The organism is Micromonospora sp. CNZ322, assembly GCF_007827755.1.
In genome coordinates, this window is record NZ_VITD01000004.1 from 453,585 (window position 1) to 535,384 (window position 81,800).

82 protein-coding genes, 3 tRNA genes and 1 riboswitch are annotated in these 81,800 nt (G+C 69.9%); of the genes, 72 read left to right on the plus strand and 13 right to left on the minus strand.

Going from position 1 to position 81,800, the window contains the following annotated elements:
• The first annotated feature begins 18 nt into the window (after positions 1-18).
• From FB453_RS13465 to truA, 55 genes are all read left to right on the plus strand, one after another.
• Positions 19-91 (plus strand) — tRNA-Thr (locus tag FB453_RS13465).
• 24 nt (positions 92-115) lie between these two features.
• A tRNA-Met gene (locus FB453_RS13470) sits at positions 116-188 on the plus strand.
• A gap of 134 nt (positions 189-322) precedes the next feature.
• Complete coding sequence (gene rpmG, locus FB453_RS13475) at positions 323-490, plus strand: 50S ribosomal protein L33 (protein WP_007073056.1); 168 nt, start codon at positions 323-325, stop codon at positions 488-490.
• 126 nt (positions 491-616) lie between these two features.
• The gene (locus tag FB453_RS13480) at positions 617-1,063 is read left to right on the plus strand and encodes a MaoC family dehydratase N-terminal domain-containing protein (RefSeq protein WP_091402433.1); all 447 of its coding nucleotides are present in this window, start codon (positions 617-619) and stop codon (positions 1,061-1,063) included.
• Between the two features lies 1 nt (position 1,064).
• Entirely contained in the window at positions 1,065-1,457 is a 393-nt protein-coding gene (locus tag FB453_RS13485; protein WP_145790303.1) for a MaoC family dehydratase, read from the plus strand.
• 129 nt (positions 1,458-1,586) lie between these two features.
• A tRNA-Trp gene (locus FB453_RS13490) sits at positions 1,587-1,659 on the plus strand.
• A gap of 214 nt (positions 1,660-1,873) precedes the next feature.
• Positions 1,874-2,263, plus strand: a complete 390-nt coding sequence (gene secE, locus FB453_RS13495) for a preprotein translocase subunit SecE (RefSeq protein ID WP_091403530.1) — start codon at positions 1,874-1,876, stop codon at positions 2,261-2,263.
• A 38-nt stretch (positions 2,264-2,301) separates the two neighbouring features.
• A complete protein-coding gene (gene nusG / locus FB453_RS13500; RefSeq protein WP_112584800.1) occupies positions 2,302-3,024 on the plus strand; it encodes a transcription termination/antitermination protein NusG in 723 nt (240 codons plus the stop codon).
• A 186-nt stretch (positions 3,025-3,210) separates the two neighbouring features.
• A complete protein-coding gene (gene rplK / locus FB453_RS13505) occupies positions 3,211-3,642 on the plus strand; it encodes a 50S ribosomal protein L11 (protein ID WP_091402426.1) in 432 nt (143 codons plus the stop codon).
• Between the two features lie 79 nt (positions 3,643-3,721).
• Positions 3,722-4,438: a 50S ribosomal protein L1 gene (gene rplA / locus FB453_RS13510; RefSeq protein WP_112584802.1), complete on the plus strand. Its 717-nt coding sequence runs from the start codon at positions 3,722-3,724 to the stop codon at positions 4,436-4,438.
• An 80-nt stretch (positions 4,439-4,518) separates the two neighbouring features.
• Positions 4,519-5,268, plus strand: a complete 750-nt coding sequence (locus FB453_RS13515) for an ATP-binding cassette domain-containing protein (protein ID WP_145790305.1) — start codon at positions 4,519-4,521, stop codon at positions 5,266-5,268.
• 137 nt (positions 5,269-5,405) lie between these two features.
• Complete coding sequence (locus FB453_RS13520) at positions 5,406-6,095, plus strand: hypothetical protein (protein WP_145790307.1); 690 nt, start codon at positions 5,406-5,408, stop codon at positions 6,093-6,095.
• Positions 6,096-6,435: 340 nt separating this feature from the next.
• Positions 6,436-6,981, plus strand: coding sequence for a 50S ribosomal protein L10 (rplJ, locus tag FB453_RS13525; RefSeq protein WP_112584808.1), 546 nt, complete (start codon positions 6,436-6,438; stop codon positions 6,979-6,981).
• A 54-nt stretch (positions 6,982-7,035) separates the two neighbouring features.
• Positions 7,036-7,422, plus strand: a complete 387-nt coding sequence (gene rplL / locus FB453_RS13530; protein ID WP_091402415.1) for a 50S ribosomal protein L7/L12 — start codon at positions 7,036-7,038, stop codon at positions 7,420-7,422.
• A 570-nt stretch (positions 7,423-7,992) separates the two neighbouring features.
• On the plus strand, positions 7,993-11,424 hold the full coding sequence (gene rpoB / locus FB453_RS13535; RefSeq protein ID WP_091402413.1) for a DNA-directed RNA polymerase subunit beta: 3,432 nt from the start codon (positions 7,993-7,995) through the stop codon (positions 11,422-11,424).
• An 80-nt stretch (positions 11,425-11,504) separates the two neighbouring features.
• Complete coding sequence (locus tag FB453_RS13540) at positions 11,505-15,392, plus strand: DNA-directed RNA polymerase subunit beta' (protein ID WP_091402411.1); 3,888 nt, start codon at positions 11,505-11,507, stop codon at positions 15,390-15,392.
• Positions 15,393-15,486: 94 nt separating this feature from the next.
• Entirely contained in the window at positions 15,487-15,855 is a 369-nt protein-coding gene (locus FB453_RS13545; protein ID WP_145790309.1) for a hypothetical protein, read from the plus strand.
• Between the two features lie 688 nt (positions 15,856-16,543).
• Complete coding sequence (locus tag FB453_RS13550) at positions 16,544-16,924, plus strand: hypothetical protein (protein ID WP_091402407.1); 381 nt, start codon at positions 16,544-16,546, stop codon at positions 16,922-16,924.
• 508 nt (positions 16,925-17,432) lie between these two features.
• Positions 17,433-17,807 (plus strand): 30S ribosomal protein S12, encoded by a 375-nt coding sequence (gene rpsL, locus FB453_RS13555; RefSeq protein ID WP_007465318.1) that lies wholly within the window; start codon positions 17,433-17,435, stop codon positions 17,805-17,807.
• Between the two features lies 1 nt (position 17,808).
• Positions 17,809-18,279, plus strand: coding sequence for a 30S ribosomal protein S7 (gene rpsG / locus FB453_RS13560; RefSeq protein ID WP_007465317.1), 471 nt, complete (start codon positions 17,809-17,811; stop codon positions 18,277-18,279).
• Between the two features lie 74 nt (positions 18,280-18,353).
• The gene (fusA, locus tag FB453_RS13565; protein ID WP_030489584.1) at positions 18,354-20,450 is read left to right on the plus strand and encodes an elongation factor G; all 2,097 of its coding nucleotides are present in this window, start codon (positions 18,354-18,356) and stop codon (positions 20,448-20,450) included.
• Positions 20,451-20,662: 212 nt separating this feature from the next.
• Complete coding sequence (gene tuf / locus FB453_RS13570; RefSeq protein WP_030489585.1) at positions 20,663-21,856, plus strand: elongation factor Tu; 1,194 nt, start codon at positions 20,663-20,665, stop codon at positions 21,854-21,856.
• 350 nt (positions 21,857-22,206) lie between these two features.
• Positions 22,207-22,515, plus strand: coding sequence for a 30S ribosomal protein S10 (gene rpsJ, locus FB453_RS13575; protein WP_007073037.1), 309 nt, complete (start codon positions 22,207-22,209; stop codon positions 22,513-22,515).
• Positions 22,516-22,526: 11 nt separating this feature from the next.
• Positions 22,527-23,192: a 50S ribosomal protein L3 gene (gene rplC / locus FB453_RS13580; protein WP_091402403.1), complete on the plus strand. Its 666-nt coding sequence runs from the start codon at positions 22,527-22,529 to the stop codon at positions 23,190-23,192.
• The gene (gene rplD, locus FB453_RS13585) at positions 23,189-23,839 is read left to right on the plus strand and encodes a 50S ribosomal protein L4 (protein ID WP_030489587.1); all 651 of its coding nucleotides are present in this window, start codon (positions 23,189-23,191) and stop codon (positions 23,837-23,839) included. The genes rplC and rplD overlap by 4 nt, the downstream gene beginning before the upstream one ends.
• Positions 23,836-24,138 (plus strand): 50S ribosomal protein L23, encoded by a 303-nt coding sequence (rplW, locus tag FB453_RS13590; RefSeq protein ID WP_007465304.1) that lies wholly within the window; start codon positions 23,836-23,838, stop codon positions 24,136-24,138. Before rplD ends, rplW begins: the two co-directional genes overlap by 4 nt.
• Positions 24,139-24,150: 12 nt before the next feature.
• The gene (rplB, locus tag FB453_RS13595) at positions 24,151-24,990 is read left to right on the plus strand and encodes a 50S ribosomal protein L2 (protein WP_088950237.1); all 840 of its coding nucleotides are present in this window, start codon (positions 24,151-24,153) and stop codon (positions 24,988-24,990) included.
• A 12-nt stretch (positions 24,991-25,002) separates the two neighbouring features.
• Positions 25,003-25,284 carry a 30S ribosomal protein S19 gene (gene rpsS / locus FB453_RS13600; protein WP_007465299.1) on the plus strand — a complete coding sequence of 94 codons (282 nt, stop codon included), beginning with the start codon at positions 25,003-25,005 and terminating at the stop codon, positions 25,282-25,284.
• Between the two features lie 41 nt (positions 25,285-25,325).
• On the plus strand, positions 25,326-25,784 hold the full coding sequence (rplV, locus tag FB453_RS13605; RefSeq protein ID WP_007465297.1) for a 50S ribosomal protein L22: 459 nt from the start codon (positions 25,326-25,328) through the stop codon (positions 25,782-25,784).
• Entirely contained in the window at positions 25,784-26,653 is an 870-nt protein-coding gene (gene rpsC, locus FB453_RS13610; protein WP_091402401.1) for a 30S ribosomal protein S3, read from the plus strand. The genes rplV and rpsC overlap by 1 nt, the downstream gene beginning before the upstream one ends.
• Before the next feature lie 3 nt (positions 26,654-26,656).
• Positions 26,657-27,082: a 50S ribosomal protein L16 gene (gene rplP, locus FB453_RS13615; RefSeq protein ID WP_053653940.1), complete on the plus strand. Its 426-nt coding sequence runs from the start codon at positions 26,657-26,659 to the stop codon at positions 27,080-27,082.
• A complete protein-coding gene (gene rpmC / locus FB453_RS13620; RefSeq protein ID WP_007465283.1) occupies positions 27,082-27,318 on the plus strand; it encodes a 50S ribosomal protein L29 in 237 nt (78 codons plus the stop codon). The genes rplP and rpmC overlap by 1 nt, the downstream gene beginning before the upstream one ends.
• Positions 27,315-27,593: a 30S ribosomal protein S17 gene (gene rpsQ, locus FB453_RS13625; RefSeq protein WP_030489590.1), complete on the plus strand. Its 279-nt coding sequence runs from the start codon at positions 27,315-27,317 to the stop codon at positions 27,591-27,593. The genes rpmC and rpsQ overlap by 4 nt, the downstream gene beginning before the upstream one ends.
• 97 nt (positions 27,594-27,690) lie before the next feature.
• A complete protein-coding gene (rplN, locus tag FB453_RS13630) occupies positions 27,691-28,059 on the plus strand; it encodes a 50S ribosomal protein L14 (RefSeq protein ID WP_007465279.1) in 369 nt (122 codons plus the stop codon).
• Positions 28,056-28,376, plus strand: coding sequence for a 50S ribosomal protein L24 (gene rplX / locus FB453_RS13635; protein ID WP_172899047.1), 321 nt, complete (start codon positions 28,056-28,058; stop codon positions 28,374-28,376). Before rplN ends, rplX begins: the two co-directional genes overlap by 4 nt.
• Positions 28,376-28,942 (plus strand): 50S ribosomal protein L5, encoded by a 567-nt coding sequence (gene rplE, locus FB453_RS13640; RefSeq protein ID WP_091402385.1) that lies wholly within the window; start codon positions 28,376-28,378, stop codon positions 28,940-28,942. The genes rplX and rplE overlap by 1 nt, the downstream gene beginning before the upstream one ends.
• Before the next feature lies 1 nt (position 28,943).
• A complete protein-coding gene (locus FB453_RS13645; protein WP_007465272.1) occupies positions 28,944-29,129 on the plus strand; it encodes a type Z 30S ribosomal protein S14 in 186 nt (61 codons plus the stop codon).
• Between the two features lie 116 nt (positions 29,130-29,245).
• Positions 29,246-29,653 (plus strand): 30S ribosomal protein S8, encoded by a 408-nt coding sequence (gene rpsH / locus FB453_RS13650; RefSeq protein WP_007465270.1) that lies wholly within the window; start codon positions 29,246-29,248, stop codon positions 29,651-29,653.
• Positions 29,654-29,669: 16 nt separating this feature from the next.
• Positions 29,670-30,212, plus strand: a complete 543-nt coding sequence (gene rplF, locus FB453_RS13655; RefSeq protein ID WP_091402383.1) for a 50S ribosomal protein L6 — start codon at positions 29,670-29,672, stop codon at positions 30,210-30,212.
• Positions 30,209-30,598, plus strand: coding sequence for a 50S ribosomal protein L18 (gene rplR, locus FB453_RS13660; RefSeq protein ID WP_091402381.1), 390 nt, complete (start codon positions 30,209-30,211; stop codon positions 30,596-30,598). Before rplF ends, rplR begins: the two co-directional genes overlap by 4 nt.
• 33 nt (positions 30,599-30,631) lie before the next feature.
• Entirely contained in the window at positions 30,632-31,246 is a 615-nt protein-coding gene (gene rpsE, locus FB453_RS13665; protein ID WP_074314587.1) for a 30S ribosomal protein S5, read from the plus strand.
• Positions 31,246-31,428 carry a 50S ribosomal protein L30 gene (rpmD, locus tag FB453_RS13670; RefSeq protein ID WP_007465262.1) on the plus strand — a complete coding sequence of 61 codons (183 nt, stop codon included), beginning with the start codon at positions 31,246-31,248 and terminating at the stop codon, positions 31,426-31,428. Before rpsE ends, rpmD begins: the two co-directional genes overlap by 1 nt.
• Entirely contained in the window at positions 31,428-31,871 is a 444-nt protein-coding gene (rplO, locus tag FB453_RS13675; RefSeq protein ID WP_088950230.1) for a 50S ribosomal protein L15, read from the plus strand. Before rpmD ends, rplO begins: the two co-directional genes overlap by 1 nt.
• A 232-nt stretch (positions 31,872-32,103) precedes the next feature.
• Entirely contained in the window at positions 32,104-33,432 is a 1,329-nt protein-coding gene (gene secY / locus FB453_RS13680; RefSeq protein WP_124860510.1) for a preprotein translocase subunit SecY, read from the plus strand.
• Entirely contained in the window at positions 33,433-34,086 is a 654-nt protein-coding gene (locus tag FB453_RS13685; RefSeq protein WP_088950228.1) for an adenylate kinase, read from the plus strand.
• Between the two features lie 87 nt (positions 34,087-34,173).
• Positions 34,174-35,025 (plus strand): type I methionyl aminopeptidase, encoded by an 852-nt coding sequence (gene map, locus FB453_RS13690; RefSeq protein WP_091402377.1) that lies wholly within the window; start codon positions 34,174-34,176, stop codon positions 35,023-35,025.
• A 154-nt stretch (positions 35,026-35,179) separates the two neighbouring features.
• Complete coding sequence (locus tag FB453_RS13695) at positions 35,180-35,716, plus strand: DUF1707 SHOCT-like domain-containing protein (RefSeq protein ID WP_486480263.1); 537 nt, start codon at positions 35,180-35,182, stop codon at positions 35,714-35,716.
• 329 nt (positions 35,717-36,045) lie between these two features.
• Positions 36,046-36,267: a translation initiation factor IF-1 gene (gene infA / locus FB453_RS13700; protein WP_007073013.1), complete on the plus strand. Its 222-nt coding sequence runs from the start codon at positions 36,046-36,048 to the stop codon at positions 36,265-36,267.
• A 90-nt stretch (positions 36,268-36,357) separates the two neighbouring features.
• Positions 36,358-36,471, plus strand: coding sequence for a 50S ribosomal protein L36 (gene rpmJ, locus FB453_RS13705; RefSeq protein WP_088952025.1), 114 nt, complete (start codon positions 36,358-36,360; stop codon positions 36,469-36,471).
• Between the two features lie 266 nt (positions 36,472-36,737).
• Positions 36,738-37,118, plus strand: coding sequence for a 30S ribosomal protein S13 (gene rpsM / locus FB453_RS13710; protein ID WP_030329917.1), 381 nt, complete (start codon positions 36,738-36,740; stop codon positions 37,116-37,118).
• A gap of 87 nt (positions 37,119-37,205) precedes the next feature.
• On the plus strand, positions 37,206-37,613 hold the full coding sequence (gene rpsK, locus FB453_RS13715; protein ID WP_030329919.1) for a 30S ribosomal protein S11: 408 nt from the start codon (positions 37,206-37,208) through the stop codon (positions 37,611-37,613).
• A 13-nt stretch (positions 37,614-37,626) separates the two neighbouring features.
• Positions 37,627-38,253, plus strand: a complete 627-nt coding sequence (gene rpsD, locus FB453_RS13720; RefSeq protein WP_112584822.1) for a 30S ribosomal protein S4 — start codon at positions 37,627-37,629, stop codon at positions 38,251-38,253.
• Positions 38,254-38,351: 98 nt separating this feature from the next.
• A complete protein-coding gene (locus FB453_RS13725; RefSeq protein ID WP_007465227.1) occupies positions 38,352-39,374 on the plus strand; it encodes a DNA-directed RNA polymerase subunit alpha in 1,023 nt (340 codons plus the stop codon).
• Between the two features lie 34 nt (positions 39,375-39,408).
• Positions 39,409-39,969 (plus strand): 50S ribosomal protein L17, encoded by a 561-nt coding sequence (gene rplQ / locus FB453_RS13730; protein WP_112584824.1) that lies wholly within the window; start codon positions 39,409-39,411, stop codon positions 39,967-39,969.
• 67 nt (positions 39,970-40,036) lie between these two features.
• Positions 40,037-40,867, plus strand: coding sequence for a tRNA pseudouridine(38-40) synthase TruA (gene truA, locus FB453_RS13735; protein ID WP_145790311.1), 831 nt, complete (start codon positions 40,037-40,039; stop codon positions 40,865-40,867).
• Between the two features lie 12 nt (positions 40,868-40,879).
• On the opposite strand, the gene FB453_RS13740 is transcribed toward truA, so the two are convergent.
• Positions 40,880-41,989 (minus strand): hypothetical protein, encoded by a 1,110-nt coding sequence (locus FB453_RS13740; RefSeq protein WP_486480259.1) that lies wholly within the window; start codon positions 41,987-41,989, stop codon positions 40,880-40,882.
• Positions 41,990-42,091: 102 nt separating this feature from the next.
• Between FB453_RS13740 and FB453_RS13745 the strand changes: the two genes are divergently transcribed.
• From FB453_RS13745 to FB453_RS13760, 4 genes are read left to right on the plus strand one after another with little or no spacing between them, the layout of a single operon-like run.
• Positions 42,092-42,697, plus strand: a complete 606-nt coding sequence (locus tag FB453_RS13745) for a methyltransferase (RefSeq protein ID WP_145790315.1) — start codon at positions 42,092-42,094, stop codon at positions 42,695-42,697.
• Between the two features lie 41 nt (positions 42,698-42,738).
• Complete coding sequence (locus FB453_RS13750; protein ID WP_145790317.1) at positions 42,739-44,418, plus strand: ATP-binding cassette domain-containing protein; 1,680 nt, start codon at positions 42,739-42,741, stop codon at positions 44,416-44,418.
• Positions 44,415-45,215 (plus strand): nucleotidyltransferase domain-containing protein, encoded by an 801-nt coding sequence (locus FB453_RS13755; RefSeq protein WP_145790320.1) that lies wholly within the window; start codon positions 44,415-44,417, stop codon positions 45,213-45,215. The genes FB453_RS13750 and FB453_RS13755 overlap by 4 nt, the downstream gene beginning before the upstream one ends.
• Positions 45,216-45,252: 37 nt before the next feature.
• Complete coding sequence (locus FB453_RS13760) at positions 45,253-46,215, plus strand: aldo/keto reductase (RefSeq protein ID WP_186718253.1); 963 nt, start codon at positions 45,253-45,255, stop codon at positions 46,213-46,215.
• 153 nt (positions 46,216-46,368) lie between these two features.
• Here the strand turns inward: FB453_RS13760 and FB453_RS13765 are convergent, their stop codons facing one another.
• Complete coding sequence (locus tag FB453_RS13765) at positions 46,369-46,914, minus strand: hypothetical protein (protein WP_145790322.1); 546 nt, start codon at positions 46,912-46,914, stop codon at positions 46,369-46,371.
• Between the two features lie 71 nt (positions 46,915-46,985).
• Positions 46,986-52,817, minus strand: a complete 5,832-nt coding sequence (locus FB453_RS13770) for a ThuA domain-containing protein (RefSeq protein WP_145790324.1) — start codon at positions 52,815-52,817, stop codon at positions 46,986-46,988.
• 313 nt (positions 52,818-53,130) lie between these two features.
• Positions 53,131-53,240: riboswitch (TPP riboswitch) on the plus strand.
• On the opposite strand from FB453_RS13770, the gene thiE reads away from it, so the two are divergent.
• The 7 genes from thiE (at position 53,235) to thiC (ending at position 59,126) form a co-directional block, all read left to right on the plus strand.
• Complete coding sequence (thiE, locus tag FB453_RS13775; RefSeq protein ID WP_145790326.1) at positions 53,235-53,861, plus strand: thiamine phosphate synthase; 627 nt, start codon at positions 53,235-53,237, stop codon at positions 53,859-53,861. (Overlaps the previous riboswitch by 6 nt.)
• A complete protein-coding gene (thiO, locus tag FB453_RS13780) occupies positions 53,855-55,024 on the plus strand; it encodes a glycine oxidase ThiO (RefSeq protein ID WP_486480260.1) in 1,170 nt (389 codons plus the stop codon). Before thiE ends, thiO begins: the two co-directional genes overlap by 7 nt.
• A complete protein-coding gene (gene thiS / locus FB453_RS13785) occupies positions 55,015-55,215 on the plus strand; it encodes a sulfur carrier protein ThiS (RefSeq protein WP_112584840.1) in 201 nt (66 codons plus the stop codon). Before thiO ends, thiS begins: the two co-directional genes overlap by 10 nt.
• Entirely contained in the window at positions 55,212-55,991 is a 780-nt protein-coding gene (locus FB453_RS13790) for a thiazole synthase (RefSeq protein ID WP_145790328.1), read from the plus strand. The genes thiS and FB453_RS13790 overlap by 4 nt, the downstream gene beginning before the upstream one ends.
• Positions 55,988-56,734, plus strand: coding sequence for a thiamine phosphate synthase (locus FB453_RS13795; RefSeq protein WP_145790330.1), 747 nt, complete (start codon positions 55,988-55,990; stop codon positions 56,732-56,734). The genes FB453_RS13790 and FB453_RS13795 overlap by 4 nt, the downstream gene beginning before the upstream one ends.
• On the plus strand, positions 56,731-57,516 hold the full coding sequence (gene thiD / locus FB453_RS13800; RefSeq protein WP_112584846.1) for a bifunctional hydroxymethylpyrimidine kinase/phosphomethylpyrimidine kinase: 786 nt from the start codon (positions 56,731-56,733) through the stop codon (positions 57,514-57,516). Before FB453_RS13795 ends, thiD begins: the two co-directional genes overlap by 4 nt.
• 17 nt (positions 57,517-57,533) lie before the next feature.
• The gene (gene thiC, locus FB453_RS13805) at positions 57,534-59,126 is read left to right on the plus strand and encodes a phosphomethylpyrimidine synthase ThiC (protein WP_145790332.1); all 1,593 of its coding nucleotides are present in this window, start codon (positions 57,534-57,536) and stop codon (positions 59,124-59,126) included.
• 130 nt (positions 59,127-59,256) lie between these two features.
• Here the strand turns inward: thiC and FB453_RS13810 are convergent, their stop codons facing one another.
• From FB453_RS13810 to FB453_RS13825, 4 genes are all read right to left on the minus strand, one after another.
• A complete protein-coding gene (locus tag FB453_RS13810) occupies positions 59,257-62,448 on the minus strand; it encodes a hypothetical protein (RefSeq protein ID WP_145790335.1) in 3,192 nt (1,063 codons plus the stop codon).
• A 76-nt stretch (positions 62,449-62,524) separates the two neighbouring features.
• A complete protein-coding gene (locus tag FB453_RS13815) occupies positions 62,525-62,833 on the minus strand; it encodes a cupin domain-containing protein (RefSeq protein ID WP_007465195.1) in 309 nt (102 codons plus the stop codon).
• Positions 62,830-63,780 (minus strand): LLM class F420-dependent oxidoreductase, encoded by a 951-nt coding sequence (locus tag FB453_RS13820; RefSeq protein ID WP_112584852.1) that lies wholly within the window; start codon positions 63,778-63,780, stop codon positions 62,830-62,832. Before FB453_RS13820 ends, FB453_RS13815 begins: the two co-directional genes overlap by 4 nt.
• A 2-nt stretch (positions 63,781-63,782) precedes the next feature.
• The gene (locus tag FB453_RS13825) at positions 63,783-64,568 is read right to left on the minus strand and encodes an ABC transporter ATP-binding protein (protein ID WP_112601251.1); all 786 of its coding nucleotides are present in this window, start codon (positions 64,566-64,568) and stop codon (positions 63,783-63,785) included.
• A gap of 269 nt (positions 64,569-64,837) precedes the next feature.
• Here FB453_RS13825 and FB453_RS13830 point away from each other — a divergent pair, with 269 nt between their 5' ends.
• Together FB453_RS13830 and FB453_RS13835 are read left to right on the plus strand one after the other, a co-directional pair.
• Complete coding sequence (locus FB453_RS13830; RefSeq protein WP_112584856.1) at positions 64,838-65,869, plus strand: ABC transporter substrate-binding protein; 1,032 nt, start codon at positions 64,838-64,840, stop codon at positions 65,867-65,869.
• A 103-nt stretch (positions 65,870-65,972) separates the two neighbouring features.
• Positions 65,973-66,830 carry an ABC transporter permease gene (locus tag FB453_RS13835; RefSeq protein ID WP_112584858.1) on the plus strand — a complete coding sequence of 286 codons (858 nt, stop codon included), beginning with the start codon at positions 65,973-65,975 and terminating at the stop codon, positions 66,828-66,830.
• Between the two features lie 246 nt (positions 66,831-67,076).
• Here the strand turns inward: FB453_RS13835 and FB453_RS13840 are convergent, their stop codons facing one another.
• Positions 67,077-68,255, minus strand: a complete 1,179-nt coding sequence (locus tag FB453_RS13840) for an ABC transporter substrate-binding protein (protein WP_112732852.1) — start codon at positions 68,253-68,255, stop codon at positions 67,077-67,079.
• Positions 68,256-68,699: 444 nt separating this feature from the next.
• Between FB453_RS13840 and FB453_RS13845 the strand changes: the two genes are divergently transcribed.
• The 4 genes from FB453_RS13845 to FB453_RS13860 all read left to right on the plus strand — a co-directional run bounded on the left by FB453_RS13845 (position 68,700) and on the right by FB453_RS13860 (position 73,297).
• A complete protein-coding gene (locus FB453_RS13845; protein ID WP_145790337.1) occupies positions 68,700-71,834 on the plus strand; it encodes a sensor histidine kinase in 3,135 nt (1,044 codons plus the stop codon).
• Positions 71,831-72,238, plus strand: a complete 408-nt coding sequence (locus FB453_RS13850) for a roadblock/LC7 domain-containing protein (protein ID WP_007465177.1) — start codon at positions 71,831-71,833, stop codon at positions 72,236-72,238. The genes FB453_RS13845 and FB453_RS13850 overlap by 4 nt, the downstream gene beginning before the upstream one ends.
• An 89-nt stretch (positions 72,239-72,327) precedes the next feature.
• Positions 72,328-72,693, plus strand: a complete 366-nt coding sequence (locus FB453_RS13855; RefSeq protein ID WP_007465174.1) for a DUF742 domain-containing protein — start codon at positions 72,328-72,330, stop codon at positions 72,691-72,693.
• On the plus strand, positions 72,674-73,297 hold the full coding sequence (locus FB453_RS13860) for a GTP-binding protein (RefSeq protein ID WP_030329978.1): 624 nt from the start codon (positions 72,674-72,676) through the stop codon (positions 73,295-73,297). The genes FB453_RS13855 and FB453_RS13860 overlap by 20 nt, the downstream gene beginning before the upstream one ends.
• Positions 73,298-73,341: 44 nt before the next feature.
• Here the strand turns inward: FB453_RS13860 and FB453_RS13865 are convergent, their stop codons facing one another.
• Genes FB453_RS13865 through FB453_RS13885 form a run of 5 tightly spaced genes read right to left on the minus strand, consistent with a single transcriptional unit; the run spans position 73,342 to position 80,918 of the window.
• A complete protein-coding gene (locus FB453_RS13865; protein ID WP_145790339.1) occupies positions 73,342-74,430 on the minus strand; it encodes a uroporphyrinogen-III synthase in 1,089 nt (362 codons plus the stop codon).
• Positions 74,430-74,777, minus strand: a complete 348-nt coding sequence (gene nirD / locus FB453_RS13870; protein WP_145790341.1) for a nitrite reductase small subunit NirD — start codon at positions 74,775-74,777, stop codon at positions 74,430-74,432. Before nirD ends, FB453_RS13865 begins: the two co-directional genes overlap by 1 nt.
• Positions 74,774-77,311 carry a nitrite reductase large subunit NirB gene (gene nirB, locus FB453_RS13875; RefSeq protein ID WP_145790343.1) on the minus strand — a complete coding sequence of 846 codons (2,538 nt, stop codon included), beginning with the start codon at positions 77,309-77,311 and terminating at the stop codon, positions 74,774-74,776. The genes nirD and nirB overlap by 4 nt, the downstream gene beginning before the upstream one ends.
• Positions 77,308-78,747: an FAD-dependent oxidoreductase gene (locus tag FB453_RS13880; protein WP_145790345.1), complete on the minus strand. Its 1,440-nt coding sequence runs from the start codon at positions 78,745-78,747 to the stop codon at positions 77,308-77,310. The genes nirB and FB453_RS13880 overlap by 4 nt, the downstream gene beginning before the upstream one ends.
• Positions 78,744-80,918: a molybdopterin oxidoreductase family protein gene (locus FB453_RS13885; RefSeq protein ID WP_145790348.1), complete on the minus strand. Its 2,175-nt coding sequence runs from the start codon at positions 80,916-80,918 to the stop codon at positions 78,744-78,746. Before FB453_RS13885 ends, FB453_RS13880 begins: the two co-directional genes overlap by 4 nt.
• Between the last annotated feature and the right edge of the window lie 882 nt (positions 80,919-81,800).

Consider the following 81,800-nt stretch of genomic DNA (forward strand, 5'->3'; position numbering starts at 1 on the left):
CACGGGGAGATCGCGCAGGCCCCCTTAGCTCAGTCGGCAGAGCGTCTCCATGGTAAGGAGAAGGTCTACGGTTCGATTCCGTAAGGGGGCTCGAGGGTTCAGCTGGACCCATCGCAGCGGTGTAGCTCAGATGGTAGAGCAAGCGGCTCATAATCGCTGTGTCGCCGGTTCAAGTCCGGCCACCGCTACTCTCGTCTTCCGGGCTCGTTGCCGGTGGTCGTAAGAAAATGGGCGCTTCTGGCGCCCACTTTGCATGTCCGCGCTGTCAGCGTCTAGGCTGGCGCGTCGTAGTTGTTTCCGTTAGCGAGGAAGGCACTCCGCCGTGGCGAAGGCTACCGATGTCCGGCCGAAGATCACTTTGGCGTGTGTGGAGTGCAAGGAGCGCAACTACATCACGCGCAAGAACCGGCGCAACGACCCCGACCGCATCGAGCTGAAGAAGTTCTGCCCGCGTGACGGTCGGCACACGGTCCACCGCGAGACCCGCTGACTGCTGGCCGGCCTCAGGGCCGGCCGCTGTCGAAGCTTTCCGATCGCCGATCTGACCGGTTTGGTGCGGCTCTGCCGCCGCCTACCGATCAGGTCGGCGATTGGGCTTTCCGTGTAGGTTCGCGGCATGCCTCTGGACCCTTCCTTCGTCGGCCGGACGTATCCGCCGACCGCCCCCTACCAGGTGGGCCGAGAAAAGATCCGCGAGTTCGCCAGTGCCATCGGCGCCACCGACCCGGCTCACCACGACCCGGAGGCCGCGCGGGCGCTGGGCCACCCTGACGTGGTGGCCCCGCCGACGTTTCCGGTGATCGTGACGATGGCCGCGAGCAGCCAGATCATCGAGGACCCGGCTCTGGGTGTCGACTACAGCCGCCTGGTGCACGGCGACCAGCGGTTCGCGTACACCCGGCCGGTGGTCGCCGGCGACGAACTGGTCTGCACCAACACCATCGAGGACGTCAGCACCAGGGGTGGGCACGGCTTCCTGACCACGCGTACCGACGTGAGCACCGTCGGCGGGGAACCCGTGGTCGCGGTCTGGGCCAGGTATGTCATTCGCGGGGAGGCGTGAGATGGAGTTGCCAGCACAGACGTTTCAGGTGACCCGCGCGGACCTGGTCCGCTACGCCGGCGCCTCGGGCGACTTCAACCCGATCCACTGGAGCGACCGGGTGGCCACGAAGGTGGGCCTGCCCGGGGTGATCGCCCACGGCATGTTCACCATGGCGCTGGTCGGGCGGGCGGTCACCGAGTGGGCCGGGTCGCCGGACGCGGTGGTCGAGTACGGCGTGCGTTTCACCCGTCCGGTGGTGGTCCCCGACGACGACCAGGGGACCGAGATTGAGGTGACCGCGCGGATCCGCGAGGTGACCGAGGACGGTCTCACCCGACTCGAGGTGACCGCCACCTGCCTGGGTGAGAAGGTGCTGTCACAGGCGCGGGCAACCATCCGGACGGCACGCTGAATCGAGCCCGCCACGCGTGGCGGAGAGACCGGTTGGGAAAGTCGGGCGGCTACCCGTACACTGGTCCGCCGTGGGGCAAGTGACCCCTGCTCGGTCGTCTGTGGCCGCGTGGGGCGAGTGTTGCCACATAGGGGTGTAGCTCAATTGGCAGAGCAGCGGTCTCCAAAACCGCAGGCTGCAGGTTCAAGTCCTGTCACCCCTGCGCCTCAGGCCTGACCGTTCCCGTGGGTCGCGCCGCCAGCTTGGCGGCGTCCGGCCCGTGGTGGTGGCATCGGCGGGGTGGCTCCGAGGCAATCGGGGCCCTCCGGGTGATCCACCGGCCGCGGCCCGTCGCGGGACGGTTGGGTCCGGCCGGCGTGACCAGCGCCGCGTACGCCACTCGGCGTGCGACCCCAGATTCCGCGACGGAGGGCGAAGTGGCCGACAACAAGCGGCGCGACGACGACGGCGACGATCGTCTGGACGACGAGGTCGTCGACGACGTGGCCGACGACGACGCCTCCGGCGCGGACGAGCCGGTTTCCCGGGGGGGCACCGCCACGCGGTCCCGTGCCCGGGCGGAGTCGGCGGACAGCCGGCCGACCACGCGGTCGGAAACGGGTCGGGTGGGCGTCTTCGGCCGCATCGCCCGGTTCTTCCGCGAGGTCGTAGCTGAACTGCGTAAGGTCATCTGGCCGACCCGCAAGGAGTTGCTGACCTACACCGCCGTGGTGGTGGCGTTCGTCGCGGTGATGCTGACGATCGTGGGTGTGCTGGACTTCGGCTTCGCCAAGGTCGTGTTGTTTGTCTTTGGCAACTCGGACTGACCGGCTGCCTCCAGCCATAGTGACGGAAGTGAGCGAGCGTGCCTGAGTACGACGAGACCGCCGGACCGGTGGACGAGCAGTCCACGGTCGCGACGGCGGCTGGTGACGAGTCGGTCGAGGCCGCCAGCGAGCCGGAGTTCCCTACGACCGAGCCCGCACCGGACGAGGACTACGACCCCGTCGCGGAGCTGAGGCAGAAGCTGCGTTACGCGCCGGGCGACTGGTACGTGGTGCACTCGTACGCCGGCTACGAGAACAAGGTCAAGACCAACCTCGAGACCCGGATCACGAGCCTCGACATGGAGGACTTCATCTACCAGGTCGAGGTGCCGACCCGGGAAGAGGTCGAGGTCAAGAACGGTAAGCGTTCGCAGATCCAGGCCAAGGTCTTCCCGGGCTACATCCTGGTCCGGATGGAGTTGACCGCCGAGTCCTACTCCTGTGTCCGGAACACCCCGGGTGTGACCGGCTTCGTCGGCGCGACCGACCGGGCCGACCGGCCCGCTCCGCTCTCGCTCGACGAGGTGCTGAAGTGGCTGGCGCCGGCGGTCGAGACCGAGCAGAAGAAGGCGAAGCCGGAGATCAAGGTCCTCGACTTCGAGGTGGGCGACTCCGTCACCGTCACCGACGGCGCGTTCGCGTCGCTGCCGGCCACGATCAGCGAGATCAACGCCGACCAGCAGAAGCTCAAGGTGCTGGTGTCGATCTTCGGTCGTGAGACTCCGGTGGAGCTCAACTTCAACCAGGTCGCCAAGATCTGATTGGTCGTCGGCGGCGGGCCCGGCCCGCCGCCGACGTCGGCGTACGCGCTCTCGCTCGACCTCGGCGGACGAGTGGGCTGCGGCCTGCGCTACTCTTGAATGTCGCCGCTGTCGCACCGCGCTGACCGTGCGCGCCCGAGGGCGGCGACAGCCGCATTTTCCCAGCTCCAAGCCCCAGGAAGTGACATGCCTCCGAAGAAGAAGCTCGTCAAGACGTTCACGCTTCAGTTGCCGGCGGGCCAGGCCACGCCGGCGCCGCCGGTCGGCCCCGCGCTCGGCCAGCACGGCGTGAACATCATGGAGTTCTGCAAGTCCTACAACGCGCAGACCGAGTCTCAGCGGGGCGACATCGTCCCCGCCGAGATCAGCGTGTTCGAGGACCGGTCCTTCACGTTCGTGCTGAAGACCCCGCCCGCTGCCCGGCTGCTGATCAAGGCTGCCGGTGTGCAGAAGGGTTCGGGTGTTCCGCAGTCCGAGAAGGTCGGCTCGGTCAGCCGCGCTCAGCTGCGTGAGATCGCCGAGAAGAAGATGGCCGACCTCAACGCCAACGACATCGCCCAGGCCGAGAAGATCATCGCCGGCACCGCCCGGTCGATGGGCATCACCGTCAACGACTGACGTCGGCCCCGGCCTTCGACCCAAACCGTGGGAGGGCTCGCGCCGAGCGGCCCGCCAGAGACCACAGGAGTAATCAGCAATGCAGCGCAGCAAGAGCTACCGCAAGGCCGCCGATGTCATCGACCGGTCGAAGCTCTACACCCCCACCGAGGCCGTGAAGCTGGCCAAGGAGACCACCAACGTCAAGTTCGACGCCACGGTCGAGGTCGCCATGCGCCTCGGCGTCGACCCCCGCAAGGCGGACCAGATGGTCCGCGGCGTGGTCAACCTGCCGCACGGCACCGGTAAGACCGCCCGCGTGATCGTGTTCGCCAGCGGCGCGAAGGCCGAAGAGGCCGCCGCCGCGGGTGCGGACGAGGTGGGCACCGATGAGCTGGTCGCCCGCATCCAGGGTGGTTGGCTTGACTTCGACGCGGCGATCGCCACGCCGGACCAGATGGCCAAGATCGGCCGGATCGCGCGGATCCTGGGCCCGCGCGGTCTCATGCCGAACCCGAAGACCGGCACGGTGACGATGGACGTCACCAAGGCGGTGCAGGACATCAAGGGCGGCAAGATCACCTTCCGGGTGGACAAGCACTCCAACCTGCACCTGATCATCGGCAAGGCCTCCTTCACGGAGACCCAGCTGGTGGACAACTACGCTGCGGTGCTCGACGAGGTGCTGCGTGCCAAGCCGTCCGCGGCCAAGGGCAAGTACCTGCGCAAGGTCATCCTGACCACCACGATGGGCCCGGGCGTCCCGGTCGACCCGAACCTGGTGAAGAACCTTCGGGAGGACCAGGCCGACGCCTGAGTCGACAGATCGCTCCGCCGGGGCGCCGCCACGACAGTGGCGGCGCCCCGGCGCGTTCCAGGTGTGGCAGGCTCGACGCCATGCGGCTGGAGAACGTCTGGTTGCGGTACCACCGGCGGGGGCCGTGGGTGCTGCAGGGCATCGACGTGCGGATCGGTCCCGGCGAGGTGGCGATCGTGCTGGGCCGCAACGGGGTGGGCAAGTCGACACTGCTCCAGGTGGCCGCGGGGGTCCTCCGCCCGGGCCGGGGCCGGGTCACTGACCGGCCGGCACGGGTGGGTTGGGTGCCGGAGCGTTTCCCCGCGGACCAACCGTTCACTGTGACCCGCTATCTGACCGGGATGGCCCGGGTGGCGGGGCTGAGCAGGGCTGCGGCCGACGAGGCGGTGACCTCCTGGACGGACCGGCTCGGGCTGGCCGCCTTCCACTCGGTCCGGTTGCCGGAGCTGTCCAAGGGCACCGCGCAGAAGGTCGGCCTCGCCCAGGCGCTGCTGCGCCCACCGGGCCTGCTGGTGCTCGACGAGCCGTGGGAGGGCCTGGACGCCGCCACCCGTGAGTTGGTGCCCGAGCTGATCGCCGAGGTGCTCGCCGCCGACGGGTCCGTCCTGGTCAGCGACCACCGCGGCGAGACGGTCCGGCTTCCGGCCGCGCGCCGCTGGTTGGTGGCCGACGGCTCGCTCTCCGAGGAGACGTCGTCGACGGACGAGACGATCGCTGTGGTCGAGGTCGCGGTGCCGGCCGCGCGGGTCGCCGGCACCGTCGCCCGGTTGCGCGCCGAGGGCCACCAGGTGCTGCGGGTGCGCTCCGACGCCTCCACCGCCGGATCCTAGGCGCTACCCGTCGAGCCGCCCCGGTCGGCCGGTGCCGCCCGACCCGCCGAGCCGCCGCTCGGGATGGCCGGGGAGCTGACAGCGGGGCAGCCGGAGGCCGCTGACGTCGCGGTCGAGTCGGCAGCGGGGGAGACCCGGTGACCGCCCTGGTCCGGATGCGGCTGGCTGGTTTCCTGCGAACCGGCCGGGCGTTGGCGCCGTTGCTCGCCGGCCTGATCACGCTCGGCACCCTGTACGGCGGTGGCCGGGCCCAGCCCGCGGAGGCGTACGGGGTCTCCGCGGTCGTGCTCTTCCCGGTGCTCGCCTGGCAGACCAAGATCCTGTTGGACGTCGAGCCGGACGTGCAACGTCGGCTGGCGCAGGTGACGGTCGGGGTGGCGCGGGAGCGTTCGGCCGGGCTGCTCGCCGCCGCGGTGGCGGCGCTGGTGACGGTGGCCGTCGCGCTGCTCTTTCCGTGGCTGGTCGGCGGGGTGTCCGGCCCGGTCGACCCGGGGGACCGGTCGATTCCGGTCGGGCTCGCCCTGGGATTGTGGGCGCACCTGCTGGTCGTACCCGCTGCGGTTGCTCTTGGGGCGCTGGCCAGTCGGGCGTCGGTGGGTGGCGCCGGGTACGGCGTCGCGGTGTTGGCCCTCGGCGGGGTCGGCGCGGTGGTGTTCGGCCTGACCGGCTCGGTGGCTCCCTGGCTGGCACCGCCGATCATGGCGGCCGCTCGCACCACCGCCGGCGACGCGGCCGCGCTGACCCTGCTGGGGCTGAGCGGGTGGGCGCTGGCCTGGAGCGCCGCTGTCGTCGGCGGCTACCTGTCGCGCCGGCGGGCCCAGGGCTGACCGGCATCGGTACGGGTGACGTGGCTCACCGGGCGCGATTTGGTGCTGCTGGTCGGGGCGCGTACTGTTCAACCGTCATCCGTGTTCTCATGGATGAGGAACCACCCAGAGACCGCTGGTCACCGTGCTTCGGCACGGTCGAAGGTCCCGCGACAACGGGCGACCCGCGTAGGGCGGCAAGCGTAACTCGGCAGTGAGCATGGTCCGCCGACCATGACGATCCGCCGGCCCTCGCCCCGTGCGCCCTGCGCCGGGGCTTTTTCGTTGTCGCGCTGCCTCCGCCCCCGTTCCGGCTTCGGCCGAGACGGGGACCAGCCTCGAGTAACGAGAGAGGAGGGACATGGCGGACAAGCCGATCCGGGCCGACAAGGCCACGGCCGTCGCTGAGCTGACCGAGAGCTTCCGCAGCTCGGGCGCCACCGTGCTGACCGAGTACCGCGGTCTGACGGTTTCCCAGCTCACCCAGCTTCGGCGCTCGCTCGGCGCCGATACCAGCTACACGGTCGCGAAGAACACGCTGGCCAAGCGTGCTGCGACGGACGCGGGCATCACCGGCCTCGACGAGCTGTTCACCGGTCCTACCGCGCTGACTTTCGTTTCGGGCGACGTCGTCGAGGCGGCGAAGGGGCTTCGCGACTTCGCGAAGGCCAACCCGAAGCTCGTCATCAAGGGCGGTGTCTTCGAGGGCAAGGCCATCACCGCGGCCGAGGTCACGAAGCTCGCCGACCTGGAGTCCCGCGAGGTGCTGCTGGCCAAGCTGGCCGGCGCGATGAAGGGCAACCTGAGCAAGGCCGCGGCCCTGTTCCAGGCCCCGCTGTCGAAGACCGCCCGTCTGGCGGCTGCACTGCAGGACAAGCGCGAGAAGGAGGGCGCCGAGGCGGCCTGAGGCCCCCACGGCGCACCAGTTCTTACTTAACAGAATCAGGAAAGGACGCCAGATATGGCGAAGCTCAGCACCGACGAGCTGCTCGACGCGTTCAAGGAGATGACGCTGATCGAGCTCTCTGAGTTCGTGAAGCAGTTCGAGACGACCTTCGAGGTCACCGCTGCCGCTCCGGTCGCGATCGCCCAGGGTGGCGGCGGCGGCGGCGCTGCGGCCGAGGCCGAGCCGGAGCAGGACGAGTTCGACGTCATCCTCGAGGCTGACGGTGGCAAGAAGATCCAGGTCATCAAGGTCGTGCGTGAGCTGACCGGCCTGGGCCTCAAGGAGGCCAAGGACGCGGTCGAGTCCGCGCCGAAGGCCATCCTGGAGAAGGTCAACAAGGAGACCGCCGACAAGGCGAAGGCCAAGCTCGAGGGTGAGGGCGCCAAGGTCACCCTCAAGTGACCTGACGTTCCACCAACGCGTACCCGGCTCGTGAGCTGGGACACCATCGCGTCACGGCGGGCGGTGATCCGACACGGATCACCGCCCGCCGTGTTGGTGGATCTGGCTGCGCCAGGTCCTGAGCTGGGCTCCAAACCATGGGTACCCTTGACCCGAACGAGCGTGGCGGGTCGCCCTCCAGTGGGAAACAAGGGACAACCCGGATACCGGCCCTTGACGCGGCCCGGGGCTGCCAGGCACGCTGACACCAGCAAGACACCGCGCTTGCGACGGCCACGACGTGGGTATGACAGCGACGGCACCATCGGCCGCTGTAACCCGAGCGGCCCAGTGGGGAGTTGCGTTCTGAGCGGCCCGGCAGACCCCGGTTGACGGGGGCCGAGGCGCGCTCCGCAAACAACCTGCGGGGTGGGCTGGACAGCGGTTAGCCTCTCGGCTACACTGCTAGTTTGCGCTGCCTTCCGACTTGACCCCTGCTTGGAAATGTCCGTTTACGGATATTTCTGGTGGGGTCATTGGAGTGCACGCGTACCAGCCGTTCTGCAGCACCGGTCCTCGGAAGGACGCATCTTGGCAGCTTCCCGCCCTGCGAAGACCAGTCGTACGTCGAGCGCATTCGCTCCCCGCCGAGTTTCATTCGGCAGGATCACCGAACACCTCGAGGTCCCCAACCTCCTTGCCATTCAGAACGAGTCCTTCGACTGGCTCGTCGGCAACGAGGCTTGGCAGGGCCGGTCGGCGGACGACCCGCACGCACGATCGGGTCTCGCGGAGATCCTTGAAGAGATCAGTCCCATTGAGGACTTCTCCGGCACCATGTCGCTCTCCTTCTCAGCGCCGCGCTTCGACGAGGTCAAGGCCTCGATCGAGGAGTGCAAGGAGAAGGACCTGACCTACTGCGCTCCGCTCTTCGTGACCGCGGAGTTCACCAACAACACCACTGGCGAGATCAAGAGCCAGACGGTGTTCATGGGTGACTTCCCGATGATGACGCCCAAGGGCACCTTCGTCATCAACGGCACCGAGCGCGTCGTGGTCAGCCAGCTCGTCCGGTCTCCGGGCGTGTACTTCGACAAGCAGCCGGACAAGACCTCCGACCGCGACCTCTCCAGCGTCAAGGTCATCCCGAGTCGGGGTGCCTGGCTGGAGTTCGACATCGATAAGCGCGACACGGTCGGTGTACGTATCGACCGCAAGCGTCGGCAGGCCGTCACCGTCCTGCTCAAGGCCATCGGATGGTCGGCCGAGCGGATCCGTGAGAAGTTCGGCTGGTCCGAGCTGATGATGACCACGCTCGAGAAGGACCACATCGCCGGCGCCGACGAGGCTCTGCTCGACATCTACCGCAAGCTGCGCCCTGGCGAGCCGCCGACGCGCGAGAACGCCCAGACCCTGCTCGACAACCTCTTCTTCAACCCGAAGAGGTACGACGTCGCCAAGGTCGGGCGCTACAAGTTCAACAAGAAGCTCGAAGTTGGCGTGCCGATCACCACCGGCACGCTGACCGAGGACGACATCGTCGCCACCGTGGAGTACCTGTGCCGGCTGCACGCCGGTGAGGACGGCTACGAGGCCGACGACATCGACCACTTCGGCAACCGGCGCCTTCGTACCGTGGGCGAGCTGATCCAGAACCAGGTTCGGGTCGGCCTGTCCCGGATGGAGCGGGTCGTCCGCGAGCGGATGACCACGCAGGACGTCGAGGCGATCACCCCGCAGACCCTGATCAACATCCGCCCGGTGGTGGCGGCGATCAAGGAGTTCTTCGGGACGTCCCAGCTGTCCCAGTTCATGGACCAGACCAACCCGCTGGCGGGCCTGACCCACCGGCGTCGGCTGAGCGCGCTCGGCCCGGGTGGTCTGTCCCGGGAGCGGGCCGGCTTCGAGGTCCGCGACGTGCACCCGTCCCACTACGGCCGGATGTGCCCGATCGAGACGCCGGAAGGCCCGAACATCGGCCTGATCGGCGCGCTGTCCACCTTCGCCCGGGTCAACCCGTTCGGCTTCATCGAGACGCCGTACCGGAAGGTCGTCGAGGGTCGGGTCACCGACCAGATCGACTACCTGACCGCGGACGAGGAGGACCGGTTCGTCAAGGCCCAGGCCAACGCGCGCCTGAAGGCTGACGGCACGTTCGCCGAGGACCGGGTGCTCTGCCGTCGTAAGGGCGGCGAGACCGAGGACGTCGTCCCCGGTGCCGTCGACTACATGGACGTCTCGCCCCGGCAGATGACCTCGGTCGCGACCGCCATGATCCCGTTCCTTGAGCACGACGACGCCAACCGGGCACTGATGGGCGCGAACATGCAGCGCCAGGCGGTGCCGCTGGTTAAGGCCGAGGCGCCGCTCGTGGGTACGGGCATGGAGTACCGGGCCGCGGTCGACGCTGGCGACGTGGTGGTCGCCGAGGTCGGCGGTGTGATCGAGGATCTCTGCGCCGACTACGTCACCATCCACCAGGATGACGGCCACCGCCGGACGTACCTGCTGCACAAGTTCCGCCGCTCCAACGCCGGCTCCTGCGTCAACCAGAAGCCGGTCGTCTTCGAGGGCGACCGCGTCGAGGCCGGTCAGGTCATCGCCGACGGTCCGTGCACCGACGAGGGCGAGATGGCACTCGGACGCAACCTGCTGGTGGCGTTCATGTGCTGGGAGGGCCACAACTACGAGGACGCGATCATCCTGTCGCAGCGCCTCGTGCAGCAGGACGTGCTCACCTCGATCCACATCGAGGAGCACGAGGTCGACGCCCGGGACACCAAGCTCGGCCCGGAGGAGATCACCCGCGACATCCCGAACGTCAGCGAGGAAATGCTCGCTGACCTCGACGAGCGCGGCATCATCCGGATCGGCGCCGAGGTCGTCCCCGGCGACATCCTGGTCGGCAAGGTCACGCCCAAGGGCGAGACCGAGCTGACCCCGGAGGAGCGCCTGCTCCGCGCGATCTTCGGTGAGAAGGCGCGTGAGGTTCGGGACACCTCGCTGAAGGTGCCGCACGGCGAGACCGGCACGGTCATCGGTGTGCGCACGTTCTCACGCGAGGACGGCGACGAGTTGCCGCCGGGTGTCAACGAGCTGGTCCGGGTCTACGTCGCCCAGAAGCGCAAGATCCAGGACGGCGACAAGCTCGCCGGCCGGCACGGCAACAAGGGTGTCATCTCGAAGATCCTGCCGATCGAGGACATGCCGTTCCTCGAGGACGGCACCCCGGTCGACATCGTGCTCAACCCGCTCGGTGTGCCGAGCCGGATGAACATCGGCCAGGTGCTGGAGACCCACCTCGGTTGGGTCGCCAAGACCGGTTGGAAGGTCGAGGGTGACGACGCCGACTGGAAGCGCCAGCTCCGCTCGATCGACGCGCACGAGTCCGAGGGTGACACCAACGTGGCCACCCCGGTCTTCGACGGTGCCCGCGAGGAGGAGATCTCCGGTCTCCTCGAGTCGACCCTGCCCAACCGGGACGGCAAGCAGCTGATCGGTCGTACCGGCAAGGCGCAGTTGTTCGACGGTCGTTCCGGCGAGCCGCTGCCGGACCCGATCGCGGTCGGCTACGTCTACATCCTGAAGCTCAACCACCTGGTCGACGACAAGATCCACGCTCGTTCGACCGGACCGTACTCGATGATCACGCAGCAGCCGCTGGGTGGTAAGGCGCAGTTCGGTGGTCAGCGTTTCGGTGAGATGGAGTGCTGGGCGATGCAGGCGTACGGCGCTGCCTACGCCCTGCAGGAGCTGCTCACGATCAAGTCCGACGACGTGCTCGGCCGAGTGAAGGTCTACGAGGCCATCGTCAAGGGCGAGAACATCCCGGAGCCGGGCATCCCGGAGTCGTTCAAGGTGCTGCTCAAGGAGCTGCAGTCGCTGTGCCTCAACGTTGAGGTGCTCTCCAGCGACGGTGTGGCCCTGGAAATGCGCGAGACCGACGACGAGGTGTTCCGGGCCGCTGAGGAGCTGGGCATCGACCTGTCCCGGCGCGAGCCGAGCTCGGTCGAAGAGGTCTGAGGTGAGTGGTCGGGGGCCGGCTCGCCGGCTCCCGACCCCACCCGAGAATTAGCAGTACAGACGACGACATAGGGGACATAGTGCTCGACGTCAACTTCTTCGACGAGCTGCGCATTGGTCTCGCCACCGCCGACGACATCCGTCAGTGGTCGCACGGCGAGGTCAAGAAGCCTGAGACGATCAACTACCGCACCCTGAAGCCGGAAAAGGACGGGCTCTTCTGCGAGAAGATCTTCGGTCCGCAGCGGGACTGGGAGTGCTACTGCGGTAAGTACAAGCGCGTTCGGTTCAAGGGCATCATCTGTGAGCGCTGCGGCGTTGAGGTGACTCGCTCCAAGGTCCGTCGTGAGCGGATGGGGCACATCGAGCTCGCCGCTCCGGTGACCCACATCTGGTACTTCAAGGGCGTTCCGAGCCGGCTGGGCTACCTGCTGGACCTCGCCCCCAAGGACCTCGAAAAGATCATCTACTTCGCCTCGTACGTCGTGACGAGCGTTGACGCGGAGTCGCGTCACCGTGACCTCTCGACGATCGAGAACGAGATCCTGGCCGAGAAGCGGCAGTCCGAGAACAGCCGCGACTCGGAGATCGAGAAGCGGGCCGCCAAGCTCGAGGCCGACCTGGCCGAGCTGGAGGCCGAGGGTGCCAAGGCGGACGTCCGGCGCAAGGTCAAGGAGGGCGGAGAGCGCGAGATGCGCCAGATCCGCGACCGGGCCCAGCGCGAGATCGACCGCCTGGACGAGGTGCTGGACACCTTCCGCAAGCTGGAGCCGAAGCAGCTGGTCACCGACGAGCTGCTCTACCGCGAGCTGCGCGACCGGTTCGGTGAGTACTTCACCGGGTCCATGGGCGCCGAGGCGATCAAGGCGTTGGTCCAGAACATGGACCTCGACGCCGAGGCCGAGAGCCTGCGGGAGACCATCCGGTCCGGCAAGGGCCAGCGGAAGATCCGGGCGCTCAAGCGACTCAAGGTCGTCGCGGCGTTCCTGAACACCCGCAACTCGCCGCTCGGCATGGTGCTGGACTGCGTCCCGGTCATCCCGCCGGACCTGCGCCCGATGGTGCAGCTCGACGGTGGCCGCTTCGCCACCTCGGACCTGAACGACCTGTACCGCCGCGTGATCAACCGGAACAACCGCCTCAAGCGGCTGATCGACCTCGGCGCGCCCGAGATCATCGTCAACAACGAGAAGCGGATGCTCCAGGAGGCCGTCGACGCGCTGTTCGACAACGGCCGTCGCGGCCGGCCGGTCACCGGCCCGGGTAACCGCCCGCTGAAGTCGCTGTCCGACATGCTCAAGGGCAAGCAGGGCCGGTTCCGCCAGAACCTGCTGGGCAAGCGCGTCGACTACTCCGGCCGTTCGGTCATCGTGGTCGGCCCGAAGCTCAAGCTGCACCAGTGCGGTCTGCCCAAGCAGATGGCGCTGGAGCTGTTCAAGCCGTTCGTGATGAAGCGGCTGGTCGACCTCAACCACGCACAGAACATCAAGTCCGCCAAGCGGATGGTCGAGCGTCAGCGCCCGGTCGTGTGGGACGTGCTGGAAGAGGTCATCGGCGAGCACCCGGTGCTGCTCAACCGCGCACCGACCCTGCACCGCCTGGGCATCCAGGCCTTCGAGCCGCAGCTGGTCGAGGGCAAGGCGATCCAGATCCACCCGCTGGTCTGCACGGCGTTCAACGCCGACTTCGACGGTGACCAGATGGCGGTGCACGTGCCGCTGTCCGCCGAGGCTCAGGCCGAGGCGCGGATCCTGATGCTGTCGTCGAACAACATCCTCAAGCCGGCCGACGGTAAGCCGGTCACCATGCCTACCCAGGACATGGTCATCGGTCTGTACCACCTCACCCACCTCACCGCCGGTGAGAAGGGCGAGGGCCGGGCGTTCAGCTCGGACGCCGAGGCGCGGATGGCCTTCGACAACGGCGAGCTGCACCTGCAGGCGCCGGTGAAGATCCGCCTGCGTGGCGTGGTTGGTGTCGACAACGGCAACGGCTCCGAGGCGTGGAGCGCCCCGGAGGGCTGGGTCGAGGGTGACCCGCTGACCGTGGAGACCACGCTGGGTCGGGTGCTGTTCAACGAGACGCTGCCGCAGGGCTACCGCTTCGTGAACTACGAGATCCGCAAGGGTCAGCTCTCCGCGATCGTCAACGACCTCGCCGAGCGCTTCCCCAAGGTGGCGCTGGCCGCCACCCTGGACGGGCTCAAGGAGGCCGGTTTCCACTGGGCCACCTGGTCCGGCGTGACGATCGGCATGGAGGACGTCATCGCTCCGCCGCGCAAGGCGGAGATCCTGGCGAAGTACGAGAAGGACGCCGACCAGATCGACAAGCAGTACCAGCGTGGTCTGATGACCGCCGAGGAGCGTCGCGGCGAGCTCATCGAGATCTGGACCAAGGCGACCAACGAGGTCGCCAAGGAGATGGACACTGCGCTGCCGCAGGAGAACCCGCTGTGGAAGATGATCAACTCGGGTGCTCGCGGTAACCTGCTCCAGCTCCGGCAGATCGCGGCGATCCGTGGTCTGGTGGCCAACCCCAAGGGCGAGATCATCCCGCGGCCGATCAAGGCCAGCTACCGGGAGGGTCTGTCCGTGCTGGAGTACTTCATCTCCACGCACGGTGCCCGTAAGGGTCTCGCCGACACCGCGCTGCGGACCGCCGACTCGGGTTACCTGACCCGTCGTCTGGTGGACGTCTCGCAGGACGTCATCATCCGCGAAGAGGACTGCGGCACCGACCGGGCGATCCCGATGCAGATCGGCGAGAAGCTGGACGGCAAGCTCGTCGTCCACACCCACGCCGAGACCAGCGTGCACGCCCGGACCCTCGCCGACGACATCAAGGGGCCGGACGGCACCGTGGTCGCCGAGCGCGGTCAGGACATCAACTCCATCGGGGTCGACAAGATCGTCGCCGCTGGTGTGGAGACCGTCCGGGTGCGCAGCGTGCTCACCTGCGAGTCGAAGCTGGGCGTCTGCGCGGCCTGCTACGGCCGGTCGCTGCCGACCGGTAAGTCGGTCGACATCGGCGAGGCGGTCGGCATCATCGCCGCCCAGTCCATCGGTGAGCCCGGTACGCAGCTGACGATGCGTACCTTCCACACCGGTGGTGTCGCGGGTGAGGACATCACCCAGGGTCTGCCGCGTGTTCAGGAAATCTTCGAGGCTCGGGTCCCGAAGGGTAAGGCGCCCATTGCCGACACCCCCGGTCGGATCCGGATCGAGGATGGCGAGCGCTCGCGCAAGATCATCGTGGTGCCGGACGACGGCAGCGAAGAGATCGTCTACGACAAGATCTCGAAGCGGGTCAAGCTCCGTACCCACGACGGCGGTCACGTCGCGGTCGGCGAGAAGCTGACCGAGGGCACCATCGACCCGCACGAGCTGCTGCGGATCATGGGTCCGCGGGCGGTCCAGGTCCACCTGACCAGTGAGGTCCAGGAGGTCTACCGCTCGCAGGGTGTGCTCATCCACGACAAGCACATCGAGATCATCATCCGCCAGATGCTCAAGCGGGTGACGGTCATCGACTCCGGCTCGACCGAGTTCCTGCCGGGTGTGCTCGTCGACCGGGCGCTGTTCGAGTCGGAGAACCGCCGGCTCGTCTCGGAGGGCGGCGAGCCCGCCGCTGGTCGTCCGGTGCTGATGGGTATCACCAAGGCCTCGCTGGCCACCGACTCCTGGCTCTCGGCGGCCTCCTTCCAGGAGACCACCCGGGTGCTGACCGACGCTGCGATCAACTCGCGCAGCGACTCGCTGGTCGGCCTCAAGGAGAACGTGATCATCGGAAAGCTCATCCCGGCCGGTACGGGCATCAGCAAGTACCGCAACGTCCGGGTCGAGCCGACCGAGGAGGCCAAGGCCAAGGTCTACTCGATGACCGGTTACCCGGAGACCGACTACGGGTTCGGGCCGGCCAGCGGGCAGGCCGTGCCGCTGGACGACTTCGACTTCGGGTCGTACCGCTAAGCACCAGTCACACGACGAGGCCCCCGGTGAAAGCCGGGGGCCTCGTCGTGTCCGTGCCCACCCACCCCCGGGCCGGGTTCGGCATGATGGGGGGATGATGACCGCACCCGGGCAGGTGTCCGTCGCCCAGCAGGGCGTGCGCCACCCGCTGGACCCGGACCCGGCCCGAGCCACGAAGGCACGGGCGGTCTTCGCGCTGGGCCTGCTCGGCATGCTGACCGGGCTGTTCATCGGTGGCGTGGTGCCGGCCACTGTGGCCCTGCAACTGGCCCGGCAGGCGCGCCGCGAGGCGTACGCCTCCGGGGGTTTCCTGACCGGCGGCGTCTGGCTGCGACGGGGGGAGTGGATGGCCTGGACCGGCCTGGTGCTGGTCGCGGTCAGCGTGGTGGCCGCGGTGGTCATCGGGGTGGTCCGGTTGGCCGGCGCCCCGTTCGGCCACGACTACCCGGCGAACATGGACTGAGCCACCGGTGGCCGCGCCCGGCGCGGGCGGCGGTGCTCGCGGCGGTAGCCTGGCCGGTGTCCACCGTGTGGCGGTGGCGGCCTTTCGACAGGAGGACCTCGTGACGGAACCGGCGCGGCCCCCTGCGGACGAACCGGCCGGCCCGCCGGACCCGTCGGCTCCGCCATCCCCGCCGAGTGACTGGGCGCGACCCGGTCCGAACGGCGAGCCGCACCCACCGGTGTCCACCCCGGGCCCGCCGTCCCCTGCGGCGCCGCCCCCCGGTTCGGGCCCGAACGGCTGGGGCACGACCGCGACGCCCGGCTCCGACCAGCCGTACCCGGTCTCCAGCGCACCGACCTCGACGCCGCAGGGCTGGGGCCCGCCCACCTCCGGGCCGGGCGTGCCGCCCGGCTGGGGCCCGCCAGCGGCTGGACCGGGAGTGCCGTACGGCTGGGGGCCGCCCTCGTCTGGGCCGAGTGTGCCGCCTGGGTGGGGTCCGTCATCGTCTGGGCCGACTGTGCCGCCCGGGTGGGGCCCACCCTCGTCTGGGCAGCCTGCGCCGTACGGCTGGGGCCGGCCGTCGTCCGGGCCCGGGGCGCCGCACGGGTGGGGTCCGCCGCCGCCGGGGTACGGCCCCGGGTGGGGTGGCACGCCGGGGCGTTCGGTACCGCCGCCCACCGACGACCAACGCCGGCCGCCGAAGCGGGTGGAGGCGGTTTCGGGTACGCCGTTCGGCGTGGTGCACCTGGACGTGGCGCCGGTCACCTCCGGCCTGGCCATCGGGGCGCTGGTGGCGGGCATCGCGTCACTTCTGGTCTCACTTCTGGTGATCTGCTTCGGAGTGGCTTTCAAGAACGACGGCGGGGCCTGGGCCTCCGGGGCGTTCGCCGCGCTGGGTGTGCTGGCCGGCGGGGCGGCGGTCGTCATCGGGCTGCTCGCACGGAGGCAGATCCGGCGGCCGACCGCGCCCTCCGCGGTCCAGTTCACCGGCCGCGGGTTGGCGATGGCCGGGATCAGCTGCGGCGCGGCGGGGGCTCTGCTCAGCCTGCTGGGCCTGGGTCTTGCCCTGCTCCTCGCCCTGACGTGAGGGTCTTCACCGATAGATCCGGCACCTGACGGGGGTTTTCCGCGGAAGGCTTCCGGTCCCCCCGGGGGCGATGGGTGCTTCTGCGGGGAAGCCGGTACACTTGTATTCGTAGGTGCCCATCGCGGGCGACAGGGCAGGACGAGATCCGGCCGGCGGGTGTGAGACAGTCGCCGGGCCATTCCGTTTTGACCTGGGCGGTTGTGGTAGGTACTCTTTCCCCTTGTGCCCGGGCATGCCCGGGCAACTCGTGCGTGCGCTGTTTCCGGCTAACGGGCGGCGGCACGACAAGCCAAAGATCCGGGGCGGGGCGACCCGCGCGCCGGTGACAAAACCCGGTACGAACGCGAGAGCGTCGCAACGGGGCCGTGACGAGGGCGACACGCCCGACCGCGGGTGCCGGGGTCTCCGCAAGGCGACCCTGGTCGGAATGTAGGAGAGCCGGTCATCAGGCCGGCTAACGAGCAGACGGCGCGGCCGCGGATGCGGCCGAAGGGAGCGGAGAAACCCGGTGCCCACGATCCAGCAGCTGGTCCGAAAGGGCCGCCAGGCGAAGACGACCAAGACCAAGACCCCGGCGCTGAAGGGTTCCCCTCAGCGGCGCGGCGTGTGCACCCGCGTGTACACCACCACCCCGAAGAAGCCGAACTCGGCGCTGCGCAAGGTCGCTCGCGTGAAGCTCAGCAGCCAGATCGAGGTGACCGCCTACATCCCCGGCGTCGGTCACAACCTGCAGGAGCACTCGATCGTGCTCGTTCGCGGCGGCCGTGTGAAGGACCTCCCCGGCGTGCGTTACAAGATCGTTCGCGGCTCGCTGGACACCCAGGGTGTCCGCAACCGCAAGCAGGCGCGCAGCCGTTACGGCGCGAAGAAGGAGAAGAGCTGACATGCCGCGTAAGGGACCCGCTCCGCGGCGGCCACTGGTCGCTGACCCGGTGTACAACTCGCCGCTGGTCACCCAGCTGGTGAACAAGATCCTGCTCCGCGGCAAGCGTCAGCTCGCCGAGTCCATCGTGTACGCGGCCCTCGAGGGCTGCCGCGAGAAGTCCGGCACCGACCCGGTCGTCACCCTCAAGCGGGCGATGGACAACGTCAAGCCGACCCTCGAGGTGCGCAGCCGTCGTGTCGGTGGCGCCACCTACCAGGTTCCGGTCGAGGTCCGCCCGACCCGGGCGACCACCCTGGGCCTGCGCTGGCTGGTCACGTACTCCCGCGCCCGGCGCGAGAAGACCATGGTCGAGCGGCTGATGAACGAGCTGCTGGACGCGAGCAACGGCCTCGGTGCCGCCGTCAAGCGGCGCGAGGACACGCACAAGATGGCCGAGTCGAACAAGGCCTTCGCGCACTACCGCTGGTAACACCCTGGTTCCGGCGCCTTCGGGCGCCGGAACCGCCACCAGTTGAGTCGAGACGACGATAAGTAGGGATTGAAGTGGCCGCCGCAGACGCGCTCGCCAAGGTACGCAACATCGGCATCATGGCGCACATCGATGCCGGTAAGACCACGACCACCGAGCGAATCCTGTTCTACACCGGCATCACGTACAAGATCGGTGAGGTCCACGAGGGCGCTGCCGTCATGGACTGGATGGAGCAGGAGCAGGAGCGTGGTATCACCATCACCTCCGCTGCTACCAAGTGTGAGTGGAAAGACCACACGATCCAGATCATCGACACGCCTGGCCACGTCGACTTCACGGTCGAGGTCGAGCGGTCGCTGCGGGTCCTGGATGGTGCGGTCGCGGTTTACGACGGTGTCGCCGGCGTGGAACCGCAGACGGAGAACGTCTGGCGGCAGGCCGACAAGTACAACGTCCCGCGTATGTGCTTCGTCAACAAGCTCGACCGGACCGGCGCCGACTTCTTCCGCTGCGTGCAGATGATGATCGACCGGCTGAACGCCACCCCGCTGGTGCTCCAGATCCCGATCGGGCTCGAGGGTGACCACATCGGTGTCGTCGACCTGATCGGCATGCGCGCGCTCACCTGGCGCGGGGAGACCCAGAAGGGTGAGGACTACGCGGTTGAGGAGATCCCGGCCGAGCTGGCCGACTCCGCGGCCGAGTGGCGCGAGAAGCTGATGGAGACCCTGGCCGACGTCGACGACGCGGTGATGGAGAAGTACCTGGAGGGCGAGGAGATCTCCGTCGAGGAGATCAAGGCCGCCATCCGGCGTGCCACCATCGCCGGCAAGGCCAACCCGGTGCTCTGCGGCTCGGCGTTCAAGAACAAGGGCGTTCAGCCCATGCTCGACGCCGTGGTCGACTTCCTGCCGTCGCCGCTGGACGTTCCGGCGATCGAGGGTACGGCCACCGACGGCGAGACCCCGCTGCTGCGTAAGCCGTCCAACTCGGAGCCCTTCTCCGGCCTGGCCTTCAAGATCCAGACGGACAAGCACCTGGGCAAGCTCACCTACGTGCGGGTCTACTCCGGCACGCTCGATTCCGGTTCCCAGGTGGTCAACTCCACCAAGGACCGCAAGGAGCGGATCGGCAAGATCTACCAGATGCACGCCAACAAGCGGGAAGAGCGTCCGTCGGCGCAGGCCGGCGACATCATCGCCGTGCAGGGTCTCAAGCAGACCACCACCGGCGACACTCTCTCCGACCCGGCGAACCCGGTGATCCTGGAGTCGATGACCTTCCCGGAGCCGGTCATCTCGGTGGCGATCGAGCCGAAGACCAAGTCCGACCAGGAGAAGCTGGGCACGGCCATCCAGCGCCTGGCCGAGGAGGACCCGACCTTCCGCGTCCAGCTGGACGAGGAGACCGGTCAGACGGTCATCTCCGGCATGGGTGAGCTGCACCTGGACATCCTGGTCGACCGGATGCGCCGCGAGTTCAACGTCGAGGCGAACGTCGGCAAGCCGCAGGTGGCGTACCGCGAGACCATCCGCCGCAAGGTGGACAAGGTCGAGTACACCCACAAGAAGCAGACCGGTGGTTCCGGCCAGTACGCCCGCGTGATCGTGAGCGTCGAGCCGCTTCCGCTGGACAACGACTCGCCGACCTACGAGTTCGCCAACGCCGTCAGCGGCGGCCGCATCCCCCGGGAGTTCATCCCCTCGGTGGACGCCGGTGCGCAGGACGCGCTGCAGTACGGCATCCTGGCGGGCTTCCCGCTGGTCGGCGTGAAGCTGACCCTGCTTGACGGCCAGTACCACGAGGTCGACTCGTCGGAAATGGCATTCAAGATCGCCGGCTCGATGGTGATGAAGGACGCGGCCCGCAAGGCCGATCCGGCACTGCTCGAGCCGATGATGGCCGTTGAAGTCACCACTCCTGAGGAGAACATGGGTGACGTCATCGGTGACCTCAACTCCCGCCGCGGCATCATCCAGGCGATGGAGGAGCGCAGCGGCGCCCGCATCGTCCGGGCCCTGGTGCCGTTGTCGGAGATGTTCGGCTACGTCGGCGACCTGCGGTCGAAGACCCAGGGCCGGGCTAGCTACAGCATGCAGTTCGACTCCTACGCCGAGGTTCCGCAGAGCGTCGCGAAGGAGATCATCGCCAAGGCAACGGGCGAGTAGCGCTCTGAGCAGGTGATTCGTGGTTGGTCGCGGGAGGTTTCACCCGCCCGCGGCCACCACGATCGGATCGCGTGAGACCGGGCCTGTAGGCTTCATCGCCGCAGAACCCACAAAGGCTCTCCGGCCGTCAGGCCGGAAAGGCTGTCGACAGAGTCCTAAGCGCCGACCGGCGCGCCGGGCGTACGAACCAAGAAGTCCACAGGAGGACACCAGTGGCGAAGGCTAAGTTCGAGCGGACTAAGCCGCACGTCAACATCGGCACCATTGGTCACATCGACCACGGTAAGACGACGCTGACGGCGGCCATCACCAAGGTCCTGCACGACCAGTACCCGGACCTGAACCCCTACACGCCGTTCGACGAGATCGACAAGGCGCCGGAGGAGAAGGCCCGCGGCATCACGATCTCGATCGCGCACGTCGAGTACCAGACCGAGTCGCGGCACTACGCGCACGTCGACTGCCCTGGGCACGCCGACTACATCAAGAACATGATCACCGGTGCCGCGCAGATGGACGGTGCGATCCTGGTGGTCGCGGCGACCGACGGCCCGATGCCGCAGACCCGCGAGCACGTGCTGCTGGCCCGTCAGGTCGGTGTGCCGTACATCGTCGTGGCGCTCAACAAGAGCGACATGGTCGATGACGAGGAGCTCCTGGAGCTCGTCGAGCTCGAGGTCCGTGAGCTGCTCTCCTCGCAGGAGTACCCGGGTGACGACCTGCCGGTCGTTCGGGTTTCGGCGCTGAAGGCCCTCGAGGGTGACCCCGAGTGGACCGGCAAGCTGCTGGACCTGATGACCGCTGTCGACACCTCGATCCCGCAGCCGGAGCGCGAGGTTGACAAGCCGTTCCTGATGCCGGTTGAGGACGTCTTCACGATCACCGGTCGTGGCACCGTCGTCACCGGTCGCGTGGAGCGCGGCGTTCTCCTGCCAAACGAGGATGTTGAGCTCGTCGGTATCAAGGAGAAGAGCTTCAAGACCAAGGTCACCGCGATCGAGATGTTCCGGAAGACCCTGGACGACGCCCGCGCAGGCGAGAACGTCGGCCTGCTGCTGCGTGGTACCAAGCGCGACGAGGTCGAGCGCGGCATGGTCGTCGTGAAGCCGGGCTCGAACACCCCGCACACGGAGTTCGAGGCGACGGTCTACATCCTCTCCAAGGAGGAGGGTGGCCGTCACACCCCGTTCTTCCAGAACTACCGCCCGCAGTTCTACTTCCGGACCACTGACGTCACCGGTGTCGTCACCCTCCCCGAGGGCACCGAGATGGTCATGCCGGGTGACAACACGTCCATGTCGGTGAAGCTGATCCAGCCCATCGCCATGGAGGAGAACCTCAAGTTCGCGATCCGCGAGGGTGGCCGCACCGTCGGCGCCGGGTTCGTCACCAAGATTAACAAGTGAACTAGGTAACCCCGATTAGACCCGCCGCCGGTCGTGCGGCATACTAGTCAGGTTGCGTAACGACAGTTCGTCGCCTGTGTTCGGCTTCCGCTGAACCTCCGGGTGGCGAGGCAGTCGAGCGTAGGGTGGTTGGCGGCCCAGTCGCCAACCACCCTCGCACGGCGTTCAGGTCGCGGTAATGCGATCGGCGCCTTGACCCCCCGTGCGGTCAGCACCACTCCGGTACCTAGGGGCGGAGCTCGGCCCGAGGGCGCGACACGCCCGACCGCGGGGGTCGGCGAAGTGGGCCTGTGCCAGCCGGTACAGGCGCCCGCAACACAGCGGCATCGAGAGAAGGAACAGAAGCCACCATGGCGGGACAGAAGATCCGCATCCGGCTCAAGGCCTATGACCACGAGGTCGTCGACTCCTCGGCTCGGAAGATCGTCGAGACGGTGACGCGCACCGGGGCGCAGGTCGCGGGCCCGGTGCCGCTGCCCACGGAGATCAACCGTTTCTGCGTTATCCGCTCGCCGCACAAGTACAAGGACTCGCGCGAGCACTTCGAGATGCGCACGCACAAGCGGCTGATCGACATCATCGACCCGACCCCGAAGACGGTCGACTCGCTCATGCGCCTCGACCTGCCGGCTGGCGTCGACATCGAGATCAAGCTGTAGGGACCGGACAAATGGACAGGCAAGTCAAGGGGATCCTGGGCGCCAAGCTCGGCATGACCCAGGTCTGGGAGAACAACCGTGTTGTTCCCGTGACCGTGGTCGAGGCCGGCCCGTGCGTCATCAGCCAGGTTCGTAGCGCCGAGAAGGACGGTTACTCCGCGGTCCAGCTCGCGTACGGCACCATCGACCCGCGCAAGGTCAAGAAGCCGATCAGCGGGCACTACGCCAAGGCGGACGTGGCGCCGCGCCGGCACATCGTCGAGCTGCGCACCACTGACGCTGGGGAATACTCGCTCGGCCAGGAAGTCACGGTCGAGGAGTTCCCGGCCGGCGTCACCATCGACGTCACCGGCAAGACCAAGGGCAAGGGCTACGCCGGCCCGATGAAGCGGCACGGCTTCCACGGCCTGGGCGCCGGGCACGGCGTCGAGCGCAAGCACCGCTCGCCCGGCTCCATCGGCGCCTGCGCCACTCCGGGTCGTGTCTTCAAGGGCACCCGGATGGCCGGTCGTATGGGTGGCGTTCGGTACACCGTGCAGAACCTCACCGTCCAGGCGGTCGACACCGAGAACAACCTGCTGCTCGTCCGGGGTGCCATTCCTGGTCCCAAGGGCGCGCTCGTTCTGGTCCGTACCGCGGCCAAGAGCAAGGTGAAGAAGGGCGGTGCGGCCAAGTGACCACCGTTGACGTGCGCACCGTCGAAGGCACCACCAGCGGCTCCGTGGAGCTGCCGGAGGACATCTTCGACGTGCAGGCCAACGTCGCGCTGATGCACCAGGTCGTGGTGGCCCAGCTCGCGGCGGCCCGACAGGGCACGCACAAGGCCAAGACCCGCGGCGAGGTCGCCGGTGGCGGCAAGAAGCCGTACAAGCAGAAGGGCACCGGTCGCGCCCGGCAGGGCTCGATCCGCGCGCCGCAGTTCGCCGGCGGTGGCGTCGTGCACGGTCCCGTGCCGCGCGACTACAGCCAGCGGACCCCGAAGAAGATGAAGGCCGCCGCTCTGCGGGGTGCCCTCTCCGACCGGGCCCGCGCCGGGCAGGTGCACGTCGTCGAGGCGTTCGTCTCGGGCGAGAAGCCGTCGACCAAGGCGGCCCTGGCCACGCTGACCAAGCTCACCGAGGCCCGTCGGGTCCTGGTCGTGCTGAGCAGCACCGACGAGCTGAACTGGGTGTCGCTGCGCAACGAGCCGCGCGTGCACCTGATCGAGTCCGGCCAGCTGAACACGTACGACGTGCTCGTGGCCGACGACGTGGTCTTCACCAAGGACGCCCTGGACGAGTTCCTGGGCGTGCCCGCCGAGACCACCGAGGAGGGTGGCAAGTGAGCACGATCGCCGACCCGCGCGACATCATCGTGGCGCCGGTCGTCTCGGAGAAGAGCTACAGCGAGCTGAACCGGAACTGGTACACCTTCCTGGTGCACCCGGACGCGAACAAGACCGAGATCAAGATCGCTATCCAGCAGATCTTCAACGTCCGCGTCCTGACGGTCAACACGCTCAACCGCCAGGGTAAGCGCAAGCGCACCAAGACCGGCTTCGGTCAGCGCAAGGCGACCAAGCGGGCGATCGTGAAGCTGGCTGACGGTGACCGCATCGAGGCCTTCGGCGGCCCGGTCAGCTGAGGGGTGTAGACAATGGCTATCCGTAAGTACAAGCCGACGACGCCGGGCCGACGTGGCTCGAGTGTCGCTGACTTCGCCGAGATCACCCGGTCCACGCCGGAAAAGTCGCTGCTGGCTCCGTTGCCGAAGAAGGGCGGGCGTAACGCCCACGGCCGGATCACCACGCGGCACCACGGTGGCGGTCACAAGCGTCAGTACCGTCTGATCGACTTCAAGCGGGTCGACAAGGACGGCGTGCCGGCGAAGGTCGCTCACATCGAGTACGACCCGAACCGCACGGCGCGCATCGCGCTGCTGCACTACGCCGACGGCGAGAAGCGATACATCATCGCGCCGAAGGACATGAAGCAGGGCGACCGTGTCGAGTCCGGCCCGGGCGCCGACATCAAGCCGGGTAACAACCTGCCGCTGCGCAACATCCCGGTCGGTACCACGATTCACAACGTGGAGCTGCGTCCGGGTGGCGGGGCCAAGCTGGCCCGTTCCGCCGGCGTCGGCATCCAGCTGCTCGGCCGCGAGGGCGCGTACGCGACCCTTCGTATGCCGTCCGGCGAGATCCGGCGGGTGGACGTGCGCTGCCGCGCCAGCGTCGGCGAGATCGGCAACGCCGATCAGTCGAACATCAACTGGGGTAAGGCCGGCCGGATGCGGTGGAAGGGCAAGCGCCCGACCGTCCGTGGTGTCGCCATGAACCCGGTCGACCACCCGCACGGTGGTGGTGAGGGTAAGACCTCCGGTGGTCGCCACCCGGTCAACCCGCAGGGTAAGCCCGAGGGCCGCACCCGCCGTAAGGGCCAGCCGAGTGACCGGCTGATCGTCCGCCGCCGCTACGCCACGCGTAAGCGCGGCTGAGGGAGATAAGACATGCCTCGCAGCCTGAAGAAGGGCCCGTTCGTAGACGACCACCTGCTCAAGAAGGTGGAAGTTCAGAACGACAAGGGCTCCAAGAACGTGATCAAGACCTGGTCGCGGCGCTCGACGATCATCCCCGAGATGCTGGGGCACACGATCGCCGTGCATGACGGACGCAAGCACGTCCCGGTGTTCGTGACCGAGGCGATGGTCGGGCACAAGCTCGGCGAGTTCGCGCTGACCCGCACGTTCAAGGGTCACGAGAAGGACGACCGGAAGAGCCGTCGGCGCTGACGCCGCGGGCATACGGATAGAGGGAACAAGGGGTTACAGCGATGCCAGGAAAGGGCGACGCTCCGGTGCTTCCGGGCGCGCGGGCGGTTGCGCGGCACGTGCGCATCTCGCCGATGAAGGCGCGCCGGGTGGTCAACCTCGTCCGCGGCCTGCCCGCGAAGGAGGCGCTCACGGTGCTGCAGTTCGCGCCGCAGGCTGCGAGCGAGCAGGTGTACAAGGTGCTCGCTAGCGCGATCGCCAACGCGGAGAACAACGAGCGGCTGGACCCCGACGCGCTGCTCGTCAGCGAGGCCTTCGTGGACGAGGGCCCGACGATGAAGCGGTTCCAGCCGCGGGCGCAGGGTCGGGCGTACCGAATCCGCAAGCGCACCTGCCACATCACTGTGGCGGTCGAAGCGGTCGCGCCGGCAGCGCCGAGGAAGGCCGCGGCGAAGAAGGCCGCCCCGGCCACGGAGGCCGCACCGGCCGAAGCGCAGAGCAAGACGGAGGACGCCGAGTAATGGGTCAGAAGGTTCACCCCACTGGGTTCCGGCTCGGCATCTCGACCGACTGGAAGTCCCGCTGGTTCGCGGACAAGCTCTACAAGGACTACATCGGCGAGGATGTCAAGATCCGCCGCATGATGTCCAAGGGCCTCGAGCGTGCCGGGATTTCCAAGGTCGACATCGAGCGCACCCGCGACCGGGTCCGGGTCGACATCCACACCGCCCGGCCGGGCATTGTCATCGGCCGTAAGGGTGCGGAGGCCGACCGGATCCGCGGCGAGCTTGAGAAGCTCACCGGCAAGCAGGTTCAGCTGAACATCATCGAGGTGAAGAACCCCGAGTCGGACGCTCAGCTGGTCGCGCAGGGCGTGGCCGAGCAGCTGTCCAGCCGGGTCAGCTTCCGTCGGGCGATGCGCAAGGCCATGCAGTCGGCGATGAAGAACCCGGTCTGCAAGGGCATCCGGGTTCAGGTCTCGGGTCGCCTCGGCGGCGCCGAGATGAGCCGGACCGAGTTCTACCGTGAGGGCCGGGTTCCGCTGCACACGCTGCGGGCCAACATCGAGTACGGCTTCTTCGAGGCCCGTACCACGTTCGGTCGGATCGGTGTGAAGGTCTGGATCTACAAGGGCGACGCCGTCCCGGGCCGGGAAGCTCCGGCCGAGGCCGGTCCGTCCCGCCCGCGTCGTGGTGAGCGCGGCGACCGTCCCGAGCGTCCGCGCCGTGGCCGGTCGGGTTCGTCCGGCACCACGGCTGGTGGCACCGAGGCCGGTCGGGCTGCTGCGACCACCATCGCGCAGCAGGCCGAGACGCCGAGCGGCGAGCCGGTCGACAGCGCAGCTGTCGCCGCCACTGCTGCTCCGGCAGAAACGCAGCAGGAGGGCTGACAGATGCTGATGCCGCGCAAGCCCCCGAAGGGCTTCCGCAAGCCGCACCACCCGGACCGCAGTGGCGCGTCCAAGGGTGGTAACCGGGTGGTGTTCGGCGAGTTCGGGATCCAGGCTCTCGAGCCGGCGTACGTGACGAACCGGCAGATCGAGTCGGCACGTATCGCGATGACTCGCCACATCAAGCGTGGTGGCAAGGTCTGGATCACGATCTTCCCGGACCAGGCCCTCACCAAGAAGCCTGCCGAGACCCGGATGGGTTCCGGTAAGGGTTCGCCCGAGTGGTGGGTCGCCAACGTCAAGCCGGGGCGGGTTCTCTTCGAGATGTCCTTCCCCAACGAGCAGACCGCGCGAGAGGCCATGCGTCGCGCGATCCACAAGCTCCCGATGAAGTGCCGCATTGTTACGCGCGAAGTGGGTGAATCCTGATGGCAGCGGGCGTTAAGGCGACCGAGCTGCGTGAGCTCTCCGAAGAGGAGCTGGTCACGAAGCTGCGGGAGGCCAAGGCGGAGCTGTTCAACCTCCGCGTGCAGGCCGCAACCGGGCAGCTGGACAACAACCGGCGGTTGCAGGTCATCCGTCGGGAGATTGCCCGGATCTACACGATCATGCGTGAGCGTGAGCTGGGGCTCTCGGCCGCGCCGACTGAGGTGACTGCATCATGACCGAAGAGACCGCCACCGCCGCCGCGCGGTCGCGCCGCAAGGTCCGCGAGGGCCTGGTGATCAGCGACAAGATGGACAAGACCGTCGTTGTCGAGGTCGAGGACCGGGTTCGGCACGCGCTGTACGGCAAGATCATGCGCCGTACGGCCAAGCTGAAGGTGCACGACGAGCAGAACGCCGCTGGCACCGGTGACCGGGTTCTCATCATGGAGACCCGGCCGCTGAGCGCCACCAAGCGTTGGCGGATCGTGGAGATCCTGGAAAAGGCCAAGTAGCGAAGGCTCGAGCTCGCCCGGCGTTGCGTCGGGCGTAGGTTCCGCCAGGCTCCGGCCGCTACGGCGGCCGGAGAACCGGCAGACATAGGAGATAGACGTGATTCAGCAGGAGTCGCGACTGCGCGTCGCCGACAACACGGGTGCTCGGGAGATCCTGTGCATCCGGGTTCTCGGTGGCTCGGGTCGGCGCTACGCGAGTATCGGCGACGTCATCGTGGCCACGGTCAAGGACGCGATCCCGGGTGCCGGTGTGAAGAAGGGCGACGTCGTCAAGGCTGTCGTCGTTCGCACGGCCAAGGAGAGGCGGCGTCCGGACGGCTCGTACATCCGCTTCGACGAGAACGCCGCCGTCATCATCAAGGACGGCGGGGACCCGCGTGGAACCCGTATCTTCGGCCCGGTGGGCCGGGAGCTGCGGGACAAGCGGTTCATGAAGATTATTTCCCTCGCGCCGGAGGTGTTGTGACCGTGAAGGTCAAGAAGGGCGACACGGTCGTCGTCATCGCCGGCAAGGACAAGGGTGCCAAGGGCAAGGTCATTCAGGCCTACCCGCGGCAGGACAAGGTCCTGGTCGAGGGCGTGAACCGGGTCAAGAAGCACACCCGCATCAGCACCACCCAGCGTGGCGCCAAGACCGGCGGCATCGTCACTCAGGAGGCCCCGATCCACGTCTCGAACGTGCAGGTCCTGGACTCCGACGGCAAGCCGACCCGCGTCGGTTACCGGATCGACGACAACGGCCAGAAGGTCCGCATCGCGCGTAGCACCGGTAAGGACCTGTGATGACCACGGCTACCGAAAAGACCCTGCCGCGCCTCAAGGAGCGGTACCGCAACGAGATCGTGGCCCAGCTGCGTGAGCAGCGCAGCTACGGCAACCCCATGCAGGTGCCGCGGCTGGTCAAGATCGTCGTCAACATGGGTGTCGGCGAGGCTGCTCGCGACGCCAAGCTGATCGACGGCGCGGTCCGCGACCTCGCCACGATCACCGGCCAGAAGCCGCAGGTGCGGCGGGCGACCAAGTCCATCGCGCAGTTCAAGCTGCGCGAGGGCATGCCGATCGGCGCGAAGGTCACCCTTCGCGGCGACCGGATGTGGGAGTTCATGGACCGGCTGCTCTCCATCGCGCTTCCGCGTATCCGCGACTTCCGCGGCTTGGACGGGCGCAAGCTGGACGGGCACGGCAACTACACGTTCGGTCTGACCGAGCAGTCGGTGTTCCACGAGATCGACCAGGACCGGATCGATCGCCAGCGGGGCATGGACATCACGGTGGTCACGACCGCCACGACCGACGACGAGGGCCGGGCGCTGCTCAAGCTCCTGGGCTTCCCGTTCAAGGAGAACTGAGATGGCCAAGAAGGCGCTGATCATCAAGGCGGCCGCGAAGCCGAAGTTCTCGGTTCGCGCGTACACCCGCTGCCAGCGGTGCGGGCGTCCGAAGGCGGTCTACCGCAAGTTCGGGCTCTGCCGGGTCTGCATCCGGGAGATGGCTCACCGCGGTGAGCTGCCGGGCGTGTCCAAGGCTTCCTGGTAAGGGCGACCGCGTCCCGGCCGTCGGCCGGGAACTCCTGCACCGATTAGGTATTGCTCTTCGCCGTAGGCCCGGGGCTGATGCCCCGGGAACCCCGGCGAGAAAGGCTGACGAAATCCATGACGATGACCGACCCGATCGCAGACATGCTCACGCGTCTGCGTAACGCCAACCAGGCGTACCACGATCAGGTGAAGATGCCCTACTCCAAGATCAAGGCGAACATCGCCGAGGTCCTGAAGGCCGAGGGTTACATCGCCACCTGGTCGGTCGAGGAGCCCGAGGAGGGCGCCGTCGGCAAGCGACTGGTCGTCGAGCTGAAGTACGGCCAGAACCGCGAGCGGAGCCTGGCCGGCATCAAGCGCGTGTCCAAGCCCGGTCTCCGGGTGTACGCCAAGTCGGACGGGCTCCCGCGGGTGCTCGGTGGGCTGGGCGTGGCGATCATTTCGACGTCCCAGGGGCTGCTGACCGACCGGCAGGCCCGCAAGCGGAGTGTTGGCGGGGAAGTCCTCGCCTTCGTCTGGTAACGGGAGACAGGTAGAAATGTCGCGAATTGGACGTAAGTCGATCCCGGTGCCAGCCGGCGTCGACATCACGATCGACGGGCAGACCGTCAAGGTCAAGGGCCCCAAGGGCCAGCTCCAGCACACCCTCGCCGAGCCGATCACGGTCGAGCGGGCCGAGGATGGGCAGCTGAGCGTCAACCGGCCGAACGACGAGCGCAAGGCCAAGGAACTCCACGGCCTGAGCCGTACGCTGGTTGCAAACATGATCGTCGGGGTCACCGAGGGCTACCGTAAGAGCCTGGAGATCGCCGGCACCGGTTACCGGGTCACCGCCAAGGGTTCGGACCTCGAGTTCGCGCTCGGGTTCTCGCACCCGGTGGTCGTCCCCGCCCCGGCGGGCATCACCTTCACGGTGGAGCGGCCGACCCTGTTCCACGTGGCTGGCATCGACAAGCAGCAGGTCGGTGAGGTCGCCGCCAACATCCGGAAGATCCGCCCGCCGGAGCCCTACAAGGGCAAGGGCGTCAAGTACCAGGGCGAGGTCATCCGCCGCAAGGCTGGAAAGGCAGGTAAGAAGTGAGCGCCACGCTGCTCAAGCGCCGCCGCGGTGTCGCCGCCAAGCGCGCCGTTGGGCGTGCGCGTCGACACTTCCGCGTCCGCAAGAACGTCAGCGGTACGGCCGAGCGTCCGCGCCTGGTCGTCACCCGCTCGCTGCGGCACATGGTCGCCCAGGTCGTCGACGACACCAAGGGTCACACCCTGGCGTCGGCGTCGACCCTGGACGCCTCGCTGCGCGGTGCGGAGGGCGACAAGAGCGCCCTGGCTGGCAAGGTGGGCGCTCTGCTCGCCGAGCGGGCCAAGGCCGCCGGCGTCTCCAAGGTCGTCTTCGACCGCGGCGGCAACCGGTACGCGGGGCGAGTCGCCGCGCTTGCCGACGCCGCCCGCGAAGCCGGGCTCGAGTTCTAACAACCCCGTCACGAGAGAGAAGGAAGGCTGCTGATGCCAGGTCAACAGCGCCGTGGCGGCGGGTCCGGTGGCAACGAGGGTGGTCGCCGCGACAACCGCCGTGAGGGCGGCCGCGGAAACGCGCCCGTCGAGAAGACCCCGCACCTTGAGCGGGTCGTCGCGATCAACCGCGTCGCCAAGGTCGTGAAGGGTGGTCGTCGCTTCAGCTTCACCGCCCTGGTGATCGTTGGCGACGGCGACGGCACGGTCGGCGTGGGCTACGGAAAGGCCAAGGAGGTGCCCGCGGCCATCGCCAAGGGTGTCGAGGAGGCCAAGAAGCACTTCTTCAAGGTCCCGCGGATCGGTCAGTCGATCCCGCACCCGGTGACGGGTGAGGACGCCGCTGGTGTGGTGCTGCTCAAGCCGGCCTCGGCCGGTACGGGTGTCATCGCCGGTGGACCGGTGCGTGCCGTGCTGGAGTGCGCTGGGATCCACGACGTGCTCTCCAAGAGCCTCGGTTCGTCGAACCCGATCAACATCGTGCACGCCACCGTGGCGGCCCTGAAGGGGCTTGAGTCCCCCGAGCAGGTCGCGGCGCGTCGTGGTCTGCCGGTGGAGGACGTCGCGCCGGCCGCCATGCTGGCGTCGCGTGCGGGGGTGGCGCACTGATGGCACGCCTGAAGGTCACCCAGCTCCGGTCCGGTATCGGGACCAAGCACAACCAGCGTGAGTCGCTGCGTTCGCTCGGTCTCAAGCGGATCAACGACGTGGTGGTCAAGGAGGACCGGCCCGAGATCCGCGGCATGATCTTCACTGTGAGCCACCTCGTGAAGGTCGAGGAGGTCGAGTAATGACGATCAAGGTGCATCACCTGCGCCCGGCGCCCGGTTCCAAGACCGCGAAGACCCGTGTGGGTCGCGGTGAGGGTTCCAAGGGCAAGACCGCTGGTCGCGGTACCAAGGGCTCCAAGGCCCGCAAGAACATCTCGGCGGCGTTCGAGGGTGGGCAGATGCCCATCCACATGCGCCTGCCGAAGATGAAGGGCTTTAAGAACAAGTTCAAGGTGGTCTTCCAGGTGGTCAACCTGGACCGACTCGCTGAGCTGTTCCCGAATGGTGGTCAGGTCGGCCCGCTGGAGCTCGTCGAGTCCGGCGCGGTCCGCAAGGGTCACCCGGTCAAGGTCCTCGGCACCGGGGACCTCGGCGGTGTGGCGCTCCAGGTGTCCGCGCACGCGTTCAGTGCGTCGGCCAAGGAGAAGATCGCTGCTGCCGGTGGCTCCGCCACCGAGCTGTAAGGCGTACGACCATGGCGCCCGTCCAGTTGAGAGCAACTGGCGGGCGCCATGGTCTGCCTGGGGCCTGAGCGCCCGGTAACATCGGAATCGATTTATGTAGTCGGGCGCATCTGCCCGGACCGGGGTGAGGCTGTTAGAGTCCCATCCCAGCCATGGATTGCGGGCACTCGCCCGTGATCCACCCCGACCCGCCAGGGATCACCGGCGGCCCGCCTCGCGCAGGAGGAAGAAGTTGCTGTCCGCCTTTCTCAGTGCGTTCCGTACGCCTGACCTGCGCAAGAAGCTGCTGTTCACAGTAGGCATCATCGCGGTCTACCGGCTGGGTGCAACGCTCCCCAGCCCGGGCGTCTCGTACGGCAACGTGCAGAAGTGCCTCGACACCATCCAGGGTGACACCACCGGGGTGGTGAACCTTCTCAACCTCTTCTCCGGCGGAGCGCTGCTACAGCTCTCGGTCTTCGCGCTGGGCATCATGCCCTACATCACCGCGTCGATCATCCTGCAGCTGCTGACCGTCGTGATCCCCCGCCTTGAGCAGCTCCGCAAGGAGGGCCAGGCCGGTCAGGCGAAGATCACCCAGTACACCCGCTACCTGACCCTCGGTCTCGGTGTGCTGCAGGCCTCGGCGTTCGTGGCCCTGGCCCGCTCGGGCCAGCTGTTCCAGAACAAGTGCGACCAGTTCCCGATCATCCCGACCGGCACCGGCATCCCGGACTGGCTGACCCTGGCCATCCTGGTGATGACGATGACCGCCGGCACCGGCATGGTCATGTGGCTCGGTGAGCTGATCACCGACCGTGGCGTCGGCAACGGCATGTCCGTCCTGATCTTCACCTCGATCGCGGCGCGGCTGCCCAGCGAGGGCTGGCAGATCAAGACCAGCAAGGGCTGGGACATGTTCGCCCTGGTCATCGCGCTGGTCCTGGTGGTCATCACCGCTGTCACCTTCATCGAGCAGGCGCAGCGCCGGATCCCGGTGCAGTACGCCAAGCGGATGATCGGCCGGCGGATGTACGGCGGCACCTCGACCTACATCCCGCTCAAGGTCAACCAGGCGGGTGTGATCCCGGTCATCTTCGGCTCGTCGCTGCTCTACCTGCCGCAGTTGGCGCTGCAGTTCTTCGACCAGACCGACCCGGGCAAGACCCAGTCGTGGATCCAGAACAACCTGGTCAACCCGAGCAGCCCGATCTACATCTCGGTCTACTTCCTGCTGATCATCTTCTTCACGTACTTCTACGTCTCGATCACGTTCAACCCGACCGAGGTCGCGGACAACATGAAGAAGTACGGCGGGTTCGTGCCGGGTATCCGCCCGGGCAAGCCGACCGCCGACTACCTGGACTTCATCCTCAGCCGGATCACCCTGCCGGGCGCGCTCTACCTCGGCGTCATCTCGATCCTGCCGAACTTCTTCTTCATCTGGCTGGACAACCAGCAGTACCAGAACTTCCCGTTCGGCGGCACCGCTGTGCTCATCATGGTCGGCGTCGGTCTGGAGACCGTGAAGCAGATCGAGAGCCAACTCATGCAGCGGAACTACGAAGGGTTCCTGCGGTAGATGAGACTCGTTCTGGTTGGCCCGCCGGGCGCGGGCAAGGGCACGCAGGCCGAGTTCATCGCCGCGCACCTCTCGGTGCCGAAGATTTCGACCGGAGACATCTTCCGGTCGAACGTCACCCAGGGCACGCCGCTCGGTGTCGAGGCGAAGCGGTACATGGACGCGGGCGAGCTGGTTCCGGACGAGGTCACCATCAACATGGTCCGGGACCGGCTGGCCGAGCCCGACGCCAGCGAGGGTTTCCTGCTCGACGGCTTCCCGCGGACGACTCCGCAGGCGGCCGCTCTGGACAAGCTCCTGGCCGATCTGGGCACCGCCCTGGATCTGGTCCTGGAGCTGGTCGTCGACGACGACGAGGTGATCCGGCGGCTCTCCGGCAGGCGTACCTGCCGGGGCTGCGGCAAGATCTGGCACGTCGAGTTCGACGCCACCACCCGGCCCGGCATCTGTGACCGGTGCGGCGCCGAGCTGTTCCAGCGCGACGACGACAAGCCGGAAACGATCGCCACGCGGCTTCGTGAGTACAGCGAGAAGACCGCACCCCTGGTCGACTACTACGGCGCTCAGGGCAAGCTGGTCGGGATCGACGCCACCGGGCCGGTGGAGGACGTCACCACCCGGGCCATCGACGCGTTGCGGTCGTACGGCGGCTGAGGTCCGGCCGGGCCACGGCGGATAGAGTGCGAACAGCGGGGTACGCGTTATGTGCCCCGCTGTTCGGCAACGAAAGGTAAACGCTCCATGCGTCGTCCCCAGCTGGACATCCAGCTGAAGACCCCTGACCAGATCGAGAAGATGCGGGCCGCCGGGCTGGTGGTGGCCGAGGCGCTGCGCCGGATGCGGGAGGCTGTCGCCCCCGGTGTGAGCACCGCCGATCTGGACGCCATCGCCGAGGCGACCATCCGAGAGGCGGGCGGCGTTCCGTCGTTCAAGGGCTACCACGGTTTTCCGGCGTCGATCTGCTCCTCGGTCAACGAGCAGATCGTGCACGCCATCCCGTCGCCGAAGCAGGTGCTCCAGGCCGGTGACCTGATCTCCATCGACTGCGGCGCGGTGCTGGACGGGTGGCACGGCGACTCCGCGATCACGGTCGGGGTCGGTGACGTCGACCCGGCGCTGCTGAAGATGGCCGAGGTCGCCGAGGACGCGATGTGGGCCGGCATCGCCGCCGCGGCGCGTGGCGCGGCCAGCGGCAAGGGCCGCCTCACCGACATCTCGCACGCCGTGGAGACCGCTGTCCGCAAGGGCGGCCGGTACGGCATCGTCGACGGCTACGGCGGGCACGGCATCGGCACCGAGATGCACCAGGACCCACACGTGCTCAACCACGGTCGGCCGGGCAAGGGTCCGCGACTGGTCCCCGGGATGGCCCTGGCCATCGAGCCGATGATCACCATGGCGTCCCCGCGTACGGCTGAGTTGGCCGACGGGTGGACGGTCGTCACCCGGGACGGCTCGGTGGCCGCGCACGTCGAACACTCGATGGCGCTGCTGCCGGACGGCGTCTGGGTGCTCACCGCGTTCGACGGTGGCCGGGCGCGCCTGGGGGACCTGGTGACCGCTCGCCAGCCCGCGGCCACAAAAACCCCCTGATCCCGCCTCGACCGCCCTTCCGGCCGTCGATCATGAAGTTATAGCCCCGACACGCCGGTGAGGCGGGCAACAACTTCATGATCGACCGGTGTCCGCGTTCGGGCGGGAGTGGCACGACGGTGGCATGCTTGCCGGCATGGACGGGCGCGACGGGATGCGAGCCGCGGACTCGGACCGTGCGGCGGTGGCCGACCGGTTGCGGGTCGCCCTCGACGAGGGCCGACTGGATCTGTACGAGTACGACGAGCGGTTGCAGCGGGCCTATGCGGCACGCACGTACGCCGACCTTGAGGCGCTGCTCACCGACCTGCCGCCGGTGACGCCGGCGCGGCGGTCGGGCCTGGCGCCGGTTGCCGGGTCGACGGTGAGCCCACTGGGCGACCAGCTCGATCCGGCCCCCAGCAGGGGCGTCACCGCACGCTGGATGACCGAGGTGTGGTTCCCGTACCTGCGGGTGATCGCCATCGTGGTGACCATCTGGGCGGTGACGTCGGTGCTCAGCCAGGACCTGCTCTACTTCTGGCCGGCCTGGGTGGCGGGGCCGTGGGGCGCGGTGCTGGTGGTCCGCACGGTCAGCGGGCTGGCCGCGAAGGAGCCCCAACGCCAGGCCGTCAAGCGCCAACGCCGCCGAGAGCGCAAGCAGGCAAAGCGCGCCCTCAAAACGGACGACCAGCCCCCAACAACCCCCTGACCCCCCCGACCCCCGACCTCCCCGAACCCCTGTTGATCATGAAGTTATTGCCGCCGATACGGGCGTGTCGTGACAATAACTTCATGATCAACAGGGCCGGGGGCGGGGCCGTTTGGATTGCCGCGCCGTGGGGTGGGTGGTCGGTTTGGCGGGGGACTGCAGGCCGGCGTACACTTTCAGATCGGCGCACAGCGTCCACTCCGGCATGCCCACCCTGCGCTTCGGTGGGAGCTGGAGCCGCGGCTGGCGCGGGCTTCTGATTCTGATCAGATTTCCGTGTAAGGCGTTGTGGGCCGCCCGGAGCAATCGACGTCAGGACAGCGGAGGACATGCCGAAAAAAGACGGAGCCATTGAGATCGAGGGTCGGGTCATCGAGCCCCTGCCGAACGCCATGTTCCGGGTGGAGCTCGCGAACGGCCACAAGGTGTTGGCTCACATCAGCGGCAAGATGCGGCAGCACTACATCCGCATCCTTCCGGAGGACCGGGTCGTCGTCGAACTTTCGCCGTACGACCTGACCCGCGGGCGCATCGTCTACCGCTACAAGTAGTCCTGACGACGGCCGGGAAGTCCGTGTCCGTCTTCGACGTCCGATGTCGCGTAGAGCGCGTCCCCGGGCCAGATGGGAAGTAAGGCAACCGTGAAGGTCAAGCCGAGCGTCAAGAGGATCTGCCAGAAGTGCCGGGTTATCCGCCGGCACGGCCGGGTCATGGTCATCTGCAGCGACCCGCGCCACAAGCAGCGCCAGGGCTGACTCAGCCCGTCCGGCCGGAGCGCGGCCGGGTGGCGTTGGTCCAGGTGGATCCCCAGCGACACACACATCACACATGCTCGTCCCAGCCGCGAGCGGTACGCCAGACGTACCTCTGCGTGGCTGACCCCCGGTCGGAGGCCGGGGCCCGCTTGGGCAGCGACCGATCCCGGTCGCCGGCGCTCACCGCGTCGGAAAGACGGGACGGCCGGTAGCGGGGTGGGACGGGTCCACACCTCCGCCACACATCACGAGGAGTACGCCCGCACATGGCACGTCTAGTCGGCGTGGATCTCCCCCGCGAAAAGCGGTTGGAGATCGCGCTCACCTACATCTTCGGGGTCGGTCGCACCCGCGCCCTGGAGACACTCGCCGCCACCGGCATCTCGCCGGACAAGCGCGCTCGGGACCTCACGGACGAGGAGCTCGTGCAGCTCCGCGACCACATCGAGGGCAACTACAAGGTTGAAGGCGACCTGCGCCGCGAGGTCGCCGCTGACATCCGCCGCAAGGTTGAGATCGGCTGCTACGCCGGCATCCGGCACCGCCGGGGCCTGCCCGTGCGTGGCCAGCGGACCAAGACCAACGCCCGGACCCGCAAGGGCCCGAAGCGGACCGTCGCCGGCAAGAAGAAGCCCGGCAAGAAGTAGTTCTTGACCGGATGACGGGGCCGGCCGCCACCGAGGTGGGTCAGGCCGCAACCCAATCCGGAAAGTCAACTAGGAGCGCACAGACTTATGCCACCGAAGGCTCGTGCCGGAGCCGCTGTAAAGAAGGTCCGGCGCAAGGAACGCAAGAACGTCGCCCACGGGCAGGCGCACATCAAGAGCACGTTCAACAACACCATCGTGTCCATCACGGACCCGACCGGTGCGGTCATCTCCTGGGCCTCCGCTGGCCAGGTCGGCTTCAAGGGCTCCCGCAAGTCGACTCCGTTCGCTGCGCAGCTGGCCGCCGAGGCTGCCGCGCGTCGCGCCATGGAGCACGGCATGCGCAAGGTCGACGTGTTCGTCAAGGGCCCCGGCTCCGGCCGGGAAACCGCCATCCGTTCGCTGCAGGCCGTGGGCCTCGAGGTCGGGCAGATCGCCGACGTCACCCCGCAGCCGCACAACGGATGCCGTCCGCCGAAGCGTCGCCGGGTCTGAGAGGTAGAGAGAGATGGCTCGTTACACCGGTGCAGACTGCCGCCGTTGCCGGCGGGAGAAGATGAAGCTGTTCCTCAAGGGCAGCAAGTGCGATGGTCCGAAGTGCCCGTTCGAGTCCCGGCCGTTCCCGCCCGGGCAGCACGGCCGCGGCCGCACCAAGGAGACGGAGTACCTGCTCCAGCTCCGTGAGAAGCAGAAGGCCCGCCGGGTTTACGGCGTGCTGGAGAAGCAGTTCCGCGGTTACTACGAGGAAGCCGTTGGCAAGCAGGCCAAGACCGGTGAGGTCCTCCTGCAGATCCTCGAGTCGCGGCTGGACAACGTCGTTTACCGGGCCGGCTACGCCCACTCGCGGGACATGGCCCGCCAGCTGGTCAAGCACGGTCACTTCACGGTGAACGGCAAGAAGGTCGACATCCCGTCGTACCGCGTCAAGGAGCACGACATCATCGAGGTTCGGGGCAAGAGCAAGGAGCTCACCCCGTTCATCGTCGCGCAGGCTCAGGCCGGCTCGCGGGCGGTTCCGGCGTGGCTTGAGGCCATCCCGAGCCAGATGAAGGTGCTCGTGCACTCCCTCCCGGCCCGGCAGGTCATCGACACGCAGGTCCAGGAGCAGTTGATCGTCGAGCTCTACTCCAAGTAGTCCGAGCTCGTTCGGTGGCCCGCCCTTCGGGGCGGGCCACCGGAACAGTTTGTGTCGTGGGCGTCAAATAGCGGGCGCCCCGGAAGAGAAGAGAAAAGATGCTCATCAGCCAGCGACCCTCCCTCTCCGAGGAGTCGATCAACGAGACCCGTTCCCGGTTCGCCATCGAGCCGCTGGAGCCGGGCTTCGGCTACACCCTGGGTAACTCGCTGCGGCGTACGCTGCTGTCGTCGATCCCGGGCGCGGCCGTCACCTCGATCAAGATCGACGGTGTGCTGCACGAGTTCACCACGATCCCCGGTGTCAAGGAGGACGTGGTCGAGCTCGTCATGAACATCAAGGAGCTGTGCGTCAGCTCCGAGCACGACGAGCCGGTCAGCATGTACCTGCGTAAGCAGGGCCCGGGCGACGTGACCGCGGGCGACATCCAGCCCCCGGCCGGCGTCTCGGTGCACAACCCGGATCTCAAGCTCGCCACCCTGAACGGCAAGGGCCGGCTCGACATGGAGCTGACCGTCGAGCGGGGCCGGGGCTACGTGACGGCGGCGCAGAACAAGCAGTCCGGCGCCGAGATCGGCCGGATCCCGGTCGACTCGATCTACTCGCCGGTGCTGAAGGTGACGTACCGCGTCGAGGCGACCCGTGTCGAGCAGCGCACCGACTTCGACCGGTTGATCATCGACGTCGAGACCAAGCCGTCGATGGGTCCGCGTACCGCGCTGGCCTCCGCCGGTTCGACGCTGGTGGAGCTGTTCGGGCTCGCCCGGGAGCTGGACGAGACCGCCGAGGGCATCGACATCGGGCCGTCCCCGCAGGACGCCCAGCTGGCGGCGGACCTCGCTCTGCCGATCGAGGAGCTGGACCTCACCGTCCGCTCCTACAACTGCCTCAAGCGCGAGGGCATCAACTCCGTTGGTGAGCTCATCGGGCGTACCGAGGCCGACCTCCTCGACATTCGCAACTTCGGTCAGAAGTCGATCGACGAGGTCAAGATGAAGCTCGCCGGGATGGGTCTCGGGCTGAAGGACTCGGCTCCGAACTTCGACCCGGCGCACGTCGTGGACACCTTCGGCGAGGCCGACTACGACACCGACGACTACCGCGAGACCGAGCAGCTCTAGTCCGCGCTGCCGCCACAACTGAGGAGCACCAAAAATGCCCACGCCCACCAAGGGCCCCCGCCTCGGCGGCAGCCCCTCGCACGAGCGGCTGATGCTGGCCAACCTGGCGACCGCGCTGTTCCAGCACGGGAAGATCCAGACCACCGAGACGAAGGCCCGGCGGCTGCGCCCGCTGGCCGAGCAGCTCATCACCAAGGCCAAGCGCGGTGACCTCGCCTCGCGGCGTCGGGTGCTGGGTGTGGTCAAGGACAAGGACGTGGTCTACGCCCTGTTCGACCAGATCGCGCCCCGGTACTCCAACCGCCCCGGCGGTTACACCCGGATCGTGAAGACCGGTCCGCGCAAGGGTGACAACGCGCCGATGGCCATCATCGAGCTGGTGGAGGAGCTTCAGGTCGCCGAGCCGAAGGCGAACAAGAAGACCGCCGCCCGCAAGGCCGCGCAGCAGGACAAGGTCGAGGCACTCGCCCCGGCCGAGGATGCTCCGCGCTCGGAGACCGCCGACCAGGACGCGGAGGCGCCGGTCTCGGCGTCCGGCGACACCGCTGAGGCGCGCGAGGACAGCGACCTCGCCACCGAGGAGAACAAGGCCTGATCCAGGCATCGTTCGGGCCCGGCACCCCATCGGGGTGTCGGGCCCGACCCGTAACAGGAGGTACAAGGTGGACGAGCGGATCCGGCTGCGGCTGGACGTCTCGTACGACGGCACCGACTTCTCCGGCTGGGCCGCCCAGCCGACCAGGCGCACCGTCGCGGGGGTGCTCGTCGAGACCCTTGACCTGGTCCTGGGCGCCGGTACGGCCACCGGGTTGACGGTGGCCGGGCGGACCGACGCGGGAGTGCACGCCACGGGGCAGGTGTGCCACGTGGACCTGCCCGTGGACGTGTGGCGGCAGCACGAGGGACGGCTGCTGCGTCGCCTGGCCCGGCTGCTCCCCACCGACGTGCGGGTACGGGCGATGACCGAGGTACCGGCAGAATTCGACGCCCGGTTCTCGGCCACCTTCCGGCGCTACGAGTACCGGGTCACCGATGCGCCCTTCGGTGCCGAGCCGTTGCGCCGCCACGAGGTGCTGGCCTGGCCGAAGGGGTTGGACCTGGCCGCGCTGAACGCCGCCGCGACCGGGCTGGTGGGGGAGCACGACTTCGCCGCGTACTGCCGGCGCAAGGAGCACGCGACCACGCTGCGCGAGGTGACCCGGCTGGACTGGCGCCGCGACCCGGACGGCATCCTGGTCGCCACCGTGCAGGCCGACGCGTTCTGTCAGGCGATGGTGCGCAGCCTGGTGGGAGCCATGCTGGTGGCCGGGGACGGCCGCCGCCCGGTCGAGTGGCCGGGCACGCTGCTCACCCAGCGGGAGCGGTCCAGCGAGGTGACAGTGGCCCCCGCACGCGGGCTGACCCTGGTCGCCGTCGGCTACCCGGCGGATCCAGCCGAGTACGCCCACCGCGCCACCCTCACCCGCCGGCTGCGGGTCCCGATCGAGGGTTGACCGTCCGCAGGGTCAGTTGCCCGGCAGATCGCCCTGGTTGGCGTTGCTGCCGGTAGGTGCCGTCGTCGGTTGCGCGGCGGTGCCGCCGTCGGCCCGGCTCTGCAGCACGCCCCGGCTGAGGTGCAGCTCGATCATGTCGAACAGGATCTCGCGGACCTTGGCGTCACCCGCCTTGACCGCCGCCCCGTCCTTGCGGACCACCAGCGCGTACGCCAGGTAGTGGCCACGGACCTGCCAGCCGACGCGTGCCGGAGCGCTGGCCAGGACATCGGTGCCATCGGCGTCGTCGGCGGTGAGGCCACGGAAACGGCCCTGCCGATCGTCGAGCAGTTGCCGGAGCCGGTCTCGGGCTCGTTCCGCGCTGACCTTGTCGGTGAGGTTGAACAGGCCGGCGGTGACCAGGTGGCTGTCGTCGGGCGTACTCAGCGTGGCCCGGACGACCTGGTTGCAGCCGAGCCGGACCAGCAGGTCGGCCACCTCGTCGGTGGAGGCGACGGCGCAACTGCCGCTGGACTGCGTCTTGAGCACCTGGTAGCTCGGCTGGCCGTCGGTGAGCTTCAGCTCCTTGCCGGGGAAGAGCTCCTTGGCGGTGAGCGGGGCCTGGTCGGTGTCCCGGGAGTCGAGGGCCAGCCGTTCCGCCGGTGCCGACGTCGGGGCGGCGTTCGGCTGGTACGTCGGGTTGCTCTGCGGCTGCTCGCCGCGGTCGATGAGCAGCGCGGCGGCGCCGAGGCCGCAGAGGGCGAGCAGCACCAGGACGGCTGCACCGCCGATCAGTACCTGCCAGAGTCGGCCGCCGCCGCGCCGGGTGGGCGGCTCCGCCGACGTCGCCGAGGTGTAGATCTGGCTGCGCGGCGGGGCGGGCGGGATGTCGCCAGGTGTTGGCAGCGGCTGCGACGCATCGGCGCGGGCGGCCGGACCGGGCTGCGGCACATTGGCACGAGCCGGCGTCGGCTGCGACGAGGGCAGCGAGAGCTGGTTCGGCCGGGGCAGCGACGGCGTGGGGAAGCGCGACGGAGAGGGTCCGGCCGCCGGGGGCGGACCGGCGCCGAGCACCGACAGGTCGGACCCGGGCTCCGGGTACTCCTCGAAAGCGTCCTCATCGGACTGGTACCGATACACCATGTCGCCCAGAGTAGGAGCCATTGTCCCTTTAGGGGGTAATATCGGGGAAATGTGCGTGTGGGCCGTGTCAGGTCCGCCCCGGACCGGTGCGAGAATTGCCGGGTGACCGGCGACCACTACTTCACCGCTCAGCCCACCAGCGACGCCCCGGCGCGCGAGGTCGAGTTCTCCGTCGCCGACCGCGACTACCGGCTCTCCTCGGCCGGCGGGGTGTTCTCCGCCAGCCGGCTCGACCCGGGCACCGCGGTGCTGCTGCGCAAGGCCGAGCTGCCCGCCGCCGACACCACCGGCGACCTGCTCGACCTCGGCTGCGGGTTCGGGCCGATCAGCTGCGTGCTGGCCGACCTCGCGCCCACCACCACCATCTGGGCCGTCGACGTCAACGCCCGGGCCCGCGAGCTGACCGCCGCCAATGCGGCCCGGGTCGGCGCCGCCGACCGGGTCCGGGTCAGCGCGCCGGACGACGTTCCGGACGGCGTCCGCTTCGCCCAGATCTGGTCGAACCCGCCCATCCGGATCGGCAAGGACGGGCTGCACGACCTGTTGCTGCGCTGGCTGCCCCGACTCGCCCCGGACGGCGTCGGCTGGTTGGTCGTCGCCCGGCACCTCGGCGGCGACTCGCTGCAACGCTGGCTCACCGAGCAGAGCTGGCAGGTCGAGCGGTACGCCAGCCAAAAGGGCTTCCGGGTGCTGCGCGTCACCCGGTAATTGGATGTACCCCCCGACCCTCGCTGGGGCAGGATCCCGGCGTGGGATACGTGGACGTGGCAGCGGTCGGGCACATCCTGCCCGACGGTCGGGAACTCTTCGCCGACGTGTCGTTCCGGGTCGGGGAGGGCAGCAAGGTCGCCCTGGTCGGGCCGAACGGCGCGGGAAAGACGACACTGCTGAGGATGGTCGCCGGCGACCTGCCGGTGCGCAGCGGCGTCGTCGCGCGCGCCGGCGGGCTTGGTGTGATGCGCCAGTTCATCGGCATGATCGGTGACGAGTCGACCCTCGCCGACCTGGCGTTGTCGCTGGCCCCGCCGGCGCTTCGCGATGCCGGCCGGCGGCTCGGCGAGACCGAGGCGGCCATGCGGGCGGCCGAGGCCCACGGCAAGTTCAGCAACGCCGCGGGCAAGGCCCAGCTGGCGTACGCCGATGCGCTCGGCGCCTGGGGCGAGGCCGGCGGGTACGACGCCGAGGTGCTCTTCGACACCGTCGCGACCATCGTGCTCGGCCAGCCGTGGGACGCCGTACGGGACCGTCCGGTGCGTACCCTCTCCGGCGGCCAGCAGAAGCGCTTCGCCCTGGAGTTGCTGCTGCGCGGCCCGGACGAGGTGCTGTTGCTCGACGAACCGGACAACTTTCTCGACGTGCCCGGCAAACGCTGGCTGGAGGCGCGACTGCGCGAGTCGACGAAGTCGGTGCTCTACGTCTCGCACGACCGCGAGCTGCTGGCCCAGAGCGCCGACCGGGTGGTCGCCGTCGAGGGTGGCAGCGCCTGGGTGCACCCGGGCGGCTTCGCCAGCTGGCACGAGGCCCGGGTGGCTCGGCACGCCCGCCTCGACGAACTGCGCCGGCGCTGGGACGAGGAGCACCAGAAGCTGCGCGAGCTGATGCTGATGTACAAGCAGAAGGCCGCGTACAACGACGGGTTGGCCTCGCGTTACCAGGCCGCGCAGACCCGGTTGCGCAAGTTCGAGGAGGCCGGGCCGCCGCCCGTACCGCCGAAGGACCAGGACATCCGGATGCGGCTCAGCGGCGGGCGGACCGGCAAGCGCGCGGTCGTCTGCGAGCAGCTGGAGCTCGACGGCCTGACATTCCCCTTCGACCTGGAGATCTGGTACGGCGACCGGGTGGCGGTGCTCGGTGCCAACGGCACCGGCAAGTCGCACTTCCTGCGACTGTTGGCCCGCGGCGGCACCGACCCGGACCCGGCGAACGGGCCGGTCGACGGCGCGGGCGCGCTCGCTCCGGTGGCGCACGAGGGCAAGGCTCGCCTCGGTGCCCGGGTCCGCCCCGGGCACTTCTCCCAGACCCACGACCGGCCGGAGCTGATGTCGAAGACGCTCGTCGAGATCCTCTGGCGGGGTGACGAGCACCGCACCGGGATGGACCGGCACGCGGCGATGGGTGTGCTCAGTCGCTACGAGTTGGCCGCGCAGGGCGACCAGCGCTTCGGCACGCTCTCCGGCGGGCAGCAGGCCCGGTTCCTGGTGCTGCTGCTGGAGCTGTCCGGGGCGACCCTGCTGCTGCTCGACGAGCCCACCGACAACCTTGACCTGGCCAGCGCGGAAGCGCTCGAAGCGGGCCTGACCGCCTTCGAGGGGACAGTGATCGCGGTTACCCACGATCGTTGGTTCACCCGCTCGTTCGACCGGTTCGTGCTGTTCCGAGGCGACAGCGAGGTGGTGGAGACCCCGGAACCGGTCTGGGACGTCGGGTGATCCCCGCCGACCTGCCCGACCGGCTGTGCGGCGTCGACGGGGTGGTCGCCGTGGCGCTCGGCGGTAGTCGGGCACGCGGCGAGCAGCGCCCGGACTCCGACTGGGACCTGGGTCTCTACTACCGGGGTGAGCTGGACGTGCCGGCGCTGCGTGCGGTCGCCGCGACGGTCGCCGACGACACCGACGTCGCGCTCACCGCCCCCGGTGGTTGGGGTCCCTGGGTCGACGGGGGTGGTTGGCTGCGGATCGGCGGGGTCGCCGTGGACTGGATCTACCGGGACCTCGACCGGGTGCACCGCGTCTGGGCGGACTGTCGGGCCGGCCGGTACGAGGTCGGGGTGCAGGCCGGGCACCCACTCGGGTTCTACTCGTCCGCCTACGTCGGCGAAGTGGCGTTGTGCCAGGTGCTGGCGGATCCGATTGGCCAGCTGACCCGGCTGAAGGAGCAGATTCGGGACTATCCGCCCGCGCTGGCCGACGCGCTGGTCGCCGGCGGCTGGGAGGCCGGTTTTCTGCTCACCGGCGCGGCCAAGGCCGCCGTCGGCGGAGACAGCGGGTACGTCGCCGGCTGCCTGTTCCGGACGATCGGGGTGCTCGCCCAGGTGCTGCACGCCAGGGCGGGCCGGTGGTTGGTCAACGAGAAGGGGATGATCGCCGCCGCGGGGCGACTGCCCGGTGCTCCGCCGAACTTCACCCAGCGGGCGCAGGCGTTGCTCGGAGCCGTCGGACGTAGCCCCGCCGAGCTGGTCGCGACCATCGACGCCGCCCGCGAGCTGGTCACCGAGGTGGTCGGCTGAGCCGCCGCCGAGGTGGTCCGCGCCGGGCGGGCATAGGGTGGATCTCGTGACTGAGATGACCTATCGCCGGCTGGGCGACTCCGGGCTCGTGGTGTCCGTGGTCGGCATCGGCTGCAACAACTTCGGCCGCAAACTCGACCTCGACGGCACCCGGGCGGTGGTGGACGCCGCCCTGGACGCCGGGATCAACCTCTTCGACACCGCCGACATCTACGGCGAGCCGCAGGGCGGTTCCGAGGAGCTGCTCGGGCAGGCGCTCAAGGGACGTCGGGACGACGTGGTGGTGGCCACCAAGTTCGGCATGGACATGAACGGCCTCAACGGGCCGGACTACGGCGCGCGTGGTGCGCGGCGCTACATCGCCCGCGCTGTGGAGGCGTCGCTGCGCCGGCTCGGCACCGACCACATCGACCTGTACCAGATGCACGAGCCCGACCCGGGCACACCGATCGACGAGACCCTCGCCGCCCTGGACGACCTGGTTCGGGACGGAAAGGTCCGCTACCTGGGCAACTCGAACTTCGCCGGCTGGCAGATCGCCGACGCTGACTGGGTCGCCTCGTCCAACGGTCGGTCCCGCTTCATCAGCGCCCAGAACCACTACAGCCTGCTGGAGCGCTCGGTGGAGGCCGAGGTGATCCCGGCGTGCGAGCGGTTCGGCCTCGGCATGCTGCCGTTCTTCCCGCTGGCCAACGGTCTGCTCACCGGCAAGTACAAGCGCGAGGCTCAGCCGCCCGCCGGCAGCCGGCTCTCCGGCGGTGGCCGGTACGCGGAGCGGCTCGCCGCTGCCGACTGGGACACCATCGAGGCAATCGAGGCGTACGCGGCCGAGCGGGGTCTGACGATGCTCCAGGTGGCCATCGGCGGTCTGGCCGCCCAGCCGGCGGTGACCTCGGTGATCGCCGGTGCCACCACGCCCGAGCAGGTGCGTGCCAACGCTGCCGCCGGCACCTGGGAGCCCAGCGACGACGATCTGGTGGCGCTGCGCGCCGTCCTCTGAGGGGCCTGATCCACTCGCGTTCCTTGAAGTCGGGGTGACCTGCGGTCCGGGAAGCCCCGACTTCACGGATGCCGAGTCGATCACAGTCGATCAGACGACGCCGGGCCGGGCCGCTCGTCGCGGCCCGGCCCGGTCTCGTTCAATGCGGTGTGGTCAGTCGGTGCGGCGGCGGCCGAAGAGCATGGCCACCCCCATCGCCGCGGCGACGAGCACGAGACCGGCCGCGGCGAACGGCCACCAACCGGTGCCTGCCCCGCCGTCCGCTGGCTTGGTCACCGCGACCGGCGCGGGCGCCGGCGGTGACTGTGCCGCCTTCGCCTGCACCGTGGCGGTGGCCTTGCTCTGAAGCGGAGCGGGAGAGTCCACCGACACCTTCCACGTCCCGGTGGAGAGCACCGGGCCGCTGCTGTAGAAACCCTGCCCCTCGGGCTGCGGTTCGAGCTGCACCGGCCCGACCCGCTGCCCGTCCGGGCCGGTGGCGGTGAGGACCAACCGCACCACCTGCTCCAGCCGGCGGCCATCGGCGTAGGTGGCCTGAATGGTGACGCCCTGAGCCCCGTCGCCGGCCACAGTGAGCTTGAGCTTGTCGGCCTGCGCCGCTGGGGCGGCCTGAGCGGCCTGCGCCGCCGGGGCGGCGGCGGACAGGGTCAGGGCCAGTCCGACGAACACGGCGGCCAGCAGCTTGCGGATACCCGTCACGGACATTTCCTCCCTACCGATGAGGGAGGCCCCTCCCCGACGCCGCAGCGCCGGGGAGGGGCCTCGTCGGATCAGAGCTGGCGACCGGGTGCCAGCCGGGTGGCATCGCCACCGAGCCGCCCGGTGCCCTTGACCGAGTCGCCGCCGTTCGCCTTGACCCCGGCCTTGCTGGCCGCGCCGCCGAGCCGAACGATCATGGCGTCGGCGTCCCGGATCAGGACGTCCCGGACCTCCGCCTCGGGCACCAGCGTGGCGTCGCTGGCGAGCGTCCGGAACGCGGTCAGCTGCCGGACGGCAGCCTTGTCGTCGCCGGCCGCCTCGGACGCGCGAACAGCGTCGAGCTTGTTCGACAGCTGCTTGTGCGCCTTGGTCGAGAGCCGCCCCGTCGCCTTGAACCGGTCCAGCAGACTCTGCATGTCCCGGAACGAGGTGGTGACGAAGAACCGGACCGTCGAGGTGGTCTTGTTGCCCGCCTTGTCGGTCGCGGTAACGGTCAGCTCGTGCAGGCCGAGCGACAGGTCGTACATGGCCTGCAGAGTGCCACTGGTGTACGCCTGGCCGTCGAGCTGACCGACCACGCTCGCGATGCCCGAGGTCGGGTCAACGGCCTGCCAGGCCACCCGGACGTCCTGGCTGTCGCCGTAGAGCTGGCCGTCGGCCAGCCCGGACACCAACAGCGTCGGCTTGGTGCCGTCGATGCGCAGCACCGCCGACTTCAGCGTCTCGACGTTGCCCGCCTTGTCCGCCGAGCGGAACAGCAGCTCGTGCTGCCCGTCACCGGTCACCTCGATCGGCGTCGAGTACGGCGCCCACGCACCACCGTCCAGCGACCACTCCACCGTCTTGACGCCGGAACCGGCGTCGGTAGCGGCCAGCACGACCGGGATGGTCCCGTTGTGCCAACCGGCGTCGTTCGCCGGAGCGAACGTCGCCGAGGTCACCGGCGCGGTGGTGTCGATCTTGACCGAGACGGTCTTGGTCGCCTCCACGTTGCCGGCCTTGTCCGTCGAGCGGAACCGGAGCTCGTGCTCGCCGTCCCCGCTGACCGCCACCGGAGCGGTGTACGCCGTCCAGGTGGTGGCCCCGTCCAGCTGGTACTCCGTACCGGCGAGCCCGCTACCGCCGGCCTCGTCGGCACCGGTGAGCGTGATCGTCACCGGTCCGGTGTGCCACCCGTCGGTCGGGGTGCCGGAAACCGCCGCGGTGGTCACCGGCGCCGTCTCGTCGGCCACCTTCGTGCTGAGCCGGAAGTAGTCGAACGAGGCGGTCTTCGACGCCGTCTGGTTGGCGCCGAGGGTGAACAGCCCGACCTTCGGGGTTGCCCCGACCGCGCTGTTGGTCAGCGCCGTCAACGCGGTCCAGGTCGTCCCGTCGGCCGAGTACGACGCGGTGAACGTGTCGCCCGTGCGGGCCAGCCGCAGGTGCCACACCGCCGAGGTCAGGTTGCCCGCCTCGGGCTGCGGGTTCTGGACCACCCCGGCGATCTCGCTGCGGAACTCGATCCGCCGCGTCACCGCCTGGCCGGCCTGGTTGTCCGCGATGAAGTCGAGCTTCAGGTAGTTGTCGTCGTCCGCCTGCACGAGCAGACCGGCCTGCTGGTACTGCTCGTTCAGCAGGCTGCCGTCGACCTTCGTCTCCAGGGTCCAGTCGCCGGACGGCGCGGTCTGGAGGATGAAGTTCTTCGGCCCGGTGTTGTCGGTGCCGTAGATGTCACCGTTGGGCACGTCGATCCGCAGCGCGCCATCGGTGACCCGGTAACCGCTCGGGTCCTCCCGCGTCACGGCGTCCCACCGGCACTTGTCCAACGTGCTGCCGGTGAACTCGTCCGACGGGTCGACCGGGCCGGCCGGAGCGTCCGGCGTGACCTGGAACGAGTCGAACGCGGCGTCGACAACCGGCGCCTCGGTGCCTCCGTTGAGCGCGAAGACCCCGATCCGCGGGTTGGTGATGCCGGCGAGCGCGGCCGAACGGCCGACCGGGGTGAAGGTCTGCCCGTCGCCCGAGGCGGACGCGGTCAGGTTCGTCCCGTCGCTGGTGATCCGCAGGTACACGGTGTCACCCGCCGGTGCGGCGGCGCTGTCGGCGGCCTCGTTGCGAGGAGTGGCCGCCGTCTCCCGGATGAACTCCACCCGCCGGCTGCCGTTGTACAGCAGGTCCAGCTTGGCGTAGTTGTCGTCGTCGCCGTACACCAGGACGCCGGCCTGCTGGTAGTTGGCCGTCACCGGCAGGGTGACCTTGGTGGTCATCTCCCACGCGCCGGTCGGGGCCGCCTGGAGCACCAGGTTGGTGGCGTCGTTGCGAGCGCCGTAGAGGTCACCCACGCCAGTGGGCAGCCGCAGCGCGCCGCCACTGAGCGAGTAGAGCTGGTTCTCCCGAACGACGCTGGTCCAGCGCTCCTTGTCGAGGCTGTTGCCGTTGAAGTCGTCCGAACGCGCCCCGAAGCAGGACGTGTCCGGCGCGTCGACCCGCACCGGCACCGTGGCGTACGACTTGGCGCCCTTGCTGTCGGTCACCGTGAGGGTGGCCGTGAAGGTGCCCGGGCTGGTGTAGGTGTGGCTGGCGTCCAGTGTGGTCGCCGAGCCTCCGTCACCGAAGTCCCAGGCGTACGTCAACGGGGTGTCGCCTTCGGCGTCGGTGGCCGTGCCGTCGAAGGCGACGGTGACCGGTGCGGTGCCGGTGGCCGGGGTGGCCGTGGCGCTGACCACCGGCGGCCCGTTCTCGGTGACACCGCGGCCGACGAAGTCCATCCAGTTGACGTTGAACAGCGAACCCGTTCCGCCGTTCGGATCGCGGGCCAGGAAGTACAGCGAGCCGCTCGCGGCGCCGGTGACCGGTGCGCTCACGTCCGTGTACGTCTGCCACGCGCCGGTCGACGGTACGACGGCCGTGGCGACCACCGGTCCGTCAACCGCACCCGCGCGAACCTCGATCCGACCGCCGGCGGCGGCGGAGGCGGCCCGGAAGCGGATCTCGGTGATGTTGGTCAGGTCCGCCGGAGCGACCGACCACCAGTCACCGTCCTCGATGAACGCGATGCTCTGGCCGCCACCGGCGGTGTCGGCGCCGGCCTCCCGCTGCACGCCGGGGTCGCCACCGCCGGTGCTCACCGGGGCACGCCCGGTGGCGGTGAAGTACTCGGCCTGCTTCTGCTTCGGCTGGAGAACCTCGATCTGCCGACCGGTCAGGGCACCGGCACCGCCGGCACCACCCTCGTCGGTGTAGGTCGCCTCGAAGACCGCGAAGACGTTCGCCTCGGCGCCGTGCCCGGAGGCGAGCGACGTCTGGACGGTGCCCGTGCAGCCAGTGTGCTGCTCCAGCGGGTGGGCGTGCTCGTCGTGACCAAGCAGCACCTGAAGCTGCACCCGGTCACAGTCGATCTGCCCGTCCTCGGGGTCAGTCACCTTGATCGAGTAGCGGACCTGGTCACCCCAGTTGAAGAAGCCTCCGTCCGGTGGGAACTCGATGGAGACCGTCGGCGCGGTGTTGCCCACGGTGACCGGCACGTTGGCCACCGCGGTCCGGCCCTTGGGGTTGGTGACGGTGAGCTGGGCGGTGTAGTTGCCCGCCGTGGCGTACGTGTGGGTCGGGTTGGCCTCGGTCGAGGTCTGCCCGTCGCCGAACGTCCAGGCGTAGGTGAGCGTGCCACCGTCCGGGTCCCGGGAGCCGGCGCTGGAGAAGGTCACCGTCAACGGCGCCGGACCCGAGGTCGGGTTGGCGGACGCCGCGGCGATCGGGGCGCGGTCACCGGCGGTGTAGTCGATCCGGTAGACGCCCGAGTTGTCGTTGTTGCCGCCGAAGCCGCTGCCCCACTCGATCAGGTACAGCGCCCCGTCCGGGCCGAACTCGAAGTCCATCGGCCGGACCATGCTCATGCCGGTGAGCAACTGGTTGATGTCCACCAATGACTTGCCGTCGGGGGTCAGCTGCATGGTGTACATCTTGTTCTGGTTCCACTCGCCGAGCAGAGCCTTGCCGTCGTAGTACGCCGGCCACTTGCGGTTCGAGTTCAGGTCGGCGTCGTAGCGGTAGACCGGGCCGCCCATCGGGGCGCCGCCGCCGCCGATCTCCGGGTAACGCGCGTCACCGGCGTACCCGTAGTCGACGGTCGCCGGGACCACCGGCGGGAGGTTGGTCAGGCCCGTGTTGTTGGGCGAGTTGTTCACCGGCGCCGCGCAGTCGAACTTCGGACCGCTCGGGCCGGACGGGAACGTGTAGTCGTTGTACGCCTCGTTCGTGCCCGTGCAGTACGGCCAGCCGTAGTTGCCCGGGGTGACGACGTTCCACTCGACCAGACCGCGGGGGCCCCGGTTCGGGTTGTCCGCGTTGGCGTCCGGTCCGTAGTCCGCGACGTACAGCGTGTTGGTCTTCGGGTCGGTGCCGATCCGGAACGGGTTGCGGAAGCCCATCGCGTAGATCTCGGGACGGGTCTTCTCGGTGCCCACCGCGAAGAGGTTGCCCGCCGGAACGGTGTACGTCCCGTCGTCCTCCGGGTGGATCCGGATCACCTTGCCGCGCAGGTCGTTGGTGTTGGCGGAGGTGCGCTGCGCGTCGTAGTCCTGGCGGCCCGACCGCTCGTCGAGCGGCGAGTACGAGTTCGACTCGAACGGGTTGGTGTTGTCACCGGTGGCCAGGTAGAGGTTGCCGTCGCCGTCGAAGGCCATGCTGCCGCCGGCGTGGCAGCAGGTGTTGCGCTGGGTGTCGACCCGTAGCACCTGCTTCTCGCTGGCCAGGTCGATGGTGTCGCCGGTCACCGTGAACCGGGACAGCAGGTTGCGGGTGACCCCGTCGTTCGGCGCGTAGTACAGGTACACCCACTTGTTGGTGGCGAAGTCCGGGTCGAGCCGGATGCCGATGAGGCCGTCCTCGTTACCGGTGAAGACGTCCAGGTCGACGGCGGTGACGGTGTTGCCGGTGTCCGGCTTCACGATCTGCACGCGACCGTCGCGCTCGATGTAGAAGACCCGCCCGTCGGGGGCGACGTCCAGCTCCATCGGGTTGCTGGTGTTGCTGTCCAGCGTGACCTTCTCGAAGTTCGAGGTCTTCGAGGCGCCGCAGTCGGCGTTCTCGACGCCGGCTGCGGTGCGGATGCCGCCGAGCAGGTGGGAGAGGAACTCGGGCTCGGCGTACGACTCCCGGGTGTGCCCGCCGCCGGTGTACCAGGAGCGGCCACCGTCGTAGTCCTGACACCAGGCGATCGGGTGGTCCGCACCCATCGCGCCGGCACCGGCGGTGTAGCTCTTCTCGTCCAGGCTGGCCAGCACGTGCACGTCCGGCCGGGGGTTGGTCTGGTAGTTGTACCACTCGTCGAACCGGGACCACCGGTCCGGCAACCCGGCCGTGGACGGGTGGGCGTGGTCCTCCACCTTGACCGTGGCCTGCTGGTTCTGCGGGTGGTTGGCGAAGTACGCGCCGACCAGGTCGCCGTACCAGGCCCAGCTGTACTCGGTGTCCGACGCGGCGTGGATGCCGACGTAGCCGCCACCGGCCTTCACGTACCGCTCGAACGCGGCCTGCTGGTCGGCGTTGAGCACGTCACCGGTGGTGGAGAGCCAGATCACCGCCTTGTACTTCGCCAGGTTGGCGTCGTTGAATGCGGCGCCGTCCTCGGAGTTGTCCACCGTGAATCCGTTGTCGACGCCGAGCTGCTGGATGGCGGCGATGCCGGTGGGGATGGAGTCGTGCCGGAAGCCGGCGGTCTTGGAGAAGAGGAGGACGGAGAAGGGATCGGCCGCGGCCTTTGGCGCCTTCGGCGCCACCTGGCTGACCGGGGCTGCGGCTTTCGCATCCCGTGGGGGAACCTGGGCGGCCGCCTGCGCGGGCGCGCCGAACAGGGTGGTCGAGGCCATGGCCAGGGAGATCAGGGTTGCGGTGATGGGTAAGCGGGCACGACGAGAACGGGACACGCCGCCTCCTGTGTCGTAGTGACAGAGCTCGCGGGAGTCGGCTCGCCGAAGGCCGTCCCTGATGGAGCCGGTGGTCACACCGTGCCAGGGTGCCCCCACCGACATTTTGTCGAATCGCTGAACAAATTAATTCGGCTCGCTCGATGTCGGGCAAGATGCGGACGGGTAACGGTTCTGCAACGGGGGGCGACATTCCGAACAGGACCGTATGAAGTGCCCCATTGGATCTCGCTCGTTTTGGCGCGGCCCGCCCGGCCGGCCACCGCCGACCCCGTGCCTTGGCAGGCCGGCGGATCTGTCGTACGGTGACACGCAAGTAACCCACGGGAGCCCGGTGTACCGGGCTGAGAGGGGGGCTGACAGCCCCCGACCGTCGAACCTGATCCGGGTAATGCCGGCGCAGGGAGGAGCGTTGCCGTGCCGTCCCTGGGGCGATTGCATCTCATCACCGACACCCGACCCGGTCGCGACCCACTCGCCGTGGTTCGCGCCGCCCTCACAGTGGCCCACGCCGACCTGGTGGTGCAGGTCCGGGTCGAGGATTCCGCCACCGACCGCGAGGCGTACGACCTGACCCGGCGGGTGCTCGCGCTCTGCGCGTCGTACCGGGCGACCTGCCTGGTCAACGACCGGTTGCACGTGGCGCTGGCGGTGGGGGCCGCCGGTGGGCACGTCGGCGCCGACGATCTGCCGGTCGCCGCCGCCCGCCGGGTGCTCGGCCCCACCGGTGTGCTGGGCGCCACCGCTCGCGCCCCGGGCCCGGCGCGCGAGGCCGTCGCGGCGGGCGCCAGCTACCTGGGCGTCGGGCCGTGTCACACCACCAGCACAAAGACCGGCCTGCCGGACCCCATCGGGCCCGCCGGGGTACGCGCCGTCGTCGACGCCGTCGACGTTCCGGTCATCGCGATCGGCGGAGTGACCGCCGCCCGGGTGCCGGCGCTGCGGGCCGCCGGGGCGTACGGGGTGGCGGTGGTCGGTGCCGTCTCCGCCGCAGCCGACCCGGCACGGGCTACCGCCGAGCTGATCGAGGCCCTGACGTGCTGACCGGCCGGTCCCCGTCACCGCCGCCGAGCGACCAGGTCCGGCCGGACGTGGCAGTGGTGGGGGCGGGGCCGATCGGGCTGGCGATCGCCTGGCGCTGCGCCGCGCGTGGGCTGCGGGTGGTGGTGCACGATCCGGCGCCCGGCTCGGGGGCGTCGGCGGTGGCCGCCGGCATGCTCTCCCCGGTCGCCGAGGCGTACTTCGGTGAGCGGCAGCTGACCGGGTTGCTGCTGGCGTCCGCCGCCCGCTGGCCGGCGTTCGCCGCCGAGTTGACCGAGACGACCGGAGTCGAGATCGGCTACCGGACCGAGGGCACCCTGATGGTCGGGCTCACCGGCGACGACCTGGCCGAGGCGCGCCGGCTGTGGGCGTACCAGCAGGGGTTGGGTCTGCCCGTGACGCCGCTGCGCCCCAGCGAGCTGCGCAACAGCGAACCGGCGCTCGCCCCGCGGGTGCGCGGCGGCGCGCTCGCGCCCACCGATCATCAGGTCGACCCCCGGCTGCTGGTGCCGGCGCTGCGCGCGGCCGCGCAGCGGGCCGGCGCGGTGCTCGTGCCGCAGCCGGTCCGGGTTCTGTCCGATGTGGATGCACCTGTCACCGTGGTCGCCGCCGGCTGCGGGGCCGCCGCGCTCACCGGCCTGCCCGTGCGGCCGGTGAAGGGCCAGATCCTCCGGCTCCGCGCGCCCAACGGCGTCGCGCCGGGCTTCCGGCACGTGATCCGGGGGTACGCCGACGGCGAGCACGTTTACCTGGTGCCCCGCGCCGACGGTGAGGTCGTGCTCGGCGCGACGGTCGAGGAGCGCTCGGACACCGCTGTCACCGCCGGTGCTGTGCAACGGCTGCTGCGCGCCGGGGTCGACCTGCTGCCCGAGCTGGCCGAGTACGACCTGGTCGAGGCGGTCGCCGGGCTGCGCCCAGGCACCCCGGACAACGCGCCGATCCTCGGGCCGCTGCCCGACCGACCGGACGTCCTGGCCGCCACCGGGCACCACCGGCACGGCATCGTGCTCACCCCGATCACCGCCGACCTGATCGCCGACCTGGTGCTCGGCGGCGTACCCGACCCGCTGCTCGCGCCCTTCCGGGCCGACCGCTTCGGCGGTGCCGCCGCGGTGGCCGCGTCGGGCGGACCTGAACCGACGATGGAGGGGGACCTGTGGAGTTGACGGTGAACGGGGCCGGGCGCAGCGTCGCCGCCGGCGCGTCAGTGGCGGACCTGGTCCGCGACATCGTGGCGCAGCCACGTGGGGTGGCGGTCGCGGTCAACGGCGAGGTGGTGCCCCGGACCGGCTGGCCGGCGCGGGCACTGCGCGACGGTGACCGGGTCGAGGTGCTCACCGCGGCGCAGGGCGGGTGAGCGGCGTGCCCTTCGAGCTGGGTGGGCAGACCTTCACCTCACGGCTGATCCTCGGCACCGGCGGTGCCACGAACCTGCACGTCCTGGAGCAGGCGATCCGGGCTTCCGGCACCGAGCTGGTCACAGTGGCGTTGCGCCGGGTGGGCACGGCGCCGGGCTCCACGGGTGGGCTGCTGGAGCTGCTGGACCGGTGCGGCGTCCGCCTGCTGCCGAACACCGCCGGCTGCCACACCGCCACCGAGGCGGTGAAGGTGGCCCGGATGGCCCGGGACGCGTTCGGCACCGACTGGGTCAAGCTGGAGGTGATCGGCGACGAGCGGACGCTGCTGCCCGACGGGGTGGAGCTGCTCCGCGCCGCCGAGGAGTTGGTCTCCGACGGCTTCACAGTGCTGCCGTACACCAGCGACGACCCCGTGCTCGCCCGCCGCCTCGCCGACGTGGGCTGCGCCGCGGTGATGCCGGCCGGCTCCCCGATCGGTTCGGGGCTCGGCATCGGCAACCCGCACCACATTCGACTCATCCGGCAGGGTGTGGACGTGCCGGTGATCCTCGACGCCGGCATCGGCACCGCGTCCGACGCGGCGCTGGCCATGGAGCTGGGCTGTGACGGCGTACTGCTGGCGAGCGCTGTCACCCGGGCGGCCGACCCGGTGGCGATGGCCACCGCGATGCGGTACGCGGTCGAGGCGGGCCGACTGGCAGCCCAGGCCGGCCGGATCGAGCGCCGCTTCCACGCGCTCGCCTCCACCCCCGACGAGGGAAGACCCGAGCTGTGACCCCGCCGTCCGGGGTTGTCGTGTTGACCGACCGGCTCGTCGCGCGGTGCGGGCTCGACCGGGTGGTGGCGGGAGCCGTGGCCGGGGGAGTGCGCTGGGTGGTGCTGCGGGAGAAGGACCTGCCGCGCGCCGAACGCGTCGCCCTCGCCGCCGACCTGCGCGCGATCCTCGCCGACGTCGGCGGAACCCTCATCGTGGCCGGCCCCGACCCACTGGGCGGTGACGCCGTGCACCTGCCCGCCGCCGGCCCGTACCCACCGCCGGCCCACGACTTGGTCGGCCGTTCCTGCCACCACCAGCCCGAGCTGGACCGCCTGACCACCGAGCACTACGCGACCATCTCCCCGGTCTGGCCCACGAAGACAAAGCCGGGCTACGGCCCACCCCTGGGCATTGCAGGGCTGGGCAGCCTGGTTCGCGCGAGCCCGGTACCCCTGCTGGCCCTAGGTGGGGTCGAGACCCCAGAACAGGTAACCGCCTGCGTCAAGGCGGGAGCCGTCGGAGTAGCGGTGCTCGGCGCACTGATGCGAGCCGAAGACCCCACCGAAACAGCCGCCACCCTGACCAGAGCCGCCTATGTCGAGGCGGTCACCCCTGTGCTGACCCAAACCCGGCGCGGGGTCACCCAGGTCTCCACGTCAGGGCTGCGGCCGACCGTGCCCACGCAGGGATCAAGCCTGACCGCCCGGAGTGGGCACGGTCGGCCGCAGCCCCGGACCGCAACCAAAGACGAGGGAAAATGACCCCGCGCACACTGCTCACCATCGCCGGCTCGGACTCCGGCGGCGGCGCAGGCATCCAGGCCGACCTCAAGGTCTTCGCCGCGCTGGGTGCCTACGGCACAAGCGTCCTCACGGCGGTCACCGCGCAGAACACCCGGGGTGTCGACGCGGTGTTGCCGCTGCCCCCGCGCACTGTCACCGAGCAGTTGGACAGCGTGCTCACCGATTTCACCGTCTGTGCCGTGAAGACGGGGATGCTCGGCACCCCGGCGATCGCGGACGTGGTGGCCGAGGCCGCCCGGGACGGCCGGCTGCCTCAACTCGTCGTCGACCCGGTGCTCGTCGCCACGAGCGGTCACCGGCTCGGCGTGGTGGGCGCTGTGGAGCGGCTGCTGCCGTACGCCACTGTGGCGACCCCGAACTGCGCGGAGGCCGCGGCGATAACCGGACGCCCGGTCGACGACGTGGCCGCGATGGTCGTGGCCGCCGAGGCCCTGGTGGCCGGCGGCCCGGAGTACGTGGTGGTCACCGGTGGTGACCTGGACGGGGGCGAGGCGGTCGACGTGCTGCACGGCGGCGGCGTCACCACAGTGTTGCGCGCACCCCGGGTGACCACCCGGCACACCCACGGCACCGGGTGCTCGTTCTCGGCGGCGATCGCGGTGCGGCTCGGTCTGGGCGATCCGGTGCCGGCCGCCGTGGGGGCCGCCAAGGAGTACGTGCTCCGTGCGCTGACCGGCGCGCGGGGCTGGGAGCTGGGCGCGGGACGCGGGCCGCTGAACCACTTCGGCTGGTCCGCCTGATCACCAGGGAGGCTGTCATGCACGCACGAGGCAAGGTGTACGTCGAGGGTTCGCGGCCGGATGTCCGGGTGCCGTTCGCGGAGGTGGGGCTGACCGGGGACCTGCCGCCGGTGCGGCTCTACGACACGTCCGGCCCTGGTTCGGACCCGGAGGTGGGGCTGCCGCCGCTGCGCGGGCCGTGGATCGCCGAGCGGGGTGACGTGGCCCCGGTGCGGGGTGCGGGCACGCCACTCGCCGGGGTGGACGGTCGTCGGCCCACCCAGCTCGCGTACGCGCGGGCCGGTGTGGTGACGCCGGAGATGGAGTTCGTGGCGATCCGGGAGAACGTCGACCCGGAACTCGTGCGGGCCGAGATCGCCGCCGGTCGGGCGGTGCTCCCGCTCAACGTCAACCACCCGGAGTGCGAGCCGGCGATCATCGGCAAGGCGTTCCTGGTCAAGGTGAACGCCAACATCGGCACCTCGGCGGTCAGCTCGTCGGTCGCGGAGGAGGTGGAGAAGCTGACCTGGGCCACCCGCTGGGGCGCGGACACCGTGATGGACCTGTCCACGGGTAAGCGGATCCACGAGACCCGTGAGGCGATCGTGCGCAACTCGCCGGTGCCAATCGGGACGGTGCCGATCTACCAGGCGCTGGAGAAGGTCGGCGGCGACCCGGTGAAGTTGAGCTGGGAGGTGTTCCGGGAGACTGTGATCGAGCAGGCCGAGCAGGGCGTGGACTACATGACTGTGCACGCCGGTGTGCTCCTGCCGTACGTGCCGCTGGCCGTGGACCGGGTGACCGGGATCGTGTCCCGCGGCGGTTCGATCATGGCGGCGTGGTGCCTGGCGCACCACGAGGAGAACTTCCTCTACACCAACTTCGAGGAGTTGTGCGCGCTGCTCGCGCGCTACGACGTGACGTTCTCCCTCGGCGACGGGCTGCGCCCCGGGTCGATCGCCGACGCCAACGACGAGGCGCAGTTCGCCGAGCTGCGCACCCTCGGTGAGCTGACGAAGATCGCCTGGGCGTACGACGTCCAGGTGATGATCGAGGGGCCCGGTCACGTACCGATGCACAAGATCAAGGAGAACGTGGACCTTCAGCAGGAGTGGTGCCACGAGGCGCCCTTCTACACGCTCGGTCCGCTGACCACCGACATCGCGCCCGCGTACGACCACATCACCTCGGCGATCGGCGCCGCGATGATCGGCATGTTCGGTACCGCGATGCTCTGCTACGTCACGCCGAAGGAGCACCTCGGCCTGCCGGACCGGGACGACGTGAAGGCGGGCGTGATCGCGTACAAGATCGCGGCACACGCGGCGGACCTGGCCAAGGGTCACCCCGGCGCGCAGGCCTGGGACGACGCCCTGTCGAAGGCGCGGTTCGAGTTCCGCTGGGAGGATCAGTTCAACCTCTCGCTGGACCCGGAGACGGCGCGCTCGTACCACGACGCGACCCTGCCCGCGGAGCCGGCGAAGACCGCGCACTTCTGCTCGATGTGCGGCCCGAAGTTCTGCTCCATGAAGATCACCCAAGAGCTCAAGGAGTACGCGGCGCGCGGCATGAAGGACAAGTCGGAGGAGTTCGTCTCCGGCGGGAGCCGGGTCTACCTACCGCTCGCCTGACCCACCCGCGGGGTGATCGACTCGGGTTCATTGATGTCGGGGTGTCCGGCCGCGTGGGATAGCCCGGTATCAGTGAACCCGAGTCGATCAAGCGACCGGTCGGAACGTTCGGTGCGCTGTGTGGTGTGGGTCAGTCGCGGTGGTGCCGACCGGTGGAGCGCAACGACCGGCGGCCGTTCTCCTGTTCGGGCTCGTTGTCCGACACCGGCTTGCTCAGACCGGCGACCCAGTCGACGAATTCCTCGTCCTGGGACGCCAGCGGCTCCGCTTCATCCGACGTCGTCGGGCTCTCCTCGTCGGCGCGGGACCGGTTACGGCGGAACAGCCCGCCGAGCCGCCCTCGCCGGGAGGGCTGCTCTGCCACCTTCGGCTGCGTGGGTTTTGCCGACGTGGTGTCGGTGGGCGCCACATCGCCGGTGCCGGTGCCGGTGGTGGTGCTGTCGGTGGTGGCGCTTGTTGCGGCGGCACCGGAGGGCGCGCCCAGCGTGCCCGGGAATTCCGGCCGGCCCGGGTGCTCCGCCGGATTGGTCGTCTCGCCGGCTTCGGGCGGCGCTGTGCGTGCCGTCGAACTGTCCTGCGATCCCGCCGACCCGCGACGCCGAGAGGTGTCGAACGCGTTCCAGGTGCCGGCCCGGCTCAGGTCCGGCAACGGTGCCCGATGCCGGGGCCTGGGCATCGGCCCGGTCGGCTCGTCGGGCCTGCTCGACCCCTCCGATGCCGTTGCCTCCGGCTCGGAGGCCTGCGGTGGCACCGTCCAGGTCGAGGTGACCGGCCAGGCCGACGGCGCGGGTGTCCACCGGTCCGTGTCCGGGTCACTGGCGGCGGTGGCCCCAAACAACCCGGCGGTGGGAACGTCCTCGGCGGCGGGCTGCGCGCTGTCGGTGTCACGAGCCCCGGCGATTGCGGAATCGCTGGTCGCGTCGGCAGCTGCTGCCTTGCTGCCCGTGCCGGCCGTCGGGACGCGCGGGGTGGCTTCCGCACCAACCTGGCCGGCCGCGGTGGTCGGCGCCGCCGCCGCTGCTCGCGTCGCGCCGGTTGCGGCGGTCGATGCTGGTGTTTCCCCCGTCCCGGTGGTCGGTGCTGGTGTCGCCCCGGTCCCGGTGGTCGGGCTCTGTGCGTCGTCGGTTGCCGTGGTCGAGGAGTCCGGGTTGACGGGCACCTGCGTCGCGCCGGTTCCGGCGGTCGTCGAGGCGGCCGGTGCTCGCTTCGAGCCGGTGGCGGGGGTGGCAGGTGCTCGCTTCGCGCCGGTAGCCGTGGTCCGGGCTGCTGCCGTGTCGGAGGCGGCAGCCGAGGCGACCTCGGCGGTCGAACTCGACCGCTCACCCAGGCTGCCCCGGCTGGGCGCCGGAGTGTCGGTGGCCGCGTCGGAGGCGATGCTGTCGGCGGACCTGCCCGGCCGGGTGCCCTTCGTGGCGCGGCCGGTGGTCGTCTCGCGAGTGGTCGTCTCGCTGGTGGTTGCCGAACCGGCACGGGACGTGTCGTCAGCCGCGTCGGAGGCGGTGGCGTCCGAGTTGGCTTTCGACTTGCGGCCGCGTCGCGGCTTGATCGTCAGCGGCGCCTCGGGCGGGTCGTGGTCGGCCGTGCCCGCGCTGCTCGCCCCCGTGCTCGTGCCTGACCCCGTGCCCGTGCCCGTCGAGGCCGTGGCGGCGGGACTGGGATCGTCCGCGCCAGTCGGTGCTGTGCTGGTCGCCTCGGTGGCGCTGCCCGTACTGGTCGGGGTCGTACTGGTCGCGGCTGCGCTGGTCCGGGCCGTGCCGGTCGCGGGGATGGGCGCGTCCGAGGTGGTCGGAGCGCTGGTCGCGGCCGCGCTGGTCGTGTCGGAACCGGGTGCACCCGTGCCGCCCGGGATGGCGGCGGACTTGCGGGTGGTGCGCCCACCGGTCGGTCTGCCGCTGGTCGCCGTGCTGCTGCTCGTGTCCGTCGCGGTGCTGCCGGTGGGCTCGTCGTCGACCGCTCGGCCGCCCGTCGGGGTCGCGGCGTCGGCGCGTCCGGCCGTGGTGGCGGTCGCGGTGGCGTCGGTGACGTTGCTGACGTCGGTGCTGGCCGAGGGCTCGCTCGTGGCCAGGACGTCATCGTGGGGCGGGGGCGTCTGTTCTGCGGCGGTGAACTCACCGGTCGGCGCGGTCACCCAGGCCGCGGGCTGAGTCGGAGCGGCGGGAGTCGGGGCGGGAGCCGCAGTGGCGGGAGCCGGACCGTGCTGTCCGCTCGCTGTGGTCTCCGGCCAGTCCCAGTGGGCCGGGACGGTGCGTACGGCATCGGGGTCGCCCGTCGCCCACGGACCCGCAACGACACCGACGGGCTTCGTGCCGGTGGCCAGCTCGGCGTTGGTCGTCTCCGTGTCGGTGCGCTCGGCGCTGTCCTGGTCGTTCGCCGCGCTGTCCCGGTCCTTCGCAGCGCCGGGCAGCGCCGGGCCGGCGGGCAGCGGGCGCAGGATGGCGGTGGGCTCGATCGCCTGCGGATCGGTGGTACGGGTGCCCGTCGGCCAGCGCAGCAGCGCGGCGGCGGCCGCGCCGAGCGCTCCGGCGAGGATCGCGATCAACGAGCCGTAGTAGGGGGCGGCCTGGTAGCGGTCCACCGCGTCGCCCGGACCGGCGGTCAGGTAGGCGAACGCCACCAGCACCGGACCGGCCACCCCGGTGGCTGCGCTGACCAGTGGAGCCTGACCCCGCCAGCGAGCCAGCCCGGCGGTCGCCGCGCCGGCCAGCAGCGCAACGATGGGCAGCAGGAGCAGCGCCAGCCGCTGTGCGGCGGCGTTGTCGAGCCAGCTCGGCTCCAGTACGCCGAGCCGGACGGTCGGCAGTGGGCCGGCCGTGCCGAGCGACGGTAGGACGGAGATCAGCGCCAGCAGCCAGACCGCGCCGGCCACGGCCGACATGTTCCATCCCAGCTCGGGCCGGAACAGGACGGCGATCGCCGCGCCCGCCCCGATCACCGCACCGACCATGGCGCAGATGCCCACCGCCCAGACCGGGTCGACGGAGATCAGCTCCGCGGCGCGGGCGGGCTGCATGCAGAGCGGGGCGATGACGGTGGCGCCGAGCGCCGCCGCGCCGGCGACCGCCAACTGCCGGCCGGTGCTGGCCGCCGGGGCGTCGCGGCGAGCGAGGCGTCCGGTCAGGACAGCGCCGGCGACGGCTGCGTTCGCGGCGAACCAGCCCACCCAGACGAGCTGGGCCGGCCACTGGTTGACGGTCGTACCGGTGAATGCGCCGGTCAGCCGGACGATGCCGAAACCGTACGCGACGCCGAGCTGGCCGGCTCCGGCCAGCACGCTCACCCCGAGCGCCGTGAGCAGCAGTCTGCCCCAGGTCCGAAAGGCCATGTCCGGCACGTTACGCACCTGGTACACCCGATCGCCACCGGCGCGCCGCGAGGCACGCCGGTGGCCATCGGCGGGTCTACTTGAGTTCGACCAGCCGGGCCAGGTAAGTCGTATCCCCGACATTGGTCAGCATGTGCACCGCGCCCGGGTCCCGGTAGACCACTCCGCCGGTGGGCTCGTCGGCGTCGATCCGGGTGCCGTCGATGGTCTGTACGACGTTCTTGGCGCCCTCGATCGCCACCACCAGGTAGGGGTGGTCGTGCCGGTGCAACGGTTGCCGCTCGCCCGGCTCGAGGCGGATGTGCCAGACCCGGACCCGGTCGTTCTCGTACACGATCTCCTGACCCACCGGTCCGAGTTCGGTTCCGTCGATCACGTCGGTCATCGTGCTCCGTCCAGTTGGGGCAGCACCTCGGCGGCGATCAGCTCGAGGTGGTCGAGATCATCGAAGTCGATCAGGCGCAGGTGGACCCGGGTGGTGCCGATCGCGGCGAACTCACCGAGCCGCTGCGCGAGCTGCGCGGGGGAGCCGACCACCGGGTCCTCCGGTGGCAGAGCGCTCTTCTCGTGCAGGGGTGCTGCCCGACGCTGGGCCTCCGCGTCGGTCCGGCCGATGGCGACGACGATCCCGGCGGACAGCACCAACGGGGCGCGCCCGGACTCCGTCCGTCCGGTGCGCTCACACGTCTCGCGCACCCGGTCGTACGCCTCGGCGGTGGCGGCCACGGACTTGAACGGCATGTTGAACTCGTCGGCGTACCGGGCGGCCAGTTCGGGTGTGCGCTTGGGGCCACGCCCGCCCACGATGATCGGTGGCCCAGGCACCTGCACCGGCTTGGGCAGGGCGGGAGCGTCCACCAGCCGATAGTGGTCGCCGGTGAAGCTGTAGGTCTCGCCGGGCGGGGTTGCCCACAACCCGGTGATCACCTCAAGCTGTTCGGCCAGCCGGTCGAAGCGCTCGCCGACCGACGGGAACGGGATGCCGTACGAGGTGTGCTCACGCTCGTACCAGCCGGCGCCGATGCCGAGGTCGACCCGGCCACCGCTCATCTGGTCGACCTGCGCGACCATCACCGCGAGGGGGCCGGGCAGGCGGAACGTGGCCGACGTCACCAGGGTGCCGAGTCGGATCCGCTCGGTTTCCCGGGCCAGCGCGGCGAGGGTCAGCCAGGCGTCAGTGGGGCCGGGCAGGCCCGGGTCGGCACCCATCGACTGGTAGTGGTCGGCGCGGAGGAAACCCTCGTAGCCGCAGGCCTCGACGAGCCGGGCGAACCGGAGCTGGGTGTCGTAGCTGGCGCCACGGTTCGGCTCGGTGAAGACCGACACCCGCATGGTCAGTGTCCTTCCGCGCCGGCGGTGGCCGGCTGTTCGCGTTCCATGAGCAGTTCGTGCAGGTCGGCGCTGACCTGGGCGACGTCGGCCAGGTGAGCGTTGCGGCCCAGGGTCCGGGGCCGGGGGATGGTCACGTCGACGACCTTGCGGATCCGGCCGGGGCGGGGGCTCAGCACGACCACCCGGTCGGCGAGCAGCACCGCCTCGTCGATCGAGTGGGTGACGAAGACGATGGTCGGCTTGTTCTCCATGTGCACCCGCTGGAGTTCACCGGAGAGTTCCTCGCGGGTGAGCGCGTCCAGCGCGGAGAACGGCTCGTCCATCAGCATCACCCGGGGCTCACCGATCAACGACCGGCACAGCGACACCCGCTGCTGCATGCCGCCGGAGAGCTCGTGGGGCAGCCGCTTCTCGAAGCCGGCCAACCCGGCCACGTCGAGCAGTTGCCGGGCCCGCTCCCGGTGCTTGGCGCGGCTCCAGCCGAAGATCTCCACGGGCAGCAGGACGTTGTCCAGCACGGTGCGCCAGGGCAGCAGCGCCGGCTTCTGGAACAGCATGGCGATGTCCTGGCGGGGGCGGGTGATCGGCGTACCGGCGACGGTGATCTCACCGGCGCTCAGTGGGAGCAGCCCGGCGATCAGCCGCAGCAGTGTGGACTTGCCGCAACCGGAGCGGCCGAGCACGGCGACGAACTCCCCCTCGGCGACGTCGAGGTCGATGCCGCGCAGCGCCTCCACCCGGCCGGATCGGCCCTCGAAGGTACGGGACACCCCGGACAGTCGGATCATCTCCGGCGTACCTCCGCTGAGTGGACGGTCAGGAATCCGACAAAGGCTAGCCGCCCTGTCGAGGTATGGCACCGGCTGGGGTGGTCGTCAGGTTGTATCCGTTCCGCAACCCGATACGCCTGGCGTCGCAACTGTGGGTTTCTCGTACGCTGTGCCCGCGAAGAGTCCCCCACGACGGCGGCGCCCGGCTTCCACCCCTCCCGCCGGCCCGTCACGACAACCCCCTCCGGTGGCCTGCCGGCCCCGGTCGGAAAGGACATGGTGCACTGATGAGAAGGCTGACCCGTACGGTCGCTACGGCCGCGCTGGCCACCGCCCTCGCCCTTGTCTCCGCCTGCAGCAGCGGGTCGGATTCGGCCGACGATGCCAAGGGCGGCGACGGCAAGACGCTGGAGAAGGTGACCTACCTCACCTCGTTCGGTAACTTCGGCCGTGACTCCTACGCCTGGGTGGCGAAGGACAAGGGCTTCTTCAAGGAAGCCGGCTTCGACGTCGAGATCAAGGCGGGTCAGGGCACCGGTGGCGTGATCCAGACCATCGTCGGCGGCCAGGCCGACTTCGGCCCGATCGACCTCACCGGCGGTCTGCTCCAGCTCGGCAACGGCCAGGCCAAGGACTTCACCGCGGTGGCCGCGATCCAGCAGCGCACCATGGCGGGCATCGCCACCGTCGAGGGCAAGAACATCAGCTCGCCGAAGGACCTGGAGGGCAAGAAGCTCGCCGACACCCCCGGGTCGGTGGTCCGCAACCTCTTCCCGACGTACGCCCGGCTCGCCGGTGTGGACGCGACCAAGGTGACCTGGGTCAACGGTGAGGCGCAGAACCTGATCGGCACGCTGGCCTCCGGCTCGGTGGACGGCATCGGTCAGTTCGTCGTCGGTCAGCCGACCATCGAGGCGGTGGCCAAGAAGAAGGCCGTCATGCTGCCGTACAGCAACGTGATGCAGGACCTCTACGGCAACGTGCTGATCACCTCCTCGAAGATCGCCAAGGAGAAGCCCGAGATGGTGAAGAAGTTCACCGCGGCGCTACTCAAGGGCCTGGAGTACAGCCTGGCGAACTCCAAGGAGGCCGCCGACATCCTGAAGAAGAACGTCGACGCCACCAACCCGGTCTCCGCCGCCGCCGAGCTGGAGCTGATGGCCGCGTACGTCCGTTCCGGCAACACCGGCACCGCGATCGGCACCCTGGACAGCGGTCGGGTCGCCAAGAGCATCGCCATCCTGCAGGGCGCCGGCGCGCTGAAGCAGAACATCACCCCCGAGCAGATCATCGACTTCAGCCTCGCGCCGAAGGCCTGATCGTCCGGTCGTCATCAGGGGGTACGTCCCGCCGATCCCGGTGGGGCGTACCCCCGTCGCTCGTCGGCCCCCGGCGGGCCGTGGGATTTCGAGGAGGACAGAGATGACCGACGTCCGGTCAGCGGACCCGGCGGTGGCGGAGCCCCCGCCCCCGGGTGCCGGCCCCGAAGCGGGACGCACGGGTCGAGGTGCCGGTCTCCGGGCCGGGGCTGGCGCGGCGCTGCCCGCGGTCGGCATCCTGGTCGCGCTGGCGGCGTGGTGGCTGATCGCTCGGCTGGAACTGGTCCACCCTTTCGCCCTGCCGCCGCCCGGCGACGTGCTCAGCGCGTTCGTCGACAAGCCCGCTCGGATGCTGGAGCACACCTGGGACACCACGCTGGAGATCCTGATCGGGTTCGCCCTCTCGGTGGTCGCCGGTGTGCTGATCGGGCTCTCCCTGGCCAGCTCCCGCACTGTGGAGCGGATGTTCACGCCGCTGCTGGTCGCGGTGAACGCGGTACCGAAGATCACGCTGGGCCCGCTGCTGGTGGTGGCGCTCGGCTGGGGCCAGAAGCCGATCCTGACCATGGTGTTCCTGCTCTGCTTCTTCCCGATCGTGCTCTCCACCGCGACCGGATTGACCACCACGCCGGCCGATCTGGCCGAACTGGTGCGTTCCTGGAACGCCTCCCGCTGGCAGGCGTTCCGCAAGGTGCGCTTCCCGGCCGCGCTGCCGCAGATCTTCGTCGGGCTCAAGGTGGCCATGCCACTGGCCGCGATCGGCGCGGTGATCGGTGAGTTCCAGGCCGGCGAGAGCGGCCTCGGCTACGTCATCACGCAGTACGCCGGCATCGGCGACGCCGCCACCGCCTGGGCGGCGATCATGCTGGTGGCACTGGTGAGCATCCTGCTCTACTCGGCGCTCCTGCTGATCGAGCGGTTCGCCCTCCCCTGGGTACGAGAAACCACCAGCAGCCGCTAACCCACCAGAAGAGATCACAGGGCAGCACCGAAGACACAGATAAAGATCAACACCAAGAAACGCGCAGGGCCGGCCTCCCAGTGGGAGGCCGGCCCGTCTTGTCGACGCTGCTGGCGCGAAGGGTGTGGCCGACCGTGCCCGACGGAGGGATCAAGCCTGACCGCCCGGAGCCGGGCACGGTCGGCCACACCCCACCCGGCACTCGACGAAGGGCCGGGTAAACCCGCCAGATAAAAGGCCCCAGCGTTACCCCGCCAACCGCCAGCGACCATTGCGGGCGACCAGCGTGGTGAGCGCCTGCGGCATCAGGCCGCTGTGGTTGTCCGGCGTCATGCGGATCGGGCCGGAGAGGCCGTCCATCTGGGACGTCTCCAGCACGTCCCGGATGCCGTTGCGGTCCACCTTCCCGATCTCACCACCGGCGCGCAGTTCGGCGTCGGCGATCAGCTGGACGGCGTCCGCGGCGAACGACGAGGACCCGTTGTAGCCGCCGAAGCGGGCCGTGTAGTCCTGGAACCACTGCCGCCGCGCCGCCTTGGCCGGGGTGGTCGCGATCACGTCATCGATCACCATGGTCTGCGTGAAGATCAGCGTGGCCTTCTCGGTCGCCTTGGCCGCCGCGCCGAGGAAGAGGTCCCCGGCCGCTGCCGCGTCGAAGTAGATCGACCCACGGAAGATGGTCTGCTGGACGCTGGTCGCGGCCAGTGTCGCCTGCTCCGGCGGGGTCCAGAAGACCATCGCGTCGGGCTTGCCCGACGCGAGCTGCTGGACCTGCTGGCTGACGTCGGTGTCGGTGGTTTTGATCCGCTGCTGTCGGAGCGTGATCTTGGCCTTGTCCAGCTCGCTCTTGAGCGCGGTCGCGCCCTCCTGGCCGTAGTCGTCGTCGCTGACCAGCATCCCCACCTTACGGATGTTGTTGCGGCGCAGTTCGGTGGTCAGTGCGGCGGCGCTGTCCGCGGCGTTAGGGCCGAGCTTGAACACGTAGCGCCGTTCAGCGGCCGGCGCGGCGATCGCGCCGGAAGCGGCTAGCGCAATGGTGGGAATCCGCTTCTCGTTGATGGTCCCGACCGCTCCGACCGCGCATTCGTTGCAGCCGCCCATGATGATGGCGCTGACCTTCGAATCGCTGCTGAAGTCGACGATGTTGCGAAGTGACTCGGCCGAGTCGGAACGGTTGTCCTTCACCTTCAGGTCGATCTTCCGGCCGTTCAGTGCTCCGGAGGCGTTCAACTGATCGACCTTGAGTTTGAGGGCGCGCTGGTATGTCCGGCCAACCGTGGCCGCGGCGCCGGAGAGTTCGAGATCGGCAGCGATCACGATCGGACTCGTGTCCTGTTCCGCCTCGCCGAACTGGCAGCCGGTGAGCGTGGTGGCCACTACGGCCGATGCGAGCGCCGCGATGGTCGCGGAGCGGATGGGGCTCAACTCAGTCCTCCAGGTGCGGGCGCGGGCGCTGCCCGGTCACCGCCGCTAATCCGTCCTCAGTGGAGGACGGGATCTCCTCTGCCGTACGGTGTGCGCGAAGCCTGCAAAACCTTGCCAATGGCCGGCGCTGTGGTCAAGCGCGGACCCCGGCCGCATTTTCGGGACGGCCATCCCACATGCTGGGGTAACGCAATGTTTGCAAAAGCTCACTTTGCATACACGCGTGACCACTCTGGAGTTACATGCCCTGTTCAGGGGCTTGCGGAAATGAAGGTATCAGTTGCCCGGATCACGGGATGCGCTCCGTCCGACCGTTTCCTACCTCACTGCGGCTTCCCAAACACGATCATCTCTGATGAAATCGCGGCCGTGCCGCGCGTGGTCCCCTCCGCTTACGGCATGGCTCGGCGGCTCAGGCGGGGAAGAAACGACGGAGGCGATGTCGTGAGCACCGGACCGACGACTCTGCCCGCGCTCGGCGACAGCGGTCGGCCTGCGCGCCGACGGATGCCGAGACTGCGTGACGCCCGGATCCGGTCCAAGTTGGCGTTGATTCTGGTCGTCCCGGTGGCGGCGGTGATCGCGCTGGCCACGGTCCGCCTGATCTCCGTCGGCGAAGGCGCGTTCGACGCCACGCGGGCCCGGTCACTGACGGCCCTCTCCGTCGACGTCAGCGCCCTCACCCAGGACCTCCAGGCCGAACGGATGGCCGCGGCCGCATACCTCGCCGCTCCGCAGCAGCCGGCCGACGCGTACAACCTGCGGGTCCGCCAGACGCAGCAGCGGGTGGACGAGTACCGCGCCGAGCGGGGCCGGATCGGCGACGTGCCGACCGCCCTGCGGGACCGGCTGGCCGCCATCGACGACCACCTGGCCACCCTGGACGGCACCCGTCAGGAGGTGCTGGACCGCCGGCAGATGGCGGTCGCCGAGGCGGTGCTCCGCTACGGAGTCATCCTCACCGACCTGGTCTCGTACGGTGACGGCCTGGCCCAGTTGCCCGGCGACGAGAGCCTGGCGGACAGCCGCCGCGCGGTCGCCGCCTTCGCCCGCGCCAAGGCTTCCGTCGCGGAGGAAGGGGCCGTCGCCTTCACCGCGCTGACGGCCGGCCAGCTCGACTCGGAGCAGTTCTCCTCCTTCGTGGCAACGTTGACCGGTCAGCAGGAGGCCCTGGTCGCCTTCTCGCTGGCCGCCGACCCGGTGCAGCGCGCCCTGGTCGACAGCACCGTTTCCGGCGACGCGGTCGGCCTTGCCGACCGGGTGGCCACCGACATCACCCGCTCGGTCGGGCAGCGCCCGCTGGTCACCGCACAGGACGCCACCGCGGCGATCGGCGCCGTGAACGACCTGATGCGCTGGGCCGAGATCCAACTGCAAGACCGACTGTTTCAGCAGGCCGACCAGGCCCGCTCGGACGTCATCCGGCAGGCAGTGGTCGAGTCGATCCTGGTGCTGCTGACCCTGATCATCGCCGTGTCGCTGGCCGTGGTGCTCGCCCGCTCGCTCAACCACTCGCTGCGCCGACTGCGCGAGGGCGCCCTCTCCGTGGCCAACCACGACCTGCCCGACGCCGTGCAGCGGCTGCAGAACATGGGCAGCGTTGGTGACGGCGGGGTGGACGAGATCGTCCGCCAGGTCCGGGACCCCATCCAGCTCAACACCCGCGACGAGGTCGGTCAGGTGGCGCTGGCCTTCAACGTCGTACACCGGGAGGCGGTGCGGGTCGCCGCCGAGCAGGCGGCACTGCGTACGAGCGTCTCGGCCATGTTCCTCAACCTGGCGCGCCGTAGTCAGACCCTGGTCGACCGGATGATCGGCGAGCTGGACGCGATCGAGCGCGGCGAGGAGGACCCGAAGCGGCTCGCGCAGCTCTTCGAACTGGACCACCTGGCCACCCGAATGCGCCGCAACGACGAGAACCTGCTCGTCCTGGCCGGCGCCGACTCCGCCGCACCGCGTCACGACAACGCGCTGGTGGTGGACGTGCTGCGCGCCGCCCAGTCCGAGGTGGAGCTCTACAACCGCATCGAGTTCGGCACGGTCGACACCGACATCTCGGTGGCCGCGCACGCTGTCAACGACGTGGTACGTCTCGTCGCCGAGCTGCTCGACAACGCCACCCGATTCTCGCCGCCGAACACCACTGTGGTCGCCGACGGTCGCCGGATCCGCGATTACGTGCTGATCCAGATCGAGGACCGCGGGCTCGGCCTCACCGACGACCAGCTCGACTCGCTCAACCGGCGTCTGGCCGCCCCGCCGAGTGTGGACGTCGCCGCGTTCCGACTGATGGGTCTGGCCGTGGTGAGCCGGCTCGCCTCCCGCTACGGCATCCGGGTGGAGTTGCGCCGCAACGTCGAGGGCGGCACCGTCGCCCAGGTGACGTTGCCCGCCGCCACCGTGGTGCTGCCCAACAACCGGGGCCGCGAGCAGGTGCTCACCCGGCCGCGTCAGCCGATGGCAGTGGAGCAGGCGCCGCTCACCCCGGCCGGCCACGCCGAGCAGTTCGCCGGTGCCGCGACGACGGCGGCAACGTTGCCTGACCAGTGGCGGACCAGCCCGCCGGCACCCGCCCAGTGGCAGTCGCCGCTGGACTCGCGGGACACCACCCCGGCCGTACAGGCGGGTGGCTACACCGGTCCGCGCTCGGCCATGCCACCGGCACCCGCCGCCCCCGCGCCCGCCGCCCCGCTCCCGCCGGCCCGGCCGGCCTACAGCAACGGCGCGGGCGCTTCGCTGGGCAGCCCGACAGTGGCCTACCCGACCGTCGACCCGCTGCCTCGGCGTGGCTCCACCCCGGACGCCCCGGACACCGCGGATGGGCGTGCAGCCCAGGGCCTCCCGGTCGGGCCGGTCGCCGGGCCGGGCGCAGTAGCACCGCCGGCCGCTCCGTCGGTGCCCGCTGCACCTGTCAGCACCCGGCCCGACTTCCCGGCCGAGGCTCCGATCTTCAGGGAGATGGAGGCGGTCTGGTTCCGGTCGCACGGCGACGACGCCACCGCGATCTTCACCCGGCCCAACTTCGACGAGCCGCCCGCGCCCGCCACGACCGCTGCGGCCGACACCGGCCTGCGCACCGGCAACGGCGGCCAGCCGAGCACCGGGTCGGCGCCGGCCGCGTCGCCGGCCCGCCCGAAACTGCCGACCCGTACCCCGGGCAGCTCCGGCACCGACGGGACGGCCACCCCGGGCGCCGACGGCCTCGGCGCCACCATGGACGGGTTCGGGGCACGGCCGTCGGCGCCGCCGACGTACGCCCCGCCTCCGGCCGCCCGGCCGGCTCCGGCCGCACCCGCCCCCGACCCGGGGGCCTGGCGTACGGCGGCGGACGAGGGCTGGTCCCGGGCCAGCCGGGCTGCCGAGCCGGCTCCCGCCGGGACCACCCGCTCCGGGTTGCCCAAGCGGGTGCCGCAGCAACAGCTCGTGCCGGGTGGCATCGAACCGAAGAGCGGCCGGGACCGCAGCCGGCGGACACCGGATGAAGTACGTGGTCTGCTGTCGGCCTACCACCGCGGTGTGCAGCGCGGTCGGACGGCCGGAACGGACCTGAACAGCACCTCGACCAAGGAGAGCCGATGAACAGGCCAGCTGCCATGCAGGACATGGGTTGGCTGCTCACCAACTTCGCCGACAGCGTGGCGGGCATCGCCCACGTGGTGGCGGTGTCCGCTGACGGGCTGCTGCTCGCGTCCTCCCGGGATCTGCCGGGGGACCGGGCGGATCAGCTCGCCGCGATCACCTCCGGAGTGGTGAGCCTGACCGAGGGCGCGGCCCGCATGTTCAGCGCGGGCGGGGTGTTGCAGACAGTCATCGAGATGGACAGCGGGTATCTCTTCCTGATGTCGATCAGCGACGGCTCCTCGATGGCCGTGCTGGCCGCGCGCAGCTGCGACGTGGGCCAGGTGGGCTACGAGATGGCACTGCTGGTCGAGCGGGTGGGCGCCGCGCTGGTGCCGCTGCCGCGCGACGCGGTGCGTTCTTAGCACCGGAAGGCGGCGCTCATTCCGAGCGCCGGACCAGGGACGAGAGACGGCACAGTCCGGCTCCGCAGGGGACGAGGAGGTGATCGGGAATGGACCAACGACGCGCTGACCCGCGTGGCGCGCTGGTGCGTCCGTACGCGGTCACCCGTGGTCGTACCGAGCCCCGGCAGGACATCGCCCTCGAGGCAGTCCTCACCGCCTCTCCCACCCAGGTCGCCGAGTCCCGGTTCGCCGGACACGACAAGCACCGCATCGCCACGGTCTGTGAGGGCCGAGCACAGTCGCTGGCGGAGATCGCCGCGTATACCCGGATGCCGCTGGGCGTCGCCCGGGTGTTGGTCGCCGACATGGTGGCCGAGAGCCTGCTGACGTTACACACTGCTGCTCCCGCCGAGGGGTTCGAGGAGCGGATGGAACTGCTTGGAAGGGTGCTAAGTGGACTTCGCAGGCTATGACCCCGCAGGGGGGCGGCCGGGCCGGGGAATCGTATCCGCGAAGATCGTCGTCGCGGGCGGCTTCGGCGTCGGTAAGACGACACTGGTCGGGGCGATCTCCGAGATCACGCCGCTGACCACAGAGGCGTTGATGACCGCGGCGGGTGTCGGCATCGACGATCCCTCCAAGGTGCCGGGCAAGGAGACCACCACGGTCGCCATGGACTTCGGCCGGATCACCATGGCCCAGGACCTGATCCTGTACCTCTTCGGTACACCGGGTCAGACCCGGTTCTGGTTCATGTGGGACGAGATCATCCGGGGGGCGGTGGGTGCCGCCGTGCTGGTGGACACCCGCCGGATCACCGACGCCTTCGCCCCACTGGACTACTTCGAGAACCGCAACCTGCCGTACGTGGTGGCGCTGAACAAGTTCGACGGCGCACCGCAGTACGAGGCCGAGGAGGTCCGCGAGGCGCTGGCCATCTCGCCGCAGGTGCCGCTGGTGATGACCGACGCCCGGCAGCGGGACTCGGTCAAGCAGGTGCTGGTGACTGTGGTCGAGCACGCCATGCTCCGGCTCCAGTCCGAGCACGGGCGGGGCTTCCCGACGCCGGTCGGCTGAAACGCCGCGTCACGGCCGGCTCGCGACGGCCGGCCGTGACGCGTTCAGTCGACCCGGAGCCGGTAGCCGCGCTTCACCACTGTCTGCACCACGCGGGGCGCGCGCAAGCCGGCCCGTAGCCGGGCGACGGCCATCTCCACGGCGTGCTCGTCCGCGCCCCGGGGCAGCGTCCGCAGCAACGCCGTGCGGGACAACACCCGACCCGGGGACTGGGCCAGCGCCCGCAGCACCGCCATCGGCGCGGGCGCGAGTGGCCGTAGCTCGCCGTCGATCACTGCGGCGTGCCCGCGCAACGTGAGCAGATGCCCGCCGGCCTTGAACGTCACGGTCCGGCGGGGCAGCTCGTCGACGATGGTCCGCACCAGCGCGCCCAACCGGGCCCGACCGGGCGCGCTCACCGGCACCCCGCGCCGCAGCAGCGGCTCGGCGGTCACCGCCCCGACGCAGCTGGCCAGCACTTCGCTGCGCAACGCGGACAGCACCGCGTCGGTGCGGTCACCGGCGGCCCGCAGCAACGCTTCGACCGCCGGCGCCGAGGTGAACGTCACCGCGTCCACCAGCCGACCGGCGATCAGGTCGATCAGCCGGTGCAGCGGCGCCGGATCGGTCGGCGGTGCCCAGCGGTAGACCGGCACCTCGATGACAGTGGCGCCCGCCGCCTCCAGCGCGAGCGTGCACTCCGGCTGCCGCTCGCCGTGCAGCTGCATGGCGATGACCTGCCCGGCCACGCCGCGCCGGCGCAGGTGGTCGACCACCTCGTCGCAGCTTTCCGAGGCGGGCGACCACTGGTCGTGCAGCCCGGCAGCCCGGATCGCGCCGCGTGCCTTCGGGCCGCGCGCCACCACGTACGAGCTGGCCAGCACGGAGCGCAGCGGCTCGGCCAGCCCCCAGCCCTCGGCCGCCTCCAACCAGCCGCGCATGCCGATGCCGGTGTTGGCCATCAGGATGTCCGGCGGCTGGTCGAGGCAGGCGCGGGTCGCCTCGCGCAGCTCGGTGTCGTCGGACAGCGGCACGATCCGCAGCGCCGGAGCGAGCACCACCCGGGCGCCCCGTCGTTCGAGCAGCGCGGCCAACTCGTCGCGCCGCCGGTCGGCGGTCACCCCGATGGTGAAGCCCGCCAGTTCTTCCCGCATCAACCCTCCTGTCGCAGCCGCACCTCGACCAGCCCGTTGCGGCAACGTGCGTCGTGTCGGGCCACGGCCACCCCGGGCAAGTCGAGACAGTGCCCGCTGCGCAGGTCGTACACCTGCTTGTGCAGCGGTGAGGCGACCGTCGGCACTCCGCCACGGCTGCCGACGATGCCCCGGGACAGCACGTACGCCCCGGAGACCGGATCGCGGTTGTCGATCGCGAACAGCTCGTCGGCGGTCCGGAAGAGGGCGATCTGCACCCCGTCGACCAGGGCGGCGACGCCCCGGTCCGGTTCCAACCGGTCGAGCAGGCAGATGGTGGTCCAGGTCAGCGTGAGGGTCTGGGTCATCGCCGTACCTCCGGTAGGCCGAGGGTGACCGGTTGCCGACGTTGACCGTTGGTCGGCTCGGATCCGGTCGGGGACTGGTCGCGTACGGGCACCGGCTGGCCGCGTTCCCGGGTGAAGGTGATCGACGGGTCCGGTACGTCGGGGGCGTTGACGAAGGAGGTGTAGCGGCGCAGCCGATCCGGGTCGTCCAGGACGTCGCGCCACTCGTCGGAGTACGACGACACGTGCCGGGCCATCGCCGCGTCGAGGTCCTCGCAGAGCCCGAGCGAGTCGTCCACGATCACCGAGCGCAGGTGGTCCAGGCCGCCGTCCATCGCCTCGATCCAGCCGGCGGTGCGTTGCAGCCGGTCGGCGGTGCGGATGTAATAGATTAGAAACCTATCGATTAGTCGAATCAGTGCTTCTGTCGACAAATCAGTGGCGAAAAGGTCGGCGTGCCGGGGCCGGAAACCACCGTTGCCGCCGACATAGAGATTCCAGCCGGTCTCGGTGGCGATGATGCCGAAGTCCTTGCTGCGTGCCTCCGCGCACTCCCGGGCGCAACCGGAGACCGCCGACTTCAGCTTGTGCGGAGCACGCAGCCCGCGATAGCGCAGCTCCAGCGCGACGGCCAGCCCCACCGAGTCCTGCACCCCGTACCGGCACCAGGTCTCGCCCACGCACGACTTCACGGTGCGCAGCGCCTTGCCGTACGCGTGCCCGGACTCGAAGCCGGCGTCGACCAGCCGCCGCCAGATCTGCGGCAGCTGCTCCACCCGCGCCCCGAACAGGTCGATCCGCTGCCCACCGGTGATCTTCGTGTAGAGCTGGAAGTCCCGGGCGACCTCGCCGATCACGATCAGCTTCTCCGGGGTGATCTCGCCGCCCGGGATCCGGGGCACCACCGAGTAGCTGCCGTCGCGTTGCAGGTTGGCCAGGAAGTGGTCGTTGGTGTCCTGCAACGACGCCTGCTCGCCGTCGAGCACGTGCCCGCCGCCCAGCGAGGCGAGGATGGACGCCACCACCGGCTTGCAGATGTCGCAGCCGCGGCCCCGACCGTGCTCGGCGACCAGCCGGGAGAAGGTGCGGATGCCGCGGACGCGAACGATCTCGAACAGCTCCCGCCGGCTGACGTCGAAGTGCTCGCAGAGCGCGCTGGACTGTGCCACCCCGGCCGCGTCCAGGAGCTGCTTCAGCATCGGCACGCAGGAGCCGCAGCTGGTGCCGGCCCGGGTGCACGCCTTCAACGCCGGCACGTCCGCGCAACCGTCGGCGATGGCGGCGTCCACGTCGCCCCGGGTCACCGCGTTGCAGGAGCAGACCTGCGCGGCGGCGGGCAGCGCCCCGGCGTCCGCGCCGCCGCCGTCCGGGGCGAGCAGCGCCAGCGGCGCGGCCGGCAGCGGGCCGCCCACACTGGCCCGCAGCGTCGGGTACGCGCTGGCGTCACCGACCAGCACCCCGCCGAGCAGGGTGTGCGCGTCGTCGGAGAGGACCAGCTTCGCGTAGACCCGGGTGGCCGGGTCGGTGAACGTGACATCCAGGCAGCCCTCGGTCGTGCCGTGGGCGTCGCCGAACGACGCCACGTCGACGCCGAGCAGCTTGAGTTTGGTGGCGGTGTCCGCGCCCGGGAAGGTCGCCGCCCCGCCGACCAGTCGATCGGCCACAACTTCGGCCGTCGCGTACCCCGGCGCGACCAGCCCGTGGCAGGTGCCGTCGACCGCCGCGCACTCTCCGACAGCCCAGATCCGCTCGTCGGCCGTACGACAGGTCGCGTCGACAAGCACCCCGCCGCGCGGGCCCAGCGGCAGACCGGCGTCCCGGGCCAACTGGTCCCGGGGCCGGATGCCGGCGGCCACCACGACCAGCTCGGCGTCGAGGGCGGTGCCGTCGGACAGTTCCAGGGCCGCGACGCCGCCGTCCGGGCCCTGAAGGATCGCGGTGGTCGCCACCCCCAGATGGGTCCGTACGCCCAACTCGTCGACGTAGCGGCGGAGCATCGCGCCGCCGGCCTGGTCCACCTGCACCGGCATCAGCCGGGGCGCGAACTCCACCACGTCGGTGCTCAGGCCGAGCAGTCGTAGGGCGTTGGCGGCCTCAAGCCCGAGCAGCCCGCCACCGATCACCGCGCCGACCCGCCGGCCTCGCGCGTACGCCCGGATCGCCGCCAGGTCGTCCAGGGTCCGGTAGACGAAGACCCCGGGCAGCTCCGTGCCGGCCACCGGCGGCACGAACGCGTACGACCCGGTGGCCAGCACCAGCGCGTCGTAGCGGTACTCGCCGACTGCGGTGGTCACCACCTGTCGGTCCCGGTCGACGGCGGTTGCCGGCTCGCCGAGTCGCAGCCGCACGCCGTCGAGCGGGGTGTGCAGGTTGAGTTCGCTCTCACTGACCCCGTCGAAGTACGCCGAGAGTCGCACCCGGTCGTACGCCGGGCGCCCCTCCTCGGCCAGCACTGTCACCCGCCAGGTGCCCTCTGGGTCACGGGCGTGCAGCGCGTCCACGAAACGCTGCCCGACCATGCCGTTGCCGATGACGACCAGTTCGCCGCCGCTCATCGCGTCACCTCCACCGATTCCGCCTGGCTCAGCCAGTCGACGATGCCGCTCACCGCGTCCCGGCATCCGCCGCATCCGGTACCGGCCCGGGTCGCGGCCACCACCGCATCGACCGTCCGGGCGCCGGAGCGCCAGCTTCTGACCAGTGCGCCCTTGCTCACCGTGTTGCACTGACAGACCGTGGCCGCGTCCGGCATCAGCGCCGGTGAGGCGGCCGGGGTCGCGCCGATCGCACCGAGTGCCCGGCCGAGCAGCAGCGCCCGTCGGTCACTCGGCACCGGCTGACCACGGTCGAAGAGTTGGATCACAGTGCCGACCGCCGGGTTGTCGCCGAGCAGGATCGCGCCGATCAGCCGCTCGTCGCGGATCCGCAAACGGGCGTAGGTGCCCCGGGTCGGGTCGGCGAAGGTCAACTCCTCGTCCGGCCCGCCACTGGACGCGTCACCCATCGACGCAAGGTCGATCCCGGCGGCCTTCAGCCGGGTCACCACCGGCCGGGGCCGGTAACGGGCCAGCGGGTCCGTCCCGGTCAGCACGTCCGCGAGCACCTGGGCCTGGGCCCAGGCGGGCGCGACCAGCCCGGTGAGCACGCCGTCGTGCTCGGCGCAGTCGCCGATCGCCGAGATGGACCGGTCGCTGGTGCGCAGCCGGTCGTCCACCACCACGCCGCGCCGTACGGTCAGGCCGGCGGCCTGCGCGAGGGCGGTGTCCGGGCGTACGCCACAGGAGAGCACCAGCAGGTCGGCGTGGAGCGATCGGCCGTCGGCCAGGTCGAGGCGGACACCGCTGGCGTCCGCGGCCACGCCGGTCGCCGACACCCCCAGTTGGACGCTGACGCCGAAACCGGCGAGCGTGCCCGCGAGCACCGCGCCGGCCGTCGGGTCCAGCTGCCGTTCCATCAGGTGCTCTCGCGGGTGCACCACTGTGGTGGCCAGCCCCCGGGCGGCCAGCCCTCGGGCGGCCTCCAGACCGAGCAGCCCGCCGCCGAGCACCAGAGCGCTGCGGGCGCCGTCCGCGGCGGCGAGGATGCGCCGGCAGTCGTCCAGGGTTCGGAAGGGGACCACCCGCTCCGGCATGTTCGCCGGGTCGAGGCCGGGCAGCGTCGGCACTACCGCCCGGGCGCCGGTGGCGAGCACCAGGTGGTCGTATCCGATTCGTTCGCCGTCGTCGGTGCGGACCTCCCGGGCGGACCGGTCGACGGCGGTCACCGGTACGCCGCTGCGCAGGTCGACGCCGTGCCCGGCGGCTTCGGTCAGCTCCACGTCCGGCTCGTCGATCCGGCCGGCCAGCAGGGTGGAGAGCAAAATCCGGTTGTACGCGCGGTGCGGCTCGGCCCCGAGCACTGTGACCTTCCGGTCTCCCTCCCGGGCGTGCAGCTCACCGGCGAGGCGCGCGCCAGCCATCCCGTTGCCGACGATGACCACCCGGGCGGTCATGCCTTCTCCACCCGGACCGCGCAGATCTTGAACTCGGGCATCCCGGAGATCGGGTCCACCGCGTCGTTGGTCACCGAGTTGGCGCGTCCCGCCCCCGCGTAGTGGAACGGGGCGAAGACGGTGTCGGGTCGGATCCCGGCGCTGAGCCGGGCCGGCGCGCGGAACTCACCTCGGCGGGAGGTGACCCGCACCGGGTCGCCGTCGTCGATGCCCAGCCGGGTGGCCAGGTCGGGGTGCAGTTCGACGAACGCCTCCGGGGCGGCGCGGCGTAGCGCGGCCACCCGTCGGGTCTGGGTGCCCGACTGGTACTGCGCCAGCACCCGACCGGTGGTGAAGTGCAGCGGGTACGTGGCGCAGACCTCCTCGGCGGCGGGCCGATGGTCGACGGGGTGGAAGCGGGCCCGGCCGTCCGGGGTGGCGAACCGGTCGGCGAAGAGTCGGGGCGTGTCCGGCCCGTCCTCGGTCGGGCAGGGCCAGTAGACCCCGTCGTCGGCGTCGATCCGGTCCCAGCTGATGCCGGCGTAGTCGGCGGCCCCACCGGCGGAGGCGCGGCGCAGCTCGGCGAAGACGGCGGCCGGGTCGGCCGGGAACCGAGCCGCCGCGACGGCGGCCGGTCGCGCGCTGGTCGGATTGGCGTCGGCTGGTTCGACGTCGGTCGATTCGGCGTCGGCCAGCCGCGCCGCCAGGTCGGAGATGATGGCGAGGTCGGTCCGGACGCCCGGCGGGGGCGGCCGTAGCGCGCGCCGACGCAGCACCCGACCTTCCAGGTTGGTCATGGTGCCGTCCTCCTCGGCCCACTGCGCGGTGGGCAGCACCACGTCCGCCAGCGCGGCCGTCTCGGAGAGCAGGAGATCCGCGACGACCAGCAGGTCGAGATCGCGCAGCCGGCCCTCGATCCGGGCCGCCCGGGGCGCCGAGACCACCGGGTTCGACCCGAACACCAGCAACGCGCGCGGGCCACCCGGGGTGCCGAGCGAGTCGAGCAGTTGGTAGGCGGGCACTCCCGGGCCGGGCAGCTCGTCGGCCGGCACGCCCCAGACCCCGGCCACGTGCTCCCGGGCCGCCGGGTCGTCGATCCGCCGGTAGCCGGGCAGCTGGTCGGCCTTCTGCCCGTGCTCCCGCCCGCCCTGGCCGTTGCCCTGGCCGGTGAGGCAGCCGTACCCGGAACCGTCGCGGCCGGGCAGACCGAGGGCGAGGGCGAGATTGACGTACGCGGTGACGGTGTCCACCCCCTTGGCGTGCTGCTCGGCGCCGCGCGCGGTCAGGATGATCACGCGACCGCCGGTGCCCAGCGCTTGGGCGGTCGCCTCCAGGTCGGCCACCGGCACCCCGGAGAGCTGTTCCGCGCGGGCCGGCCACCAGGCGGCGACGCCTCGGCGGACCGCGTCGAATCCGGTGGTGCGGTCGGCCACGTAGGCCCGGTCGACCCAACCCTCGGTGAGGGCGATGTGCAGCAGCGCGTTGGCCACCGCGAGGTCGGTGCCGGGCAGCGGTTGCAGGTGCAGGTCGGCCTGGCGGGCGGTGGCGGTGACCCGGGGGTCGATGACGATCAGTTTTCCGCCGTTGCGGCGCTGCTCGGTAAGCCAGCGCACCAGCGGCGGCATGGTCTCCGCCGGGTTCGCTCCGACCAGCAGCAGGGTGTCGGCCCGGCCCAGGTCGGCGAGGGGGAACGGCAGCCCGCGGTCGATGCCGAAGGCGCGCATCCCAGCGGCCGCCGCCGAGGACATACAGAACCGTCCGTTGTAGTCGATGTGCCGGGTGCGCAGCCCGATCCGGGCGAACTTTCCCAACGCGTACGCCTTCTCGTTGGTCAGGCCACCGCCGCCGAAGACGGCGACCGCGTCCCGGCCGGCGTCGTCCTGGACGGCGCGGATGCCGGCGACCACGCGGTCGAGCGCGACGTCCCAGCTAGCAGGGCGCAGTTCGCCGGTGGCCGTGTCGCGCACCAGCGGAGTGGTCAGCCGGTCCGGGTGGTCGAGCAGTTCGGCGGCGGTCCACCCCTTCTGGCAGAGCCCGCCCCGGTTGGTGGGGAACTGGCGTGGGTGGACCGTCACACCGGCGTCGTCCGCGCGCAGCGTCATCCCGCACTGCAGTGCGCAGTAGGGGCAGTGCGTCGCCACTTCCCGGGGCGTCAGCCCCGGCGGAGTCGCCGACCGTGCACCGTCTGTCATGTCGGGAAAGCGTGCCGCCGGGCGGTTTCCGGTCCGGGTCCCTTCTGTTTCGGTCCTGTCAAGTGGGGCTCACACCGCACCGGGGCAGCGAGCGTGTTGGAGGGTGCGAGTCAGAGCCTGTGGAGCTGAATCGCTGACGACATCGGCGGTTGATTCGTTTGTGACATCAGCTCCGAAGCGGCAGCGCACTTCACCTCGCCGAGGCGGTCAGCGCAGGTCGGCGCGGTGTGGTCGGCGGGTGAGGGACAACCAGCCCAGGAACCGGGCGTGGAGTGCCCGCGGGTCAGGGCGAACGCCCAGGGCGTACAGGTCGTCAACGGCATCTTGCATGTTCGCCGCCAGATAGAAGGCCAGAGCGATCGAATGACCGTAGAACTCGGTCGCGAGGTGAAGCTGAGCCGGCGCACACGGCCAGGGAGCAGCGCAGTTACGGCAGAGCCACGCCGGGCGCATCGGAAGGTGCGGGCGAGGGCGGCGGGTCATCCGACCCTCACCGAACCTCGCTTGACAGGCGTGCGGGTGGTTGGGCGACGACCACCCGTCGTACGTCGGCCAGTCGAGAACGCGAATCACGCGGACGAAGATCGGACACAGGAACTGCACACTCGCGGCGCGGGTCAGGTGCAGGACGTCACCCGTGTGCGGCGTCCGCGGTTTGGCCCTCGGCGTGGGTCTCCGATCGGGCGGCTCGTTTGGCACGGTGCTCTCCCCTTGTCGTCACTGTGGGAAGGGGCCGCCCCGTGCGTGCTCGCCCGTGCAGATCTTGGACAGTTTCCGTTAGCAGCTAACTGTGCTGTCCCGAGACATGTGTCAAGGGGAAGTCCCGATAGATGTGTCAGGTGTTGTTGATCAGGCTGCTCGGGTGAGGCTGATGTAGGTCCG

Bases quoted from the DNA above. Each gene is read 5' to 3' on its own strand.
- rplK (WP_091402426.1), top strand. From the start codon at position 3,211: ATGCCTCCGAAGAAGAAGCTCGTCAAGACGTTCACGCTTCAGTTGCCG.
- rplV (WP_007465297.1), top strand. From the start codon at position 25,326: ATGCCAGGAAAGGGCGACGCTCCGGTGCTTCCGGGCGCGCGGGCGGTT.
- FB453_RS13645 (WP_007465272.1), top strand. From the start codon at position 28,944: ATGGCCAAGAAGGCGCTGATCATCAAGGCGGCCGCGAAGCCGAAGTTC.
- rpsG (WP_007465317.1), top strand. From the start codon at position 17,809: ATGCCGCGTAAGGGACCCGCTCCGCGGCGGCCACTGGTCGCTGACCCG.
- rpsQ (WP_030489590.1), top strand. From the start codon at position 27,315: ATGACCGAAGAGACCGCCACCGCCGCCGCGCGGTCGCGCCGCAAGGTC.
- rpsC (WP_091402401.1), top strand. From the start codon at position 25,784: ATGGGTCAGAAGGTTCACCCCACTGGGTTCCGGCTCGGCATCTCGACC.
- FB453_RS13835 (WP_112584858.1), top strand. From the start codon at position 65,973: ATGACCGACGTCCGGTCAGCGGACCCGGCGGTGGCGGAGCCCCCGCCC.
- FB453_RS13725 (WP_007465227.1), top strand. From the start codon at position 38,352: ATGCTCATCAGCCAGCGACCCTCCCTCTCCGAGGAGTCGATCAACGAG.
- rpsE (WP_074314587.1), top strand. From the start codon at position 30,632: ATGCCAGGTCAACAGCGCCGTGGCGGCGGGTCCGGTGGCAACGAGGGT.
- rpsS (WP_007465299.1), top strand. From the start codon at position 25,003: ATGCCTCGCAGCCTGAAGAAGGGCCCGTTCGTAGACGACCACCTGCTC.
- rpsD (WP_112584822.1), top strand. From the start codon at position 37,627: ATGGCTCGTTACACCGGTGCAGACTGCCGCCGTTGCCGGCGGGAGAAG.
- FB453_RS13830 (WP_112584856.1), top strand. From the start codon at position 64,838: ATGAGAAGGCTGACCCGTACGGTCGCTACGGCCGCGCTGGCCACCGCC.
- nirD (WP_145790341.1), bottom strand. From the start codon at position 74,777: ATGACCCAGACCCTCACGCTGACCTGGACCACCATCTGCCTGCTCGAC.
- rpsJ (WP_007073037.1), top strand. From the start codon at position 22,207: ATGGCGGGACAGAAGATCCGCATCCGGCTCAAGGCCTATGACCACGAG.
- FB453_RS13695 (WP_486480263.1), top strand. From the start codon at position 35,180: ATGCGAGCCGCGGACTCGGACCGTGCGGCGGTGGCCGACCGGTTGCGG.
- rplP (WP_053653940.1), top strand. From the start codon at position 26,657: ATGCTGATGCCGCGCAAGCCCCCGAAGGGCTTCCGCAAGCCGCACCAC.
- FB453_RS13685 (WP_088950228.1), top strand. From the start codon at position 33,433: ATGAGACTCGTTCTGGTTGGCCCGCCGGGCGCGGGCAAGGGCACGCAG.
- rpmC (WP_007465283.1), top strand. From the start codon at position 27,082: ATGGCAGCGGGCGTTAAGGCGACCGAGCTGCGTGAGCTCTCCGAAGAG.
- rpsK (WP_030329919.1), top strand. From the start codon at position 37,206: ATGCCACCGAAGGCTCGTGCCGGAGCCGCTGTAAAGAAGGTCCGGCGC.
- rpsM (WP_030329917.1), top strand. From the start codon at position 36,738: ATGGCACGTCTAGTCGGCGTGGATCTCCCCCGCGAAAAGCGGTTGGAG.
- FB453_RS13850 (WP_007465177.1), top strand. From the start codon at position 71,831: ATGAACAGGCCAGCTGCCATGCAGGACATGGGTTGGCTGCTCACCAAC.
- rplE (WP_091402385.1), top strand. From the start codon at position 28,376: ATGACCACGGCTACCGAAAAGACCCTGCCGCGCCTCAAGGAGCGGTAC.
- FB453_RS13865 (WP_145790339.1), bottom strand. From the start codon at position 74,430: ATGCGGGAAGAACTGGCGGGCTTCACCATCGGGGTGACCGCCGACCGG.
- FB453_RS13545 (WP_145790309.1), top strand. From the start codon at position 15,487: ATGATGACCGCACCCGGGCAGGTGTCCGTCGCCCAGCAGGGCGTGCGC.
- FB453_RS13815 (WP_007465195.1), bottom strand. From the start codon at position 62,833: ATGACCGACGTGATCGACGGAACCGAACTCGGACCGGTGGGTCAGGAG.
- rplL (WP_091402415.1), top strand. From the start codon at position 7,036: ATGGCGAAGCTCAGCACCGACGAGCTGCTCGACGCGTTCAAGGAGATG.
- FB453_RS13485 (WP_145790303.1), top strand. From the start codon at position 1,065: ATGGAGTTGCCAGCACAGACGTTTCAGGTGACCCGCGCGGACCTGGTC.
- thiC (WP_145790332.1), top strand. From the start codon at position 57,534: ATGCACGCACGAGGCAAGGTGTACGTCGAGGGTTCGCGGCCGGATGTC.
- thiD (WP_112584846.1), top strand. From the start codon at position 56,731: ATGACCCCGCGCACACTGCTCACCATCGCCGGCTCGGACTCCGGCGGC.
- rpsH (WP_007465270.1), top strand. From the start codon at position 29,246: ATGACGATGACCGACCCGATCGCAGACATGCTCACGCGTCTGCGTAAC.
- rplJ (WP_112584808.1), top strand. From the start codon at position 6,436: ATGGCGGACAAGCCGATCCGGGCCGACAAGGCCACGGCCGTCGCTGAG.
- FB453_RS13515 (WP_145790305.1), top strand. From the start codon at position 4,519: ATGCGGCTGGAGAACGTCTGGTTGCGGTACCACCGGCGGGGGCCGTGG.
- rplO (WP_088950230.1), top strand. From the start codon at position 31,428: ATGACGATCAAGGTGCATCACCTGCGCCCGGCGCCCGGTTCCAAGACC.
- map (WP_091402377.1), top strand. From the start codon at position 34,174: ATGCGTCGTCCCCAGCTGGACATCCAGCTGAAGACCCCTGACCAGATC.
- rpmD (WP_007465262.1), top strand. From the start codon at position 31,246: ATGGCACGCCTGAAGGTCACCCAGCTCCGGTCCGGTATCGGGACCAAG.
- FB453_RS13885 (WP_145790348.1), bottom strand. From the start codon at position 80,918: ATGACAGACGGTGCACGGTCGGCGACTCCGCCGGGGCTGACGCCCCGG.
- FB453_RS13825 (WP_112601251.1), bottom strand. From the start codon at position 64,568: ATGATCCGACTGTCCGGGGTGTCCCGTACCTTCGAGGGCCGATCCGGC.
- rplQ (WP_112584824.1), top strand. From the start codon at position 39,409: ATGCCCACGCCCACCAAGGGCCCCCGCCTCGGCGGCAGCCCCTCGCAC.
- FB453_RS13880 (WP_145790345.1), bottom strand. From the start codon at position 78,747: ATGACCGCCCGGGTGGTCATCGTCGGCAACGGGATGGCTGGCGCGCGC.
- rplF (WP_091402383.1), top strand. From the start codon at position 29,670: ATGTCGCGAATTGGACGTAAGTCGATCCCGGTGCCAGCCGGCGTCGAC.
- infA (WP_007073013.1), top strand. From the start codon at position 36,046: ATGCCGAAAAAAGACGGAGCCATTGAGATCGAGGGTCGGGTCATCGAG.
- FB453_RS13480 (WP_091402433.1), top strand. From the start codon at position 617: ATGCCTCTGGACCCTTCCTTCGTCGGCCGGACGTATCCGCCGACCGCC.
- rplA (WP_112584802.1), top strand. From the start codon at position 3,722: ATGCAGCGCAGCAAGAGCTACCGCAAGGCCGCCGATGTCATCGACCGG.
- FB453_RS13810 (WP_145790335.1), bottom strand. From the start codon at position 62,448: ATGGCCTTTCGGACCTGGGGCAGACTGCTGCTCACGGCGCTCGGGGTG.
- FB453_RS13820 (WP_112584852.1), bottom strand. From the start codon at position 63,780: ATGCGGGTGTCGGTCTTCACCGAGCCGAACCGTGGCGCCAGCTACGAC.
- nirB (WP_145790343.1), bottom strand. From the start codon at position 77,311: ATGAGCGGCGGCGAACTGGTCGTCATCGGCAACGGCATGGTCGGGCAG.
- FB453_RS13855 (WP_007465174.1), top strand. From the start codon at position 72,328: ATGGACCAACGACGCGCTGACCCGCGTGGCGCGCTGGTGCGTCCGTAC.
- FB453_RS13740 (WP_486480259.1), bottom strand. From the start codon at position 41,989: ATGGTGTATCGGTACCAGTCCGATGAGGACGCTTTCGAGGAGTACCCG.
- rplB (WP_088950237.1), top strand. From the start codon at position 24,151: ATGGCTATCCGTAAGTACAAGCCGACGACGCCGGGCCGACGTGGCTCG.
- rplC (WP_091402403.1), top strand. From the start codon at position 22,527: ATGGACAGGCAAGTCAAGGGGATCCTGGGCGCCAAGCTCGGCATGACC.